This is a genomic window from Schumannella sp. 10F1B-5-1 (assembly GCF_006517535.1).
Lineage (GTDB): Bacteria > Actinomycetota > Actinomycetes > Actinomycetales > Microbacteriaceae > Schumannella.
Map to the genome: position 1 here is coordinate 172522 of NZ_VHQH01000002.1, position 115343 is coordinate 287864.

Below are 115343 nucleotides of genomic sequence, written 5' to 3' on the forward strand. Positions count from 1 at the left end.
GGCAAGACGCAGCCGGCCGAGATGGCGGGCGGCACGATCACGATCACGAACCTCGGATCGTTCGGCATGGACACGGGCACCCCGATCCTGAACCCGGGCGAGGTCGGCATCGTCGCGCTCGGCGCGATCAAGCAGAAGCCGTGGGTGATCGACGGCGAGGTGCGTCCGGCCTTCGTGACGACCGTGGGCGCGAGCTTCGACCACCGCGTCGTCGACGGGGATGTGGCGAGCCGCTTCACCGCCGACATCGCGGCCGTGCTCGAGGAGCCGGCGCTGTTGCTCGACTGAGAGCGACCGCCGGCCGCGCCAGCCGCGGCTATTGATAAGCGTTTTGACTTCGATTATCAATAAGGCGTACGCTCGCGTCTCGTGAAGACCCGAGCCCTCGCTGCCCCCGCTCTGCTCGCCGTCGCCGCCCTCGGGCTGGCCGGCTGCGCATCCACCTCGTCCGATTCCGCCGCGGGCGCCGACAGCGGCACCGTCACGGTCGTCGCCTCGACCGACGTCTACGGCTCGATCGCCGAGGCGATCGGCGGCGACGCCGTCACGGTCACGAGCGTCATCGACGACCCCGACAAGGACCCGCACGAGTACGAGGCCGACGCCCGCACGCAGCTCTCGCTGTCGAAGGCCGACATCGTGATCGAGAACGGCGGCGGCTACGACGACTTCATGGACACCATGCTGAAGTCGGCCGACAACTCCGACGCCGTCGTGCTCAACGCGGCCGACATCTCGGGCTACGACCAGGAGCCCGCCGAGGGCGAGTTCAACGAGCACATGTGGTACGACTACCCGACGGTCGGCAAGGTGGCCGAGCAGTTCGCCGCCGCCGTCGAGAAGGCCGACCCGGATGCGGCCGACACGGTCAAGGAGAACCTCGCGACCTTCCAGAAGGGCCTCGACGAGCTGACCGCCGACGTCGACACGCTGAAGGGCACCGCCGAGGGGCAGTCGGTCGCGATCACCGAGCCCGTTCCGCTCTACCTGCTCGACGCCGCCGGCTTCAGCAATGCGACCCCCGACGAGTTCAGCGAGTCGATCGAGGAGGGCACCGACGCGCCCGTGCGTGTGATGCAGGAGACGCTCGCCCTGTTCAGCGAGAAGAAGGTCGCGCTGCTGGTCTACAACGAGCAGACCGACGGCCCGCAGACCGAGCAGGTGCTGGCCGCCGCGAAGGACGCCGGCATCCCGGCCGTCGGCGTGACCGAGACCCTGCCGAAGGGTGAGGACTACCTGAGCTGGCAGACGAGCGTGATCGAGCAGATCAGCTCGGCGCTCGGCGCCTGAGCCGACCGACCGCGACCGACCGACCGCGACCGACCGACCGCGACAGGGAGCCCGCCACGAGCGCGACGCCGACGTACCCCGCGACGACCCCCGCATCCCCCGCTCCGGCGGCGGACGCGGGGGTCGCCCGCGCGTGGGAGCATGAGGGGATGACGGTGCTGCGGCTGAGCGGGGCGAGTCTCGCCTACGGCAGCCGCCGCCTCTGGAGCGGCCTGGATCTCGAGGTCGCCACGGGCGAGTTCGTCGCCGTGCTCGGCGCGAACGGCTCGGGCAAGACCAGCCTGCTCAAGGTGATCCTGGGGCAGCAGCAGCTGACGGCCGGGTCGGCCGAGCTGCTCGGCGAGCGCATCCACGGCGGAGATCGCCGCATCGGCTACATCCCCCAGCAGAAGCTGGCCGAGCCGGGCACGCCGCTGCGCGGTCGCGACCTGGTGGGCCTCGGCGTCGACGGCCACCGCCTCGGGCCGGGCTGGCCGAGCCGTGCGCGACGTGAGCGAGTGGATGCCCTGCTCGACTCGGTCGGAGCATCCGGTTTCGGCGACCGCCCCCTCGGGCAGCTCTCGGGCGGCGAGCAGCAGCGCCTGCGCGTGGGCCAGTCGCTCGCGGGTGACCCGCGCCTGCTGCTGTGCGACGAGCCGCTCATCTCGCTCGACCTGCGGCACCAGCGCGAGGTGAGCGAGCTGATCGATCGGCAGCGTCGCGAGCGCGAGCTCGGCGTGCTGTTCGTGACGCACGACGTGAACCCGATCCTCGGCATGGTCGATCGGGTGCTCTACCTGGCGAACGGCGCATTCCGCATCGGCACGCCCGACGAGGTGCTGCGCAGCGAGGTGCTGAGCGAGCTCTACGACTCGCCGATCGACGTGATCCGCACGGGCGGGCGCGTGGTCGTGGTCGGGGTCCCCGACTCGTCGCACCACCACGATGACGAGGATCACGCCGAGCACGCGGGCCACCCGCACACCTCGGGGTTCACCGCCGGGCAGGGAGGCCTCGCGTGAACGACCTCTGGAGCGCGATCTTCGACTTCAGCGACTACGGCGAGCTGATCGTGCTGCTGCGCAACTCGATCTTCGCCGGCGCGGTGCTCGGCATCGCGGGCGGGCTGATCGGCGTCTTCGTGATGCAGCGCGACATGGCGTTCGCCGTGCACGGCATCAGCGAGCTGAGCTTCGCGGGGGCCTCGGCGGGTCTGCTGCTCGGCCTCGGCGTGGTGCAGGGCGCGGTCGTCGGCTCGCTGATCGCGGCGGCGCTGATCGGCATCCTCGGCACGCGAGCGCGTGATCGCAACTCGATCATCGCCGTGCTGATGCCCTTCGGTCTCGGCATCGGCATCCTCTGTCTGGCGCTGTTCCCGGGCCGATCGGCGAACAAGTTCGGCCTGCTCACCGGACAGATCGTCGCGGTCGACGACCCGCGTCTCGGCGCGCTGCTCGTGATCTGCGCGGTCGTCGTCGTGGGTCTGGCGGTCGTGTGGCGTCCGCTGGTGTTCGCGAGCCTGGATGCGGATGTCGCCGTCGCCCGCGGCGTGCCCGCCCGCGCTCTCTCGCTCGTCTTCATGCTGCTGCTCGGTCTGACGATCGCCGTGAGCGTGCAGATCGTGGGGGCGCTGCTGGTGCTGTCGATCCTGGTGACGCCGGCCGCGGCGGCGCTGCGGCTCACCGCATCCCCGGTGTGGGTGCCGGTGCTCAGCGTCGTGTTCGCGACCGTGTCGCTGGTGGGCGGAATCCTGCTGGCGCTGGGCGCGTCGGTGCCGATCAGCCCCTATGTGACCACGATCTCGTTCCTGATCTACGTGATCGCGCGGGTGATCGCCTGGCAGCGCTCGCGGGTGCGACGCGAGAGAATCATCGCGACGGAGGTTCTGGCATGACCGCACGACGCAACACCTGGCAGCGCGAGGCCGTGCGCGGGGCGCTCGGCGACCGCGACGGCTTCGTCAGCGCGCAGGCCCTGCACTCGGGGCTGCGCGAGCAGGGCTCGACGATCGGGCTCGCCACCGTGTACCGCGCGCTCGCCGACCTCGAGTCGACGGGCGAGGCCGACTCGCTGCAGCAGGAGGGCGAGTCGCTCTACCGCGCCTGCACCCCCGGCAAGCACCACCACCACCTGATCTGCCGCAGCTGCGGTGCGACCGTCGAGATCGAGGCGGATGCGGTGGAGACGTGGGCGCACCAGGTCGCCGCGAAGCACGGCTACACCCTGCCCGAGCACGTGGTCGACGTCTTCGGCCTGTGCCCGGCGTGCACGGCGAAGGGTCTCGGCGCGAAGGGCTGAGGCGGTCTCAGGCTCCGAGCAGACTCCGGGGTGACCCGGGGGTGACCTGAGCGCGTCTCAGGCGTACCCTGTCGGCACGGGATCGTCGGCGCGGGGAAGGGCACCGAGTTCCTCCACAACCACCGCGTCGACGCAGTGACGGCAGATCAGGGAGCCGGTCATGACGACGACAGTTCAGGAGACGACCCGACCGAGGCGCTGGCGTTCGCGCCGGGTGGCCGCGATCCTCGCCGGAGGCCTCGTGCTCGGCGTGGGTGCCGCGGCGACGCTCGCGGCGTGGAACGACTCCGAGTTCGCCCAGGGCACGTTCACCGCAGGAAGCTTCGACATGGTCGGCTCGACCGACGGCACGACGTTCGCGAACCACAACGCGGTGGGCACTCCGGCCACGCTCGCGTTCACGGTCCCCGCGGCGGCGCTGACCCCGGGTGACGTGACGGCGGCGCCGTTCGCGGTGCAGCTCACCGCGGCGACCACCAATGCGGCGACCGTGACGGTGACGAGCGCGGCGACCAGCGGCACGGTCTCGAACCTCACCTACACGCTGCTGCAGACCACGAGCTTCGGATGCACGGCCGCCACGACCGGCACCGCGCTGGTCGCGGCGGGCACCGCCATGGACAGCACGGGCGGCACGGCGGTGACGTTCGACCTCGCGAAGGGCACGGGCGGAGCGGCGGGAGCGCCGGTCAACCTGTGCTTCAAGGTGACGGCCGGCTCGGGTCTGGTGCAGGGCCAGACCGGCACCGCCACCTGGCAGTTCGCGGCCCAGTCGGTCTAGCGATCGGGCGGGCGATGGATGCGGGCGACAGCGCGTCGCCCCGGTCGCCCGCCCCCGCATCCACTGCGTCGACGCACGCCGTGGCCGAGGCTCCCTTGATGGAGCCTCGCGTCACGGAGACTCCTCGGCGGCGCGTGTCGGTGCGGGTGCGGGCGGCGATCGCCGGCGGGCTCGCTCTCGGACTGGGGGCCGGCTTCACGCTGGCGGCGTGGAACGACGCGGAGATGGCGCGGGGCACGTTCACCGCGTCGTACTTCGGCACGCAGTCGAGCGTGAACGGCGGCGCCTTCGCCGACAGCGCGACGGCTCCCGGGGTGACCGTGGCGCTGTCGGCGACCGGCTTCGTGCCGGGGGTGCCGAGCTACACGAACGTGCGCATCCGCACGATCGCGCAGTCGGTGACCGGAACCGCCAGCCTCGGCGGGGCGACCATGTCGGGCACCGGCGGGGCGACCCTCGGCGCCTGGACGCAGTACCGCGTGGTGCGCCTCGACACGGCCGCGACCTGCGACGCGACCGCGTTCGCCGGCACGCCGAACTGGGTCGTCGGCTCGGCGAGCACCGCACCGACGCTGACCACCGGGCAGAACAGCGGTGTCGTGAATCCGCTGGCCGCGGCGGCCGGCGCGACGCCGGGCACGGCGACGGCGTTCTGCTTCCAGGTCTACCTCGCCGAGAACGCCCCGACCACGACCCAGACGCTCAGCGGCTCCGCGACCTGGACCTTCACCACGCAGTCCAGTTGAGCCGCCGCATCCACTCGCCTCTGACCCCCCGACCAGGAGAGATCCCGTGACCCGCACCAGCACCTCGCCGATGGCGCACCGCCGCCCGGCGCCGCGGGTGCGGGCGCGCTCGGTGCTGGTGGATGTGGTGCTCTGGCTGGCGGCGGCCGGCGGTGCGGTCTGCCTCGCCGCGGTGGTCGCGGCGACCGTGTTCCACGTCACGATCATCCTGTTCTCGACGGGGTCGATGACGCCGACGATCCCGGCCGGGTCGGCCGCGATCGTGCAGCAGATCCCGGCGACGGAGGTGAAGGTCGGCGACGTCGTCACGGTCGACCGGCCGGGCGGACAGCTGCCGATCACCCACCGCGTGCGGGTGATCGAGACGGTCGGCGGCCCCGACAGCGCCGAACGCGACCTGACCCTGCGCGGCGACGGGAACGCGAGCGACGACCCCGAGCCCTACCGCGTCAACCAGGTGCGCATCGTGCGGTTCTCGGTGCCGGGCGTGGCGCCCGTGGTCGCCGGGTTCGGCAACCCCTTCGTGCTCGGCGCGCTGACGATCGGCGCCGCCATGCTGGTGACGTGGGCGTTCTGGCCGCGGCGCCGACCGGGCGAACCGGACCCTCGCGACGAGCTCGAGCCGCGCGCGGCGACGGCGCCCGGGGGCGCGACCCTCGCCGTCGTGCTGGTGACCGCCGGTGCGGCGACGCTGATCCCGTTCGTCGCACCGGCCCCGGCGTCCGCCGAGGAGCTCGAGACCATCGTGCGCAGCGAGCACATCGAGCTGATCAGCATCGGCGACGTGGAGGCGATGGAGTCGATGGCGCCCGGCACCAGCGCCGACTGGCAGGTGGGCGTGCGCAGTCACGACTCCGACGTCGGCACCCTGCACGTCGGGCTCGGCCTCGATTCGCCGCCGGCGTCGGCCGCCGGTCTGAGGGTGGATGTGCTCGGCTGCGACGTGCGCTGGAGCGGCGGCGTGTGCGCGGCGGGAGAGGAGCCCTACGTCGTCGGCAGCAGCGTCGTCGCCGCGACCGCGCCCGCCACGGCGATGGACGCGCGCTGGTTCGCCGACGTCGAGATCCCGGCGCAGCAGTGGATGCTCGTGCGGGTCTCGGTGGCCGAGGGCATCCCGAACGAGGCCGAGGCGCTGCTGCGCGTGCAGGTGTGGGGCGCCGGGGATGCGGGTGTCGGCAGCGGCGGGGTCGGCAACGGCGACGGATCGGGCGGCGGTGCCGGTGGCGCCGGTGGCGCGGGCGGTCTCGGCGGCTCCGGCCGCGGCAGCCTCGCCGGAACGGGCGTCGCCGGCAGCTGGCCGGCCGCGCTCCTGGCTCTCGGTGCGGTCGGCAGCGGGCTCGGGCTCGCCGCGCTCGCGCGGCGCCGACGCTCGTGGATCCCCGGGGGTGCGGCGTGAGGCGCGCATCCACGGAGCAGATCGCGACCGGCCGACGCCGCTGGGTCGCGCCGGCCGCCGCGCTCGCCGCGGCCGCACTGGGGTTCGCGGTCGCCTTCGGTGCCGGCAACACGATCCACCGCACGGATGCGGCCTGGACCGACGCCGAGGTCGTGACCGGCACGCTGACGACGCTCAAGGTGAACCCGGTGACGGTGTTCGCCTGCAACCCCAATGAGGCTCAGGTGAGCCTGCTCGGGGGCGGCGCGGTCCCGCTGGTGTGGACGGCACCCGTCGCGACCGCCGACGGCCTGGCTCCGACCTCGTATCTGCTGTCCTGGTCCGGCACGGCCGGGAGCGGCAGCGCCGAGGTCGCAGGCAACGTCACGAGCTACAGCATCTCGATGGGCGTGCTCGCACTCGGGCAGTCGTCGACGGTGACGATCACCGCCAAGTGGAGCAACGGGAGCACCACCTGGCTCGCCGCCACCTCGCCAGCGAAGACCTACACGATCACCACCGTGCTCGGTCTGCTCAACGGCTATCGCTGCAGCTGACGCCCGCATCCCGGATTGCCGGGGAGCGGATCGTCGGGTACCCTCGGAGGGTTGCGCATCTCGGTGCGCTTCTTCTTGTGTGCCACCGCATCCTGGATGCGGCCTCGGCACGCCGACAAGTGACCTTGGGTGGGTCGGCACGGGATTCGTCTCGCCGGCCCACGGTAGCCGACGGAGAGATCCGTCTCGATTTGGAGGAACCATGGCAGCCGTGTGCCAGGTGACCGGAGCCGTTCCCGGCTTCGGACACAACATCTCGCACTCGCACCGCCGGACGAAGCGCCGCTTCGACCCGAACGTGCAGAAGAAGAAGTACTACGTCCCGTCGCTCAAGCGCACCGTGACCCTGACGCTGTCCGCCAAGGGCATCAAGGTCATTGACGCTCGCGGCATCGAGTCGGTCGTCAAGGACCTGCTGGCCCGTGGGGAGAAGATCTGATGGCCAAGAAGGCACAGGACGTCCGTCCCATCATCAAGCTCCGCTCGACGGCCGGCACCGGGTACACCTACGTGACCCGCAAGAACCGCCGCAACAACCCCGACCGCATCGTGCTCAAGAAGTACGACCCGGTGGTCCGCAAGCACGTCGAATTCCGAGAGGAGCGCTAAGGCCATGGCCAAGAAGAGCAAGATCGCCAAGAACAACCAGCGCGCCGAGATCGTCGCGCGGTACGCCGCGAAGCGCCTCGAGCTGAAGAAGGCGCTCATCGACCCGAACGGGACCGACGAGTCGCGTGAGGCCGCGCGCCAGGGCCTGCAGAAGCTGCCCCGCGACGCCTCGCCCATCCGTCTGCGCAACCGCGACGCGATCGACGGACGCCCCCGCGGTGTCCTCAGCCAGTACGGCATCTCGCGTGTGCGTTTCCGTGACATGGCGCATCGCGGAGAATTGCCCGGAATCACGAAGTCTTCCTGGTAGGTTCAGTGGCGGTTCGGGGGCATCCCCGGGCCGCCACCGGCTTTTCAGAGGCTCCCCCGGAGTCCGCGCGGGAGCCGGTGAACGTCCCGTTCATCTCTGATCGCGGTATCGAAAAACTGCAGAAGGTCCAGGAGGACATCCATGGCTGACAACACCCTGAACAAGACCGAGCTCGTCGCGAAGATCGCTGCCGACTCGGGTCAGAGCCAGGCCGCCGTCGGACAGGTCATCGACTCGCTCTTCGCCACGCTGGCCGAGTCGGTCAAGTCGGGCACCAAGGTCTCCATCCCCGGCTGGCTGTCGGTGGAGCGCACCGAGAGCGCCGCGCGCGAGGGCCGCAACCCCGCCACGGGCGAGACCATCAAGATCCCCGCGGGCTACCGCGTCAAGGTCTCGGCGGGCTCGAAGCTCAAGGCTGCCGCCAAGTAAGTCTCGCGACTTCACCGAAGGGCGTCGACCATCGCTGGTCGGCGCCCTTCGTCGTATCCGGATGAGCTTCGGCTCGGGGCACGTCGTCATCGGAGGTGACGGTCGGATGCGGTGCTCCGGATGCGGTGGGAAGCCGCACAGCCGCGAGAGCCTAGAATTCCGGGGTGCCGCGCCCTCTCAAGGTGGCGGGTCCCGCCGCCCTCGTCGCGGCCGCCCTCGTCGCCGTCATCCTCGCCCTCGCGTTCGGCGGCGGTGCGCAGGCTCCCGCGATCGTCGACCCCGGCCCGATCGTGCGCTGGGGACTGCCGATCTCGAAGACCCTCGTCAACCTCTCGGTCGGACTGACCCTCGGCTCGCTGCTGCTGGCGCTGATCGCGCTGAGCCCCCGCGAGCGCGAGTACGCGCGCGCTCTGGATGTGGCCGCCGCGGCCGGCGCCGCCTGGACGGTCACGAGCGCGGCGACCGCGTTCTTCACCTTCCAGAGCGTCTACGTGCAGCCGGTCGCGTTCGACGACAGCTACGGCCAGGCCTTCGGGCAGTTCCTCACGCAGGTATCGGCCGGTCAGGCGTGGCTCGTGATGATGCTCGCCGGCGCGGTCATCACGGTGCTCTGCTTCGCCGTGCGCCACCAGGTGCTGCTGCTGGGCGTGTTCGTGGTCGGCGCCGCGGCCCTGGCGCGTCTGTCGAACGAGGGGCACTCGGGCGACAGCTCGACGCACGACATCGCCGCGACCGCGATCTGGCTGCACATGGGTCTCGCCGCGATCTGGCTCGGCGGCCTGCTGACGCTCGTCCTGCTCAAGGGCACCCTCGACCGCGGGCGCCTCGTGACGGTGCTGAGCCGCTACTCGACCCTCGCGCTGATCGCGTTCATCGTCGTGGCCGCATCCGGCTACGTCAGCGCGGCGATCCGCGTCGGCAACCTGCCGAACCTGCTGACGCCGTACGGCATCCTCGTGCTCGTCAAAGTCGCGGCGCTGCTCGCGCTCGGACTGTTCGGGGCCGTGCAGCGGCGGGTGCTCATCCGGGGCCTGGGTCGCAGCGAGGGCAGCAGCCGCTTCTGGATCCTCGTCGTCGCCGAGATCGCGTTCATGGGCATCGCCTCGGGTGTCGCCGTCGCGCTCGGGCGCACGCAGACGCCGATCGCCGACACCGGCACGGCCGACCTGAAGGCCCCGACGCCGGCCGAGCTGCTGACCGACAAGCCGCTGCCGCCCGAGCTGACGCCGGTCGGCTGGATCACGTCGTGGAACCTCGACCTGATGTGGGCGCTCATCGTCGCGTTCGGCATCTTCTTCTACCTCGCCGGGGTGTGGCGGCTGCGTCGCCGCGGCGATCACTGGCCCTGGTATCGCGCGGTGCTGTGGGTGGTCGGGATGCTCGTCCTCCTGTGGTCGACGAACGGCATGCCGAACGTCTACGAGGAGTACCTGTTCAGCGCGCACATGATGGTGCACATGGTGCTCACCATGGCCATCCCGCTGTTCCTGGTGCTCTCGGCTCCGGTGACGCTCGCGATGCGGGCGATCGACAAGCGGCAGGACGGCAGTCGCGGCCCGCGCGAGTGGATCCTGCTGGCGGTGCACTCGAAGATCGCCGGGTTCCTGTCGCACCCGATCGTGGCCAGCATCCTGTTCGCCGGGTCGCTCTGGGTCTTCTACTACTCGCCGCTGTTCCGCTGGGCGACGAGCGATCACCTCGGGCACGTGTGGATGACCGTGCACTTCCTCATCACGGGCTACCTCTTCGTGCAGATGCTGGTCGGCATCGACCCGGTGCCGCACCGGCCGCCGTATCCGCTGCGCCTGCTGCTGCTGCTCGCCACGATGGCGATGCACGCCTTCTTCGGTCTGTCGATCATCGAGAGCTCGGGGCTGTTCCTCTCCGACTGGTATGGCGCGATGGGGCGCACCTGGGGCGATCCCCCGCTCGTCGACCAGCAGGCCGCGGGCGGCATCGCGTGGAGCGTCGGCGAGATCCCGACCGTGTCGCTCGCGATCCTGGTCGCGGTCATGTGGTCGCGCAGCGACGCGCGCGAGGCGAAGCGCCGCGACCGCAAGGCCGATCGTGACGGCGAGGCCGATCTCGAGGAGTACAACCGGATGCTCGCCGAGCGGGCGGGCACGCGCGGGGAGTGAGCGCTCACCCCTCGGGGTCGACCGGGGTGATCGTGACGCTGTCGCCGTCGATCGTGATGTCGTAGGCGACCTGGAAGTCGACGTCCTCGTCGTACTTCGTGATCGTGCCGTCGGCGAGCGACTGCACATCCATCGACAGGTTCGCCGTGCCGGACGTCGGGCTCACGCGCCATTCGCCGGTCGCGTCGCCGGCCGTGATCTGCACGTCGGGGTAGGAGTCGATCGACCAGGTCGGCGGCGACGACACCCGGTCTTCGATCTCCTGGCCGAACGGGCATCCGGTCGGCTGCAGCACCTTCTGCGTCGCGCAGGAGTCGAGGAAGGCGTCGACCTCCTTCTGGATGCGGTCGGTGAGTCCCTGGGTCGGCTGCACCTCGAGCTCGACCGCGTCGGCATCGCCGGTGGAGTCGAGCACGACGGTCTGCGCGGTCGCGGCCAGCAGGCGGGTGCGCGCATCCACCTCGTAGGCGCCGGGCACGAAGAGGGCGTACTCGGTGCCCTCGCTCGCGTCGCCGTCGACCGACGCCGGCACCTCGTTGACGCGGAAGCTCGTGTCGCCTGCGACCGAGACCGGCAGCGTCGCGACGGGTGAGGTCGCGAAGCGCCAGGCCGGGAAGAACGCGAAGCGCGAGCCGGAGCGCTCGACCTCGAAGCTGGTCTCGCCCTGCTGTCCGCCGGCGCGCCAGCGGAAGGTGACGGTGTGGATGCCCGCCGACTCGGTGTCGGAGACCTGCGCCACGTCGGTGAGTTTCGCGCCCGTGCGCAGCACCGCCGTGCTGAGCAGGTGCGCGTTCGCGCCGTCGGCGTCGACGCCCGGGATGCGCAGGGCGCTCTCGGCGTCGCCGCGGGTGAGGGTGTCGAGGTAGTCGCGCACGAACGAGCCGGCGCTGAACGCGGTGCCGTTGAGGGCGACCACGCCGCCGATGCTCGCCACCAGCACGAGACCGACGGCCACGAGCCAGGAGACGACAGAACGACGCACGCTCACATCCTACGGAGGGGCGGATGACGCGGTCACGGCCTGTGCGATGCGGCCGCGCGCACCCGCCAGAATGGAGGCGCACCTGCCGGGCGTCGCACGGCGGTTCGCACGACGGTCGTCCCCCGTCGCGCCGAACGGAGTTCCACCCATGCCCGCCCTCTCCGACGTGCGCCTCGGCGCCGACGCGCTCACCTTCCTCAGCGAGTACCACCTCGCGACGCTCTCGACCTTCGCCCGCGACGGCGGCATCCACTCGGTCGCCGTCGGCTTCACCTGGGATGACGGCACCCTGCGCGTCATCACCTCCGGCGGCACGCAGAAGGTGCTGAACGTGCTGCGCACCGGCCGGGCGTCGATCTGCCAGCTCGACGGCGCGCGCTGGATCAGCTTCGCCGGCGCCGCCGAGATCGACGAGGATGCGGCGGCCGTCGCCGACGCCGAGCGCCGCTACGCCGCTCGCTACCGCGAGCCGCGGCCGAACCCCGAGCGCGTCGTGCTGCGGATGACGGCGGCGACGGTCATGGGCTCGCCGGGGATGCTCGAGCGCTGAGCCCGGACTCGCCGAGGCCGCCGGTGCGGCCGACGCCGCGGTGGAGAACCGGGGCGTGCGGATGCGCATCCCGGCTACCATCGTCGGGTCGCGCCCACCGGTGCGATGCCGACCCGCGCGCACGCTCTGCGTGACCTGCGCCGTCCGGAGGTGTCATGGCGCTGCCCGAGCTCTCGCCCGAGCAGCAGGCCGTCTTCGACGCGATCGAGACGACCAACGGCCACATCTTCGTGACCGGGCGGGCCGGAACCGGCAAGTCGACCCTGCTCGAGCACCTCTCGTGGAACAGCTCGAAGGCGCTCGCGATCTGCGCGCCGACCGGCGTCGCCGCGCTGAACGTCGGCGGCCAGACCATCCACTCGCTGTTCCGGCTGCCGATCGGCGTGATCGCCGACCAGGCGATCGAGCAGAGCGCCGAGCTGCGCAAGCTGCTGGGCGCGATCGAGACGCTCGTCGTCGACGAGGTCTCGATGGTGAACGCCGACCTGCTGGATGCGATGGACCGGTCGCTGCGTCAGGCGCGCGGCCGCCCGCACGAGGCCTTCGGCGGGGCGCAGATCGTGCTGTTCGGCGACCCGTGGCAGCTCGCGCCGGTTCCCGGCGACGAGGATGAGCGCGCCTACTTCGCCGACCGCTACCGCTCGATGTGGTTCTTCGACGCGAAGGTGTGGGACGAGGCCGACCTCACCGTCTACGAGCTCGGCACCATCCACCGCCAGCACGAGCTCGAGTTCAAGCAGCTGCTGACCGCCGTGCGGCACGGCAGCGTGACCGCCGAGATGGCGCACCGCCTCAACACGGTCGGCGCGCGGCCCGCCCCCGACGACGGCACGATCACGCTCGCGACGACGAACGCGACCGTGAACCGCATCAACGGCCAGCAGCTCGCCCGGCTGCCCGGTCGCATCCTGACCGCCCGCGCGGAGGTGACCGGCGACTTCGGCAACCGCGCCTTCCCCGCCGACGACAAGCTCGAGCTGAAGAAGGGCGCGCAGGTGATGTTCCTGCGCAACGACGCCGGCGGCGACGGGCGCTGGGTCAACGGCACGGTCGGCACGGTCGAGCGCATCGACGACACCGTGTGGGTCGACGTCGATGGCGAGCTGCACGAGGTGCTGCCGGCCACGTGGGAGCGCTACCGCTACCGCTACTCGGCCGCGACGAAGCAGCTGCAGCGGGATGTGGTGGCCGAGTTCACGCAGTTCCCCCTGCGGCTGGCGTGGGCGGTCACGATCCACAAGTCGCAGGGCAAGAGCTATGACCAGGCGATCATCGATCTGGGTCCGCGCAGCTTCGCGCCGGGGCAGACCTATGTGGCGCTGTCGCGCATCACGCGGCTCGAAGGGCTCTACATGACCCGGCCGCTGCGGCCGAGCGACATCATCGTCGACGATGCGGTGCGGCGATTCATGTCGCGCGTGACGGCGATCCCGGGCATCTCGGCGTAGGGCGCAGGGCACCCGCCTCAGTGCAGGTGCAGCCCCGGCAAGTTCAGCTCGTGCACCGAGGGGAAGCTGCCGGCCTCGGTCGCGCTGAGGCCGGTCGTCGTGAGGGCGGCGATCACGAGCGCTCCGGCGCCGACGCCGAGGAGGAACCGGGCGGTGCTCGCGAGGGAGGCGGGGGCGGCGGGATGCTCGTCGGCGGCAGGTTCGACCTCGGGTTCGGACGCACCCGATTCCTCGGCCCGGCGCCGGCCGCGCATCCGCAGCGCCAGTCCGACCGCGACGACGGTGTCGAGCAGGGTCGCGATCACGAGCGGCAGCGGGCGCAGCGCCGCCGTCACGTCGGTCGAGTGCAGGGCGGATGCCGCGAGCAGCACCACGATCCAGCCGACGAGCGGCAGCAGCACGAACAGCAGGGCCAGGCGCTGCAGCGGCGGCTCGTCCCGGGCGAAGCAGAACGTCCCCCAGGCGAACTCGGCCGCGCCGAGCAGGGCGAACGCGACGGCGAGACCGGGCGGGGCGCCGATCACGAGCGCCAGGTGGATGAGACCGGCGCCGAGCGCGGCGAAGCCGAGCCAGATGCGCAGGATGGGTGACACGGCAGCGGTGAGCGGGCGGCGAGCCGGCGACGTCAGCGGGTGGGCGCGGGCGTCAGCGGGTGACGGGCTTCTTCGCCTTCGGGCGCTCGGCGCCGAGGCCGACCGCGAGCAGCACGACCGAGCTGGCGAAGTGCAGCACGTTGTCGGGGGCGTTGATCGCGAGGAAGTTCACCGGGGTTCCGAGCAGGAACAGTCCCGCGACGCCGAGCACGAGGTAGGCCGCGCCGACGATCGTGTTGACCGTGCGGGCCGAGGCGACGCCGCCGAAGATCGCGGCGACCGCGAGGATCAGCCCGATCAGCAGGTGCGCGCAGTTGTGCAGCAGGTTGACGCCGAAGATGCCGAGGATCGCGCCGCCGTCGGGCAGGACGAAGCCCCAGATGCCGATCGCCACGAAGAACGCGCCGAAGATCGTGCCGAGCACGCGGTTGGGTGACGATCCCATCGTCGGCTCCGATCCCCCGTGGCGCCTCGGGAGGGCGCCGATCGGCACAGATTATCGGGGTCGAGGGCCGCAGGCCAGCCTGCGAGACCCCTGCGACTCAGCTCGAGAGCTGCGACTCCAGGAACGAGGCGGAGCGGGCGAAGGCCAGCGCCGCCGCATCCCGGTCGAAGTCGGCGCTCGCCGTCGCGTTCGCGAAGCCGTGGGCGGTGCCGGAGTAGCCGTGCTGCTCGATCGGGGTGCCGTCGTCTTTGAGGCGGGCGACGAAGGCGTCGGGTTCGGCGCCCTCGGGCCACTCGTCGGTCTCGGCGAGGTGCAGCAGCACGGGGGCGGGCAGAACGCCGTGCACGCTCTCGCCGAGCGTCGCGTAGTAGGCGACCACCGCATCCACGGCCCCGGTCTGGGCGAAGCGCAGCGCATGCCAGCCGCCCATCGAGAAGCCGATCACGCCGACGCGCTCGCTGCCCTCGCCGCGCAGCTGCTCGAAGGCGAGGTCGAGTTCGGCGTCGACGCCGTCGTTCGTGAGGGTCGTGAGAAGGCGCTCGGCCTGCTCGGCGTCGACCGTCGCGACGCCCTCGTAGAGGTCGGGCACGAGCACGCGGAAGCCGACGCGGGCGAGTGCCTCGGCATAGCCCTCGAGCCAGGGCAGGCGGCCGAACCAGTCGTGCACGACCACGAGCCCGGGGGCGCCCGGCGTGCCGTATTCGAGCGGGACGCCGGGATGGGGGATCGGCACGAGCGCTTCCACGGGGACATTCTCACAGTGGATGAAGCGCCCGTGAAGGAGGGCGCGGCGCGGTAGCTTCGCCGCAGGAGGTCGGGATGAGCGAGGGCATCGGCGAGGTCGACGGCGGAACGCGAGGGACGGGTGGCACGCGCAACGGCGAGGTCTCCTGGTGGTGGCGCGACCTGGGGCACACGGCGTCGACACCGCGGCGCGCGCCCCTGCCCGGTGATGTGGATGCCGACGTCGCGATCGTCGGCGCCGGCTACACCGGGCTGTGGGCCGCCTACTACCTGAAGCGCGCCCAGCCCGACCTGCGCGTCGTCGTGCTCGAAGCCGAGTTCGCGGGCTTCGGCGCCTCGGGGCGCAACGGCGGCTGGCTCACGAACTCGGTCACCGGCGGGCGCGAGCGCTACGTCGCGACGCACGGGCGGGATGCTGCCGTCGCCCAGCAGCGCGCGCTGAACGAGACGGTCGACGAGGTCATCCGGGTCGCGGCGGCCGAGGGCATCGACGCCGACATCGTGAAGGGCGGCGAGCTGAACGTGGCGCGCTCCGCATCCCAGGCCGCCCGGCTGCGCAGCACGGCGCTCGCCGAGGCGGCGTGGCCGCACACCGACACGGTCGAGTGGGATGCGGCGCAGACCGGTGAGCGGGTGCGGGTCGCGGGCGCGGTGGCGGGGCTGTGGCATCCGCACTGCGCGCGCATCCACCCGGCGAAGCTCGTGCGCGGGCTGGCGGAGGCGGTCGAGCGGCTCGGGGTGCACATCCACGAGGGCACGCGGGTGAGCGAGATCCGCGCCGGTGCGGCGATCACCGACCACGGCACGGTACGGGCGGCGCACGTGATCCGGGCGACCGAGGGCTTCACGGCCGACCTGCGCGGCGAGCACCGCACCTGGCTGCCGATGAACTCGTCGCTGATCGTGACCGAGCCGCTGCCGGCGGCGGCCTGGGATGAGATCGGCTGGAAGCACGGCGACACCCTCGGCGACTTCGCGCACGTCTACATGTACGCGCAGCGCACGGCCGACGACCGCATCGCCTTCGGCGGGCGCGGGGTTCCGTATCGCTACGGCTCGCGGGTGGATCGCGACGGGCGCACGCAGGAGGCGACGATCACGGGGCTGACGGCGCTGCTGCGCTCGTTCTTCCCGGTGCTGGCCGGGCCGGCCGCCGCATCCACCGGCATCGCGCACGCCTGGTCGGGCGTGCTCGGGGTGCCGCGCGACTGGGCGGCGACGGTGGGCGTGAACCGGGCATCGGGCGGCGCGGCCGGCAGCACCTACTGGGCCGGCGGCTACGTCGGCACGGGTGTGACCGCGACGAACCTGGCGGGACGCACGCTGGCCGACCTCGTGCTCGAGCGCGACACCGAGCGCACGCGGCTGCCCTGGGTCGGGCACCGCGCCCGCAGCTGGGAGCCCGAGCCGTTGCGCTGGCTGGCGGTGCACGGCATCTACGCCGCCTATCGCGCGGCGGATCGCGCCGAGTCGCGGCCCGGCGCGGGCACAGGAACGGCGTGGCCGGCGCGGATCGCCGACGTCATCGCGGGGCGCTGAGGCCCGGGTCATGGACGCTCGGTCGGCGAACGACGGTGGTGCGGATGGCGCGCACGCGCACGCCCTGATCGCCGCGCGGCGCGGCGTGGTGGCCGGGCAGCTCGCCGACGTCGAGCGGCAGCTGGTGGGCATCCGCGTCGCTCGGGGCGAGTGGACCGACGAGGAGCACGACCCGGAGGGCTTCACCCTCACGCACGAGTGGTCGCGGCTCGAGGGTGCGCGGGCCGAGGCGGCGGCTGAGCTGGTCGAGCTGGATGCCGCCGCCGCGCGTGTCGACGCCGGCGCGTTCGGCGTGTGCGAGCGCTGCGCTCAGTCGATCCCGGATGCGCAGCTCGAGCGCCGCCCTGCGCGCACGCTCTGCGTGGACTGCGCCGACGCGGTCGCGCGCCGCGCCCGCCGCTAGCCGCGCCGTCGCGCCCACCACCCGCGGCTCCGCCCCGATGCCGCGCACTACCCTTCGAATCATGGACCCCGTGCGCGCGCCGAACATCCGCGACGTCGCGCGCGTCGCCGGGGTGTCGTACCAGACCGTGAGCCGCGTGCTCAACGACAGCCCGAGCATCCGGGTCGAGACCCGCAAGCGCGTCGAAGACGCGATCGCCGAGCTCGGCTACCGCCCGAACCCCGCCGCCCGCGCCCTCGTCGCCGGGCGGTCGCGCACGATCGGGCTGCTGTCGGCATCCACCGCCTACTACGGCCCGGCGACGGCGATCACCTCGATCGAGGCGGCCGCGCGCGAGGCCGGCTATCGCATCAGCATCACGAGTCCGGCGTCGAGCGACTACGCCTCGGTCGCCGCCAGCGTCGAGTACCTGCTCGGCCAGGGCGTCGAGGCGCTCGTGATCGTCGCGCCGCAGGTGCGCGTGTTCGAGGCGGTGCGCGCCCTCGGGCTGTCGGTGCCCGTCGTCACACTCGAGTCAGCGGCGATCGCGGATGCGCCCAGCAGCCTCAGCGTCGACCAGGTCGAGGGCGCGCGGGTCGCGACCCGGCACCTGATCGAGCTCGGGCACGAGGAGATCCTGCACATCGCCGGTCCGCAGGACTGGATCGAGGCCGAGGCGCGCATGCAGGGCTACCTGCGCGAGCTCGACGCGCACGACCTGCGCACGCGGGCGCCGATCCTGGGCGACTGGTCGTCGTCGTTCGGCTACTACGCCGGGCTCGAGCTGCTGCGGGTGCGCGACTTCACGGCCGTGTTCGCCGGCAACGACCAGATGGCGCTCGGGCTGCAGCACGCCTGCCGCGAGATGGGGCTGGATGTTCCGGGCGACATCTCGATCGTCGGCTTCGACGACATCCCCGAGGCCGCGCACTTCGCTCCGCCGCTGACGACGGTGCGGCAGAACTTCCCCGAGCTGGGGCGGCGCGCGCTCGCGCTGCTGCTCGCTCAGCTGCGCGGCGAGGCCCGGAGCGATGCGTCGATGGTGCCTCCGGAGCTCGTGGTGCGCGCATCCACGGCGCCGCCGCGCCGCTGACGGCGGCCCGCGACAGCGCGTCGACGGCGCTTCGGCAGTAACCGCGAAAACTGCCCCTTGACGGATGTGACCGTTTCAGCGGTAAAGTCTCCCCACCTCGTGTGAACGGTCACATGAGCGGATGACATCGGAGTCGCCGTGCTGGGAACCATGCAGGAGCGCCGCGCATGACCGCGCGTGCCGCCGAGCTCGAGGTCGCCGTGGCCCGCACGCGCGAGGCGATCGCCGAGGCCGACGCGCAGCTGCGCGACGAGGGTCTGCTGGATGCGGGCGACCGCGTGAGCGCGCGCGTCGCCGACGAGCCGCTGTTCCTCATCACCCCCGACGGCCTCGCGCCGCACGGGCCCGAGGGCTTCGCCCTGGTGCAGGACGACGCCAGCGTCGTGCCGCACACCCCCGGCGGCGACGTCGATCCGCACGCGGTCGCCGAGCACGCGCGGCGCTACCGCATCGATCCCGGACTCGGCGCGCTCGTGCAGGCCGGCGGGCACCGCATCGGCGGCGCCGACCTGCCCGGCGCGGTCGCCGCGACGCGCGAGCTGCGCGCGCATCCACCCATCTGAATCCCCTGATCCGACGCCCGGCACGGCATCCCGCGCCGACGCCCACCGACCTGATCCACCACCTGGCACCACACCCCTCACCACCACCCCGATGACACAGCCGTCATCTCAGGAAGGAACACCGTGAACAGCAGAACCATCAAGAAGGCCCTGCTCGGCGTCGCCGCGCTGGGCGTCGCGGTCAGCCTGGCCGCCTGCTCGGGCGGCCGCGGCGGCGCCGGCGGCGACACCGGCAGCGGCGACAACAAGGGCGCCCTGGTCGGCGTCGCCATGCCCACGAAGACCTCCGAGCGCTGGATCAAGGACGGCGACGCGGTCAAGTCGGGCCTCGAGAAGCTCGGCTACAAGGTCGACCTCGAGTACGCCGACGACAAGATCCCCCAGCAGGTGCAGCAGATCAGCAACATGCTCACGAAGGGCGCGAAGATCCTCATCGTCGCGTCGATCGACGGCACCGCGCTGAGCGACCAGCTCGACCAGGCCGCCGAGCAGGGCGTCAAGGTCATCGCCTACGACCGCCTCATCAACGGCAACAAGAACGTCGACTACTACACGACGTTCGACAACTACAAGGTCGGCGTCGACCAGGCGACGAGCCTGCTGACCGGTCTCGGTGTGCTCGACGCCGACGGCAAGGAGACGGGCTCGACGGGGCCGTTCAACGTCGAGCTCTTCGCCGGCAGCCCCGACGACAACAACGCGACCTTCTTCTACAACGGCGCGATGGACACCCTGAAGAAGTACATCGACGACGGCACGCTCGTCGTCGGCAGCGGCCAGACCGGCTTCACGCAGGTCGCGACGCTGCGCTGGGACCCGGCCACGGCGCAGAAGCGCATGCAGGACCTCATCGCGTCGACCTACTCGGGCGGCAAGAAGGTCGATGGGGTGCTCTCGCCCTATGACGGCCTGTCGATCGGCATCATCTCGGCGCTGACCAGCGCCGGCTACGCCACCGACGCCCTGCCGATCATCACCGGTCAGGATGCCGAGGCCGCCTCGGTCAAGTCGATCATCGCGGGCCAGCAGTACTCGACCATCTACAAGGACACCCGTCAGCTGGCCGACGAGGCCGTGAAGATGGCAGATGACCTGCTCACGGGCACGAAGCCCGAGGTCAACGACACGAAGAGCTACGACAACAAGGTCAAGGTCGTTCCGACCTTCCTGTTCCAGCCGACCGTCGTGACCAAGGACAACTACAAGAAGGTGCTCGTCGACTCGGGCTACTACACCGAGGCCGACCTGAAGTAAGCGGCTCGACCCGCGCGGCGGGGCGTCCTCGGGCGCCCCGCCGCATCCCGGCTTCACCCCCCCGCACCACCCACCTCGATGGAGAGGACCGATGTTGGCCGACAACATCCTCGAGATGCGCAGCATCACCAAGAGCTTCCCCGGCGTGCTCGCCCTGCGCGACGTGTCGATCGACGTCGAGCGCGGCAGCATCCACGCCATCTGCGGCGAGAACGGCGCCGGCAAGTCGACGCTCATGAAGGTGCTGTCGGGCGTCTACCCGCACGGCAGCTACGACGGCGAGATCGTCTTCGACGGCGAGAGCGTCGCGTTCAAGAACATCAACGACTCCGAGGATGCGGGGGTCGTCATCATCCACCAGGAGCTCGCCCTGAGCCCCTACCTCTCGATCGCCGAGAACATCTTCCTCGGCAACGAGCGCTCGCGCTTCGGCTTCATCGACTGGAACCGCACGAACCGCGAGGCAGCCGAGCTGCTCACCCGCGTCGGGCTCAACGACAACCCGATCACCCGCATCAGCGAGCTCGGCGTCGGAAAACAGCAGCTGGTCGAGATCGCGAAGGCGCTCTCGAAGAAGGTGAAGCTGCTGATCCTCGACGAGCCGACCGCGGCGCTCAACGACAGCGACTCGGAGCACCTGCTCGACCTGCTGCGTCAGCTGCAGAAGCAGGGCATCACGTCGATCATCATCAGCCACAAGCTCAACGAGATCAAAGCGATCGCGGATGCGGTGACGATCATCCGCGACGGCCGCAACATCGAGACGCTCGAGATGGATGAGCTGCTCGGCGAGGACCGCATCATCCGCGGCATGGTCGGCCGTGACCTCGAGAGCCGCTTCCCCGACCACGAGCCGCACGTCGGGCCCGAGCTGCTGCGCATCGAGGACTGGACGGTGCACCATCCCATCGACCACGACCGGGTGGTGGTGCGCGAGGCGAACCTCAGTGTGCGCGAGGGCGAGATCGTCGGCATCGCGGGTCTCATGGGCGCCGGCCGCACCGAGCTCGCCATGAGCGTCTTCGGCCACAGCTACGGCGTCGGCATCAGCGGGCGCGTGCTCAAGCGCGGCGTCGAGGTGAAGACGAACACCGTGTCGGCCGCGATCAAGGCCGGCATCGCCTATGCCACCGAAGACCGCAAGCGCTACGGGCTCAACCTGATCGACGACATCCGCCACAACATCTCCGCCTCGGCGCTGCCGTCGCTGGCCCGGATGGGCTGGGTCAATGAGAGCCGCGAGGTGGTCGTCGCCGAGAGCTACCGCAAGAGCATGAACATCAAGGCGCCGACCGTCGAGGCGGTGACCGGCAAGCTCAGCGGCGGCAACCAGCAGAAGGTCGTGCTGTCGAAGTGGATGTACGCGAACCCCGACGTGCTCATCCTCGATGAGCCCACCCGCGGCATCGACGTGGGGGCCAAGTACGAGATCTACGGAATCATCAACCGGCTCGCCGACGAGGGCAAGGGCGTCATCGTCATCTCCTCGGAGCTGCCCGAGCTCATGGGCATCTGCGACCGCATCTACACGCTGTCCGAGGGCCGCATCACCGCCGAGCTGAGTCGCGAGGACGCGACCGCCGAGCGCCTGATGCAGCACATGACGCAGGAACGAGAGAAGGACCACCTGTGACCGCCACCACCCCCGCGCCGCAGACCGGCGTGCTGCAGCGCGCGAGCCGCTTCCTCGCGGGTCAGCTGCGTCAGATCGGCCTGTTCATCGCGCTCATCGTCATCGTCGTGTTCTTCGAGGTGGCGACGCAGGGCATCACGCTCAAGCCGATCAACGTGTCGAACCTGGTCGTGCAGAACAGCTACATCCTGATCCTCGCGATCGGCATGGTGATGGTCATCATCGCCGGGCACATCGACCTCTCGGTCGGCTCGGTCGTCGCCTTCACGGGTGCGATGGCGGGCGTGATGATCACGAAGTGGGGCATCCCGTGGCCGGTGGCCGCCGTGCTCTGCCTCGTGCTCGGAGCGCTGATCGGATGCTGGCAGGGCTTCTGGATCGCCTACTTCAAGATCCCGGCGTTCATCGTGACCCTGGCGGGCATGCTGACCTTCCGCGGACTGACCCAGATCACGCTGCAGAACCAGCAGATCTCGCCCTTCCCCGACGGCTTCCGCGCGATCGGCTCGGGCTTCCTGCCCGACCTCGGCGGCGGCGTCAGCTTCGTCGAGCCGCTGACGATCGTGCTCGGCGTGCTGTCGGCGGTCGCCCTGATCGCGGCCGGCATCCGGGGTCGTCTGGTGCGCCGCCGCTACAACGTCGAAGACGAGCCGATGCCGTGGTTCGTGGCGAAGACCGCGTTCACGACCGTGCTGATCCTGCTCGTCGCCTACCTGCTCGCGAGCTATCGCGGCACCCCGATCGTGCTGGTCATCCTGGCCGTGCTCGTGGTCGTCTACTCGGCCGTGATGGCGCGCAGCGTCTTCGGCCGTCACGTCTACGCGATCGGCGGCAACCTCAACGCGGCGGCGCTGTCGGGCGTGAAGACGCAGCGGGTCACCTTCCTGCTGTTCGTCAACATGGGCGTGCTCTCGGCGCTCGCCGGGCTCGTGTTCACGGCGCAGCTGAACCTCGCCAACCCGAAGGCCGGCGATGGCTTCGAACTGGATGCGATCGCCGCCGTCTTCATCGGCGGCGCGGCGGTCACGGGCGGAATCGGCCGCGTGACCGGGGCCATCATCGGCGGTCTGATCATCGGCATCCTCAACAACGGCATGTCGATCCTCGGCGTCGGCACCGAGTTCCAGTCGCTCATCAAGGGCCTGGTGCTGCTGGCGGCCGTCGCGTTCGACGTCTACAACAAGCGCCGCAGCGGGAAGTGATCGTGGGGGTGGGAAGCGACGTCGACCGGGCGATCGCGCAGACCCGCGCCGAGGTCGCCGCGCTGCACGCCGAGCTCGTGCGCTACGGGCTCGTCGTGTGGACGGGCGGCAACGTCTCGGGCCGCGTGCCGGGCGCCGACCTGTTCGTGATCAAGCCCTCGGGCGTCGCCTACGACGACCTGACGGCCGACGATCTGGTGCTGTGCGACCTCGACGGCGCCGTCGTGCCGGGCAGCGCGGGCAGCGAGCGCAGTCCGTCGAGCGACACCGCGGCGCACGCCTACGTCTACCGCGAGATGCCCGAGGTCGGCGGGGTCGTGCACACCCACTCCCCCTACGCCGTCGCCTGGGCGGCGCGCGGCGAGCCGATCCCCTGCGTCATCACCGGGATGGCCGACGAGTTCGGCGGGCCGATCCCGATCGGGCCGTTCGCGGTGATCGGCGACGACTCGATCGGGCGGGGCATCGTCGAGACGCTGCGCGGGCACCGCTCGCGGGCCGTGCTGATGCAGAACCACGGACCCTTCACGATCGGCGCGAGCGCTCGCGACGCCGTGAAGGCCGCGGTCATGTGCGAGGACGCGGCGCGCTCGGTGCACCTGGCCCGGGCGGCCGGTCCGCTCATCCCGATCCCGCAGGACCGCATCGACCAGCTCTACGCCCGCTACCAGAACGTCTACGGGCAGAGCGACGACGACCGACGGGCGGCGACGGCATGAGCCGGGAATCGGACTGGATCGCCGACGGCCGGGCCGTGCTCGGCATCGAGCTCGGCTCGACCCGCATCAAGGCCAGCCTGATCGGCGCGACCCCGACCGAGGTGCTCGCCGCCGGCGCGCATGACTGGGAGAACCAGCTCGTCGACGGCGTCTGGACCTACGCGCTGGATGCCGTCTGGACCGGCCTGCAGGATGCCTTCGCCGCGCTGGCGATCGACGTGCGGCGCCGCTACGGAGCCGAGGTCGAGCTGACCCGGCTGCGCGCGATCGGCGTCTCGGCGATGATGCACGGCTACCTTCCCTTCGACGCCGACGGTGAGCTGCTCGTGCCGTTCCGCACCTGGCGCAACACGAGCACGGGCGCCGCGGCGCGCGAGCTCAGCGCCGAGCTCGGGGTGAACATCCCGCTGCGCTGGTCGATCGCGCACCTGCACCAGGCCGTGCTCGACGGCGAGGCTCATGTGCCGCGCGTCGCGCACCTCACGACGCTCGCGGGCCACGTGCACGAGCGGCTGACCGGGCGGCGGGTGCTCGGCGTCGGGGACGCGTCGGGCATGTTCCCGATCGACCCGGCGACGGGCGACTACGACGCGCGGATGCTCGCGCGCTACGACGAGCTCGCTGCGCGGGCCGCCGACGCGACCGGCATCGGGCTGACCGCGCGCGTGCGCGAGCTGCTGCCGACGGCGCTCGCCGCGGGCGAGTACGCGGGCACGTTGGCCGCAGCCGGCGCGAGCCTGCTCGACCCCAGCGGACGGCTGCAGCCCGGCGCGCTGCTGTGCCCGCCCGAGGGGGATGCCGGAACCGGCATGGTCGCGACCGACGCGGTCGCGCCGCGCACCGGCAACGTCAGCGCCGGTACGAGCGTGTTCGCGATGGTCGTGCTCGAGCATCCACTCGACCGGCCACTGGAGCAGATCGACGTCGTCACCACGCCCGCCGGCGACCCGGTCGCGATGGTGCACTGCAACAACGGCGCGAGCGAGCTCGGGGTGTGGGCGGGGGTGTTCCGGCGGTTCGCGGAGGCACTCGGCGTGGGTGCTGTGGGCTCCGCCGGCGGTGCCGGTTCGCCAGTCAGCGCCGATGCGGTCTTCGCGACCCTGCTCGGCGAGGCCGCGCGGTCCGATGTGGACGCCGGCGGGCTGCTGGCCTACAACCACCTGGCCGGCGAGCCGATCGCCGGGCTGGATGCGGGCCGTCCGCTGATCGTGCGCGCCCCCGACAGCGAGCTCACGCTCGGCAACCTCGTGCGCGCGCAGCTCTACGGCGTGTTCGGCACGCTCGCGCTGGGCATGCGCGTGCTCGCCGACGAGGACGTCGCGCTCGAGCGGATGCAGGCGCACGGTGGCATCTTCCGCACGGCCGGAGTCGCGCAGCGCGTGCTCGCGGCGGCCCTCGACGCGCCGGTCGCGGTCGCCGAGACGGCGGCCGAGGGCGGGGCGTGGGGTGCGGCGCTGCTCGCCCTGTACGCGGCCGAGGCAGGTGGCGGGATCCACGGTGAAGGCAGTGCCGGCTCGGCGCGGCCTGCGCTCGCCGACTGGCTGCACGAGCAGGTGTTCGCCGCGGCCTCGGCGCAGGTCGTGCATCCCGAACCCGACGAGGTCGCGGGGTACGCGGCCTGGCTCGAGCGCTACCGCGCCGGGCTCGCGATCGAGCGGGCTGCCGCGGCGTCGATCTGAGGCCGCCCCTCCCCACCGACACGCCCGTCTCCCTCAGCTCCAGCAGAACAGGACCCTCATGACCAGCACCTCCCCGAGCTCTCGCAGCATCACCCCCGACCTGCGCCGCAACGTCGTCTGGTTCGTCACCGGGTCGCAGGGTCTCTACGGCGAGGAGACGCTGCGGCAGGTCGCCGAGCAGTCGCGGGTCGTCGCCGACACGCTCGCGGCCGCCGACGCGGTGCCGGTGACGATCGAGTGGAAGCCGGTGCTGACCGACGCGGACGCGATCCGCCGCCTCGCGCTCGACGCGAACAGCGACGACCGCGTGGTCGGCGTGATCGCGTGGGCGCACACCTTCAGCCCGGCGAAGATGTGGATCACCGGGTTGTCGCAGCTGGCGAAGCCGCTGCTGCACCTGCACACGCAGGCGGATGTTGCGCTGCCGTGGGGCGAGATCGACTTCGACTTCATGAACCTCAATCAGGCGGCGCACGGCGATCGCGAGTTCGCCTACATCCAGACCCGGCTCGACCTGCCGCGGGTCACGGTCGTCGGGCACGTCAGCGACCCGGCGGTCGCGGGGCGGGTCGGCACCTGGGCGCGGGCGGCGTCGGGCGTCGCCGCGCTGTCGACCATGAAGGTCGCGCGCTTCGGCGACAACATGCGCGACGTCGCGGTGACCGAGGGCGACAAGACCGAGGCGCAGATCCGTTTCGGCGTGAGCGTGAACACCTGGCCGGTGAACGAGCTGGTCGCGGCGGTGGACGCGGTCTCCGATTCCGAGGCGACCGCGCTCGCCGCGGAGTACGACGAGCTCTACGACGTCGTGCCCGAGCTGCGGGTCGGCGGCGCGCGACGGGCGTCGGTCGTGGATGCGGCGCGGCAGGAGCTGGGGCTGCGGTCCTTCCTCGAGGCGGGTGGCTTCACCGCCTTCACCGACTCGTTCGAGGATCTGGGGGCTCTGACGCAGCTGCCCGGGGTCGCGGTGCAGCGGCTCATGGCCGACGGCTACGGCTTCGGGGCCGAGGGCGACTGGAAGACGGCCGTGCTCGTGCGGCTCGCCTCCGTCATGGGGGCGGGGCTTCCCGGCGGGGCGTCGCTCATGGAGGACTACACCTACGACCTCACGCCCGGGGCCGAGCTGATCCTCGGTGCGCACATGCTCGAGGTGTCGCCGAGCCTCTCGACCGCGAAGCCCTCGCTCGAGATCCACCCGCTCGGCATCGGCGGCAAAGACGACCCGGTGCGGCTCGTGTTCACGGCCGACCCGGGGCCGGCGGTCGTCGTCGCGATGTCGGATCTGCGCGATCGATTCCGTCTCGTGGCGAACGCGGTCGAGAACGTCGAGCTGCCGCATCCGCTGCCGAAGCTGCCGGTCGGGCGGGCCGTCTGGAGGCCGGCGCCCGACTTCCACACGAGTGCGGCCGCCTGGCTCACCGCGGGCGCCGCGCACCACACGGTCATGACGACGCAGGTCGGCGTCGACGTGTTCCGCGACTTCGCGAAGCTGACCGCGACCGAGCTGCTCGTGATCGACGAGGGCACGACGCTGCGCGATTTCGAGCGCGAGGTGCAGTGGAACCAGGCGTACCACCGGCTCGCCGGAAGGATCTGAGGGCGTTGCTCAGCGGCGCGCGGCCCACTCCGCGATCAGGTCGATGCCGCGCGCGAAACCGGGATCGCGGGGACGGTTGAGGAAGGCGTGCACGGTGCCGGCGACGACGTGGCGCTCGAGCGCCACGTCGTGGGCGGCGAGCTCGGCGGCGAAGGCCTCGCTCGAGCCGCGCAGGATGTCGCCGTCGGCGTCGATCATGAGCGTGGTCGGCAATCCAGACAGAGGGTGTCCGCCGGGAAAGGCGCGCGGGTCGGACAGCGCGGCGCGCGAGCCGGCGTAGTTGCGGGTCATCACGCCGAACGCGCGACGCGTGTGCAGCAGCTTGCGGTAGCCGCGGATGCGCGAGCGCACCTCGGCAGAGGCGGGCGGCAGTGCGGCGTGCAGCACGCCGTAGGCGAGGAGGAGGCCGCGGATCGGCGGGAGGGCGAGGTCCTCGCTGTGCTCTTCGGCCTCGCGTTGCGCGTCGTCCACCTCGCTCAGCGCGACCGCCGCCGAGAGGCAGGCGCCGGCGCTGGCTCCGCCGACCAGCACGCCGCCGGGTGACCGGAGTCGCGCATCCCGAACCACGGCGGCGACGTCGTCGAAGGGCACCGGGAAGCGCACGGCGCGCGATGACGGCGACGGCCACAGGAAGCTGGTCTGCGAGGTGAGGCGGTAGTCGACCGTCGTGACCGGGATGCCGCGCGCCGCCAAGGCGAGGGCGACGGCGTGCGACTCGGGCTGGTCGAGGGAGCCCTTCACGAAGGCGCCGCCGTGCACCCAGATCAGCAGCGGCGCGGTGGATGCGCGCGGCAGGTAGCGACGCACGGGCACGGGCCCGTGCGGGCCGCCGACGCCGCCGTTCTCGATATCGACATCGCTCGCTGTCGTAGCCGAGGCATCCACGGGTCTCACACCGGGGAAGCTAGCGATGTCGCCTCGACGTCAGCGGGGTGCATGCCGTGAGCTCGCGTCGGAGCCGACCAGCGCCCCGCTCGCGTCGAAGTGCAGCCAGTGCCCATCGGAGACGATCTCGGGTTCGGCGTCGGGGTCGCGCACGATCAGCGCCGAGGCGTCGTCGAGGAACCACATCGGCGCTCCGAGCCGCGGGGCGAGGCCGGCCGCCCAGGCGTCGGTCTGGTGCGGGAAGTAGTCGGCGCCGAGGTGCGGCGCCAGGTACCAGTCGAGCAGCGGCAGGGCGGGGGCGATCTCGTCGAGGCCGAGCATCCGCGGCTCGTCGAGGTCGCCGAACTCCCGGGCGGCGCGTTCGTGGTGGCGCGAGAAGATCATCGATCCGGCGCTGAGCCCCAGGTAGACCTTCTCGTCGAGCAGCTCGCGCAGCAGCGCGGCGAGGCCGGTGCTGCGCCACGCGTGGGCGAGCCAGTGGTTGGTGCCTCCATAGCCGAAGATCACGTCGGCGTGCCGCAGTCGCTGCTCGATCAGCGCCGGCGGTCCCGACTGCAGGGTCAGGATGTCGCACTCGGCCCAGCCGAGATCGCGGAAGTCGCGCAGGTGCTCGAGCATCGTCGTCTTGTCGCCGGAGAGCGGGAGCATCGCATCCAGCACGACGACCGAGCGGGTCTCGCCGAGTGGGCGACCGATCAGGTCGAGCAGGGCGGCGTGCACGGCGCTCTCGTCGCGGACAGGTCCCGAGGCGAGCAGCATCCGCATCATGTCGTCGACGCTAGCGGTGGATGTGGACGCCGTCTACATAGCCCACGCGGCTCACTCGGCGTCGCGCGCCTCGAGCGCCGGCGGTGCGGCGCGGCAGAAGTCGGCGGCTCTCAGCAGGGCGGCGGCGAGCAGATCCGCCTGATCGGGGTCGAGGTCGATCTCGCCGCCGACCGACGCCGCGATGGCCCACGCGGCGTCGTCGTCTTCGCGGGCGACGGTGACGCTCCACCGCGGTGTCAGGTCGATCGAATGGAGATGCATCGTGCTCTCATCGAGCGCGACGACGTCGTGGCTCTCGCCGAACAGGTCGCAACGGGGTTCGGTGCACAGCACGGGGATGCGCTCGGCGGTCATGGGCGCGTGCCCGAGTCGAGCACGTCGTCGGCGGTCGCCTGGGGGTCGCGGCACAGGCGAGCCGCGGCGATCAGGGTCGTCGCGTACTGCTCGGCGACCACCGGCGACAGCTGCACACCGTGCGCGACGTAGGAGTCGATGGTCCACTCGGGCTCGCTCAGCGGTCGCGTGATCGCGACGCCCCAGACCTGGCCGCGATCCACCAGACGGAAATGACGGGCGTCGTCCTCTCCCGGGATGAGCGCGTGCGGCCCGCCGAAGCGTCCGCACAGCAGGTCGTCGCAGACGTCGTCGTGCGTGGCGCCGAGGTCGGGATCGTGCGGCAGGTCGGGTTCGCTCACACCGGGATGCTCCCCCGAGCCGCCGACACGGGCGATCACCTCGACAGCACGGCATCGACCGAGCCGAGCACCTCGCGCACGATCTCGGCGACGCCGATCGCACGGCCGGTGCGGCCGAGCAGCGCCGGTGCGCGTTTCGGTCCGGGGACGGTGTGTCCGCCGCCATCGACGGTGAACAGGGTGACGGGTGCGCGGCCGTCGGCGCGGAAGTCGGCACGACGCATCGGGGCGCGGTCGCGACGGCGGCGTCGCGGCGCGGGGGCGTTGACGGTGCGCTCGACTGGCGACGCCGTGATCCCGTTGCGCCGGGCGAAGTAGGCCGCCGTCTCCGGTGCCGAGAGGGCTGTGCCGTCGACGCGGAACACGGTGCGCGCCCAGCGGGCCATGCGGCCGCCGCCGAAGGGCACGATGCGGTCGGCCGTTCCGGCGACGACGGCGACGGGGATGCGGTGGCCCGGTGCGTCTGAGAAGTCGCCGAGGAACCCATCGGCGTCGGGCATGGTCGCGGCGATCACGATGGCGCCGGCGATGGTCGGGGTGGTGAGGGCGGGGGTGGAGCGGGCCGGGCCGCCGGTCTCGTGCAGCAGCCGCATCACCATCTGGCCGCCGTTGGAGTACCCGACGGCGATCACGCGGTGCGGGTCGATGCCGTGAGTCGAGACGAGCCGCTCGATGACCGCGCGAGCGAAGGCGACGTCGTCGATGTTCTCAAGACGGGCTGGGAGCGAGCTCGCCCGGCGGGCGTCGTTCCAGTTGCCGCGGTGGCCGTCGAGGTAGGCGACGACCGCGGTTCCGTCGGCGGCGAGGGTGTCGAGAGCGCGGCCGGTGAAGGCGCGGTGGGCGGCGGCGGTCTGCTTCGACCCGTGGAAGACGAGGACGAGCGCGCGGCCGGGGAGATGTGACGAGCTGGCGCCGGGGGCGACGACGGTGAACGTGCGGCGGCGGCCGGCTGCATCCACGTGGTCGTCGGAGGCGGTGCGCGGAGTGCTGGATTCGGGCATGGCGCGAGGCTAGAGTCTGACATCGTGCCAAGGTCAAGCGCGGATGCGGGCGCGGAAGCTGATGCGGGTCACGGCGGCGAGCGGATGCGCATCGGCGAGTTGAGCGCGCGCAGCGGGGTGAGTGCGCGGTCGCTGCGCTATTACGAGCAGTACGGACTGATCGCCGCCGAGCGGGCGGCGAACGGCTACCGCGAGTACGCGGAGTCGATGGCGGAGCGGGCGACGGTCATCCACCAGCTGTTCGGGATGGGCTTCTCGCGCGAGGTGGTCGAGTCGGTGTTGAGTTGCGTCGGAGACGCGCCGGCGTCGGCGCACGATGCCGCGGCTGACACGCTCGCCCTCGTGCGCGACGACCTCACGCGGCAGATCGAGCGGCTGGCATCGACACGGAGCCGCATCGACGAGTTCCTGGATGCGCGCGGGCGCTAGAACGGAGCGGGCACGAGCGAATCGCCCATGCGATCGCGCGTATCGGCCCCGATCCCTCCGCGGGACGCGGCATTAGGGCGCGCGTCGCGGCCCGGCGCGGGTGGCGACTCCGGCGACAGATGGAATCCGACCGGTGGGGTCGGTGCGTCTTCGCGGTACATCCGGCCGGTCGGCGAGGTCCATTCGAGGATCCCGCCCGGGCGTTGTCTCACGCGCCAGGGGGTGAACTGCTTCGTCGAGTGATGTCGCTGGCAGAGGTGGGCGAGGTTGCCGAGTGCGGTGGGTCCGCCCTTCGCGGCGTCGATCGTGTGGTCGATCTCGCAGCGGATCGCGGGGCGGTGGCATCCGGGCCAGCGGCAGTGCTGGTCGCGGGCGCGGAGGTGGCGGCGCTGGTCCCCGGTGGGGCGGTAGCGGTCGACGGCGATCACGGTTCCGCGCACCGGATCGGTGAGGAGCCGGGTCAGCGACGGGGCATCGGCGGCGAGGGTGCGAGCCGTGTCGGCATCGATGGGGCTGCGTCCGATGAGGTCGGCGGGCTGGTGGTCGTGGCCGGTGAGGGTGAGCGCGGAGACGACGACCTGCACCTGGGCGCGGATCGCGCCGAGCGCGCCCGGTCCGTCACCGTGCGCGGTCGGGTCGAGAGCGGGCGAGCCGGCCAGGAGCAAATCGGAGAAGACGTCGGCGCGCACCTGATCGAGCGAGCGCCGGTCGGGGTCGTCGGCAGGAGCGGCGGCACGGGGCTCGGTGGCATCGTCGTGCGCGCGCGCATCCACGATGACCTGCGCCTGCTGGGTGAGGCGGTCGAGGATGCCGTCGCCGATCACGGTGGGAACGGTCGCGACGATCTCGCACATGCCGTCGCGGCCGGGGATCAGGCGCACGCCGCGACCCGCGGCGGCATCGGCGTGGCGTTCGGTGAAGGGGCGTTGGGCGATCTGCTCGGCGAGGATCTCCAGAGCGGACCGCACACGCCCCGGGGTGTCGAGCCGGCAGCGTTCGATCGCCTCGGACTCGAACGCGGGGCGGCGATCGACGGGGAGGACGCGGCCCGCATCCACGATCACCCGCAGGTGCCCGCGCGTGATCCGGCCGGCTTCCCAGGCCTCGAGTGCGGACGGGTAGCCCTCGACGATCTCGCGGGCCTCGCCGATGCGCGCCTGCACGGTGCGGTCGGCGACCCCCAGCAGCGCGGCGAGCTCGGCCGCGATCGACCGCAGCGCCATGTCGTGCGCCCGCACGTTCGCGCTCGCACCCCGCGCCTGCTTCTCGGCCAGCCGACCCGCCCGCGCGAGCATGCGCAGCTCGGCGACCTGACCCACCGTGAGCAGCGTCGCGACGTCATCCGCCTCCACCACGACCGACTCCAGCGCGGCGAGATCGCCGTCACTCAGAGACGTCGTCGGGAGGTCCTTCACGACTTCATGGTGTCGTGGACCACCGACATCGGAAGGGGCCGCCGGCAGCGCGCCGACGCCCGGGATCTCGGGCCAGAGCCGACGTCCGGCAACAGGTCTAGGCTCGTTTCGTGAGCCTTCGTCGGGGGATGGCGGCCGCGCTTCTCGCCGCGGCGTCGCTCTCGCTCGTCGCCTGCGTGCCGAGTCCGACGACCGGTCCGAACCGACCGGTCGGCGCGCCCAGCTCGAGCCCCAGTGCCAGTGCCAGTCCCAGCGCCAGTGTCGCCCCGGTCGGCTACCTCTACCTCGACGCCTCCGAGCTTCAGCTGCCGATCTGCGACGGCGACCGCCGCGTCGGCGTGGCGATGCTGAACGACGAGCCGACCTGCCGACTCGAGGGCCGGGTGACCCTGGTGTTCCCCGACGGAGTCGAGCTCGATGCCGACTTCGGCGGCGCGGGGAGCAGGGTCGGCTCCGACAGCGACGTGCGCTGGGCGTGGGCGAGCGTCGGCGACTACGGATCGGTTGCCGCGATGTTCACCTCGGGATGCCGCCACTACATCGAGTGGGGACGCCCGGATGCCTTCGCGAAGCTCGAGCGCGCGTTCGGCCCCGACCACGCATGGGCGTGCGTCGGCAACGGCTAGTCGGCGGAGAACTCGTCGACCCTGCCGACTGGAGACGTGGAGCGGATGACGGGAATCGAACCCGCGCTATCAGCTTGGGAAGCTGAAGTTCTGCCATTGAACTACATCCGCGTGACGGCCCTCGGGCCAGTCCCGTAGAGCCTACAACGGCATCCGGGGATGCCTCATCAGAGTGGATGCCTCATCAGAGCGGATGCCCGACACCGCCAGAGCTACGAAGCCGGCTTCGTCGCCACCCCGTCGAGCCAGAGCGTGTCGCTCGCATCCGAGTGCGTCGTGCCGGTGCCGACGTGCTTCGCCGAGATCTGCGGCCCCTTGGTGATCACGTGCACGAGCGCCATGCCGTGCCCGCGGCCGAGGTCGTAGTCGTCCTTCAGCCAGCTGAGGATCTCGCCGGCCTTCGTGCCGGGTCCGTATCCGCGCGAAGCCGCCTCGGCGATGAACTCGCGCGGGGTCTTGCCGGTCTTCTGCTCGATGTTGTCGAGGTACGCCTGGAACGACATGGTCGAAGAATACGGCCGCACTAGGCTCAGGCCCATGCTTCTCAGCGACCGGGACATCAAGGCCGAGATCTCGGCCGGCCGCATCGGACTCGAGCCGCTCGACCTCGACATGGTCCAGCCCTCCAGCGTGGATGTGCGCATCGACCGCTTCTTCCGGCTGTTCGACAACCACAAGTACCCGTTCATCGACCCGGCCGAGGAGCAGCCCGACCTGACGCGGCTGATCGAGACGAAGCCCGACGAGCCGTTCATCCTGCACCCGGGCGAGTTCGTGCTCGGCTCGACCTTCGAGCTCGTCACCCTGCCCGACGACGTCGCCGCGCGCCTCGAGGGCAAGTCCAGCCTCGGCCGCCTCGGCCTGCTCACCCACTCGACCGCCGGCTTCGTCGACCCCGGCTTCTCGGGGCACGTCACGCTCGAGCTGAGCAACATGGCGACGCTGCCGATCAAGCTCTGGCCGGGCATGAAGATCGGGCAGCTCTGCTTCTTCCGCACCAGCTCGGCCGTCGAGAACCCCTACGGCTCGGGCGCCTACGGCAACCGCTACCAGGGCCAGCGCGGCCCGACGGCGTCGCGGTCGTGGCAGAGCTTCCACCGCATCGACGTGCGCGTCACGGATGCGGGTGCCCCCGGCGAGTAGGCCGGGTCGCCTCGTTTCTCGCCCGCCGTCCCTGCTAGCGAGCCGAGAGCGCCGCGTCCACCCCTCGCCGTGCATCCACCCCTGACCTAGACTGCGCGCAACGGCGTTATCGCTATGCCAACCGCGCGGGGGACTTGCGCGGCAGGTACCGCTGGCAGCATCCGACCTTCCGCACGCTGCGGCGAAGCACAGCGAACAGCAGGGGAGCACGCCCATGACCACGACCGACTACGCCACGCCGCCGCCGAGCGCGAACGCCGTCGCCGGCCGCTACCAGTTGCTCGAGGCGATCGGATCCGGTGGCGCCGCGAGCGTCTACCGCGCCCGCGACACCGTGCTGGGGCGCGACGTCGCACTCAAGGTCTTCCGCGCCGAGTCGGTCGTCGCCGACGAGCTGGTGCGGCAGGAGCGCGAGATCCGCATGCTCAGCGGGCTCCAGCATCCCGGCCTCATCTCGGTCTTCGACGCCGGACGCCAGAACTTCGACGGCTCCATCCGCCGCTTCGTCGTGATGGAGCTCGTCTCGCACGCCTCGCTCGAGAAGGTCATCGAGGCCGGTGCACTGGCCCCGCACGACGTCGCCGGCATCGGCGCGCAGATCGCGGATGCGCTGGCCTACGTGCACGAGCAGGGCGTCGTGCACCGCGACGTGAAGCCGGCGAACATCCTCATCGGCGACGGCGGAGCGGGCGGATTCCGCCGTCGCGCCAAGCTCGGCGACTTCGGCATCGCTCACTACCTCGGCGGCCACCGCATGACGAGCGACGGCACGATCCTCGGCACCGCCGCCTACCTCAGCCCCGAGCAGGTCACCGGCGGCGAGGTCACGGTGTCGAGCGACGTCTACTCGCTCGGACTCGTGCTGCTCGAGGCGCTCACCGGGGTGCAGGAGTTCCCCGGCACCGTGATCGAGTCGGCGATCGCCCGCACGAACCGCGACGCGACCATCCCCGATGAACTCGCCGAGGAGTGGCAGCTGCTGCTCGGCGCCATGACCTCGCGGGTGCCGTCGGAGCGCCCGAGCGCCGCCGAGGTCGCGGCGATCCTGCACGGGCAGCCCGAGCCGGCGCTGACCGGTACCGGACGTCGCTCGAAGGGCTCTCGCCTGCACCGCCGCAACGCCTTCCGCGGTCTGCGCAGCCGTCGCAACCGCAACGTCGGTCTGATCGTCGGCGTCACGGCGCTGGTCGCGGGCGCGTTCCTGCTCGGCCTGTGGCTGGGTGCGGTGCTGCTGGGCTGACCCGCCCAGCCTCCCTCTCTTCCTCGCGGTTCGCGCTGGCGAGGCTGGCCACGAATGCGCGCGCCCCGCCGCGGAGGCCGTGCGTCTGTGGCCACGCAGCGTGGTGTCGCTGGGGAGGGTGGCCGGGAATGTCCGCGACACGCCGCGGGTGGCGTGCGTTTGTGGCCACCTTTGAAAGTGCGGTGCCGCGCTCAGCCGCAGATCAGTGGATGCGCGGCCTCACGCCGCGTGCGGATACCGCGTCGGGCTCATCACGCGCCCGGCGCCGCCGGGTAGTCCCCCCACTCCGCGAGCTGCATCGCGATCCACGGGCTGAACGCGAAGGGCGTCGCCTCGACGGCCGTGCGCAGCGCATCCGGCTCGACCCAGATCCATTCCTCGACCTCGTCGGCCGCCGGCCTCGGCGCGACGTCGGCGTCGACGCGAGCGACGTAGACGGGGCAGATCTCGTTCTCGACCACTCCCCCGGCATCCCGGGCGCGGTAGCGGAAGTCGGGCAGCACGAGCTCGGGCTCGCCGATCTCGAGGCCGAGCTCGCGCTCGGCGCGACGGCGCACGGCCTCGGGGATCGACTCGCCGGGCGCCGGGTGTCCGCAGAAGGAGTTGGTCCAGACGCCGGCGAAGGTGCGCTTCGACAGGGCGCGGCGGGTGATCAGCACGCGGCCCCGCGCATCCACGATGTGGCAGGAGAACGCCAGGTGCAGCGGTGTCGCGGCGTCGTGCACGAGCGCCTTCTCGGCCGTGCCGATGGGGGTTCCGTCGTCGGCGAGCAGCACCACGAGCTCGGGGCCGACCGGCTCGGCGGGCTTGAGAGGAGCGGCCGGCGTGAGCGAGGCGCCCGACTCGGCCGATGCGAGCGTCGTCTGCGCTTCCGCTGAGTGCGCCGGATTCGGTGACATGCCGCGGGATACCCTGCCTCGATGATGGACGGACCCGACCGCCTGCGTGTCGCCACGCGGCGACGCGAGCTGGTCGACGCCGTTCTCGGGCGCTTCTTCAGCCTAGCCCGCAAGCGCGCCGAGGCCCTGGGACCCGACTACGTCGAGCTGTGGACGGCGCTCGAGGCCAACACGACCGGTGGCAAGCGCTTCCGCCCGCGCATGGTCTTCGCGGCCTACACGGCGCTCGGCGGCGACGACGACGAGGCCGCCGCCAACGTCGGCGCCGCCTTCGAGCTGCTGCACACCGCGCTGATCGTGCACGACGACGTCATCGACCGCGACTTCATGCGCCGCGGCTCCCCCAACATCTCGGGCACCTACCGCGACCGCGCGCTGCGCCGCGGGGCCGTGGATGCGGCGGCCGAGCACCAGGGCATCAGCGCCGCCGTCATCGCCGGCGATCTGGCCCTGTTCAACGCCTACCGTCTGATCGATCGCAGCGGCGTCGCCGACGACATCCGCTCGGCGCTGCTCGACCTCCTCGACGAGGCGATGTTCGCCAGCGCGGCCGGCGAGCTGATCGACATCGACCTGGCCGGAGCCCCCGAGGCGCCGCTGGTCGACGACATCCTCACGATGGAGCGCCTGAAGACGGCCGTCTACTCCTTCGAGGGGCCGCTGCAGGCGGGCGCCGTGCTCGCCGGCGCCGCCCCCGAGGTCATCGCGACGCTCGGCGAGTTCGGTCGCGAGATGGGCATCGCCTACCAGATCGTCGACGACGTGCTCGGGGTCTTCGGCGCCGAGGAGGAGACGGGCAAGACGACCCTCGGCGACCTGCGCGAGGGCAAGCGCACCGTGCTCACCACCTACGCCGACTCGACCCCGCAGTGGGCGGCCGTGAAGCACCACTTCGGCGATCCGCTGCTGTGCGACGAGGATGCGCGGCTGCTGCGCGCGGCCTTGATCGACGGCGGCGCCCGCGCGTTCGCCGACGGTCTCGCCCGCTACTACGCGAACCGCGCGCTCGCCCGCCTGGCCGAGGCGCACATCCCGAGCGCCCTGCGCACCGAGCTGCACCCCGTCGCCGACGCGGTGCTGAGCCGCGTGCGGTGAGGCGGCGCCGACCGCCGCTGTCGCGCCGAGACCCCGCGCACGGGAGGATGGACCCGATGAGCCGGCTCAGCCTCTACGACCGCGTCGCCGACGAGACGGCGAGCGTCGTGATCCGCCGCTACTCGACCTCGTTCGGGCTCGCGGCCCGTCTGCTCGCGCCCGGCGTGCGGCAGCACGTCGAGAACATCTACGCGCTCGTGCGCGTCGCCGACGAGATCGTGGATGGCGGGGCGGCCGAAGCGGGACTCGCCCCCGGAGCCGCCGGCCGGGTGCTCGACGAGCTCGAGGCCGAGACCGACCGGGCCGTCGCCGAGGGCTACAGCGCCAACCCGGTCGTGCACGCGTTCGCCCGCACGGCTCGGCACAGCGGTTTCGGCGCCGAGCTGACCGCCCCGTTCTTCGCGTCGATGCGCACCGACCTCGATCGCACGAGCTACGACGAGTCGGGCTTCGACGTCTACGTCTACGGCTCGGCCGAGGTCGTCGGGCTCATGTGCCTGCGGGCGTTCCTGCGCGACGAGCCGCTCGCCGAGGCGACCCGCGATGCGCGCTACGCCGACCTGACGCCGGGCGCCCGAGCGCTCGGCTCGGCGTTCCAGAAGGTCAACTTCCTGCGCGACCTGGCGGCCGACTTCCGCGACCTGGGGCGCTCGTACTTCCCCGGTGTGAGCGTGGATTCGTTCACCGAGGCCGACAAGCTGCGGCTCGTCGACGACATCGACGCCGAACTGTCCGTCGCGGCGGCGGCGATCCCCGGCATCCCGAGCGGCTCGCGGCGTGCCGTCACGCTCGCGCACGGACTCTTCGCCGAGCTGTCGACGCGCATCCGGGCGACCCCCGCGTCGGTGCTGATCGACACGCGCGTGCGGGTGCCGAATCCGGTGAAGGCGAAGCTGGCGGCGCTGGCCGTGGCGGGGCGGCTGCCGGGCCCGGATGCGGGCGGAGCGCGCCCGGATACCGCACCCACTCCCCCGCTCCCGGGCGGCCCCGATATCGACGACCCGAAGGCCTCCGCATGAGCCGCATCGTCGTGATCGGCGGCGGCATCGCCGGGCTCGCCGGCGCCGCGCTGCTCGCGCGCGACGGCCACGAGGTCGAGCTGGTCGAGGCGCGCTCCGAGGTCGGCGGCCGCGTCGGCACGTGGTCGCACGACGGCTTCCGCTTCGACACCGGACCTTCGTGGTACCTGATGCCCGAGGTGTTCGACCACTTCTTCCGCCTGCTCGGCACCTCGGCGGCCGAGCAGCTGCGGCTCGTGCAGCTCGACCCCGGCTACCGCGTCTACGCCGAGGGCAACCCGGTGCCGCTCGACATCGCCGCCGACACCGAGGAGACGCTCGCGCGCGCCGAGCGCATCGAGCCGGGTTCGGCGAAGAAACTGCGTCGCTACCTCGCGCGGGCCGGTGAGACCTACGACATGGCGCTGCGCCGCTTCCTCTACACGACCTTCCAGAGCCTGCCGCGCGTGTTCTCGGGCGAGGTGCTGCGCCGCACGCCGCGCCTGATGCGCCTGCTGCTCGAGCCGCTCGGCTCGCTCGCCCGGCGCACGGTGAAAGACCTGCGCCTGCGCCAGGTGCTCGGCTACCCCGCCGTGTTCCTCGGCTCGGCGCCCGACCTCGCGCCGAGCATGTACTCGCTCATGAGCCACCTCGACCTCGTCGACGGCGTGCGCTATCCGATGGGCGGATTCCGCGGCATCATCGACCGGATCGAGGCACTGGCTCGGGATGAGGGGGTCGCGATCCGCGTGGATGCACCGGTCGCGCGCATCCTGACCGCTGACGGCGCCGCGGTCGGCGTCGAGCTCGCCGACGGCACGCGCCTCGACGCCGACGTCGTCGTGAGCGCCGCCGACCTGCACCACACCGAGACGCGTCTGCTGGCGGAGACCGAGCGCTCGTACCCGGAGTCGTGGTGGGAGCAGAAGGTCGCCGGGCCCTCGGCGCTGCTGATGCTGCTCGGCGTGACGGGCGAGCTGCCGCAGCTCGAGCACCACACCCTGCTGTTCGCGCAGGCGTGGGAGGAGAACTTCGCCGCGATCTTCGGTCCGTCGTCGAAGGTGCCCGACGTGCCGTCGCTCTACGTCTGCAAGCCGAGCGGCATCGACCCGACCGTCGCGCCGGCCGGCCACGAGAACCTGTTCGTGCTGGTGCCGCTGCCGGCCGACCCCGCGCTCGGCGCCGGCGGCGTCGATGGGCAGGGGGATGCGCGCATCGAGGCGCTCGCCGATCGGGTGCTCGAGCAGATCGCGTCGTGGGCGGGCATTCCCGACCTCGCCTCGCGCGTCGTCGTGCGCCGCACGATCGGACCGGCCGACTTCGTCGCCGACCTCAACTCCTGGCGCGGCACGGCGCTCGGGCCGGCGCACACGCTCAAGCAGAGCGCCTTCTTCCGGGCGGGCAACGCGAGCCGCACGGTGAAGAACCTGCTCTATGCGGGCGGGTCGACCATCCCGGGGATCGGGCTGCCGATGTGCCTGATCAGCGCCGAGCTGCTCGTGAAGCGCCTGCGCGGCGACACGTCGACCACCCCCCTGCCCGAGCCCCTCGCGCCCGCGGTCGCTCCGGTGGCGGATGATCAGGCCGAGGCCGCCTCGTGAGCGTGCTCTACCTCGTCGCGCTCGCGGTCTCGCTGACCGGCATGGTCGTGCTCGATCGGCGGTTCCGGCTGTTCTTCTGGCGAGATGCGCGCCGGGCCGCGATCGTGCTGGTCGCCGGCGTCGTGCTCTTCCTGGTCTGGGACCTGTTCGGCATCGGCCTCGGCATCTTCTTCCGCGGCGAGACCTCGTTCATGACGGGGCTGCAGCTCGCGCCCGAGCTGCCGGTCGAGGAGGTCTTCTTCCTCACGCTGCTCTGCTACCTGACGATGAACGTCTACGGGGCCGCATCCCGCCTCGGAAGCTTCCGGCGGCGCCCGCGCGACACGGCGCCGTCGACGCTCGGCGGTTCCCATTCCGACACCGGCATGGATGCGCGAACCGGTATCGAGGGAGGCGCCGAGCGATGACGTATTGGGCCCTCAACGCGGTGTTCCTCGGCGCGATCGCCGTGGTCGCGGTCGCCGGCCTGCTCACGCGCCGCGCCCCGCGCTGGCGCGCCGTCGCGCTGACCCTCATCGTGCTGCTCGTGATGACCGCGATCTTCGACAACGTGATGATCGGCGTCGGGCTGGTCGGCTACGACCCGTCGCGCATCAGCGGCGCGTTCATCGGCATCGCTCCGCTCGAGGACTTCGCCTACGCGATCGCCGCGGTCGTCCTCCTGCCGGTGCTCTGGCACCTGCTGCCGACGAGCCGCACCCGCCGCGCATCCCGCCCGGCATCGCCGACCGAACATCCCACGAGGGGTCGCAAAGGCCCCGAAACGCCCGGGAAATCGGGCATCGACGGGGCCTTTGCGACCCCTCAGCAGGACTCCCCCCGCGACTACGCGCGGCAGCGCGACGCGCGTGAGGAGGGCGACGCGTGATCCGCGCCCTGCTCCTGTCGTCGCGCCCGCTGAGCTGGGTCAACACGGCGTTCCCGTTCGCGGCCGCGTACATCCTGTCGATCACCGGCGGAGCCGACCGCGGCGCCGACACGGCGAGCGGCTGGGATGCGCGCACGATCGCCCTCGCGGTGATCGGCACCCTGTTCTTCCTCGTGCCCTACAACCTCACGATGTACGGCATCAACGACGTCTTCGACTACGAATCCGACCTGCGCAACCCGCGCAAGGGCGGCGTCGAGGGCGCGCTGCTCGACAAGCGGATGCATCGCGCGACCATCGCCGCGAGCACCGCGCTGCCGGGACCGTTCGTCGTCGCGCTGCTCGTGATCGGCGGCCTCGACGCCTGGCCGAGCTGGATCGTGCTGGTCATCAGCCTGTTCGCGGTCGTGGCGTATTCCGCACCAGGCATGCGCTTCAAGGAGCGCCCGCTGCTGGACTCGATCACGTCGAGCACGCACTTCGTGAGCCCCGCGGTCTACGGGTTCGCGCTCGCCGGCGCGCAGTTCGACGGACGCCTGGTCGCGCTCCTCGCCGCCTTCTTCCTGTGGGGGATGGCGTCGCACGCCTTCGGGGCCGTGCAGGACATCGAGGCGGATCGCGAGGGCGGCATCGGCTCGGTCGCGACGGTGATCGGCGCCAAGGCGACGGTGCGCGCATCCCTCGTCGCCTATCTGTTCGGCGGCGCGCTGCTGCTGGCGACCGACTGGCCGGGTCCGTTGGCCGCGCTGCTCGTGCTCCCCTACGCGGCCAACGTCGCGCCCTGGTGGAACGTGGCCGACGCCGACGCGGCGGGAGCGAACCGGGGCTGGCGGCGCTTCCTCTGGCTCAACTTCGTGACGGGATTCCTCGTGACGATGCTGCTGATCTGGTACGCCGTGATCCGCACGCCGATCGCCCCCTGCTCCTGCTGAGCGCGCGAGCCGCGCCCCTGTGAAACGCAATTCAGCACGGATGCCCCGAGCCGACCGCCGTGGGCCATCTGCGAGGTCTCGTGCTGAGTTGCGAACGGCAGACTCGGCGACCGGACGGCGTACAGTCCCGTCACGACGATGCCGTGCCGTCACGATGAGCTGCGGCATGACCAGCGCACCGCGACGACGAAGGGAGCAGCGATGCCGAACGGCGAGCTGAACCCGACCGTCTACGACGTCGCCGCGCGCTCGGGCGTCTCGATCGCGACCGTCTCGCGCGTGCTGCGGCGGCCCGATGAGGTGCGCCCCGAGACCGCCGCCAAGGTGATGGATGCGGTGCGCGACCTCGGCTACGTGCCCAGCGCATCCGCCCGCGGCCTGGCCGGCAAGCGCACCCAGGTCATCGGCCTGCTGCTGCCCGGCCACCAGGAGGGCGCGCCGGTCGCCGACCCGGGGCCGGCCACTCCCCCGCGCATCCGCGACGACCGGGCCAGTGCCGAGCAGGCGGCCGAGGAGGCCGGCACCGGCGGGCCCGTGAATCTCTACTACGACGAGGTCATCCGCGGCGCCGAGGGCGAGGCGTCGGAGCAGGGCTTCGCGCTGCTGATCGCCGCCGGCACGGCCTCGCAGCGCGAGCGGCTGGTCGGCGAGATCGCCGGCCGCGTCGACGGACTCGTCGTGCTCGCCGCGACGCTCGGTGACGAGCTGCTCGCGCGCACCGCGAGCCGCGTTCCGGTCGTGCTGGTCGCCGACTCGAGCGACGAGCACGATCTCGACCACGTGGTCGTCGACAACGAGGAGGGCATGCGCGCCCTCGTGGCCGAGGTGCTGCGGGATGGGGCCGTGCGGCAGCTCGCCTACCTGGCCGGCCCCGAGGACTCCCCCGATGAGCGCGACCGCCACCGCGGCTTCGCCCGCGCGGTCGAGGATGCGCGCGCCGACGCCGAGACCGGCGCCAGGGCCCGCGCCGACACCGGGGCGACGACCCACGCGACGCGCACCGGCACCGCATCGCTCCCCACCCTCGAGACCCGCATCCTGCGCGGCGACTTCTCGGTCGCGGGCGGCCGGCGCGTCGCCGAGCAGCTGCTCGCGGGCGCCGACGCGGGCGAGCGAATCCCCGACGCGATCGTGTGCTCGAATGACCAGAGCGCCCTCGGCGTGCTGCAGTCGCTGACGGCGGCGGGCGTGGATGTTCCGGGTCGCGTGCGGGTGAGCGGCTTCGACGGCGTCGAGGCGGGCCGGTTCTCGACCCCGCGGCTCACGACCGTGCGCCAGCCGATGGCCGACCTCGGCCGCATCGCGGTGCGCACGCTGCTGCGGCGACTGGCCGATCCCGACGCCCCGCGGCAGCGCGTCATGCTGCCGGTCGAGGTGCTGCTGCGCGAGAGCGCGCCGCCGCGCTGAACCTGGATGCGACCTGGCAGTCCGGCTTGACACCGCGATGTAAGCGCATACATTGGGGGAGTCGCGTGGCGGGAGCCAGGCGCGAACCCGATGGCGGGATCAGCTCCACGAGCCCGCCCCAGCGAAGAGGCGGAGAGCGATGAGGCGATCAGCGAGAGGTCGGCAGGATCCTGCTGCGACGCACGAGCGGGGGAGCACCGCATCCACGGCCCGCCGCCGCACCCGCCGCCTGCGCACCGCGCTCGTCGCCGGCATCGCGACCGTCGGCCTCGTGCTCGCCGGCTGCTCGGTGCAGGTGCGCTCGCAGCCCGACCCCACGATCGGCGCCGACACGATGCTGATCAACGCCGACCACGGCAACCCGCAGTTCGATCGCAACTTCAACCCCTACCTGGCCAGCACGCGCACGGCATCGAAGTGGATGTACGAGCCGCTGATCCTCACGAACCCCCTCGACGGCGAGCAGACCCCCTGGCTCGCGAGTGCCGTCGACCAGCCCGACCCGAAGACGACCGACTTCACGATCCGGCAGGACGTGACGTGGAGCGACGGCGAGCCGTTCACGGTCGACGACGTGAAGTTCACCTTCGACCTGGCGAAGAAGTTCCCGCCACTCGACATCAAGGGCATCTGGCAGCACATCGACTCGCTCGAGGTCGAGAAGGGCACGGGCAGCGGCGCGGACGCCGCAGACCACCTGATCGTGCACCTCAAGACCGACGACGTGCCGGCCGTGGGCATCCTCGGCGGCGTCTACATCGTCAGCGAGCACCAGTGGTCGAAGGTCAAGGACCCGACCACCTGGCGCAACCCGAACCCGATCGGCACCGGCCCGTTCACGCTCGGCAACTACTCGCCGCTGCAGTACTCGATGGACAAGTACGACGGCTACTGGCAGGCCGACAAGATCGACATCGAGCACCTGATCCTGCCCGCGACGAACAGCCAGCTCGACACCGTCGCGCGCGGCTACGACTGGGCCTACAGCTACATCTCGGATGTCAGCGGCACCTGGGGTGCGGCCAGCAAGGACAACCAGTGGTGGTTCCCCGCCGCGGGTGTCATCGGCCTCACGCCGAACCTGACGAAGGCGCCGTTCGATGACGTGGACTTCCGTCGCGGCATCTCGCTCGCGCTCGACCGCGACAAGATCGCCGACAGCGCGACCGAGGGCAACCTGACGGCCGCCGGGCAGACCGGGCTGATCCTGCCGAACCAGGAGAAGTGGCTGAACCCCGACATCCCGAACAAGGGCCTCGTCGATCAGGACGTGGATGCGGCCCTCGCCAGCTTCGCCAAGGCCGGCTACACCCAGAAAGACGGCAAGCTCATCGACCAGTCGGGCAAGCAGGTGAGCTTCTCGATCCTCACCGCGAACGGCTACAGCGACTGGCTGCGCGCCGTGCAGGAGGTGCAGCGCAACCTCACCGCGATCGGCATCGACGTCAAGATCACGGCGCCGCAGCCCGCCGGCTACCAGGCCGCGATCGACAACGGCAAGTTCGACATGGCGATGGGCGGCATGGGCAACGGCGACGTCTACCAGGCCTACAACTCGCTGCTCTCGAGCGACTTCTACCAGCCGGTCGGCAAGAGCGCGCAGAACAACCGCGAGCGCTTCAAGGACCCGGCCGTCGACGAGCTGCTCACCCAGCTCAAGTCGACGATCGACGAAGAGGACCAGAAGCCGATCGTCGACGAGCTGCAGCAGGTCGTCTACGACCAGCTGCCCGTGATCGGCATGTACTACGGCGGCAGCTGGGGTCTGTTCAGCGACGCGAAGTTCGTCGGCTGGCCCACCGCGAAGGACCCGTACATGATCCCGCAGAACTACGACTCGGCTCCGCTCGGCATCTTCGTGCGGCTCAAGCAGGTCGGCCACGCGAAGGGAGACGACCAGTGAGCACCGCGACGGATTCCCCGCGCACCGGCGCCGCGCACCTCGGCGGCGGCACCGGCGGCACGGGCGGCACGGGCGGCACCACCGCATCCGGAAGCAGGGCCCGGCGCGCCGGAGCTCCCGGCGGCGCCCTGAAGTACGTGCTGCAGAAGCTCGGCCTGTTCGTGCTCACCCTGTGGGCCGCGGTCACGCTGAACTTCATCCTGCCGCGCCTCATGCCCGGCACCCCGGCCGACGCCGCGATCGCGAAGCTCGCGCAGAACGGACCCGTCACCGAGGCGACCCGCAAGGCGATCGAGGCGCAGCTCGGCATCCCGAAGGGCAACATCTTCGAGCAGTACGTGAGCTACCTGCACCAGGTGATCACGCTCGATTTCGGCACGAGCTACACGTTCTACCCGCAGACCGTCTCGCAGCTGGTCAGCACCGCCCTGCCGTACACGGTCATCCTGGTCGGGGTCGTCACGATCCTCGCCTTCGTGATCGGCACCCTGATCGGCGTCGCGGCCGCCTGGAAGCGCGGCACCTGGCTGGATGCGCTGCCCACCCTCGGCGGCAGCTTCATGTCGACCTTCCCCTACTTCTGGACCGCGCTGCTGCTGCTGTTCTTCACCGGCTACGTGCTGCACTGGTTCCCGACGACCGGCGCCTACTCGGCGACGACGACGCCCTCGGTGTCGGGGGAGTTCGTGGTGGATGCGCTGTACCACTCGATCCTGCCGGCCATCACGATCCTCATCACCTCGCTCGGCGGCTGGGTCCTCGGCATGCGCAACGCGATGATCAACACGCTCGGCGACGACTACGTGACCTTCGCCGAGGCGAACGGACTGAAGAGCCGCACCGTCGCGATCCGCTACGCCGCGCGCAACGCGATCCTGCCCAACCTGACCGGCTTCGGTCTCGCCCTGGGTGGCGTGGTCGGCGGATCGGTGCTGGTCGAGCAGGTGTTCGGCTATCCCGGCATCGGCTACCTGCTGTTCAACGCGGTCATCGGACAGGACTACCCGCTCATGCAGGCGCTGTTCCTCATGATCACCGTCAGCGTGCTGGTCGCGAACTTCCTCGTCGACATCCTCTACGGCGTGCTCGATCCCCGGACCCGGAAGTGAGGGCGCGACGATGACGACGACCCAGATCCTCAAGCTCGACGACCCGGCGCAGCAGAAGCAGCCGGGCGCCCTGCGCACGATCGGCCGCATGATCCGCGTGATCTGGTCGAACAACAAGGCCAAGCTCGGGATGATCATCCTCGCGCTGTTCATCCTGGTGGCGATCTTCGCGCCCCTGCTCGCCCCCTACGGCGCGCAGACCAACACCTTCGAGCGCAACGCGGATGCGAGCCCGGCCCACTGGCTCGGCACGACCGCCGCGGGCGAGGACGTGCTGAGCCAGCTGATCTACGGCGCGCAGGTGAGCGTGCTCGTCGGCTTCGTGGCCGGCATCCTGGCGACGCTCGTCGCGGTCGCGGTGGGTCTCAGCTGGGGATACATCCGCGGCTTCGGGGCCGACGTGATCGGGTTCATCGTGAACCTGTTCCTGGTCATCCCGGCGCTGCCGCTCATGATCGTGATCGCGGCCTACCTGCAGAACGGCGGCTTCGGCGTGATCATCGCCGTGATCGTGGTCACCGGCTGGGCCTGGGGCGCGCGCGTGCTGCGCAGCCAGACGCAGTCGCTGCGCGGGCGCGACTTCGTCACGGCGGCCCGCTTCTCGGGCGACCGGGCGGGGCGCATCGTGTTCCGCGAGATCCTGCCGAACATGACCTCGCTCATCGTCGGGTCGTTCTTCGGCGCGGCGACGAGCGCGATCCTCGCCGAGGCGGGCCTGGAGTTCCTGGGCCTCGGCGACTCGAGCATCGTCAGCTGGGGAACGATCCTCTACTGGGCGCAGAACTCGAACTCGCTGCTCACCGGCCAGTGGGTGCTGCTGTTCGCCCCCGGTCTCTGCATCGCCCTGCTGGCCATGAGCCTCACCCTCATCAACTTCGGCGTGGATGCGGTCAGCAACCCCCGCCTGCGCGAAGGGACCAAGAAATGAGCGACACCACCCTGACGGCCGGCGCCGCTTCGGCCGGCGCGACCAGCCCCGCCGCATCCGGATCGGCTGCGGACGCTCCCGGCGCCGCCGCGACGCCGATCCTCGACGTGCGCGAGCTCTCGGTGATCTACGAATCGGCCGGGCAGACGCCCGTGCAGGCCGTCGACCACGTGTCGTTCCAGCTGAAGCGCGGCGAGTTCGTCGGGCTCGTGGGGGAGTCGGGATCGGGCAAGTCGACGCTCGGCTTCGCCCTCACCCGGCTGCAGAAGCCGCCGGCCCGCACGAACTCGGGCCAGATCCTGTTCGACGGGCACGACATCCGCGAGCTCGACGACGAGGAACTGCGGCGTCAGCGCCAGGGCGGCTTCGCGATGGTGCTGCAGTCGGGCATGAACGCGCTCAACCCGGTGCGACGCATCCGGGACCACTTCATCGACATCTACAAGGCGCACGGCCACGTGCCGCGCGACCGCTGGCAGGCGCGGTCCGAGGAGCTGATCGGCAAGGTCGAGCTGCCCGTGGCGATGCTCGACCGCTACCCGGGCGAGCTCTCGGGCGGCATGCGCCAGCGCGTGTCGATCGCGCTCGCGCTCTCGCTCGAGCCGCAGCTCATGGTGTTCGACGAGCCGACGACGGCCCTGGATGTGCTGGTGCAGCACGCGGTCATGGACACCATCCGCTCGCTGCAGCAATCGGAGGGCTTCACGGCCATCCTGATCAGCCACGACCTCGGCATCGTGCTCGAGTCGACCGAGCGGGTGCTCGTGATGCACGAGGGCCGCATCGTCGAAGACGGCACGTCGCGGCAGATCCTCGACGACCCGCAGGACGAGTACACGCGGATGCTGCTGTCGCACTACGCCGACCCGCGCGCCGAGGTCGTGTCGCTGCCCGGCTTCGAAGACCGCTCGGTGCGCCGCGCCGATGGTCGCTCGCGGGCCGACTCGGCCACCTCGGCCCCGTCGGTCGCGACCCGCGGAAAGCGCTCGGCGCAGGCCGCGATCGTCGTCGACGGCGTCTCGAAGACCTACGCCCCGCCGCGCCGCGGCGAGGACCCGGTGCGCGCGGTGCGCGACGTGTCGTTCACCCTCGAGCCGGGCCAGTCGCTCGCGCTCGTCGGCCAGTCGGGCTCGGGCAAGTCGACGCTGGCGAAGATGATCACCGGCGTCGAGGCGCCCAGCGAGGGCCGCATCACCTTCGGCGACCTCGACGTGGCGAAGCTGCGCGGCAAGCGCGTGCGCGAGCTGCACCGCGACGTGCAGATGGTCTTCCAGGACCCGTATGCGGCGCTCAATCCGCTGCACACGGTGGAGTACATCCTGACCCGGCCGATCGTGAACTTCACCGGCGCGACGAAGCAGCAGGCCCGGATGCGCGTGCGCGAGCTGCTCGAGACGGTGGGCCTCACGCCCGTGGAGCAGTTCGCGCAGAAGCTGCCGCACCAGCTCTCGGGCGGTCAGCGTCAGCGCGTCGTCATCGCCCGCGCCCTGGCGAGCGACCCGCAGGTGATCATCGCCGACGAGCCGGTCTCGATGCTCGACGTGTCGCTGCGCGCCGGCGTGCTCGCGCTGCTCGAGGACCTGCGCGAGCAGTGGGGCGTCTCGCTGCTCTACATCACGCACGACCTGCTGAGCGCGCGCCTGATCACCGACGACATCCTCGTGCTGCACGACGGCCAGGTCGTCGAGCGCGGCGACACGGCGCAGGTGCTGCAGCACCCGCAGGACGACTACACGGTCGCGCTGCTGGATGCGGTGCCCGACCCGCGTCGCGCCCGCGTGAGCGCCTGACACGCGGGCGGGCCGTGCGCCACGGTGGCCGACATCTGTAGCATCGGCCCGTGTCTCGCCGTCGACTTCCGCTCACGTTGACCGTTCTCGCCGCCGTCGCGATCTCGCTCGCCGGCTGCTCGCTGGGCTCCCCGACATCGGCAGGGGCCGGGGCGAGTGACTCTGCGAAGCCCGCGTCCGATGGTGCTGACGTTCAGGGCGGAGGCGCGGCCCGCGCGCTGCCGAAGGTCTCGAGCTGCGACGAGGTCGGCGCGGTCGTCGCGTCGTACATCGACGGCATCCCGCTCGACGAGGAGGAGTCGTACATCCAGTCGGATGAGATCTCGTGCACGTGGTCGCCGCCGGAGGGCTCGGTCACCGACCTGTCGCAGATCCAGACCTTCGGGGTCACCATCGCCGAAGGCGACGACGAGATCCCCGACCCCGCCGCGCTCGGCACCTACGGCGAGAAGGTCTACTTCACCGACCCGCGACTGGATGCCGTCGGCGGCATCGGCCTGTGGCTCACGACCGACACCTCGGCCGTCGGCGGAGGGACCGGCGAGGTGCTGGTGCCGGGGGTCGACATCACCCTGGTCGACGCGCGCTGGGATCAGAACGCCTACCTCGACAAGGATGCGCTCGTCACCCTCGCCCTGCAGCTGCTCGACCTCTGACCGGCGGGAGCGCACCGCCGACCCGCGGAGCGTCAGCGGGTGGCGCTCGCCGCGGCCGGCACCTTCACCAGGAACATGAGCACGAGGCCCGCGAGCAGCACGAGCACGATGCCCAGGATGCCCCAGGCCGTCGCGCCGAACAGGCCGATGAACAGCGCCCACAGCGCGGGGGAGAGGAAGCTCGCCGCGCGCCCGGTCGTGGCGTAGAGGCCGAAGATCTCGCCCTCGCGTCCAGCCGGCGTGACCCGCGCCAGGAACGAGCGGGATGCCGCCTGCGCCGGGCCGACGAACATGCAGAGGATCAGGCCGAAGATCCAGAACACGGTGGTGCCCGCATCCCGGGCCAGGAAGACGATCAGCCCGACCGCGACGAGGCCGATGAGCGCGCCCAGGATGACGGCCCGCGCGCCGAAGCGGTCGTCGAGGCGGCCGACGGCGATGGTCGAGACGCCCGCGATGAGGTTCGCGGCGATGCCGAACACGATCACCTGGGTGTCGCTGAAGCCGAAGACGCGCGCCGCGATGATCGCGCCGAAGGTGAAGACGCCCGCGAGGCCGTCGCGGTAGACGGCGCTCGCCAGCAGGAACCAGAACGTGGGCCGCGTCTCGCGCCAGATGCGCTGGATGTCGCGCACCAGCACGACGTAACTCGCGAAGAACGACACCCGATCGCGGCCCGGCGCGGGCGGCGCCTCGGGCACGTTGAGGAACAGCGGGATCGAGAACAGGATCGCCCAGACGCCGCAGCCGACCGCGATGAGGCGGATGTTGAGGCCCTCGCCGGTCGGGATGCCGAACCATCCGCTCTGCTGCATCACCACGACGATGCCGAGGGCGATGATGCCGCCGAGGTAGCCGAGACCCCAGCCGAGGCCGCTGATGCGTCCGATCGTCTTCGGCGTGGAGACCTGCACGAGCATCGCGTTGTAGTTGACGCCGGCGATCTCGCTGAACACGGACCCGATCGCGACGAGCGCGGCGCCGTACCAGAACCAGCTCGCCGAGGCGGTGGTGAAGAACATCGCGAACATGCACAGCACGAGCAGGCCGGTCGAGATGCCGAGCCACAGCTTGCGGCGGCCGGCCGCGTCGGAGCGCTGGCCGAGCACGGGCGCGAGCAGGGCGATCAGCAGGCCCGCGAGCGCGACGGCCCAGCCGAGGTTGGAGGTGAGGTCGGCCGTGGCCGCCTCGCGCACCGGGTCGTTCTCGTCGAGCGCGGCGACGTCGGCCGGCAGGAACAGGCTGCTCGTCAGGTACACCGTGAACACGAAGGTCGTGATGACCGAGTTGAACGGCTGCGTCGCCCAGTCCCACAGCGCCCAGGATGCGACCTGCTTGCGCGGGATCGTGCGCCCCTCCTGCAGCTCGACGCCGGTCACGCCGACCGCGCCGAGCGCGCTGGTGTTCGCGGCGATCGGGGGAGTGGCGGCGTGGGCGCTGCCCGTGGTCGCGCTCGCGGGCGCGCCCGCGTCGGACTGCGGCGAGGCGGGCGTCGGCGCCTGGGGATCGCTCATGGCCGCACCCTAGTCGGCGCCGGTGTCGCGCCGGGATCCCCGCTCCGGATTCCTGCGTCGCGCATCCACGCCTGGGGCGGCGGAATGCTGAGCCGCGACTGAGAGTTGAGCCAGTCGTACTCAAGTTTTGCGCCGCGAGGTTGACAGCAGTTATCCACAGGTTCCACACTTGAGTCATCGCGGCTCAACCCCGGATGCACGCCCGCTCGACAGCGACACCGCATCCGACCGGGCCGCCCTCAGAACTCAGACCCACACCATCCGCACCACAGAAGCAGGAGCAGAACCGCACATGGCTCGAGCAGTAGGAATCGACCTCGGCACCACGAACTCGGTGGTCGCCGTCCTCGAAGGTGGAGAGCCCACCGTCATCGCGAACGCCGAGGGCTTCCGCACCACGCCCTCCGTCGTCGCCTTCACGAAGGACGGCGAGGTGCTCGTCGGCGAGACCGCCAAGCGCCAGGCCGTCACCAACGTCGACCGCACCATCTCGTCGGTCAAGCGCCACATCGGCACCCCCTGGACGACCGAGATCGACGGCAAGAAGTACACGCCGCAGGAGATCAGCGCCCGCATCCTGGGCAAGCTGAAGCGGGATGCCGAGCAGTACCTCGGCGAGACCGTGACCGACGCCGTCATCACCGTCCCCGCGTACTTCAACGACGCCGAGCGCCAGGCCACCAAGGAGGCCGGCGAGATCAGCGGCCTCAACGTGCTGCGCATCATCAACGAGCCCACCGCCGCCGCGCTGGCCTACGGCCTCGACCGCGGCAAGGAGGACGAGCTCATCCTGGTCTTCGACCTCGGTGGCGGAACCTTCGACGTCTCGCTGCTCGAGGTGGGCAAGGACGACGACTTCTCGACCATCCAGGTGCGCGCCACCTCGGGCGACAACCGTCTCGGCGGCGACGACTGGGACCAGCGCATCGTCGATCACCTGGTCAAGAAGTTCAAGGAGACCACCGGCGTCGACGTGTCGGGCGACAAGATCGCCCTGCAGCGCCTGAAGGAGGCCGCGGAGCAGGCGAAGAAGGAGCTCTCGAGCTCCATGAGCGCCAGCATCCAGCTGCCCTACCTCTCGCTCACGCAGAGCGGCCCGGCGAACCTGGATGAGACCATCACCCGTGCGCAGTTCGAGCAGCTGACCAGCGACCTCATCGACCGCACCCGCAAGCCCTTCGAAGACGTCATCCGCGAGGCCGGCGTCAAGGTCGACGACATCGCCCACGTGGTGCTCGTCGGCGGCTCGACCCGCATGCCCGCGGTCGCCGAGCTCGTCAAGAAGCTCACCGGCGGCAAGGAGCCGAACAAGGGCGTCAACCCCGATGAGGTCGTCGCCGTCGGCGCCGCGCTGCAGGCCGGCGTGCTGAAGGGCGAGCGCAAGGACGTGCTGCTCATCGACGTCACCCCCCTGAGCCTCGGCATCGAGACCAAGGGCGGCATCATGACCAAGCTCATCGAGCGCAACACGGCCATCCCGACCAAGCGCAGCGAGACCTTCACGACCGCCGACGACAACCAGCCGTCGGTCGCGATCCAGGTCTTCCAGGGCGAGCGCGAGTTCACCCGCGACAACAAGAACCTCGGCACCTTCGAGCTGACCGGCATCGCGCCGGCCCCGCGCGGAGTGCCGCAGGTCGAGGTCACCTTCGACATCGACGCGAACGGCATCGTGCACGTCTCGGCGAAGGACAAGGGCACCGGCACCGAGCAGTCGATGACCATCACGGGCGGCTCGTCGCTGCCCAAGGAGGACATCGAGCGCATGGTGCGCGAGGCCGAGGAGCACGCCGCCGAGGACAAGGCGCGTCGCGAGAGCGCCGAGCTGCGCAACAACGCCGAGCAGCTCGCCTACTCGGTCGAGAAGCTGCTCACCGACAACGCCGACAAGATCGGCGACGACGTGAAGACCAGCGTGCAGGCCGACGTGGATGCGCTCAAGACCGCTCTGGCCGGCGACGACGAGGAGGCCGTGAAGACGGCCTTCGAGAACCTGTCGACCAGCCAGACCAAGATCGGCGAGGCCATCTACGCCTCGGGCCAGGCCGACCAGGCCGCGTCCGACGCGTCGACCGACGGCCCGCGCCCCGCTGACGAGAAGGCCGACGAGGACATCGTCGACGCCGAGATCGTCGACGACGAGGAGCCCAAGAAGTAACCATGACCGACGAGCAGAACCCCGAGAACGACGGGCGCGACGAGCAGGAGTCGAACGCGAGCCGCGTCGACGACAAGCGCAAGGTCGACCCCGAGACGGGCGAGCCTCGCGGTCAGGCCGGTGCGGCATCCGGTGAGAACCCGGATGCCGCCCCGGCGGGCGCCGGCGCTTCGGCCCCGGTCGACGCCACCGACGACGAGCTGGCCGCCCTGCTCGCCGAGGGCGAGCGCGACCTCGTGGCCGAGTACCGCGACACCGCGGCCCGAGCCCAGGCCGAGCTGGTCAATTTCCGCACCCGTGTGGAGCGCGACCGCGCGGCCAACCGCGAGGCCGTGATCGCCGAGGTGATCCGCTCGCTGCTGCCGGCGATCGACGACCTCGACCGCGCCGAGTCGCACGGCGACCTGACCGAGGGCAGCCCCCTCGCGATCGTCGCCCAGAAGCTGCGCGGCGGGTTCGACCGCTACGGCCTCAAGAAGGTCGGCGAGATCGGCGAGCCGTTCGACCCGAAGCTGCACGAGGCCCTCGTGCGCATCCCCTCGGCCGACGTGACGATCAACACCGTCGCCGACGTCATCGAGACCGGCTATCTGCTGGGGGAGCGGCTCATCCGCCCCGCCAAGGTCGCCGTTCACGCACCGGAGTGAGGTGATCGGTGGCCAGTCAGGACTGGTTCGACAAGGACTTCTACGCCGTCCTCGGCGTGAAGAAGGACGTCTCAGCCGCTGAGCTGAAGAAGACGTACCGCAAGCTGGCGCGGCAGTACCACCCCGACTCGAACCCCGGGGATGCGAAGGCCGAGGCGCGCTTCAAGGAGATCAGCGAGGCCTACTCGGTGCTCTCTGACACCCAGCAGCGCCAGGAGTACGACCAGGTGCGGGCCATGGGCTCGGGCGCCCGCTTCACGGCGGGCGGCCAGGGCGCGGGCGGCGGCTTCGACGACGTGTTCGGCGGGATGTTCGGGCAGGGCGGCGGGCGCGCGCAGTACAGCGCCGGCAACTACCAGGACCTCTTCGGCGGACTGTTCGGCGGCGGCGGCAACGCCGGGTTCCAGCCCAGTGGCGGGTTCCGCGGCTACGGCGGACCCACGCCGGGCCGTGACCTGGCGGCGTCGACGACGCTCGATTTCGGCACGGCCATCCACGGCGACACGGTCGAGCTGCAGGTCGGCGGCGGTCGGGGGCGCAGCGTCAAGGTGCGCATCCCCGAGGGCGTCGCCGACGGGCAGAAGATCCGCCTGCGCGGCAAGGGCGAGGCCTCGCCCGACGGCGGCGAGGCCGGCGACCTGGTGCTGACGGTGCACGTGCGACCGCATCCGGTGTTCAAGCGCGACGCGCTCGACCTGCGCGTCGACCTGCCGGTGACCTTCGCCGAGGCGGCGCTCGGCGCGACCGTCGAGGTGCCGACCCTGGGCGGCGCCCCGGTGAAGCTCAAGGTCGCGCCCGGGACCCCGAGCGGACGCGTGCTGCGCGTCAAGGGCCGCGGCGTCACGACCAAGAAGGGCACGGGCGACCTGCTCGCGACCGTCATGGTCGCGGTGCCGAGCCACCTGCCCGGCGAGGCGCGCGAGAAGCTCGAGGCCTTCGCCGCGGCGATGCCCGACGAGAACCCCCGCGAGGACCTGCTGGCGCGAGCCGGCGAGTAAGGCTTCGCGAGAGGGATGCCGGGCGACCTGTTCCGGGTCGCCCGGCATCATCCACACTGAGAACCACCGACCGACGAAGGAGGAGCGCATGGACGAGCTGAGTCCCGTCTTCCCGATCGCGGTCGCCGCCGAGCTGGCCGGGATGCATCCCCAGACCCTGAGGCAGTACGACCGCCTCAGCCTCGTCGTGCCGCGGCGCACGGCCGGCCAGTCGCGTCGCTACTCCATGCGCGACGTCGTGCAGCTGCGCGAGATCGCGCGGATGAGCGCCGAGGGGCTCAACCTCGAGGGCATCCGCCGCATCCTCGAGCTCGAGAACCAGGTGACCTCGCTCAGCGCCCGCGTGCGCGAGCTCGAGGCGGCGCTCGCCGACGAGATGCTGGCGCGCCCCGGCCGCCGCGTGTTCGCGGCGGGGGAGTCGGGCGACGTCGTCTCGCTGCGCGCGGGCACCCGCGCCAAGAAGTCGAACGCGGTCGTCGTGTGGCGGCCGTTCGGACCGCGCGACTGATTCGCGCGTCTCGCGCGCCGGCGGCGTCTCGCGCGTCGGTTCGGTGAGTCACCCTCGGATCGGGGTGCGCGCATCCCCCCGCTCTGCGGCAGACTGACCCGCGAGGGCAGGGAGAGCGCATGAGCTGGCAGGGGCAGAACGGGCCGCCGTCGTGGCCGCCGCAGCCCGCGCCCGCGCAGCCGCAGCCGCAATACGGCCAGCCCTCGTACGGCGTTCCGGGATCGTCGCAGTTCTGGCAGCCGCAATACGGCCAGCCGCCGTATCCGCAGCCCGTGTACTTCGCGCCGCCGCCCCCGGTCTTCGTCGCCCCGCCGAAGCCCCCGCTGCCGAAGCCGCAGAAGCGCGCCGCCGCGGCAGCCGGCATGCTCGGCTTCACGATCATCTCGCTGGGCTGGACCCTGTTCGCGATCGCGGCGAGCATCCTGCTGATCGTGGGCCTGTTCGCCTGGCTCGCGACCGCCGTCGCCTCGAGCGACCCTGACAGCGCGGGCGACTTCGTGCTGATCGGCCACTGGTTCGACCGGCAGACCGGCGGACTGCTCGTGCCGATCTCGATCGGCGTCGCCGTGCTGGGCGCCGCGATCTGGGTCGGCGGGTTCCTGCTGAGCCGCGCACTGCTGAAGCGCGCCGGGCACCCGCGGCCGGTCGCCGTCACCTGGTCGGGCCTCGGCCTCGCCGTCGCCGGCGTCACGATCGCGAACTGGATCCTGTCGTTCGCGTTCCAGGTGCTCGCGACCCTGCCGCTGGCCCAGCTCGGCGAGGCCGCCGACTCCTCCGACAGCCTCGACGCGTTCTGGACGGCGATGGGCGGCTACGGCATCCTGCTCGCCGTCTATGCGCTCGTGTCGGTGGGCGTGACGGTGCTGATGGGCTGGCTGTGCTGGTGGTGGATGGCGCACGTCTTCCGCGCGCCGGCGTCGATCCCGCAGCAGCTCGGCCCGATCCTTCCGGGGCTCGCGCCCGAGCGCGGCCCGTGGGATCCGCCGCACACGTCCTCGACGGGGTACTGACGCGCCGGGGCACCAGCACGGGGGCATGGTGCGCGGGATGCGGCGCCCCTAGGTTGTGGCCATGACCTGGCAGCTGGGCGCGCATCCCGACGATGCGGCGATCCCGGCGCCCGGGCCGGCATCCGCGACCGCCGGCAGCGTGCCGCCCGCGGGCACCGACGCCACGGCGACGCTCGAGCCCGAGGCGCCCGAGGCGTGGACCCGCCCGATCGCCCGCACCGGCCAGGTCGCGATCCGGCCGCGCGCCGACACCCCGCAGGCGAACGCGCTCGCCCTGCTGCCGCTGCTGCCCGTGCTGCTGAGCATGGGCGCGCCGGCATTCGGCGGCGGCTGGGATGCGACGGTCGTCGCCGCGTTCGCCGCACCGATCGCGCTCATCCAGGTCGCCCTCGCCGGTCATGATCGCCGCGTGCTGCGCGACCGCGGCTTCGTCGACCTCGTCTCGCCGCTCGTCGCGCTGCTGCCGACGCCGCTCTATCTCGGGCTGCGGGCGCGCCGCTGCGCGCAGCACGATCCGGATGCGCGCATCGCGTTCCGCTGGGCGGTGGCCGCCGCGATCGTGGCGGTCTCCATGGTGCTGATCGGCCTCGGCTTCCAGGCCGCGATCGGCGGGCTCTTCGAGGTCGCCTCCCAGGAATGAACTCTGGCTCGGCCGGGTTGAGCCGAGTAGACTCAAGTTTCAGCACGAAAGGAAGAGCTCACCACATGGCGAACATGCAGGGGGCGCCCTCCAGCCAGGAGGAGCAGAAGACCGCCCTCGAGCAGTACGGCGTCAACCTCACCGAGATCGCCCGCTCGGGCAAGCTCGATCCGGTGATCGGCCGCGACGCCGAGATCCGGCGCATCAGCCAGGTGCTGACCCGCCGCACCAAGAACAATCCCGTGCTCATCGGCGAACCCGGCGTCGGCAAGACCGCCGTGGTCGAGGGCCTCGCCCAGCGGATCGTCGCCGGCGACGTCGCCGACTCGCTGAAGGACAAGCAGCTCGTCTCGCTCGACCTGGCCGCGCTCGTGGCCGGCGCGAAATACCGCGGCGAGTTCGAGGAGCGCCTCAAGGCCGTGCTCAAGGAGATCAACGAGTCCGACGGGCGCGTGATCACCTTCATCGACGAGTTGCACACGCTCATGGGCGCCGGCGGCGGCGAGGGCTCCGTCGCGGCCGCCAACATGCTCAAGCCCATGCTCGCCCGCGGCGAGCTGCGCCTCATCGGCGCCACCACGCTCAACGAGTACCGCGAGTACATCGAGAAGGATGCCGCGCTCGAGCGCCGCTTCCAGCAGGTCTATGTCGGCGAGCCGAGCGTCGAGGACACCGTCGCGATCCTGCGCGGACTCAAGGAGCGCTACGAGGCGCACCACAAGGTGTCGATCGCCGACAGCGCGCTCGTGGCCGCCGCATCCCTGTCGAACCGCTACATCACCGCCCGCCAGCTGCCCGACAAGGCGATCGACCTGATCGACGAGGCTGCGAGCCGGCTCAAGATGGAGATCGACAGCTCGCCCGTCGAGATCGACGAGCTCAAGCGCTCGGTCGACCGCATGCGCATCGAGGAGCTCGCGCTCAAGCGCGAGAAGGACGACGCCTCGAAGGCCCGCCTGGCGAAGCTGCGCGACGAGCTCGATGCGCGGCAGAAGCAGCTCGACGCGCTGCAGAAGCGCTGGCAGGCCGAGAAGACCTCGCTGCACAGCGTCGGCGACCTCAAGGCGAAGCTCAACGACGCCCGCATCGACCTCGACCGCGCCATGCGCGAGCAGAACTGGCAGAACGCGTCGAAGCTCAACTACGAGATCATCCCGGCGATCGAGAAGGCGCTCAGCGAGGCCGAGCAGCAGGAGCAGACCGGCCCGCGCATGGTCAGCGACCAGGTGACCGACGAGGACATCGCGGCCGTCGTCGCGGCCTGGACCGGCATCCCCGTCGCCAAGCTCAAGCAGGGCGAGACCGAGAAGCTGCTGCACCTCGAGCAGGAGCTCGGCAAGCGGCTCATCGGCCAGAAGGATGCCGTGCGCGCCGTCAGCGAGGCCGTGCGCCGCACCCGTGCCGGCATCGCCGACCCCGACCGGCCGACCGGGTCGTTCCTGTTCCTCGGACCGACCGGCGTCGGCAAGACCGAGCTGGCGAAGGCGCTCGCCGAGTACCTGTTCGACGACGAGAAGGCCCTCGTGCGCATCGACATGTCGGAGTACGGCGAGAAGTTCGCCGTCTCGCGGCTCGTCGGCGCCCCTCCCGGCTACATCGGCTACGAGCAGGGCGGTCAGCTGACCGAGCTCGTGCGTCGCCGGCCGTATTCGGTCGTGCTGCTCGACGAGGTCGAGAAGGCGCATCCCGAGGTCTTCGACCTGCTGCTGCAGGTGCTGGATGACGGGCGCCTGACCGACGGGCAGGGCCGCACGGTCGACTTCCGCAACACGATCCTGATCCTCACCTCGAACCTGGGCTCGAACTTCCTCGTCGACCAGACGCTCGACTGGGAGGCGAAGCAGGGAGCCGTGCGCGACCTGGTGCAGCGCTCGTTCAAGCCGGAGTTCGTGAACCGCCTCGACGACATCGTGGTGTTCGCGCCGCTGACGACCGGCGACCTCGGGCAGATCGTGTCGCTCTACGTCGACCGTCTCGAGCGGCGGCTGTCGGAGCGGCGGCTGCAGCTCGCGGTCACGCCGAGCGCGCGGGGCTGGCTGGCCGAGCAGGGCTTCGATCCGATCTACGGCGCGCGTCCGCTGCGCCGGCTCATGCAGCACGAGATCGACGACAAGCTCGCCCGCGCGCTGCTGTCGGGCCAGATCGGCGACGGCGACACGGTGCGCGTCGACGTGGATGCGACGGGCGACGCCCTCGCGGTCACCCGCATGGAGTCGGCGCCCGCCGCCGACCCGGAGTTCGGCGGCGCGGAGGCCTGACGCCGGGGCCGGCTCTCGCGCATCCTCTGTCGGGGCGCGCTGGCCGCAGCTCGCGGTTCGGGCGCGCTCACCGCAGCTCGCGGTTCGGGCGCGCTCACCGCATCCGCGTTCCCCCGACGTGACGGCTTCGCAACTCAGCACGGCTACCCCGAAGCCGCCCGCGCGGGCTCGCAGAGCGCATCCGTGCTGAATTGCGTCATCACCCGGCAGCGTCGACGTTTCGCAATTCAGCAGGGAACGCCGCCGGAGCACGTCGTGGGTCGCGAGGGCGCATCCGTGCTGAGTTGCGAGAGGGCGCGGCCGTCCGGCCCCGCGGGGGCCGGACACCGGCGCGACCTCGTCCGCATCCTGGCCCGACCCGGGTCGAGTTCCCGTGAGGGGTCGCAAGGGCCCCGGCGCGAGCCGGAATCGGCGCGTTCGCGGGACCTTTGCGACCCCTCAGGCAAGGAGAAGTCGGCGGGGCGTTTGCGACCCCTCAGTCACGGAGAACGGGGGGCGAGGGGCGGCGCGGGGAACTCAGGGCGGTCAGCTCGCGAGCTCGTAGCCGAAGGCGGCGGCGACGCCCGCGTTCGTGACGCGGCCGGCGTGCGTGTTGAGGCCGAGGGCGAGCGCCGGGTCGGCGGCCAGCGCATCCACGGGGCCCTTGTCGGCGAGCGCGACCAGGTAGGGCAGCGTCGCGTTCGTCAGCGCGCGGGTCGAGGTCTCGGGCACGGCGCCGGGCATGTTCGCGACGCAGTAGTAGAGCGCGTCGTGCACCGCGAAGGTCGGGTCGTCGTGCGTCGTCGGGTGCGAGCCCTCGAAGCAGCCGCCCTGGTCGATCGCGATGTCGACGAGCACCGCGCCGGGCTTCATGGTGGCGACCATGGCATCCGTCACGAGCTTCGGCGCCGCCGCGCCGGGGATCAGCACCGAGCCGATCACGAGATCGGCGGCGGCGACCTGCTCGGCGATCTCGAGGCGGCTGGATGCGCGGGTCTGCAGCTTCGGGTACTGCTTCTCGAGCTGGCGCAGGCGCGGCAGCGAGAGGTCGATCACGGTGACGTCGGCGCCGAGCCCGAGCGCGTTCGCGGCGGCGTGCTCGCCGGCGACGCCGCCGCCGATCACGACGACCTTGGCCTTCGGGGTTCCGGGCACGCCGCCGAGCAGGGTGCCGCGTCCGCCGGCGGCCTTCAGCAGCGTGGCCGCGCCGACGACGATCGAGAGGCGGCCGGCGACCTCGCTCATGGGCGAGAGCAGCGGCAGGCTGCGGTCGGGCAGCTGCACGGTCTCGTAGGCGATCGCGGTCGTGCCGGCGGCGAGCAGCGCATCCGTCAGCGGCTTGTCGGCGGCGAGGTGCAGGTAGGTGAAGAGGGTGAGGTCTCTGCGCAGGTGGCCGTACTCGGCGGCGATCGGCTCCTTGACCTTGACGACCAGCTCCGATCCCGACCACAGCTCGTCGGCGGTGGCGACCAGCTCGGCGCCGGCCGCGGCGAAGGCCTCGTCGGTGATGCCCGAGCCGAGTCCGGCGCCCGCCTGCACGCGCACCGTGTGCCCACGGTGCACGAGGGCGTCGACGCCCGCCGGGGTGATGGCGACGCGGTTCTCGTTGTTCTTGATCTCGGTGGGGATGCCGATCCGCATGGCTGCTCCTGACGACGACGTGGGCGGAGGACGAGGTGCGGCCAGCGTGACAGCGGTTCGTTACAACGGCGTGACGAGCGCAGAAGATTCGGCACGGCCGCGCCCGGGGGTAGATTCGGGCGCATGACGTCGACGAATCGGGATGCGCCGCCGAAGGATCTTCGCCAGGACTCTCGTCCCGTCCCCCGCCCCGATCTCCGCCCCGCCGAGCTGGATGACACCGATCGCGAGATGGTGCGCATCCTGACCGCTCAGGGACGCATCACGAACGCCGAGCTCGCGGCCGCCCTTGGCATCGCGCCGTCGACGACCCACGCCCGGCTGCGCTCTCTCGTCGAGCGGGGTGTCGTGACCGGTTTCCACGCCAGCGTCGACCAGCGCCGACTCGGTCGCGGCCTGCAGGCGATGATCGGCGTGACGCTGCGTCCGGGGTCGCGGCAGGAGAGCATCACCGCCTTCGCCGAGGAGGTACGGCGGCTGCCGCAGGTGCTGCAGCTGTTCTTCCTCGGCGGCAGCGACGACTTCATGGTGCACATCGCGGTCGCCGACAGCTCGGATGTGCGCGCCTTCGTGGTCGAGCACCTCTCGGCCCAGCAGAGCGTCGCATCCACCCGCACGAGCCTTGTGTTCGACTACCACCGCAACGGGGTCGCGGCGTCGTTCGCGTGAGCCCGGCCCGATCTGCCCGGGAGCCCGGCCGGGTCAGGGGCGCTGGGGGAACACGCCCTGCAGCGCGATGATGAAGTTCAGCGTCAGGTAGGGCGCCAGGTTGCTGTGCGGCTGGCTGCCCCCGGCGATCCCGATCGCCGTCGGCGACATCGTGACGGTCGCGCCCGCGCTCGGCGCCGCGTAGCCGCGCTCGATCGCACGACCCGACCGGGCCTCGGCCCAGCCTGCGCCCGCCGCGCTCGACTGGTCACCCGCCGCCGCGACGCCGCGGGCGGTGTGGCTGTGCGCCGGCATCTCGCTGGCGATCAGGGTCACGCTCTCGCTGCCGCTCTGCTCGCCCTGCCCGCGATAGGTCAGCCCGGGCCCCTGCCCCACGCCGATCGGCGACACGCCCTGCAGGTTCGGCAGGGCGAAGGTGGTCCTGCCGTCGCCGCCGTAGGTCGTTCCGAGCAGCGAGAAGAGAGCGGTGTTCTGCGCGATCGGCATGAGCTGGCCGTTGCAGAGCGCCCAGCCGCGCGGGGCGAAGTTGAAGCCGACAGCGATGATCTCGCCGACGAAGGGCTCGTCCATGTCGGGCTCCTAGCTCCGGCTCGGGAAGATGCCGGTCAGGCTGATGATGGCGTTCAGCGTGAGCGTCGGCGGGCGGTTCTCGTGCGGCTGGTTGCCGCCGGTGTTGTCGATCGACGCCCCGTGCATCACGGCGGCGGTGCCGTCGCTCGCGTAGGCGATCTTGGGCGGCGCGGCCCAGAGCGCGTTCTGCGGCGAGGTCGCGGTTCCGTTCGCGGTGCTGGCGAGCGCCGCGTGGGTGTGGGCCGGCAGCTGCGACGCGAGCAGCGTGACCGATTCGGTGCCGGCGGTCTGGCCGACGCCGTAGTGGCTGCCCGTGAGGCTGGTCCCCTGGTGGTTCGGGATGCGCCCGCGCAGGTCGGGCAGGGCGAAGTTCTGGATGCCGTTGCCGCCATACTGGGTGCCGAGCAGCGAGAACAGGGCCTGGTTCTGCGCGATCGACAGCAGCTGGCCGTTGCAGAAAGCCCAGTTCTTGGGGGCGAAGGCGTAGGCGCCGAAGCGGATCTCGCCGAGGAAGGGGTTCATCGCTGTCTCCTAGCCCTGTGCGGGGAAGAGGCCCTGCGTGGCGATGCAGAAGCGGATGCCGAGGTAGGGGGTCATGTTGTCGTGGGGCTGGCTGCCGCCGGCGGGCTGCACGGCCTGCGGCGCCATCGGCACGGTCGGCGCGGTGCTCGAGAACGGGGTCTCGGCGCGGCTGACCCAGCGGCGCCCCGCCGGGGTCGCCGAGCTCGGGGCGCCCTCGGTGGCCGTGACGGGGTGGTTGTGCGACGGCATCTGGGATGCCAGCAGCGTGACCGACTCGACGCCGGTGGTCTGACCGATCGCGTAGGTCGAGAGCCCGGGTCCGGTGCCCTGATGCACGGGGATGCGTCCGCGCAGGTCGGGCACGGCGAAGGTGTTCACGCCGTCCCCGCCGTAGGTGGTGCCGATCAGCGTGAAGAGCGTCTGGTTCTCGATGATGGAGACCAGCTGGCCGTTGCACTCGAGGTAGCCGAGGGGGGCGAAGCTGCCGGCGAACATCATCACGTCGCCGATGTAGGGCTCTGCGCTCATCCGCTCCTCCTCAGATCCGGTTCACGACGGCCTGCGCGCGGCGGTCGCCGGCGGGGCCGATCGGGGTGAGCAGGAAGCCGCTGAGCGGGGCGCCGTCGTGGCCGAGCTCCCAGATGCCCTCGACGAAGTCGTCGCCGGCGCGGAAGTGCAGGGCGAACCGGTTCTCGTCTCCGGCGGGCGCGCCGGCGACATCCACGACCTCGTCGAGCACGAGCGAGCTGACCGCCTCGTCGGGGCCGAAGGCGCTGATGGGCCGGCCCACGAGCGGCGTGAAGTCGCTGCGCACGGCGGCGCGCAGCTCGGCGAAGTCGGTGGTGGATGCGGCGGTCGCGGCGGGGCGGACGGCGGCCGAGGCCGCGGCGGTGCTCGCGCTCGCGGCGTGCGGTCCGGCGGCGGCGCTGGCCGCGGTCGTCCCGGCGACCGCGCCGATCGCGGCGACGGCGGCGGCACCCGCGCCGGCGACGGCGGTGCGACGGGTCAGCTGCATGGATGCTCCGGGTGAGATGGGGTCGGCGGCAGGGCCGCGTGCGCGATCCGCGCGCTCAGCATAGGGGCGCGGTGCCGCCCGACGGACCCCCTCGGCGACCCCCCGAACTGGGCACCGCCAGACCGTCGCCGTCAGCGCATCCGCCGCGATATCTTCCGGTGCGCGCGTGTCACGTGCCGTGACGGCTCTGCCGTCGCGGCCCGCCCCGAAGCTCCGACCGCGCCCGTGACGAGAGGGCCGCGCGGCCGATGACGAGCACCATCCCGACCCCGGTCGCCGACACCGCCCCGGTGCGCACGGCCGCCCGTCGCATCCGCCTCGTGGCCGCGAGTCTCGCGGTGCTGCTCGCCGGGGCCGGCCTCGCCGCCGTGCCGGCCGGCGCCGCGTTCGCGGCCGGCACGATCACGGTGACCACGAACGTCGACGCCGACACGAACGGCGCCTGCACGAACCCCAACGTCACGACCGTCGCGACCCCGGTGACCCTGCGCAACGCCCTCTGCGTCGCCGGCAACCAGGCCGGATCGACGACCGTGAGCGTGCCGCGCGACACCTACACGCTGAGCGCCTCGTTCGGTGAGCTCGCCTTCGGCGCCGTCTCCGGCGCCAAGATCACCGTCGTCGGCGCGGGGGCCGCGCTTCCCGGCGGCCCGGGCACCGCAATCGTCGGCGACGGTCAGCACCGCGTCATGAACATCGACCCGCAGACGATCGGCGGCGTCGACGTCACGCTGCGCGGCCTGACCGTGCGCGGCGGCGTGGACGACCGGGCACAGCCCGGCATGGGGGGCTCGGGCGGGTTCGGCGGCGCCGGCATCATCGCGGGGTCCGGCTACTCCTCGACGGCCGACTCGCTGACGCTCGACTCCGTCTTCGTCATGAACAACGCGGTGCGCGCCAGCACTTCCGGTGGCTGGAACTCGGGCGGCGGCGGCATCCAGTTCGTCGGAGGGTCGCTCACTTTGACCGACTCGAAGATCCTCAACAACTCCTCGGCGGCCGGATCCGGCGGCGGCGTCTACTACGAGGCCGCGCCCGGTCTCGCGGGGCAGAAGCTCACGATCACCAACGGCGACATCGCCAACAACCAGGTGACCGACGCCACCACCTTCCCCGCCGACGGCGGCGGCCTCTCGGTGTCGGGCTCCGCCCCGAGCAGCACGATCGCCGGCACGAACTTCGTCGGGAACGCGATCAGCGCGACCGGCACCGGTGCGGTGCGCGGCAGCGCGCTCGCCTACGCGGGCGGCACTCACACGCTGACGGGCATCCTCTCCCTGAGCAACGCGGTCTCGGCCGGCGGTCAGATCTCGGCGGATGCGGGTGCCCGGGTGACCGCGCGCTGGAACGACATCGAGACCGTCGACACGAGCGGCTTCCTCGTGTCGGCCACGAACGGCGCCAGCGTCGACGCGGCCTACAACTGGTGGGGATGCGCGACCGCCCCCGGTTCGACCGGCTGCGGGTCGGCCGTGACCGCCGGCGTGACGGTGCTGCCCTCGCTGCGGCTGAACCTCGACGCCGCCCCCGCGACCGTGGGCGCGCCCGGCGACACCTCGCGACTCACGGCGACCTTCCGCCGCGACTCGACCGGTGCCGCTGTCGACTCGGCGAGCCTGACCCGCTTCTCGTCGACCGTGTCGTTCTCGCGCACCGCCGGCGGTCAGCTGTCGGCGTCGAGCGTGCCCATGAGCCTCGGCGAGGCGTCCACCACCTTCACGACGCCCAGCACCGCGGGCCGATCGACCATCACGGCGGCCTACAACGCGGTGCAGGTGACCGTCGACGTGATCGCCGCGCAGGCGCCTGCCTTCACGAGCGCGAGCACGGTCGGCTTCACGTTCGGCACCGCGGGCTCGTTCACGATCACGACGTCGGGCTACCCCGCCGCCGAGATCACGCGCACCGCCGGCACGCTGCCCGCCGGGCTGACGTTCATCGACAACGGCGACGGCACGGCGACCCTGGCCGGAACGCCGACCGCCGCATCCACCTCGACCCTGTCGCTGAAGGCCGACAACGGCGCGAGCAGCTCGGCCACGCAGCAGCTCGTCGTGACCGTGAGGCAGGCGCCCGCGATCACGAGCGGCGCGACGGCCACCTTCACGGCCGGCACGGCGGAATCGTTCACCGTCACCACGAGCGGGAGCCCGGCCCCGAGCCTCGCGCGCTCGGGCGCGCTGCCCAGCGGGGTGACGTTCACCGACAACGGCGACGGCACCGCCACGATCGCGGGCACCCCGGCCGCCTCGGCGGGCGGCAGCTACCCGCTCACGATCACCGCGTCGAACGACGTCAACCCGAGCGCCACGCAGCCGTTCACGCTCACCGTGAACGCGGCGCCGCGCTTCACCAGCTCCGACAGCGCCGCCGCGCGCGTCGGCACGGCGGCCTCGATCGCCGTCACCACGACGGGCGGCTACCCGACGCCGACGACGCTGACCGAGAGCGGCGCGCTGCCCGCGGGCGTCACCTTCGTCGACCAGGGGTCGGGCAGCGCGACGATCAGCGGCACGCCCGCCGCGGTCGCCGGCGGCGTCTACACCCTCGTCATCACGGCGAAGGCCGGATCGCTCACGACCACGCAGACCCTGACTCTGACGGTCGGCGAGGCGCCGGTCGTGACGACGAACCCGGTCTCGCGCTCGACCACGGGCGGCTCGTCGGTCGCGTTCACGGCGGCGGGCAGCGGATACCCCGAGCCGAGCATCCAGTGGCAGAAGCGCGACGGGGGCAGCTGGAGCGACCTCGACGGCGAGACCGACGCGACGCTGAGCTTCACCGCGACGGCGGAGGACGACGGCACGGCCTACCGTGCCGTGTTCACGAACACCCACGGCTCGGCAACGACCACCGCCGCCGAGCTCGCGGTCGGCGCCGGACCGGCGATCACGAGCGACGCCACCGCGACGATCTCGGGCGACGGCGGCAGCCAGACCGTCGAGATCCGCGCGAGCGGCGAGCCCGTGCCCGCGATCAGCGTGGTGAGCGGCGGGGTCCCCGGCATGAACTTCGCCGACGCCGGCGACGGCACCGCGACCCTGACCGGAGCACCGACCTCGTCGGGCGTCTTCACGGTCGACCTCGCCGCGACGAACGAGCACGGCACCGGCGAGCAGACGCTCACCGTCACCGTGAACCAGTCGACCGAGATCGGCTCGCCGAGCACGGCCGACTTCACGGCCGGCATCGCGGGCAGCTTCACGATCACGACCGCGGGCGGCTACCCGACTCCGCCGACGATCGAGCTCGACGGCGATCTGCCCGACGGGCTGGGCTTCGTCGACGACGGCGACGGAACCGCGCGCATCTTCGGCACGGCCTCGGCCGGCACCGGCGGCGCGAGCACCGTGGATGTCGTCGCCACCACCGCGGCCGGACACGTCACGCGCCAGACGATCACCGTCGTCGTGGGCGAGGCGCCGGTGATCACCGGACCCGCGCGCGTGACCGCGACCACGGGCGTGCCGTTCAGCGCGACCGTCACCACGGCGCACGCCTATCCGCTGCCCGTGACGCTCGCCGTCGTCGGCGCGCTGCCCGCCGGTGTGACGTTCGTCGACGAGGGTGACGGCACGGGAACGCTCTCCGGCGCCGCGACCGCCGCGCAGGATGCCACGATCACGATCGAGGCGAGCAACACCGCCGGATCGATCACGGCCGACGTGATGCTGACGGTCGACGACGCGGCGGTCATCCCGCTGCCGCTGATCCTGCCGACGACCTTCGACGGTCCGCTCGACGGCGTGCCCGCCGAGCTGCGCCGCAGCCAGAGCTTCACGGTCGCCGGCTCGGGCTTCGCACCCGGCGCTCCGGTCACGCTCGGCATCTACTCGACGCCGACCACCCTCGCGACGGTCTACGCCGACGGCGCGGGAGCGTTCTCGCAGGCGCTGACCGTGCCGGCCGACTTCGCCGCGGGCGGGCACACGGTCGTCGCGACCGGCGTGGGCGCCGACGGCACCACCCGCACGCTCGGCTCGGCGACCACGGTCGTCGTGCCGGCGGATGCGGGCGGCGGCTCGGGCGGGTCGGGTGGCTCGGGTTCCGGCGGCTCGGGATCGGTGGCGTCCGGGTCGGGCGCGGAGTCGTCGCTCGCGGCGACCGGCGTGGGCGAGGGCTGGATGCTCGCCGCCGCGCTGGCCCTGCTGGCCCTGCTCGCCGGCATCCGCCTGGTGCTGCGCCGCCGCGCGGCCTGATCCCTCGGCCGGATCGCGCGGCGATCCTGGCGTCGCCGCACGATCTGGCGCGGCGATACCGAGATCGTGCGGCGCTCGCGCCGACCGGATGCGCGGCTCCCCTGACTCGCGCGGGCGGGTGTGGCTCCACACTCCCGCCCGCGCGACCCTGCGCCAGCCCCGCCCCGCCTCAGCTCAGCGCGGGGATCACCTCGCGCTCGAAGAGCTCCACGCCCGAGCGGTCGTAGGCCGACTCGGGGAAGTTGTGGATCGCGTAGCCGAGCCCCAGCTCCGACGCCGCGCGCAGCCTCTCGACGATCTGCTCGGGCGTGCCGGCGAGCTGTGCGCCGCTGCGCAGGTCGGCGACGTAGCCGGCCGCGCCGTCATCCCCGAGGTAGGGCTTCACGCGCGCCTCGATGCGGTCGATGCGCTCGCTCACCTCGGCCTCGGTCGCGCCGATCACGGTCGTGAAGTTCGAGCTGCGCACGATCGCGTCGAAGTCCGTCCCGACCGCGGCGCAGTGCTCGCGCAGCAGCTCGCTCTTGTGCTGGAACGTCTCCGGGTCGCCGGCGAAGTTCGTGTACTGCGCGTACTTCGCCGCGATCCTCAGCGTCACCTTCTCGCCGCCGCCGGCGATCCACAGCGGGATTCCCGGCTGCCCGTCGACGACGGTCTGCAGCGGCTGCGGACGCACCATCGCGCCATCCACCTGGTAGTGCTTGCCGTTCAGGGTCGCCGACCCGGTCTCCCAGGCCTGCTTGAAGATCTGCACGCCCTCATCCAGTCGGGCCAGGCGCTCGCCGGCGCTCGGGAAGCCGTAGCCGTAGGCCTTCCACTCGTGCTCGTACCAGCCGGCGCCGATGCCCATCTCCGTGCGCCCGCCCGAGACGATGTCGACCGTCGCGGCGACCTTCGCCAGGTAGGCCGGGTTGCGGTAGCTCATGCACGTGCACATCTGGCCGAGCCGGATGCGGCTGGTCGTCGCCGCGAACGCCGCCATCAGCGTCCACGCCTCGTGCACGGCCTCGGTCGTCGGCTTCGGAACGGGGTGGAAGTGATCGAAGACCCAGAGCGACTCCCACGGGCCGGCGTCGGCCAGGGTGGCGAGCGAGCTCATGGTGTCCCAGTGCTGCGCGGGCTCGATGTCGACCAGGTCGTGACGCCAGCCCTGCGGGATGAAGATGCCGAATCTCATGGGGCGCACGCTACTCCGCGCATCCCACGGAGGCACGAGAGGCCGGGCGGGAGCGGCACCGCTCCGGCCCCCCCGCGTGCGCGATCGAGCGCCTGCTCCGGCGAGTGCGGCGGGCGCTCAGGTGTACCAGGTCGGCTCGGGGATCTCGCCGAGCAGCGCGAACCGCCCGACCTCGCGCCGCTTGTACGGCACCGGGTCGTGCAGGCTGTGCGTGCGCAGGTTGCGCCAGTGGATGTCGAGCCCGACCGTGTTCGCCGAGGCGCGGGCCCCGGTCAGCTCGAACACCTTGGTCGCGGCCTCGAGTCCGTCGTCGACGATGCGCGCCTTCGCGGCCGCGATGCGCACCGCGATCTCGCCGCGCCGGCGCTCGGTGAGCTCGCCGCGCGGCGCGTGCAGCACGGCGCTGATCTCGGCGCCCACCGCATCCAGCAACGCCTCGTCGGCCCACAGCTTCGACTGCAGCTCGCCGTAGCCCTCGAGGATGTACCACTCCTCGGTCGCGCGGGTCTTGTCGTCGCCGCCGTAGGGCCAGGCGCGCGAGTTCTCGCGCGTGTAGGCCGTCGCCCGCTCGAGCGTGCCCTGGGCGATGCCGAGGTAGAAGTTGGCGAACACGAGCTGGATCGTCGGCACGTTGAGGGTGTTGTAGATCAGCGGCTGGAACGTCTTGTCGACGAAGCCCGCGGCCGCCGCCCACGGCACCCGCACATCCCGGATCTCGACCGACCCCGACTCGGTCAGGCGCTGACCCAGGTTGTCCCAGTCGTGGGCGAAGCGGATGCCCTCCTGCGCCGTCGGCACGATCGCGAAGACGTGGATGCCCGGCCCGCCGTCGGCGTCGGAGCCCTCGATCACGCCCTCGAGCACGGTCAGGTCGCTGATCACGCCGCCGGTGGAGAAGCTCTTGCGTCCGCTGAAGACGAGGGTGTCGCCCTCATCGCGCACGGTCAGGTCGGCGTCGCGCGGGTTGACGGCGCCGCCGTAGAACGCGGTCGAGCTCGTGGCGAGCTCTTCGACCGCGGCGATCTGCTCCTCGGTGGCGACCAGCCGCGCGGCCCACGCCCAGAGGTAGTGGTAGCCGAGCAGCTGGCCGATCGAGCCGTCGCCGCGGGCGACCTCGCGGATCACGCGGTACGCCGTCTCCCAGCTCTGCCCGGCGCCGCCGTGGGCGGTCGGGCCGAGCAGGGTGACGAGGCCCGAGGCCTTGAGCAGCGCGACCTCGCTGCGCGGGGGCGCGCCGGCGCGGTCGCGGTCGACGGCGTCGGCGGCGAGGATGTCGGCGACCTCGCGGGCGCGGGCGATCCAGCCGGCCGCGTCGCTCGGGCGCGCGGATCGCGGCCAGCGGTCGGTGAGCGCGTCGGCGGCGAGGCCGTTCGCGGTCGAGTCCGGCCCGGTGGATGCGGCGGTGCCGCTGCCGACGGACGCGCCGGCGGAGGCGGTGGGTGCGGTGTTGGTCACGGTGTTCCCTTCCCTGGAGGTGTCACGGTGACGAGACCGTAGACACGACCGGGGGAGGCGCCCAAGCGACGGTTACGCGCGGTGGCGACCCGTGACATCCGGGGTCGGTGGATGACGCCGCGTGACCCCGGGTGACGTCACACGATGACGCGCCGCGACGCCCCGCGACCCCGTGTGACGCGAGTCGGGCCGCGCCGTGCCGACCCGGATCGAGCTCAGGCGCTCCCGCCCGCGCGCCCCTCGACGAGGGCGTCGCGCACCTTCTTGCGCAGCACCTTGCCGATGAGCGACTTGGGCAGCTCCTCCCAGAGGAACACCTGACGCGGCACCTTGTAGGGCGTCAGCTGCTCGCGCGCCTTCGCGCGCAGGGTGTCGCCGTCGACGGTCTCGCCCGGCTTCGGCACGACGACGGCGACGACGTGCTCGCCGTCGCGGTCGTCGGGGATGCCCACCACGGCCACGTCGGCGACGCCCGGGAAGCCGCGCAGCGCATCCTCGACCTCGCTGGGCGAGACGTTGAAGCCGCCGGTGATGATGAGCTCCTTGGCGCGGTCGACGACCTTGATGAACCCCTCGTCGTCGATGCGCACGATGTCGCCGGTGCGGAACCAGCCGTCGAGGAACACCTCGGCGGTCTGCTCGGGCTTGCGGTAGTAGCCCTGGAAGATCTGGGGTCCGCGCACGAGCAGCTCGCCGTCCTCGCCCGGCGCGACCTCCTTCGTCGGATCCTCGCGGTCGACGACGCGCACCTCGGTGCTCGGCAGCGGCAGTCCGATCGTGCCGGCCTTGCGGTTGTCGGCGACCGGGTTGGCCGAGATGACGGGCGAGGCCTCGCTGAGGCCGTAGCCCTCGACGAGGTAGCCGCCGGTGGCCTCCTCCCACGGCGCGACGACCTTCTCCGACAGCGGCATGGCGCCCGAGATCGCGATCTGGATGCCGCCCAGGCCGACCTTCTTCTTGGCGGCCGCGGCGGTGAGGCGCTCGTAGATCGGCGGCACGGCCGGCAGGAACGTCGGCGGGTGCTTCTTGATGACCGGCAGCACCAGGTCGGGGTCGAACTTGGGGAACAGCACGAGGCGCGCGCCCATGCTCATCGCGAAGGTGAGGCAGAGCGTGAGGCCGTAGGCGTGGAAGAGCGGCAGCACGGCGTAGACGACGCAGTTTCCGCGCTCGATCTGCGGAACCCAGGCGCGCGACTGGGCCGCGTTGGCGTTGAGGTTGAGGTGGGTCAGCACGGCGCCCTTGGGAGTGCCCGTGGTGCCGGAGGTGTACTGGATGACGGCCACGTCATCCGCGGTCGGGGCCGGTGCCGACTTCTTGATGCGCTTGTGGTCGACCAGCTGCTCCCAGGTGACCGTGCCGCGCACCTTCGTGGTCAGGTCGGCGCGCGAGCGGCGGGCCTTCGGGATCGGCAGGCGCAGCAGGGCGCGCATCCCGGCGGGCATGGCGCGGGTGATGTCGACCGAGACGATCGTCTCGGCGGCGACGTCGGCCGGGAACTCCTGCAGCGTCGCGACCGTCTTGTCCCAGGCGATGACGACCTTCGCCTCGTGGTCTTCGAACTGGTGGCGCAGCTCGCGCGGCGTGTAGAGCGGGTTGTGCTCGACGACGATCGCGCCGAGCCGCAGGATCGCGTAGAACGCGATCACGTGCTGCGGGCAGTTCGGCAGCACGATCGCGACCGGGTCGCCCTTGCGCACGCCCAGCTTGCGCAGGCCCTCGGCGGCGCGGTCGATGCGGTCGCCGAGCTCGCCGTAGCTGGTCTCGGCGCCGAAGAACTCGAGCGCCGTGCGGGTGCGGAACTCCTTCGCCGACCCGGCGATGAGGTCGACCAGCGAGTCGTCGCTCGCCGTGATCTCGTGGGGGACTCCCTCGGCGTAGGAGTCGAGCCAGGGCCGCGGCGTGTCGTTGCTCACCGGGCCAGCCTAAAAGACGAGGGCGCGCATCCCGTGCTGGGTCACCGGATGCGCGCCCTGATCGGCCGTGCCGAGCCCGCGCCTACTGCGCGCTCACCCGCTCGCGGCCCTGCTCGCGCTCGCGCGCGCGGTCCTGCATCCCGGCCTCGTCGTCGAGCCAGTTGCGGCCGTCGTTGCGCAGGAACACCGCGTAGACCACGAGCGAGATCGCGATCGCGACGGTGACGTAGATCGTGAACGCCGGCACCTGACCCGACGCCGTCGCGGCCGTGTTGAGCAGCGGCGCGGTGCCGCCGAACACCGAGTTGGCGAGGGCGTAGCCGAAGCCCACGCCGAGTGCGCGCACGTGCGTCGGGAACAGCTCGGCCTTCACGACGGCGTTGATCGAGGTGTAGCCGGTGAGGATCACGAAGCCGCCGACCAGGATCGCGAACGCCGTGACCGGCGAGGTCTGGCCGGGCAGCACCATCGTGATGAGCCAGGTGTAGACGACGCCGCCCGCGCCGAAGAAGATCAGCAGCGTCTTGCGGCCCACCCGGTCGCTGATCCAGCCGCCGAGCGGCTGCAGCAGCATCAGGATGATCAGCGCGACCAGGTTGATGACCGTGCTCACGACGGGGTCGCCGCCGCTGAACGCCGCCTTGATGCTGTTGGGACCGTTGACCGAGTACGTGTAGAAGGCGACCGTGCCGCCCATGGTGACGAGGAAGCACAGCAGCAGAGCACGCCAGTGGATGCGCAGCAGGGCGCGCATCGAGCCGGACTCGCGCGACTGCCCCGAGCGCACCGCGTCGATCGTGCTGGTCGCGAGCGACTCGTCCATCGTGCGCCGCAGCCAGAACACGACCACGGCCGCGACGCCGCCGATGCCGAAGGCGACGCGCCATCCCCAGGCGGAGATCTGCTCAGGCGAGAGCAGCAGCACCATGACGAGCAGTGTCAGCTGGGCGAGCACGTGGCCGCCGACGAGCGTGACGTACTGGAACGACGACAGGAAGCCGCGGCGCCCCTGGATGGCCGACTCCGACATGTAGGTCGCGCTCGTGCCGTACTCGCCGCCGGTCGCGAAGCCCTGGGCGAGACGGGCGAACACGAGCACGATCGCGGCGCCGACGTCGATGGTCTCGGCCGTCGGGGTCAGGGCGATGAGCAGCGAGCATCCGGCCATGACGGTCACCGACACCGAGAGCGCGAACCGGCGGCCGCGCCGATCCGCGACGCGGCCGAAGAACCACGAGCCGACCGGCCGCATGAGGAAGGTGACGGCGAAGATCGCCCAGATGTAGATGCCGGAGTTCTGCTCGTCGCCGTCGAAGAACTGCGACTCGAAGTAGGTCGCGAACACCGAGTAGACGTAGACGTCGTACCACTCGACGAGGTTGCCCGCCGAGCCCTTCAGGGTGTTCGAGATCGAGCGGCGCAGAGAGCCGGGGGTTCGGGTTGTCGCGGTCACGTCCGTCCAATCGTCGAGAGGGAGCCGTCGCATCATCGCGACCGCGTCGGACGCGGGTGCCGCGACGATGACAGCACCTGCACAGGGTCGCCTCCCGCGGCCGGCCGCGGCGGAATCCTTGCACCGCCTTAACATCCGGCCGAGGGGCGCTGGATACCATGACGGATGCGTGTTCTCATCGGCGAGGACGACCCGTCGATGTCGGCGGCGCTCGTTCGCGCCCTGTCGTCGGCGGGGCACAGCTGCACGCGGGTGACCCGAGGCGACCAGGTGCTGCTGCGCCATCGCGACGCGGATGTGGTGCTGCTCGACCTGGGTCTGGAAGACGGCGACGGCCTCGATGTGCTGACCCGCCTGCGCGAGGTCGGCGAGACGCCGGTGCTGGTCGTGACGGCGCGCGGCGACGAGCGCTCGACCGTCGAGGCGCTGAGCCGCGGAGCGGACGACTACCTGGTCAAGCCGGTGCGCATGCGCGAGCTGCTGGCCCGCATCGCCGTCGTGACGCGGCGACGCGGGCGCGACGACGAGCCGGAGGTCGTGGTCGCGCTGGGCCTGCGGATCGACCTGGCCGCGCATCGGGTGCTCTGCGACGACGTCGAGGTCGCGCTGACGCCGACCGAGTTCGCCGTGCTGCGCGCGCTGGCGACGCAGACGGGGCGCGCCGTCGCCCGCCAGCGCATCATCGACGAGGTCTGGGGCGGCGCCTACGCGAGCGTCTCGCGCACCTTCGACGTGCACCTCGCGCAGCTGCGCCGCAAGCTCCCCGCCGCACGCATCACCACGGTGCGCGGCTACGGGTACCGTCTCGAGCCGGCGCCGTGAGGCCGCGCATCCTGATTCCCCTGCTGCTCTGCGGCGTGATCGCGGTCATCGCGATCCTGGTGCCGATCGCCGAGTCGATCGCGGTGAACCGCACCCAGCAGCTCATCTCGCAGCGCGCCCGGACCGTCGACCAGATCAGCCAGCGCGCCGAGCAGAGCGCCGACGGCGCCCGGGAGGGTCTGCGGCGCTACGTCGAGCGGTTCCACGAGGTCTACGGCGAGCCGGTCGTCGTCGTCGACGATCGCGGGCGCACGATCGCCCGCGCGGGGCGTCTCGCCGAGGGAACCGACGTCGATGCGCTCGTGCTCGCCGCGGTGCGGACGGTGCCGCGGTGGACGATCCCGACGATCTATCCCTGGGGCGCCCGCACCGTGCCCATCGCCGAGCCGCTGAGCTCGGGCGGGGCCGTGATCGTCGAGGTCGACCTGGCCGCGGCGCAGGCGGACGTGGTGCGCGGCTGGGCTCTGGCGGGGGCGATCGGCCTCGCGCTGCTGCTGGCGCTGGGGGCGTCGAGCCTGCTGCTGACCCGGTGGATCCTGCGCCCGGTCGCGGCGCTCGACGACGCCGTCAACGAGATGACCCGACGCCACGCGAGCACCCTCGCCCCGGCGACGGGGCCGCCCGAACTGCGGCGGCTCGCCGACTCGTTCCGCCGCATGGAGACGAGCATGCGCGCCGCGCTCGAGCAGCAGCGCGCCTTCGTCGCGGATGCCTCGCACCAGCTGCGCAATCCGCTCGCGGCCGCGCGACTGCGTCTCGACGCGCTCGCGGAGCAGAGCGGTGGCGGGATGCGTGCCGACACCGCGGCGCCGCATGACGCGGGCTCGCCGCACGACACCGCCCTGGCCGCGACCGTGCTCGATGAGCTCGACGCCGACCTCGACCGCCTCGACCGCACGGTGCACCGGATGCTGAACCTCGCCGAGGCGGAGCATCGCGCCGAGTCGGCCGTCACCCTGGGCGAGGCCGCGCTCGACGATCGGCCCGGCACCGTGATCTCGGCGGCCGAGCTGACCGAGCCGTCGCGCGCGCTGCTCGCCGAGCACGGGATCGCGCTGCAGCTCCCGCATCCCGACACCGAGGTCGCCGTCGCCTGCCGGCGCGACGACCTGGAGGAGATGCTCGAGATCGTGCTCGACAACGCGGCGAAGTACGCGGGCTCCGGGTCGACGGTGCGGGTCGAGGTCGTCGACGCGCCCGACGGGGCGCCCCACGTCGAGGTCTCGGACGACGGACCCGGGCTGAGCGACGAGGAGCTCGCGTCGGTCGGCACGCGCTTCTGGCGCGCGCGCCACCACACCGCCGAGCCCGGCAGCGGCCTGGGCATCGCGATCGTGCGCGAGCTGGCGCGCGCGAACGACGCCGAGGTGCGCTTCGACCGGTCGCCGCAGGGCGGCCTGCGCGTGACTCTCGTGTTCGGGGCACCGTGAGCGGCCGCGCAGCCGTCACGCGGCGCACGGTGCTCGTCGGCGCCGCGGGCCTGGCCGGGGCGGCCGTGGCCGCGCTCGCGGGATGCACGGCCACGCCCACGCAGCGCATCGCCCTGGCCTGCGGCGAGCGCGGCGGAACCTACCTGCTGTTCGGCGAGCTGCTGCGCGACGCCATGACGCGACGCGGCCTCGCCACGCTGACCGCGCGGGAGACCGACGGCAGCGTCGACAACCTCCGGCTGCTCGCGGACCGCGACGTCGATCTGGCGCTGACCCTCGCGGATGCCGTGGCCGGGGCGGGCGCCGACATCGTCGCGATCGGCCGGGTCTATCAGAACTCGCTGCAGTGCGTCGTGCGCGCCGACAGTCCGATCTTCGGGCTGGCGGACCTCGCCGGGCGCCGCGTCTCGACCGGGGCCGCCGGATCGGGCGCGACGATCTCGGCGACCCGCGTGCTCGAGGCCGCCGGACTCCTCCCGTTCGACGGCGCGGTGCCGGCTCATCCGGTCGAGACCGTGACGCGTCACCTTCCCGACGCGCTGAGCGATCTGAGCTCGGGTGCGGTGGATGCGCTGTTCTGGTCGGGCGGCGTGCCGAACCCGAAGATCGCCGAGGCGAGCCGCGACGGCGCGGTGCGCCTGATCCCGCTGTCGGACGCGCTGCCCGCGGTGTCGCGGCGGTTCCCCGACACCTACTTCCCGGTCGCGATCCCGTCGGGCATCTACGATGCGGCGCGCCCGGTCGACACCCTCGGCGTCGCGAACCTGCTCGTCGCCCGCCGCGAGCTCGATGACGCGCTGGTCGCGGGACTCGTCGACCTGCTGATCGAGGATGCGGCCAACCTGGTGCCGGTCGGCTCGGCGAGCGTGCAGTTCCTGACCGCGTCGAGCCTGATCGACACCGCGCCGCTGCCGCTGCATCCGGCCGCCACGCGGCGGTACCGGGAGCGCTACGGCTGACGCCCCAGCGGTCAGGCGACGCAACTCAGGAGATCTGAGCGTGGATGGGGCGGGGGCCTCATCCGGGCGCGGATCTCCTGAGTTGCGTCACTCGTCGGCGGGTTCCGAGGCAGGGAGCTCGGCGGCGTGGGCGCGGCGCGAGCGCAGGAAGCCCCACGCGACGAGCGCGCCGGCGATGACCGCGAGCGCTCCGCCGCCGAGCTGCACGGCCTCGCGGAACTCCGCGGTCTGCGCGGCCGTCCAGTGCGCGGTCGCGACGTCGCCCGTGAACAGCGCGGCGAGGATCGTGCCGACGGCCGCGATGCCGAGGCCGTTCGTCACCTCGCCGGCCGTGTCGACCAGCGCGGCGCCGATGGTCGAGCGGCTCTCGGGCAGGCCGCGCAGCACGTTGGTGCCCGCGACGACGCCGACCACGCGCATCCCGGCCGCGACCAGCACCAGCGCGAGGGCGATGAACGGGTAGCCGAGGGGGCCGAGCGCGGCGTAGACGGCGAGTCCGGCGACGATGCACGCGGCGCTCATCCACGCCATGCGGTTCAGGCCGAGGCGCTGCATCAGCGGGCGGATCGCGGCGCCGCCGGCGACCAGCACGATCACCTGGGGCAGCATGCCGAGCGCGGCGAGGGCGGGCGGCCAGCCCCAGTCGAGCTGCAGCTGCAGGGTCACGAGGTAGCCGAGGCCGGCGGTGGCGAGGGTCGCCGCGGCCTTGACGGCGAGTCCGCTCGAGACCAGCGGGTGGGCGAGCAGGCGCAGGTCGAGAAGGGGATGCGCGGCGCTCCGCTGCCGCACCACGAAGCCGACCGCGGCGGCGACGGCCCCCGCGGCGGCGACCCACGGCATCCACGACCCGGCGCCGTCGTCGACGAAGAGGGTCGGCGTGACGAGCGCGAGCACGATGGTCGCCGTGCCGAGCAGGGCGCCGGCGATGTCGATCGGGTCGCGGTGCAGCTCGGCGCGCACGTCGGCGCCGATGCCGAGCCGGATGCCGACGATCGCCAGCACCGCGACCGGCACGTTCACGAGCAGCAGCGCCTGCCACGGCGCGACCGCGAGGGCGAGACCGCCGAGCGTGGGGCCGACGGCGAGGCCGACGAGTCCGACCGTCGAGATGATGTTGATCGCGCGCACCCGCAGGGTGTCGTCGCCGAAGAGGCGGAACGCGAGCGCCATCGATCCGGGCGTCGTCATCGCGGCCGCGACGCCCATCGCGACGCGCACGGCGATGAGCTGCTCGGGGGTCGTGACGAGCGCGGTGGCGGCGCTCGCGAGGGCGAGCAGCACGAGTCCGATCAGCATGAGGCGGCGGCGGCCGAAGCGGTCGGCGAGGGCGCCGAAGGCGAGCATGAGGCCGCCGAACACGACGGCGTAGGAGCCGGTGACCCACTGGAGGGCGGTGGTGGAGGCGTGCAGCTCGCGGCCGATCGTCGGCAGCGCGACGCTGAGGATCGAGTTGTCGAGCATCTCGAACAGGAACACGGCCGAGAGGCCGGCGAGGGCGATCGCGGCGTCGCGCAGGCGGCGGGGCTGGCGCGGGGTGGATGCGGCGTCCACGGCGCCGGTTACGGTGGGATCAGTGGAGGTCATGCCACTAAGTTAAGTCAGTAAGCGTAGTGAGTCAAGAAATTCGCGGTGCCGACCTGTCGCACGCGGATCTCGGCCGCGCGCGCATCCACCGGAAGGAAGCCCCGGATGCCCCGCACCGCACCCCGTGGCGGACCCCAGACCCGCGTCAGGATCGCCGAGGCCGCATCGCCGCTGTTCGCCGAGCGCGGCTTCGACGACGTGACCGTCGCCGAGATCGCGCGGGCGGCGGGGGTGTCGAGCGTCACGGTGTTCAAGCACTTCCCGCGTAAAGAGGATCTGTTCTTCGACCGCACCGTCGACGCCGAGGAGCTGCTGCGGGAAGCCGTGCGCGACCGGGCCGACGGCGTCTCGGCCCTCGATGCGCTGCGGGATGCGCTGCTCGCGCTGGCCGACGAGCGCGCACCGCTCTCGGGGCTCGCCCACGGATCGCCCGGCTTCTATCGCACGGTCGCCGACTCGCCCGCCCTGCAGGCGCGCGCGCTCGAGATCGGCGCGGCGCTGCAGGCCCTGCTCGCGGCGGAGCTCGCCGCCGACGAACGCTTCGAGGGCGACGCCGTGCTGCTCGCGGCCTTCGTGCTGCAGGGGTACGCCACGGTGCTGATCGGCACGGCGCAGCGGGTGCTCGCGGGCGCGGGCGCGGGCACGGGCTCGGGTGCGGGCGCGGGTGCCGTCGACTTCGACGCGATCGCGGCGGACCACCGCACGCGCGTCGAGGCGCTGTTCGCGGCGATCCGCGCGGGCGTGCGGGTCGACTGAGCGCGCGGTGCATGCCGTCCGCCGCTGCCGTGGCACAGTGAGCGCATGAGCGACGGCGCCACCGCATCCACCGACCCGACGGACGCACTGGGCGCTGCGGGTGCCGCCGGCGCCGAGCCGGTCGACGTGCTGGTCGTCGGCTCGGTGAACCTCGACCTCGGGTTCGAGCTCGATCGACTGCCTCGCTCGGGCGAGACGATCGAGAGCCGGTCCGCGCGCCGCACCGGCGGCGGCAAGGGCGCCAATCAAGCGCTCGCCGCCGTGCAGCTCGGTGCGCGCACGGTGCTGCTCGCGGCCGTCGGTCCCGATGCCGAGCCTGCGCTCGCCGATCTCGTCGCGGGCGGCGTGCGGCTCGACGCGCTCGTGCGGATGGCCGACGTGCCGACCGGCAGCGCGGTGCTGCTCGTGACGCCCGACGACAACGCGATCGTCATCGCGCCGGGCGCCAACGCGCGGCTGAGTGCCGAGCACGTGCGCGCGCTCGCCGAGGCCCTCGGCGCCGGAACGGGCTCCGGTCCCGCCGTCGTAGCACTGCAGCACGAGGTGCCCGCCGAGGTCGTCGCCGCGGCGGTCGCGGCGTTCGGCGGCCGCTCGCGCATCCTGCTCAACCCCTCGCCGTGGCGCCCGGTCGCCCCCGAGGTGCTGGCGGGCGTCGACGTGCTGGTCGTCAACGCGGGCGAGCTCGGCGAGCTGCTGGGGGTCGCGCATCCCGAGGCGCCCGCCCCCGGCGCGGCGGGCTCCGGCGCCGGCGAGCGCGCCGCCGCCGAGCGCCTGCTCGCCACCGCCTCCCCCGAACTCGGAACCCTCGTCGTGACGCTCGGCTCCGACGGCGTGCTGCTGCGCGAGGGCGCCGGCGGCCCGGTCGTGCACCTGCCCGCCATCGCCGTGGATGCGCGCGACACCGTCGGCGCCGGCGACGCCTTCCTCGGGGCCCTGGCCGCCGGACTCGCGTCGGGCGCATCGCTCGAGGCCGCCGCCCGCCGAGCCACGGCCGCGGCGGCGCTCGCCGTGACGGTGCCGGGCGCCCGCAACCCGGGCCTCACGCCCTCGGCGGTCGACGAGCTGCTCGCGCGCTGAGCCGACCCGGCGACGGCATCCCGCTACCCGTCGCGCCCGTTGCCGACAGGCTTCGCGCAGCTTCACGCGGCCTGGTCGAGTCGCGCGCCGTGCATCCACGGGTCTAGCGTGTGTCCACGGCTCACCCGAAGCTCCGAACGGCCCGCCCCCGCGGGCCCATCCCTGCAGAGAGGACCCCGCGTGACCGATCAGAACACCGGCGGCAGCGTGCCCGGAAACGGACCCAGCGCGACAGGACCCGGCGGCGCCCCCGGCGCCGGAAGCCCGCCGCCGCCGCCCGCGTCCGCGGCGCCCGCCGCGATGCCCGCCACGGCATCCGACCTGGACATCGCCGACCGCCTCGAGAACTACCGCGAGACCGTCGGCGACCGCGGCAACGCCGAGCACGAGTTCGACAACGAAGACGCCGGCTATCACAAGTCGCTCAAGCCCCGGCAGATCCAGATGATCGCCATCGGCGGCGCGATCGGCACCGGCCTGTTCCTCGGCGCGGGCGGACGCCTCCACGACGCCGGGCCGGCCCTCGCGGTCGTCTACCTGGTCTGCGGCTTCTTCGCCTTCCTCATCCTGCGCGCCCTCGGCGAGCTCGTGCTGCACCGCCCCTCGTCGGGGTCGTTCGTCAGCTACGCCCGCGAGTTCTACGGCGAGAAGATGGCCTACGGCGCCGGCTGGCTCTACTTCCTGAACTGGGCGATGACCTCGATCGTCGACGTGACGGCCGTGTCGCTCTACGTCAAGTTCTGGGGACGCTACGTGCCGTTCCTCGAGAGCTTCCCGACCTGGGCGACCGCGCTCATCGCGCTCGCGCTCGTGCTCGGCCTGAACCTGGTCTCGGTCAAGGTGTTCGGCGAGATGGAGTTCTGGTTCGCGCTGATCAAGGTCGCCGCGCTCGTGATCTTCCTCGTCGTCGGCATCGTCTTCCTGCTCTTCGTCGGGCACACGGATGTCGGCCCGACCGGCATCGGCGTCATCGCCGACAACGGCGGCTTCTTCCCGCTCGGAGCGATCCCGGCCGTGCTCGCGATCACCGGCGTCGTCTTCGCCTACGCCGCGATCGAGCTCGTCGGCACCGCCGCGGGCGAGACCAAGGAGCCCGCGAAGGTCATGCCGAAGGCCGTCAACACGGTCATCATCCGCATCGCCGTGTTCTATGTCGGCTCGGTCCTGTTGCTCTCGCTGCTGCTGCCCTACACGCAGTACGACTCCGAGACCTCGCCCTTCGTGACGTTCTTCTCTCACGTCGGCGGCGAGGACCTCAGCAACACGATCGCGTCGATCATGAACTTCGTCGTGCTGACCGCGGCGCTGTCATCGCTGAACGCGGGGCTCTACTCGACCGGACGCATCCTGCGCTCGATGTCGGCCAACGGCTCGGCGCCGAAGTTCACGGGCGTGATGAACAGGCAAGGCGTGCCCTTCGGCGGCATCCTGCTGACCGCGTCGCTGACCCTGCTCGGCATCGGCCTCAACGCGCTCGTCGGCGCCAGTGAGGCGTTCAACATCGTGCTCGAGGTGTCGGCGATCGGCATCATCGGCGGATGGGCGACGATCGTGCTCTGTCAGATCCAGCTGCATCGCTGGTCGAAGCAGGGCAAGGCCGAGCGGCCGCACTTCCGGCTGTTCGGGGCGCCGTTCACGGCCTATCTGACGCTCGCCTTCCTGGCGTTCGTGCTGGTCAGCGAGGCGTTCAGCGAGACCGGGCGCTGGGTGCTCGCCTCGCTCGTGGTGCTCATCCCGCTGCTGATCCTGGGCTGGTTCCTGCAGCGCAAGCGCATCATGGAGGCCGCCGCGATCCGCGAGGGTCACACCGGCAAGTTCTCGGTGCGGGCCGACCGCCCCGGCATCGACGCGACGCGCGACCGCCGCTGACGGTGGATGCGCGAGGGGCCCGGTTCGCTGGAACCGGGCCCCTCGCGCTGTCGGCGGTGCGCTGTGCCGCGGCGCCGCCGGGCGAGGTGCCGGGCTCGCTACCGGGCGAGCTCCGCCCGGATCACGTCGACGAAGTGCGCGACGTCGGCCTCGGTCGTGTCCCACGCGGTCATCCAGCGCACCTGGTTCAGCTCGCGGTTCCAGTCGTAGAAGCGCACCTGCTCGCGCACGCGGTCGGCGACCGCCGGGCCGAGTTCGGCGAAGACGGCGTTCGCCTGCGTGGGCTGGCTGAAGCCCAGGCCGCGGATCGAGCCGTCGGCGACCCCCTCATCCAGCTGCGACCGCAGCAGGGTCGCCATGGTGTTGGCGTGCTGCGCCGAGCGGATGCCGAGCGACTCGCCCGCGACGTCGGCCTCGAACAGCGCCAGCAGCTGCGCGCTCGCGAAGCGCATCTTGCTGCTGAGCTGCATCGACAGCTTGCGCAGGTACTTGAGGCCCTGGCCCGCCTCGGGGTCGATCAGCACGATCGCCTCGGCGCCGAGGATGCCGTTCTTGGTGCCGCCGAGGCTCAGGATGTCGACGCCGGCGTCGCTCGTGAACTCGCGGAACGGCACGCCCAGGGCGGCGGCCGCGTTCCAGAGGCGGGCGCCGTCCATGTGCACCGCCATGCCGTTCTCGTGCGCGTAGTCGGCGACGGCGCGCACCTCGTCGGGCGTGTAGACGGTGCCGAGCTCGGTCGACTGGGTGATGCTGACGGCGAGCGGCTGGGCGCGGTGCTCGTCGCCCCAGCCCCAGGCCTCGGTCGCAATCAGCTCGGGCGTGAGCTTGCCGTGCGGAACCGGCACCGGGTAGATCTTCACCCCGGCCATCCGCTCGGGCGCGCCGCCCTCGTCGGTGTGGATGTGCGCATTGGCCGTGCCGATCACGGCACCCCACGGCGGCAGGATCGCCTTGAGCGACACGACGTTCGCGCCCGTGCCGTTGAACACGGGGAAGACCTCGGCCTCGGGCCCGAACTCGGCGCGGATCACCTCGCCGAGACGCTCGGTGTAGACGTCTTCGCCGTAGGCGACCTGATGCCCCTCGTTGGCCGCGGCGATCGCCGCCAGCACCTCGGGGTGGATGCCGGCGTAGTTGTCGCTGGCGAATCCGCGGTAGTCCGGGTCATGCAGGCGTTCCGTCACGTGTCCATCCTGTCATCGGCCGGCGCGGCGGCATCGTGTGCGGCGGATGCAGGATCGCGCGGCGATCCTGGCGTCGCGCCGAAATGTTCTGCGGCGGGGGCGAGATCGTGCGGCGGGGCGCTGTGCCTCCGGGCTCAGCCCTCGATGCGGATGACCGCCCGCGGCTTGTTCGCGCCGACCCCGCGCCGCACCAGCCGCTCGATGAACATCACGATGTAGAACTCGGCGCCGTACTTGCGGCGCACCGCGTCGGTCGCCCGCGTGACGTCGTCGGCCTCGGCGCTGACCGTCGCGCGCGCCTCGACGAGCGGGGCGTCGTCGGCGACCGAGCCCCGGCGTCCGCACGGCTGCACGGTCACCCGCGGGTCGTTCTTCAGCCGCTTCAGCTTGCCTGTGCCGAGCGGGGTGATCACGACCAGCGCGTCCCCGTCGCGCGCGACCCACACCGGAGTGCTCACGCCCTCGCCCGTGCGGCGGAACGTCGTGAGCGCCACGAACGACGCGTCGGCGAGCGAGAGCAGCGGCGTGAATGCGGTGGTCACCTCGCGAGCCTAAGCGCGCAGCGCGTCGAGCGTCGCCCGCGCCGCGGCGGCCACGAGCGCGTCGTCGTACTCCGCGTCGGGGTCGCCCGTCGCATCCCGGCTGCTGAGCACGGCGATCACGATCGGCGCTCCACTCGGCGGATGCACGACCGCCACGTCGTTGCGCGTGCCGTAGCCCGCCGCCCCCGACTTGTCGCCCGCCGTCCAGCCGTCGGGGAGCCCGGCGCGGATCAGCGTCGCCCCGGTCTGCGACCCGTCGAGCCAGCCGTTGAGGGCGGCGCGCTCGACCGAATCGAGCGGGGCCTTCCGTCCTTCGTCGACGGCGAGCGCCCGCAGCGACGACGCGAGAGCGCGCGGCGTGCTCGTGTCGCGCTCGTCGCCCGGGGCCGCCTCGTTGAGGTCGGGTTCGATGCGGTCGACCTGCGTCGTGCGGTCGCCGAGCCCGCGCAGCTGCTTCTGCAGCGCATCCACGCCGCCGAGTCGCGCGAAGAGCAGGTTGCCGGCCGTGTTGTCGCTGAGCTCGACGGCCGCCGCGGCGACCTCGCCGAGCGTCATCGTGCCGCCGGCGTGCTGCTCGGTGACGGGGGAGTAGTCGATCAGCGGGGCCGCCGGGATCGCGACCGGATCGTCGAGCGCGGCGACGCCCTCGCGCTGAAGCACGAGTCCAGCGGCGAGCGCCTTGAGGGTCGAGGCGTAGGCGAAGCGGTCGTCGCCGTGCCAGCTCGCCGTGCGTCCGGTGCCGGTGTCGATCGCGACCACGCCGACGCGCGCGTCGTACTGCTGCTCGAGCGCGGAGAGATCGACCGCGATGTCGGCGTGCGGCGCGCCGGTCGTCGACTGCGACGTGGATGCGCGGCTCGCGCTGCCCTCGGTGCCGGGTGACGCGTCGGCCGGTGCCGCGGCCGCGCATCCGGCGAGCAGGGCGAGGGCGGCAGGTGCCGCGATCGCGGCGGCGAGGCGGGTGCGCCGGATGGGGTCGGGGGTGCGGGTGCGGGTGCGCTGCGGCGAGGAATCGCGGACGGAGGGGTCGTGCGTGAGGTGGTGACGCATCCCCCATCCTCCGCACGCGCACCTGCGCGTCGCCCGACCGTCCCGTGCACGCGGGCCGCAGGTCCTCGCGGCCCCGAGCCCCGCGCTCTCAGCCCCGCAGGGCCCCGTCGCCGAAGCGCTCGCCCGCGGCGACCTGCTCGGCGAGGCGCCGCAGCGCCAGCACGAGGGGCTCGACCAGCACGGTGCCGAGCACGACGTAGCGCACGGCGGCGTCGGGCGAGTCGGTCGGGATGCCGTCGATCTCCGCCTGCGCCATGTCGCGCGCCGCCCGCACATAGGCGTCGAGCGCGCCGGGCGCGAGCTCGAAGCCGGCGTCGCGCAGTCCCTGCAGCGCCCGCGCGACATCCCCCAGCACCGCCGGGTCGCAGGAGTCGACAGGCCAGCCCCACTCCTCGGCGAGCGAGTGCACCTCGCTCACGTCGAGCGCGGGATCGAGCGGCGTCATGAGCGCGCTGTGCGCCCGTCCGAGCAGATCGATCGCGGGCGGCGGGTCGTCGAGCGCGCCGAGCACGGTGCGGGCCTGGGCGATGCTGACGCCGCCCGGTCCGAGCAGCGCCCGGATGAGGCGCAGCCGCGCCAGGTGCGTCTCGTCGTAGATGGCCTGCGTCGCCGAGGTGCGGTGTCCGTCGTGCAGCAGGCCTTCGCGCAGGTAGTACTTCACGGTCGCGACCGGGATGCCGGCGTCGGCCGAGAGCTGCGAGATGCGCATCCGGGTCCTTCCTCCATGACGGCCGCGGCGGTCGCGACGGTGACCGCTGCGACCACGACCGCGTCCCCGACGGCTGCGGGCCGCATCCACGACCGGGGCTTGCAATTGGAGAGTATCACTCTCCATAATTGGAGAGCATCACTATCCAGTGATCGCCGACCGACATCCGCTCGACCGGAGGTGCACCATGGCGAAGATCTTCCCGGGCCGCATGACCCACCATCACGAGGGCGAGCTCGTCGTCTTCCACATCGGGATGCGCATCAACAAGGTCTGGCGCTCCGACCTGTGGATCCCCGTGCTCAACGCGATGACCCCGATGCTGACCGAGCTCTCGAAAGATCCCGACTCGGGGATGCTCGGCTTCGACCTGCTCATCGGACGCAACGGCCCCTACGTGGTGCAGTACTGGTCGAGCATCGAGAAGCTCTACGACTACGCCTCGAACCGCGACGCCGCGCACCGTCCGGCCTGGTCGGCGTTCAACGCGCGGGCGCGCAAGGCTCCTGGTGCGGTCGGCATCTGGCACGAGACGTTCCACGTGCAGCGCGCCGAGTCGATGTACGTCGGGATGCCGCGCTTCGGCCTCGCCGGCGCGACCGAGCACCTGCCGGTCACGAGCCGCGGCGACCGCGCCCGCGCGCGCTACGCCGAGGGCCGCACGGGCACCACGGGCGCACCCGGCGCCGGCGCCGGCGCTACGCCGCCGCGCCCGTGATGCCGCGCGTCGACTCGATCACGTCGCCCATCTTCTTGGCGAGCGCCTCGTAGAACATCGACAGCGGGAACTCGTCGTCGAGCACCGCATCCGTGTAGACCTTCGGCGCGCCGGCGAGGATCTCGTCGGGCAGGCCGCGGGCCCAGGCGGATGCGGGGTTCGGCGTCAGCGTGCCGCGCACCAGGTCGTAGGCCGCGAGCCAGTGCACCGTCTTGGGGCGGTCGATGCTGCGCCAGTAGAGCTCGTTGATCGCGTCGGAGAGCTCGATCACGGCCGCGGGCAGCACGGTCCAGTCGAGGGCGAGCTGCGTGTCGGTCCAGTGCAGGGCGCCGCGCTGGTGCAGCCAGGCGAACAGCAGCTGCCCGCCGAGCCCGTCGTAGTTGCGCACCCGCGAGCCGGTGAGCGGGAAGCGGAAGATGCGGTCGAACAGGATCGCGTGCTGCACGCGCACGGCCTGGTCGCGGATCTCCGCCGCATCCTCGCCGAGTTCGGCGTCGTCGGCCTCGCCGAGGCGCACGCTCTCGCGGAACGCGGTCAGGTCGCAGCGCAGCTCCTCGAGCGAGTAGAGGAAGAACGGCATGCGCTGCTTGATCATGAACGGATCGAACGGCAGGTCGCCGCGCATGTGCGAGCGGTCGTGGATGAGGTCCCACATGACGAAGGTCTTCTCGGTCGCGGCCTGGTCGTCGAGCATCGCGAGGTCGAGCCCGGTGAGCTCGAGCTTGGTGATCTCGGCGGCGGCGCGGGTGACGCGACGGTAGCGGGCGGCCTCGCGGTCCTGGAAGATCGCACCCCACGTGAAGGTCGGGATCTCGCGCATCGCGACAGTCTCGGGGAACAGCACGGCCGAGTTCGTGTCGTAGCCGGCCGTGAAATCGATCAGGCGCAGCGACAGGAAGAGCCGGTTCGTGTAGGTCTGCTCGAGCCGGGCGATGAACTCGGGCCAGATCGTCTCGACGATGAGCGCCTCGACGAGACGGTCGGTCGAGCCGTTCTGCGTGTACATCGGGAACACGACGAGGTGACGCAGGCCGTCGACGCGGTGCTCGGCCGGCTGGAACGCGACGAGCGCGTCGAGGAAGTCGGGAACGCCGAAGCCGCCGTCGACCCAGCGATCGAAGTCGACGACGAGCGCGTCGAGGTAGGCGGCGTCGTGCGGGAAGGCGGGGGCGAGGGCGCGGATGCCGGCCGTCAGGCGGGCGACGGCGTCGCGCGCGGCGGCGTGCACGTCGGCTTCGGGGATCGAGCCGTCTTTGACCTGCCACTGCTGCAGCTCGGTCGCGGCGGCCTTCAGCTGGTGCCAGGCGGCGCTGCTCTCGGCGAGGCGGGCATCCTCGACGACCTCCGGCTCTCCGACGACGGATGCGGTGGCAGCGGCGGTGGCTGCGGCGGCAGTGGATGCGGTGGGCTGGGCGATGGTCATGATGGCGCCTCCTCTCGCATCCAGGCTAGGAAGCGGAGGCGCCGCGGCGTCGGGCGTCGTGCGCAATACTCCTGCGTCTGGGGTGCGGGCGGCGCGCGAAACGTGCACTGTCGCGCTCGCGGCGCGCGAATGCGACCACGGCGTGTCCGCTGCGCCGCGACCCGCCTCAGTCGCGCGACGCCCGCGGGATGACGAGCGGCGTGCCCGTCTCGGGGTCGGGGATGACGACGCAGGCGAGCCCGAAGACCTCTTCGACCAGCTCGGCCGTGACGATCTCCGACGGCGGGCCCTCGGCCACGACCTCGCCGGCCTTCATCGCGATCAGGTGCGTCGCATAGCGAGCCGCCTGGTTGAGCTCGTGCAGCACGGCCACGACCGTCGTGCCGTCGCGGTGCAGGCGCGCGAACAGGTCGAGCAGCTCGATCTGGTGCGCGATGTCGAGGAACGTCGTGGGCTCGTCGAGCAGCAGGATCGGCGTCTCCTGCGCGAGCGCCATCGCGGCCCACACGCGCTGCCGCTGCCCGCCGGAGAGCTCGGCGACGTGACGGTCGGCGAGCGCATCCACCTCGGTCGCGACCATGGCCCGCTCGACGGCCTGCTCGTCGGTCGAGGTCCACTGCCGGAACAGGCCCTGGTGCGGGTAGCGCCCGCGCGCGACGAGGTCGGCGACCGTGATGCCGTCGGGCGCGGTGGAGCTCTGCGGCAGCAGGCCGACGACGCGGGCGGCCTCCTTGGGGGCGTAGCCGCCGAGCGGCTTCTCGTCGAGCGTCACGGTGCCGGCCGTCGGCGTGAGCAGGCGCGACAGCGAGCGCAGCAGCGTCGACTTGCCGCAGGCGTTGGGCCCGACGATCACCGTGAACGAGCGGTCGGGGATGTCGACGCTGAGGTTCTCGGCGATGACCCGGCGGTCGTAGGCGAGCCTCGCGCCCTGGGTGCGCAGGCGCGGGGCGCCGGGCGCGTCGACGGCGCCGCCCTCGGGGCCGGTGGATGCGGTGGCCGATGCCTCGGCGAGCGTCACGTCGTTCTCCTCGGGGTTCGGGTCGGTGCCGGTCGGGTCGGTGCCGATCGGGTCGGCGGCGGATGCGCCGGCCCGTCGGGCGCCGGTCGTGCCGGCGGGCTCGGCGCTCATCGCCGCCGCGCCTCGCGCACGAGCAGCCAGATCAGGTAGCCGCCGCCGACGCATACCGTGACCACGCCGACCGGAACACCGGGCAGCGCGTTCTGGGCGAGCTGGTCCGCGGCGAGCAGCAGAACGGCGCCGAGCAGTGCGGCCGGGATGAGCGGGATGCCGGGGCCGCGCGTCAGGCGGGCCGCGATCTGCGGGGCGGCGAGGGCGATGAACGCGATGGGTCCGGTCACGGCGGTGGCGATCGCGGCGAGTGCGACGCCGACCGCGACGAGCGCGAGCCGCGAGGGTTCGACGCGCACCCCGTGCGCCTTGGCGGCGTCGTCGCCGAGCTCGAGCTGGCGCAGGCGCGGCGCGAGCACGATGAGCGCGACGCCGAGGATCGCGATCACGATCATCGCCGGCACGAGTCGCGCCCAGTCGACGAGCGAGAGCGAGCCGGCGCCCCAGGCGCCCGCGGCCATCGCGACCTCGGCCTTCGCCCGCAGCCGGATCCAGACATTCACCGCCGAGAGGATGCCGCTGACGGCGACGCCGACGATGATCAGCCGGAAGCCGTCGATTCCGCGCCGGTAGGCGAGCAGGTAGACGACCGCGGCCGTGACGAAGCCGCCGACGAGGGCGCCGAGCTCGACCGGCACCGCGTTGCCGAGCACGATGCCCGCGATGAGCGCGCCCGTGTAGGCGCCGGTCGAGAAGCCGATCACGTCGGGCGAGCCGAGCGGGTTGCGGCTGAGGGTCTGGAAGATCGCCCCGGATGCGGCCAGCGCGCCCCCGAACGCGATCGCCGCGAGCGTGCGCGGCAGGCGCCACTCGACCACGACCTGGTGGTCGAAGCTCTCGAGCTTGACGAACGCCTCCACGACCTCGGCCGGGGTGAGCACGTAGCGGCCGAGGCAGATCGCCAGCACGAAGCCGACGACGAGGAGCACGCTCAGAACCAGAACGACCGTGCGGCGTCGGCGGCGCATCCGCTCGCGTGCGCTGACCGGGGCGGGGGATGCGGTGGTCGTCTCGGGCGCCCCGGCGCTCGTCGCCGCGCTCACAGCGCGCTCATCCGCTTGCTGCGCGAGATCGCGATGAGCACGGGCGCGCCGATGATGGCCGTCACGATGCCGACCGGCAGCTCGCCCGGGTAAAGCACGACGCGGCCGAGGATGTCGGCGGCCAGCAGCAGCACCGGCGAGAAGACGAGCGTGTAGGCGAGGATCCAGCGCTGGTCGGGACCGGTGACGAAGCGCGCGGCGTGCGGCACCATGAGGCCGACGAAGGCGATCGGGCCGGCGATCGCGGTCGCGCCGCCGGCGAGCAGCGTGACCGAGAGCACCGAGAGCCCGCGCACCAGGCCGACGTTCGAGCCGAGCGAGCGGGCCAGGTCGTCGCCGAGCGCGACCGCGTTGAGCGGGCCGCCGAGCGCGAGGGCGATGATCACGCCGACGCCGAGGAACGGCAGCACGGGCAGCAGGTCGGGCCAGCCCTTGTCCTGCAGCGAGCCGGCGTTCCAGGCGCGCAGCACGTCGAAGGTCTTCGGGTCGAGCAGCGAGAGGGCCGTGATGACGCCGACGAGCACGGCGCTCAGCGCGACGCCGGCGAGCGTCAGCCGGGCCGGGTCGATCGCGCCGGGGCCGCCCGAGCCGATCAGGTAGACCGCGACGGTCGTGATGGCGGCGCCGAGCAGGGCGAACCAGATGTAGGAGCCCGAGCCCTGCACGCCCAGCACGGCGATCGCGAGCGCGATCGCGAAACCCGAGCCGTAGGTCACGCCGAGCACGCCCGGATCGGCGAGCGGGTTGCGGGTGACGGCCTGCACGAGCGCGCCCGAGAGGCCGAGCGCGAGGCCGGCGACGATGCCGATCACGGTGCGCGGGATGCGCGAGTCGACGACGACCGAGGCCTCCGTGCCGCTCGGGGCCTTGCCGGCGACGAGGTCGCCGAGCGCCGTGAGCACGTGGTCGAGCGGGATGGCGCGCGAGCCGATCGCGAGGCTGAGCGCGACCGCGACGACCAGCGCGACGATCGCCACGATCAGGCCGAGCAGCCGCACGGTCGCGGGGCGCATGCGCGAGCGGCGGGCCGCGAGCTGCTGCTCGGCGGTCTCGTGCACCGTGGTGGACGTCACGAGATGAGCTTAGGCTAGCCTTACCGCTGTTCCGTGCGCCCCCTGCACCCACCTGAATCCCGAGAGACCTCATCCCATGAAGAGATCCCCCCTCCTGCTCGCCGCCGCGGCCGTCGTCGCGGTCGCGCTGAGCGCCTGCTCCACCGGCGCGACCGGCAGCGGCTCCGACGACAGCGGCGCCAGCGCCGGCTCGTTCCCCGCCAAGGTCGACACCAAGTTCGGCACCGTCGAGATCACCGAGGCGCCGAAGCGCGTCGTCGCGCTCGGCTGGGGCGACGCCGAGACCGCGCTGTCGTTCGGCGTCAAGCCGGTCGGCGCGAGCGACTGGCTCGGCTTCGGCGGCAAGGGCGTCGGCCCCTGGGCCGAAGACCTCTACGGCGACAGCAAGCCCGAGATCATCGAGACGCTCGAGCCCGATTACGAGGCCATCGCGAACCTCAAGCCCGACCTGATCCTCGACGTGCACGGCTCGGGTGACGAGAAGCGCTACAAGCGCCTGTCGTCGATCGCGACCACCGTCGGCATCCCCGAGGGCGGCGAGAACTACCTGACCTCGATGGAGGAGCAGACCACCATGATCGGCGAGGCCCTCGGCCAGCCGGACAAGGCGAAGGAGCTGCTCGCCCAGGTCGAGAGCGACGCCAAGGCCGTCGCCGACGCGCACCCCGAGTGGGCCGGCAAGACCACGACGGTCGCCGCCTACACGAGCGAAGGCTGGGGCGCCTACGTCGAGGGCGACGGACGCCTCGCGTTCCTGCAGAGCCTCGGCTTCGTGCTGAGCCCGACGATCGCCGACATGAAGCCGGAGGGCTTCTCGGTGTCGATCTCGTCGGAGCAGCTCGACCTGCTCGACGCCGACCTGCTCGTCGCCTTCCCGATCTTCGTCGAGGCGACCGAGATCACGAAGCAGCCGCTGTGGGGCCAGGTTCCCGCCGTCGCCGCCGGTCGCGGCATCGTGATCGACGACAGCGAGCTGCAGTCGGCGTTCTCGATCGCGACCCCGCTCTCGCAGAGCTACCTGATCGAGAACCTCGTCCCGCTGATCGAGAAGGCCATCCCGGCCAGCTGATCGGCTGACACCAGACCTGACGAAGCCCCGGTGGATGCGCCCACCGGGGCTTCGTCGTATCCGGCGTCGTGACCGGATGCGTGACCGGATGCGTGACCGGATGCGTGACCGGATGCGGGGCCGGATGCGGGGCCGAGCAGACTGACCGGCGGGCCCGGCCCCGCGAGCCTGGAAGACTGGACCCGTGCTCGGAGCGCTGACGGGATTCGCGATCATCGCCGTCATCATCGGCGTCGGCTATCTCGTCGCGCGCCTCGAGGTGCTGCCCGACGGCGCCGGCCTCGTGCTCAACCGCACCGCGTTCTTCGTCGGCAGCCCGGCCCTGCTGTTCACGGTGCTGGCTCGCGCCGACCTGGCCGTCGTGTTCTCGCCGTTCCTCATCGCGTCGCTCGTGAGCGCGGCGATCGCAGCGCTGCTGTTCGTGCTCGCGTCACGGCTGCTGTTCCGGATGCGCTTCGGCGACACGGTCATCGGCGCCACCGCATCCGGCTATGTGAACGCGAACAACATCGGCCTGCCCGTGGCGACCTACGTGATCGGCAGCACCGAGTACATCGCCCCCGTGCTGCTGTTCCAGCTGCTGATCTTCGCCCCGGTCGTGCTGACCATGCTCGACGTGACGACCCGCGGGCGCGTCTCGGTCAAGAACGTGCTGCTCGGGCCCGTGCGCAACCCGATCGTCGTCGGCTCGGCGCTGGGCGTGATCGTCGCGGCGACCGGCATCGAGCTGCCCGACGCCGTGTTCGCCCCGCTCGACCTCATCGGCGGTGCCGCGGTGCCGCTCATGCTGCTGGCGTTCGGCATGTCGCTGCGCGGGCAGCGCCCGTTCGCCTCGGGATCGCCGCGCCGCGCGGTGCTGGTCGCGACGGTGCTCAAGGCGGTCGTCATGCCGGCCGTCGCCTTCGTCGTCGCGCGCTTCCTGCTGCACCTCCCCGACGCCGAGGTCGCCGCGGCGACCGTCGTGGCCGCGCTGCCGGCCGCGCAGAACGTCAACACCTACGCGGTGCGCTACAACCAGGGCGTGATCCTGGCCCGGGATGCGGTGCTCTTCTCGACCGTCGCGGCCGTGCCGATCATCCTGCTGGTGTCGCTGCTGCTGCATCCGGCCGGCTGATGCCGCGGTCGAGCACCGCTGAGAGCCGGTCGTAGGCGAGGCCGTCGAGCACGACGAGCTCGGAGTGCCGGATGCCCGCGCTGATGGCGACGAAGCCGAGGCGGTCGGCGTCGGCGGTCCAGATCTGCACGCGCAGGGTGCCGTTCCTGCCGATCCCGGCGGGCATCGGGGCGTAGTTCGCGGGGTCGCCGCTGGCGAAGCGGGCCAGGATGTCGTCGACGACCTCCTGCCCGGCGGCGGCGTAGGCGACGGCGTGGCGGCGCCGCATCCGGGTGCCGGTCGCGTCGCGGGCGAGGCCGCGCCCGCGGTAGACGGCCAGCAGCACGAACACGATCACCCACAGCGGGCAGGGAACATGAAAGCGAGCCTAGGTCAGCTCGCGCGCAACCCGGCCGCGGCCGGAATCAGAAGATCATCGGGCGGTCGTCGTCGTCCTCGTCGGCGCTGAGGTCGAGGTCGACGACCACCGGCACGTGGTCGCTGGGGGCGTCGCCCTTGCGCTCCTCGCGGTGGATGCCGGCCCCGGCCACGAGGTCGGCGAACGGCTTCGAGCCGAGGATGAAGTCGATGCGCAGTCCCTCGTTGCGCGGGAACCGCAGCTGCTTGTAGTCCCAGTAGGTGAAGCCCTCGGGGATGCGCGGCCGCACGACGTCGGTCAGCCCGCTGTCGAGCAGCGCCTGGAACGCGGCGCGCTCGGCCGGCGACACGTGGGTCGACACGCCCTCGATGATCGTCGGGTCGCCGTTGTCGGCATCGGTGGGGGCGATGTTGAAGTCGCCGGTCAGGGCGATCGGCGCATCCGGGTTCGCCGCCATCCACGCCGCCGTCGAGCCGCGCAGCGCCTCGAGCCAGTCGAGCTTGTAGGCGTAGTGCGGGTCGTCGAGCCCGCGGCCGTTCGGAACGTAGAGGCTCCACACGCGCACGCCGTTCGCGGTCGCGCCGATCGCGCGCGGCTCGAGCGGCAGGTCGGGGCCCTCGTGCCCCTTCAGGAAGCCGGGCATGCCGTCGAAGGTGCGCGCGACATCCTCGATGCCGACGCGGCTCGCGATGGCGACGCCGTTCCACTGGTTGAGCCCGTGCGTCACGACCTCATAGCCGGCCGCCTCGAACTCGGCGTGCGGGAACTGCTCGTCTTTGCACTTGATCTCCTGCATCGCGAGCACGTCGACCTCTTCGCGGCCGAGCCAGTCGACGATGCGGCCGACCCGCGCGCGGACCGAGTTGACGTTCCAGGTGGCGATGCGCATGGCTCCACGCTAGCGGCGGCGTGCGACCCGGGCTCGCCCCGAGGCGGGGGCGCGGCGGCGAGAAAGTAGAGTGTCGGGCGTGACCGACGCCCGACAGCAGCTCATCGAGTACATCCGCTCCGACGCCGTGTTCCACGGCGACTTCACGCTCACCAGCGGCAAGAAAGCGAGCTACTACGTCGACCTGCGTCGCGTCAGCCTCGACCACCGAGTCGCCCCGCTCATCGGCCAGGTCATGGTCGACCTGATCGCCGACATCCCCGAGGTGGATGCGGTGGGCGGCCTCACGATGGGCGCCGACCCGATCGCGGCCGCCGTGCTGCACCAGGGTGCCGCGCGCGGGCTCGGCTACGACGCCTTCGTCGTGCGCAAGGAGCCCAAGGACCACGGCCGCGGCAAGCAGGTCGAGGGCCCCGACCTCGCCGGCAAGCGCGTGATCGTGCTCGAAGACACCTCGACCACGGGCGGCTCGCCGCTCAAGGCCATCGAGGCGCTCGAGAAGGTCGGCGCCGAGATCGCCGCCGTCGCCGTGGTCGTCGACCGCGCGACCGAGGCGAAGGCGCGCATCGAGTCGGCCGGCTACCCCTACTACGCGGCCATCGGCCTGGAAGACCTCGGCCTGAAGCCGTGACCCCCGGCGGCGGGCTGAGCGACGAGGAGAGGGCGCGGCTCGCCGCGGCTCCTCCTCCGCTGGTCGAGCCGCCCGAGAAGCCGCAGGCGGCGACCCCGCCTCCGGCCGCCCCCGAACCGGCGTCGCGCGTCGCGCATCCCGCACCGTCCGGGGCTCGATCCGCGCCGCCTCCCGCTCCGGCGGCCCCGGCGTCGCCCCCGGCCGCGGCGTCGTCCCCGGCTCCCGACCCGCACGCCGAGCTGCCCGAGACGGAGCCGCTGCGCGCCCCCGGCGTCGATACCGGCGCGCTGCCGAGCACGGCGCCGATCACGGCCGCCGACCTCGCGCACACCGACCCCACGACCCTGCCGCCGGAGCTGCACCTCGAGTCGGCGCTCGCGATCGACGGCGCTCCGGGCGCGATGCCGGCGGCCGGCGGCTCGGCCCTCATGGACGAGCTGTTCGCGCCCGACCGCTTCGTCGAGTGGGATGAGGCCGCGCGCGCGAGCACGCCGCTGTCGAACCGCGCCGGCCCGCCGACGACCGAGCACATCCCCTCGGGCCTGACCGGACCGCAGCCCTCGCACGACCCCTGGGCGCGCACCCGCGCGGCGCTCGCCGCCGCACAGGAGGCCGACGCCCGTGAGCTGGCCGCGGCCGCCCGCTACGACGCGCAGGGCACGCCGATCGTCAGCCGCACGCAGAAGTCGCTCGTCGTCGTCGCGGTCGCTGTGGTCAGCCTGCTCGCGCTCGTGTCGCTGTTCCTGCTCGGCACCCGGCTCCCCGTCGCGGGCGCCGAGCCGACCGCCGGCGCGAGCGGCGCATCCTCAGGTCAGGGCGACGGCGAGGGCGGCGTGGATGCGGTGCCCACCGGCCCGGTCAAGTCCGGCGATCACGCGTGGACGGCCCTCAACGGCGGCGAGTGCCTCGACCCCTTCACCGACCCGTGGGCCGAGGAGTTCACGGTGGTGCGCTGCGTCGACGAGCACGATGCGCAGCTCGTGCTGCGCGCGCCGATCCCCGACGCGGATGCGCAGCGCTGGCCCGGCGTCGACGCCCTGCAGATCCGGCTCACCGAGCTGTGCGCCGCCGCGGGCGTCATCGACCTGACCTCCGCCGGCGCCTACAGCGATCTGCAGCTCTCGGCGGCGTTCCCCGCGAGCGCGGCGCAGTGGCGCGGTGGCGAGCGCGACTACTTCTGCTTCGTCAGCCGCTCGAGCGGCAAGAAGATCGAGGGCAGCGTGCAGGGCACGGCCCAGGCCGGGGTGTGGGCCGCGGCGAAGGCCGCCGCCGGCCCGGCCAAGGGCGGCAAGGACGGCGACACCAGCGGCGACGCCGGCGACGGCGGCTCGACGAAGGGCTGAGGCGCCCCGCCGCTCAGAGCTCGGTCTCGGCCGGCCCGGTCAGCAGCTCGTGCACGCCATCGATGACCTCGTCAGGGCGGAAGGGGTACTTCTCGATCTCGCGCTGGTCGCTGATGCCGGTCATCACGAGCACCGTGTGCAGGCCCGCCTCGATGCCGGCGACGATGTCGGTGTCCATGCGGTCGCCGATCATGCCGGTGTTCTCGCTGTGCGCGCCGATCTTGTTCATCGCCGAGCGGAACATCATCGGGTTCGGCTTGCCGACCACGTAGGGCTCGCGGCCGGTGGCCTTGGTGATGAGTGCCGAGATCGCGCCCGTCGCGGGCAGCACGCCCTCCTGGCTCGGGCCCGTCGCATCCGGGTTCGTCGAGATGAAGCGGGCGCCGTTGTTGATCAGGCGGATGGCCTTGGTGATCGCCTCGAAGGAGTAGTTGCGGGTCTCGCCGACGACCACGTAGTCGGGGTCCGTCTCGGTCATCACGAAGCCGGCCTCGTGCAGCGCGGTCGTGATGCCGGCCTCGCCGATCACGAACGCCGAGCCGCCGGGCATCTGCGAGGCGCAGAAGTCGGCGGTGGCGAGGGCGCTGGTCCAGATTCGCTCCTCGGGAACGTGCAGGCCGCTCGAGCGCAGACGGGCGGCGAGATCGCGGGGTGTGAAGATCGAGTTGTTCGTCAGCACGAGGAACGGGGTGCCCGAATCGAGCCACTGCTGAATGAGCTCGGGCGCCCCGGGCAGCGCGTGGTTCTCGTGCACGAGCACGCCATCCATGTCGGTGAGCCAGGCTTCGACCTCAGAGCGCGCATTCGCCATGTGGCGATCGTATCGGGCGGTTCTCACCCTCCTCGTTGCCTGTGAGAACGTCTGGCAAAGCCGTGTGAATCGGCGTGAAGGGCGGGCGTACAGTTCTTGGCTTGTCCGGGATCCGGATGCGCGCACCGAGCGTCCGGACCACTGAATCAGGCGGATCCTGCACACCCGAGAACCGCCGGAGAGAGTCAGAACGTGAGTTCCTCCAGCCCCATCCATCCCGAGCCGTCCTCGGCCGAGCGCACCGGCGGCAAGCCGAAGCGCGCCGCCCGCGGACGGCGTCTCCGTGTCGGCGACGTCAACGTCGTCGACCGCCCCATGATGCGCCGCGCCGTCGGCGGCACGATCGTCGGCAACACGATGGAGTGGTACGACGTCGGCATCTACGGCTACCTCGCCGTCGTCATGGGAAGGGTCTTCCTGCCGACCGCCGAGCCGGCGGTGCAGATCCTGTTCAGCTTCGGCGTCTTCGCCGCCACCTACGTCGCCCGCCCGCTCGGCGGCATCGTCTTCGGCCGCATCGGCGACCGGGTCGGTCGGCAGAAGGTGCTGGCGACCACGCTCATCCTGATGGCGTCGTCGACGTTCCTCATCGGCGTGCTGCCCGACTACGCGCTCGTCGGCGCGACCGCGCCCGTGCTGCTGGTGGTGCTGAAGCTCGCGCAGGGCTTCTCGACCGGCGGCGAGTACGCCGGCGCGACGACGTTCATCAGCGAGTACGCGCCCGACAAGAAGCGCGCGTTCTTCGCGAGCTTCCTCGACACCGGCAGCTACATCGGCTTCGCGCTCGGCGCGGCTGTCGTGTCGGTGCTGCAGCTCACGGTCGGCCAGGAGGGCCTCGAGGCCTGGGCCTGGCGCATCCCGTTCCTCGCCGCCGGCCCGATCGGCGCGGTGGCGATCTACTTCCGCCTGAAGATCGAGGAGTCGCCGGCATTCCAGGCGACCCAGGATGCGCAGGCCAGCGCGAGCGGCGAGATCGCCGACGCGCAGGGCCGCCCCCGCAACATCTGGGTGCTCATCGCGCGCAACTGGCGTTCGCTGCTCATCCTGATCGCGCTGGTCGCCGCATCCAACTCGGTCGGCTACGCGCTCACCAGCTACATGCCGACCTACCTGACGGATGCGCTGGGCTACGACCCGATCCACGGCACGCTGCTGACGATCCCGGTGCTGTTCCTGCTGGCGGCGCTGCTGCCGGTGACGGGCAAGCTCTCCGACCGCTTCGGGCGTCGGAAGGTCATGAGCGTCGCCGCCGCGTCGGTCATCGTGCTCAGCATCCCGGCGTTCCTGCTGATCGGCGCCGACTCGATCGGCACGACTCTGCTCGGACTGTCGATCGTGGCGATCCTGACCGCGATGTGGGTGTCGAACCAGGCGGCGTCGCTGCCGGCGCTGTTCATGACCTCGTCGCGCTACGGCGGCATGGGGCTCGGCTACAACATCGCGATCGCCGTGTTCGGCGGTACGACGCCGCTCATGATCCAGGGGCTGCTCTACCTCACCGGCAGCAACCTCGCCCCGGCCTGGTTCCTGATGGGAACGAGCGTGCTCGGCGCGATCGGCGTGTTCTTCATGAAGGAGTCGTCGGGTCGCCCGATGCCCGGATCGCTGCCGTCGGTCGAGACCGAGGAGGAGGCGCGCGACCTGGTCGAGCACCAGGACGAGAATCCGCTGCTCGACCTCAGCACGATGCCGCTCGAGGTGCTCGACGCGGCGCACGAGCAGCGCGTCGAGGCCGACCGCGCGCGTCGCGAGGCTGCCGGGACCGCCGCCGCGAAGTAGGCGCGATCACGTGATGCCCAGAGGGGCGCGGCCGGTCATCCGGTCGCGCCCCTCGCGCATCCACCGGCCGCGCATCCGCGTGGTCGGCGCGACCACCGGCGGCCTTGCGAGGCGTGGATGCCCGACCTAACGTCGAGGGATGCTCCACCTCGCGCACGACGCCGTGTCCACCCTGCTCGTGACCGCCGACTCGGGCGATGGCGGGGGCGGGCTGATCAGTCCGCTGGCGCAGCTCGGCACGAGCTTCGTCGCCTACGTGCTCATGGCGGTCGCGATGTGGCCGGTCTATCGCAAGGCCGGATTCGCGGGATGGGTCGGATTCATCCCGATCGTGAACCTCTACCTGCTGCTCAAGATCGTGAAGTTCCACGGCGCGCTCGTGCTGCTCTACCTGATCCCGCTCGTGAACCTGATCTTCGCGCTGATCGTGGCGCTGCGCCTCGGCCGCACCTTCGGGCAGGGCGGCGTCTTCTCGGTGCTGCTGCTCTGGCTGCTGGCGCCGATCGGGCAGTTCATCATCGGCTACGGTTCGGCGCAGCACCGCGACGTCGACTTCTGAGGCGGCGCCGATGAGCTGGCCGTTCCCGGCCGACGGCCGACGCTGCTGCTGCTCTTCGTGCCGGTGATCAGCTGGCTGTTCGCGATCTTCGTCGCCGTGCGCATCGGCGACGCCTTCGGGCAGAACGGCGTCTTCAGCTTCTTCCTGCTGTTCCTGCTCTCGCCGATCGGCTTCTTCATCGTCGGATGGGGGCCGGCTCGGCACCGCGCGATCGAGTACGACTGAGCTGGTCAGAAGCTCGCCAATCTGGCGCTTCTCGCGAACCAGGCGCATACTCGTGGCATGACCGACGCCGCCGAGCTCTCTATCACGGATGCTCGTGACCACTTCTCCGATGCGGTGAACCGTGCGGCGTTCGGACGCCAGGTGACCTACGTGACACGCGGTCGTGGCCGGCAGCGAGCCGCCGCGATCGTGCCGATCGACCTCCTCCTCGAGTACGAGGAACTGCTCGATCGCGAGGATGCTCGGCTTGCCGCTGAGAGGCTGGCGGAGGTCCGGGACGGACGCGCGGAGGTCGTGTCGGCCGACGAGGTGTTCCGGCAGATCGAGCAGTGACCGACCCTCGTCGGAACTACGCGATCGCCTTCGACCGCCGAGCGGCGAAGGAGTTCGCCGGGCTCGAGAAGCGCGAGGCGCGGCGCGTCCGCGACGCGATCCGCGCGCTGAGCGAAGACCCGCACCCTCCTGGGTCGATCAAGCTCAGCGGGGTCGACGACCTCTTCCGGATCCGCATCGGCGACTATCGGGTGATCTACTCGGTCGACGACGGGATTCTCACCGTGCTGGTCGTCCGCGTCGCTCACCGGCGCGAGGTCTACCGGCGACGCTGAGCCGGAGCAGCGGGAGCGAGCGGATCAGCCGGGGAATCAGCCCGCCGCGGCCTCGACCGGGCTCGCGGCATCCTTCGGCGTCGACGCGGCGGCGCTCGCCGGGTCGATCGCCAGCTCGGAACCGGCGGCGTCGACCACGCGCGCCGAGGGGATGCGGCGGCGCATGATGTGCACCGCATCCGGGCTCTCGTCGATCAGCAGGGCCCGGCGGCCGAGCGCGGTCGCGACGGCACCGGTCGTGCCCGAGCCGGCGAAGAAGTCGAGCACCCAGTCGCCCGGCGCCGACGAGGCCTGCACGATGCGGCGCAGGATGCCCTCGGGCTTCTGCGTGGCGTAGCCGGTGCGCTCGCGGCCCGAGGTGGGCACGATCGTGTGCCACCAGACGTCGGTGGGGCGCTTGCCGAGCTCCGCCTTCTCGGGCGTCACGAGACCCGGCGCCATGTAGGGCTCGCGGTCGACCGCATCCGCGTCGAAGTAGTAGGTCTCGGGGTTCTTGACGTAGACGAGGATCGTGTCGTGCTTCGCCGGCCAGCGGCGCCGCGTCTTCGCGCCGTAGTCGTAGGCCCAGATCAGCTCGTTGAGGAAGCAGTCGCGGCCGAACAGCGCGTCGAGCGCGAGCTTGGCGTAGTGCGCCTCGCGGTAGTCGAGGTGCAGATAGAGGGTGCCGGCGTCGTCGAGCAGGCGCCAGGCCTCGATCAGCCGCGGCTCGAGAAAGGCCCAGTAGTCGTCGAAGCGGTCGTCGTAGCGGCTCAGCGTGCGCTTGACGGCGGCGTAGTCGCGGCCGCCGAAGCCGCGGCGCAGAATGGTCGACGCGTCGTCGGCGACGGGAGCGGATGCGGCGTCGGCGCTCGCCGCCTCGATCGCCGTGGTCGCCGAGGTCACCGCTTCGCCGGCGGAGTCGTCAGCGCCGTCGGCCTCGCCCGCCGACACGGCCTGCCGAATCGTCGTGATGCTCTGGTATCGCTGCACGCGCCCGGTGTTGAACGGCGGATCGAGGTACACGAGCCGGAACGCCCCGTCGGGCAGCTGGGCCGTCACGCCGAGGTTGTCGCCGAGCACGATCGTGTCGGGGCCGTCGGCGCTCCAGACGGGCGCAGAAGTCGTGCGTCGCCGGGCCATGCCGCGACCTTAACAGCGCCCGTGCGCCCCCCTCGCTCGCCCCGCCGCCGAACGCCGACCCCTGAGCGACGGATCTCAGACCCCTCAGCGAGAATGACGGGGTGGATGCGCATCCCGAGCCCGCCGGGCCCGCCCCGGTCGACGGTGCCGACGATCAGGCCGAGCTCGCCGACGCGCCCGAGCCCGCGGAGCCCCTGCTCGAGGTCGGCGTGGGTCCGTGGCCCGGAGGCCGCGCCGCCTGGCCCGACGACGACCGCCTCGACCCCGAGCTGCTCGAGCTCGGCGACCGCCGCAACGTCGTCGACGAGTTCCGCTACTGGCGGCTCGAGGCGATCGTGGCCGAGCTCGACCGCCGCCGGCATTTCTTCGAGGTCGCCGTCGAGAACTGGCAGCACGACCTCAACATCGGCTCGATCGTGCGCAGCGCGAACGCCTTCCTCGCGGCCCGCGTGCACATCGTCGGGCGGCGCCGCTGGAACCGCCGCGGCGCGATGGTGACCGACCGCTACCAGCACGTCGAGCACCATCCCGATGTCGCCGATCTGGTGCGGGATGCGCGAGCGCGCGGTCTGACGATCGTCGCCGTCGACAACGTGCCCGGCTCGACCGGCGTCGACGACTACGACTTCCCGGCGGCGAGCCTGCTGCTGTTCGGACAGGAGGGGCCGGGGCTGAGCCCGGAGGCGCTCGCCGCGGCGGATGCGGTGGTCGCGATCCCGCAGTTCGGATCGACCCGCTCGATCAACGCGGCTGCGGCGGCGGCGATCGTCATGCACGCCTGGATCCGGCGACACGCGCGACACGCCAGGTCCGCCGACTGACCGAACCGATCCGGCGACGCCTCCGAACGACCGGATGCGGAGATCCCGCGTGGATGCCCGCTCGAGTCCGTTCTGCGGGTGACCCGGTCGTCCACCCTCCGATCACCCCAGTGCTCACCCCCCTTGACAACCGGAGTGGGGGCTGTTTTGTGGGGCTGATGTGACTTAGGTTGTATTCACGAAATCGTTCCACGCGGCGTCCTGACCAGACGCCGCTGCACCAGCAGGAGCGGTTCGAAGCAGCATCGGGGAGAGGCACCATCGTGTCGTGGGGGGATTCCGCGCACGCGGATCGACGGACGTCGCCGCGTCGTATCTTCGGCAACCCGGAGAACTGGGGCGAGCCCGGTGCCTCTTACTTCTCGCGGTTCGCGCGCATCATCGCCCTCACGCTGGCCATCGTCGTCGGAGCCCTCAGCGGCGCGGTCCTCCCCACCGCGATCGCGAACGCGGTCGTCGTCGAGTGGGGCACCAACGGCGGTCAGGACCCGAACTACCAGGCCACCGTCAACGGCGACTTCATCAACGCCGGCAACGGCGTGCTGCAGTGCCAGTCGATCGTCGGCAGCAACGGCACCTGCAACAACCTCCACGCGGCCACCTACACGGGCTCGGGCACGAGCGTCAACGACAACGCCATCATGGGCAACGTCAACGCGGCCTCGGGCTTCACCACGAACTCCTCGAGCGCGACCGTCACGATCCCCTCCGGCGCGAAGGTCGTGAAGGCCTTTCTGAACTGGTCGGCGAACACCGGCACCTGGCAGAACGACTCGCGCATCCTGTGCACCACCTACTCTGATGCGCGCGGCGTCGCGACGCTCCCGTCGGGCAGCGCCACCGGCTACCAGACCCGCGCGGTGCAGTTCAAGGTCGGCACGGGCGCCATCGCGGCGTTCGCCCCCGACGAGCTGCGCGAAGACGCGGCCACGCAGGCGACCACCCGCTACTACAGCGCCACGGCCGACGTCACCTCAGCCTTCGCCAACGCGGCCACCGGTTCGGCCCTGACCCTGTCGGCCGGCAACATCTGGACCCCGACCGGCGCCGGCTGCTACGCCGGATGGTCGATCACCCTGGTCTACGACTTCGGCACCTACATCATCGGCAACGCCAACTCGGTTCCGCACCGCGTCATCTACTACGAGGGCCACGTGCGCGAGGGCCAGAACGACGCCGCGCTGACGGTCGACTTCAACGGCTTCACCGCCGTCGACAAGGGCACCCGCGCCGGCTTCACCCTCTACGAGGGCGACCGCGGCATCACGGGCGACGTCGCGTCGTACTCGCGCGCCGGGTCGACGAGCTTCACCGAGATCCCCAACAGCGCGACGCTCGACAGCTCCGGCGGCAACGCCGGCGTGACCGGCAACATCGGCATCGGCCGGGCGAGCGGCTCGGTGCGCTACTTCAACACGAGCGACACGAGCGCGTTCACGAACCAGAGCGTGGATGTGGCCAGCGCCAGCCTCGCCAACGTGGTCGCCGGCGACTCGAAGGTGACCCTGCAGCTCGGCACGAGCGGCGACTCCTACCTGCTGACCAACGCGGTGCTCTCGGTGCCGACCGCCGGCATCCAGGTCAGCAAGAGCTACAACGGCACCGACGACATCCAGTACCGCACCGGCACCGAGAAGGCCACGTTCACGATCCGCGTGACCAACACGGGCGCGGGCATCCTGCAGAACATCAAGATCGTCGACGATCAGGCCGACTGCTCGCGCACGCTCACCGGCACGCTCGCGCCGCTCGCCTTCCAGGAGTTCACCTGCACGGCGACGAACAACACCAGTGCCGGCTATACGAGCACGGCCACCGCGACCGCGACGACGGTCGTGGGCGGCTACCTCGCCCAGGGCGCCGACTCGACAACGGTCGCCAAGAGCAGCATCGCGCTGACCAAGACGAGCGCCTTCGCCGCCGGCGCGACCGGCAAGGCCGGCGACACCGTCAACTACACGCTGACCGCGACCAACAACGGCGCCGGCCCGCTCACCGGCGTCACGATCACCGACCCGCTGCTGCCGACGATCACCTACGGCACCTGGGCGTCGGGCACGACCGGCACCCTGAACCAGGGCGGCTCGGTCACCGCGACCGGCAGCTACGTGCTGAAGCAGACGGATGTCGACGCCGGCTCGGTCGCCAACACCGCGTCGACGACGGGCACGGATGCCGACGGCGGCGTCAAGCCGACCGCGACCGCGCCGAACACGCAGACCGTCACGGCGACGCCCGCCATCACGCTGAGCAAGACGGGCGCGCTCGCGAGCGGCGCGACCGGCAAGGTCGGCGACACGATCAACTACACCTTCGTGCTGACGAACACCGGCAACGTCACGCTCAAGAGCGTCGGCGTCAGCGACCCGCTCTCGGGCCTGAGCTCCATCACCTACGGCACCTGGACCTCGGGCACCGCCAACCAGCTCAACCCGGGCGGCTCGGTCACCGCGACCGCCACCTACACGATCAAGCAGGCCGACGTCGATCGCGGCAACGTGCCCAACACGGCGACCGCCACCGGAACGCCGCCGACCGGCTCGGCCGTCGCGGCGCAGTCGTCGCAGACCGTGACCGTCGCGACCGCGGCCCCCGCGATCACGACCACGAAGTCGGCCGCCTACACGACCGGCTCGGGCGGCGTGAACAGCGTCGTCACCTACACGTTCACGGCGCGCAACTCGGGCAACGTCACCCTGACCGGCGTCGCCATCACCGACCCGCACACCAACCTGTCGGCGATCAGCTACGGCACCTGGCCGAGCGGCACGAGCGGCACGCTCGCGCCGGGCCAGACGATCACCGCCACCGCGACCTACACGGTGACGCAGGCCGATGTCGACGCCGGCACGATCACGAACACCTCGACCGCGCGCGGCACCTCGCCGACCGGCACGGCCGTCAGCGCCACGGCCAACGCCGTCATCGCGCCCGTCACGGCCGCGCCGAACCTCACCTTCGCGAAGACCGGCTCGTCGTCGGGCCAGGTCACCGGCTCGACCGTCACCTACACCTTCACGCTCACCAACTCGGGCAACGTCACGCTCACCGGCGTCGGCGCCTCCGACCCGCTGTCGGGCCTGAGCGCGATCACCTACGGCACCTGGCCGAGCGGCACCGCGGGCCGCCTCGCCCCGGGCCAGACGGTGACCGGAACCGCGACCTACACGCTCAAGCAGACCGACGTGGATGCGGGCGCCGTGTCGAACACGTCGACCGCCACCGCCACCCCGCCCACCGGCGCGGCGATCAGCCGCACGTCGAGCGCGACGGTGCCGATCACGGCGACCGGCACGATCGCGGTCACCAAGTCGGGCGCCTACCTGAGCGGCACCGGAGCCGTCGGCAGCGTCATCCGCTGGACCATCACCTTCCGCAACAGCGGCAACGTCACGCTGAGTAACGTCACCCTGACCGACTCGCTCAGCGGCCTCGGCACCCCGACCATCACCTGGCCGGGCACGACGGGCACGCTCGCGCCGGGCGCCACCGCGACCGCCGTCGCCGACTACACGGTCAAGCAGAGCGATGTGGATGCGGGCAGCGTCAAGAACACGGCGAGCGTCACCGCGCGCACGCCCGCCGGCGCGACCGCGACCGGCGCGTCGCCCGAGGCGACCGTGACCACCGCGACGGCCGCGCCGGCCGTGACCGTCGCGAAGACCGGCGCGATCGCCGGCGGCGCCGCCGGCAACGCCGGTGACGTCATCACCTACACCTTCACGGTGCGCAACACCGGAAACGTGACGCTCACGAACGTCGCCGTCGCCGACCCGCTCTCGGGTCTCGGCACGCTGACCTACACCTGGCCGACCTCGACCGCGGGCACGCTCGCTCCGGGTGCCACCGCCACGGCGACCGCCAGCTACACGATCAAGCAGAGCGACGTCGACACCGGCAACGTCAAGAACACCGCCACCGTCACCGGCCGCACCCCGGCCGGCGGAACCGCCACGAACACCAGCGGCCAGGTCACCACGAACACGGCCGCAGCATCCCCGTCGATCGCGACGACCAAGGCCGGTCAGCTGGCCTCGGGCTCGACCGGCGTGCAGGGCGACACGATCAACTGGACCATCACGCTGCGCAACAGCGGCAACGTCACGCTCACCGGCGTCGCCGCGACCGACTCGCTCACCTCGATCGGCACCCTGACCTACACCTGGCCGACCGGCCAGACCGCGGGCACTCTCGCCCCCGGTCAGACCGCGACCGCGACCGGCACCTCGACGCTGAGCCAGTCGGATGTCGACTCGGGCGCCGTCAGCAACATCGCCACCGGCTCGGGCACCTCGCCGACGAGCGTCAAGGTCAGCTCCACCGGCTCGGCCACGGTCGCCGTCACCGCCAACCCCGACCTGTCGATCACGAAGACCCCGAGTGTGACGAGCGGCGCCGCAGCCGGCAGCACGATCACCTACACCTTCGTGGTGCGCAACATCGGCAACGTCACCCTCAACAACGTGACCGTGACCGACCCGCTCTCGGGCCTGAGCTCCGTCAGCTACGGCACCTGGACCTCGGGCACGGCGAACCGCCTGCTGCCCGGCGGCAGCGTGACCGCCACGGCCACCTACGTCGTCAAGCAGAGCGACGTCGACACCGGCTCGATCAAGAACACCGCCAGCGCGAGCGGCACCGCCCCCGGCGGCGCCACGGCGCGCGCGAGCTCGACCCAGGTCACCGTCACCACGGTCGCCTCGGCGCCCGCGGTCAGCGTCACCAAGACGGCTGCGTACACGACCGGCTCCGGTGCCGTCGGCAGCGTCATCACCTACACGTTCACCGCCCGCAACACCGGCAACGTGACGCTCACGAACGTCGCCATCGCCGACCCGCACACCAACCTCTCGGCGATCACCTACGGCACCTGGCCGAGCGGCACCTCGGGCACGCTCGCGCCGAGCACGCAGGTCACCGCGACGGCGACCTACACGGTCGTGCAGAGCGACGTGGATGCCGGCAGCGTCAAGAACACCGCCACTGTGTCGGGCCGCTCGCCCAACGCGACCGTGGTCAACGGCTCGTCGGGCCAGGTCAGCATCAACACCGTGACGGCCGCCCCGGCGACCACCTTCACCAAGACCGGCGTCGCGTCGGGCACGAGCGTGGGCAGCACGGTCACCTACACGTTCAAGCTCAAGAACACGGGCAATGTCACGCTCACGGGCGCGACGATCACCGACCCGCTCACCGACCTCAGCGCCATCACGGTCGCCAGCTGGCCGAGCGGCACCGTCGGCAAGCTCAACCCGAACGACGAGGTCACGGGCACCGCGACCTACACGCTCAAGCAGAGCGATGTGGATGCCGGCAGCGTCGCCAACACCTCGACCGCGACCGCCAACCCGCCGACCGGCGCCGCGATCACGCGCACCTCGAGCGCGAGCGTGCCGATCGCCGCGACGGGCGTGCTCGCCGTCACCAAGTCGGGCGCCCTCGCGACCGGAGCCACCGGCAAGGTCGGCGACACGATCAACTGGTCGATCCGCGTCACCAACACCGGCAACGTCACGATGACCAACGTCGCGATCACCGACTCGCTCTCAGGCCTGTCGGCGCTGACGCTCACCTGGCCCGCCGGCCAGACCGCGGGCACGCTCGCCCCGAACCAGTTCGTCACGGCCACCGCGACCTCCACGATCACCCAGGCGCAGGTCGACGCCGGCACCGTGAGCAACGTCGCCACCGCGACCGGCCGCACCCCCGCGGGCGCGACGATCACCGGCACCTCGCCCTCCGCATCCGTGTCGACCCTCGCCGCCGCTCCCGCCATCTCGCTGGTCAAGACCTCGGCTCTGGCCGGCAACGGCACCGGCGTCGCGGGCGACGTCGTGAACTACACCTTCACGATCACCAACACCGGCAACGTCACGCTGAAGAACGTCAGCGTCGCCGACCCGATGAGCGGCCTCTCGAGCCCGCTCTACAGCTGGCCGTCGACCGCCGGGCAGCTCGCGCCGGGCGCCGTCGCGACCGCCACCGCGACCTACACGATCAAGCAGAGCGACGTCGACAACGGCAGCATCTCGAACACCGCGACCGCGACCGGAACGCCGCCCACCGGCGCCGCCGTGACGTCGTCGTCGACGCGCGTCACGAACACCGCGACCGCCGCGCCGAGCGTCGCCACGACCAAGACGGGTCAGCTCGCGACCGGCTCGACCGGCAAGGCCGGCGACACGATCAACTGGTCGTTCACGCTGCGCAACACCGGCAACGTCACGCTGACCGGCGTCGTGATCAACGACCCGCTCACCGACATCTCGGCCCGCACCTACACCTGGCCGACCGGTCAGACCGCCGGCACCCTCGCGCCGGGCCAGACGGTCACCGCGACCGCCACCTACGTGCTCAAGCAGAGCGATGTCAACGGCGGCTCCGTCGTCAACACCGCCTCGGGCGTCGGCACCTCCCCGAAGTCGGGCAGCGTCAGCGGGCCGGCGCAGGCGACCGTCACGATCACCGCATCCGCCTCGCTCAGCCTCACCAAGACGCCGAGCATCACCAGCGGCGCCAAGGTCGGCGACACGATCACCTACACCTTCGTCGCGCGCAACACCGGCAACGTCACGCTGACGAACGTCGCGATCACCGACACGCACACCGGCCTGTCGACGCTCAGCTACACCTGGCCGACCGGGCAGACCGCGGGCACCCTCGCGCCGGCCGAGCAGGTCACCGCGACCGCGACCTACCTGGTCACGCAGGATGACGTGAACAACGGCGTCGTCAACAACAGCGCCAGCGTCAGCGGCACCACGCCGAAGGGCGGCACCGTCTCGTCGACGGCGTCGGTCAGCGTGCCCGCGACGCCCGCATCCCCCTCGCTCACCCTGGGCAAGGAGGCCACCGTCGGCGGCACGGGCGGAGCGGGTTCGGTCATCACCTACCGCTTCACGCTCACCAACACCGGCAACGTGACGGTGACCGGCGCGCGCATCGTCGACCCGCTGCCGCAGCTCTCGGCCCTCGACTACCAGTGGCCGAACGGCCCCCCGCAGGGCACCCTGAACCCCGGAGACGTGCTGCGGGCCACGGCCACGTACACGATCACCCAGGCTGACGTCGATCGCGGCAACGTGCAGAACCGCGCGACCGGCTACGCCACCCCGAAGACCACGGGCGGCACCGAGTTCTCGACGCAGTCGCCTCAGGTCACCACGCCGACCGCCGCGTCGGCCCCCAAGCTCACGCTCACCAAGACCGGCACCGCCAACGGCACCACGACCGGCTCGACCATCAGCTACGCCTTCACGCTGAAGAACGACGGCAACGTCACCCTGACCTCGGTCGGCGTCAGCGACCCGCTGCTCGGCGCGAACGGCGTCACCCTCAGCGGCTGGACGAGCGGCACCGTCGGCACGCTCAAGCCCGGCGACACCGTGAACGGCACCGGCACGTACACGCTCAAGCAGAGCGACGTGGATGCGGGCTCCGTCGTCAACACGGCGACCGCCACCGGCACGCCGCCCACCGGCGCGGCCACCACGACGACCGCCACGCGCACCACGCCGATCGCCGGCGCCGGAGCGCTCACGCTGGCGAAGACCGCCAGCCCGACGTCGGGTCTGCAGCTCGGCAACACGGTCACCTACTCGTTCACGATCACCAACACGGGCAACGTCACCCTGTCGGGCGTGACCGCGACCGACCCGATGTCGGGCCTCAGCCGCATCGACTTCGGCACGCAGAGTCGCACCGTCGCTCCCGGCGGATCGATCACCGGAACCGCGACCTACACGGTGTCGCAGGCCGATGTGAACCGCGGATCCATCGCCAACACCGCGACCGCGACCGGCCAGACCCCCGCGGGTGCGACCGTCAGCACGACCGGCAGCGCCACCGTGACCACGGTCGCCGCCGCGCCCTCGATCAGCGCCGCCAAGTCGGCCGTCGTCTCGGGCTCGAAGACCGTCGGCGACCGCGTGACCTACACGATCGTCGCCACCAACACCGGCAACGTCACGCTCACCGGCGTCACGATCAGCGACCCGATGTTCACGGCGGCGCAGATCAACTACGGCGCGTGGCCGACCAGCACCTCGGGTCTGCTGCAGCCGGGCCAGACGATCACGGCGACGGCCGTGCGCACGATCACCCAGCCCGACGTGGATGCGGGCGGCATCACCAACACCGCCACCGCGACCGGCACGCCGCCCACCGGCGCGAACGTCAGCGGCGCATCCACGATCACGACGCCGCTGATCTCCCGCGCTCCCGCGATCACCCTCGCCCAGACCGGCGCGCTCGCGGCCGGCTCGACCGGCAAGGCCGGCGACACCGTGAACTGGTCGTTCACGATCACCAACTCGGGCAACACGACTCTCACGGGCGTGCAGCTCAGCGGTCTCAGCGTCGCCACCGGCATCGCGTACGGCACCTGGCCCGGCGGCGTCGCGGGGCAGCTGGCCCCCGGTCAGAGCGTCACGGCCACCGGCACCTCGACCCTGACCCAGACCCAGGTGGATGCGCGCTCGGTCACCGACGACGCCACCGTCACGGGCACCGCGCCCAGCGGCGTCACGCCCGCCACGGTCAGCGCCCAGAAGCCGGCGACCGTCACGATCGCGCCGGCCTCGACGATCTCGATCGTCAAGACCGGCTCGGCCCCCGCGAACGCGGTCGTCGGCGACAAGATCACCTACGGCTTCACGATCACGAACACGGGAGCCACGTCGCTCAGCGGCGTCGCCATCTCCGACCCGCGCCTCGGCTCGACGCCGATCACCTACACCGGGCTCGGCACGGGCGCCTCGCTCGCACCGGGAGCCACGGCGACGGCTTCGGCGAGCTACACCATCACCCAGGCCGACATCGATGCCGGAACCGTCACCAACACCGCGACGGTCGCGGCGCGTGACACCCAGAACACCGCGGTGTCGGGCACCTCGAACACCGTCACCGTCGCGACCGGCGTCGAGGCGGGCGCGATCTCGATCGCCAAGTCGGCCTCGCCCGCGTCGGGTGTCGCTCGCGGAGGCACCATCACCTACACGTTCACGGTCACCAACACCGGCAACGTGACCCTGACCGGCGTCGGCATCAGCGACCCGAAGTTCCCGGCAGCCGGCGACATCACCTATGGCGCCTGGCCCGGTGGAACCGCGAACACCCTCGCGCCCGGCGCGAGCGTGACCGCGACCGCCACGCACGTCGTCAGCCAGGCCGACTTCGACCTCGGTCGCGTCGACAACCAGGCGACCGCGACCGGCACGACGCCGGCGAACGCGACCGTCACCGGACAGTCGGCCGTCGTCAGCACCTCGACCGCCTCGGCCACGCCGAAGATCGGCCTCACCAAGTCGCTGCAGGGCACCCCTCCCACGGGCGGGTACAAGCTGAACGACACCGTGACCTGGGCGTTCACGATCACCAACTCCGGTGACGTCTCGCTCTCGGGTGTCGCGATCGCCGACCAGCTCGCGGTGCAGAACCTCACCTACAGCTGGCCGACCGGCACCGCCGGCGCGCTCGCCCCGAACGCGACCGCCACGGCGACGGCGACCTACACGGTCACCCAGGCGGATGTCGACGCGGGCTCGGTCGTCAACAACGCGACCGCGAGCGGCACGCCCTCGCGCGGCGCCGCCGTGACCTCGCCGACCGCGACCGCCACCGCATCCACGGCCGCGCAGCCCGGGATCGCGCTGACCAAGTCGGCCGCCTTCCCCGGCGGCAAGAACGTGGGCGACACGATCACCTACACCTTCGTCGCGCGCAACACCGGCAACCAGACCATCACCGGCGTCGTCATCGACGACCCGCTGGCCCGCCTCGGCACGATCAGCTACGGCGCCTGGCCGACCTCGACCGCCGGCACCCTGCCGCCGAACACGAGCGTCACCGGCACCGCGTCGTACACGATCGCGCAGAGCGACATCGACAGCGGAGCCGTCACGAACACGGCGAACGTCACCGGTCGATCCGGCGGCACCACGCTCAGCCAGCCCTCGAACACGCTCGTGACCCCGGTCGCGACCGCGGGCCCCGCGCTCACGGCGACCAAGGCCGCCAACGTCACCTCGGGCGTCAAGGCCGGCGATGTCATCCGCTACCGCGTCGCGCTCGCCAACACCGGCAACCAGACGCTGCACGGCGTCACCGCGACCGACCCGCTGAACGGGCTGTCGGCGTTCACCTACACCTGGCCCGGCGCCGCCGGAGTGCTCGCACCCGGACAGTCGGCCACCGCCCGCGCCAACTACACGGTCACGCAGGCCGACGTCGACGCCGGCTCGATCGCCAACACCGCGCACGGCGACGCGCTCACGCCGGGCAACGCCCCGCTGCGCTCGAACGACTCGCCGCTGACGATCTCGACCGAGACCCAGCGCGCGACCATCGCGATCACCGACTCGGGCGCCCTGCCGGCCGGCTCGGCGGGCAAGGCCGATGACATCGTCACCTGGACCTACGTCGTGACCAACACCGGCAACGTCACGCTGCGCAGCGTCGGCGTGACCGAGACCCAGACCGGCGCCACCGCGCCCGTCGCCGGCACCTGGCCCGGCGCATCCGGCGTGCTCGCCCCGGGCGAGAGCGTGCAGTTCACGAGCACCTACAAGCTCACGCAGGCCGACGTCGACGCCGGCAAGGTCACCAGCAACGTCTCCACCGTCGGAACTCCGCTGCAGGGCACGACCAAGCCCACGGCCAACGCCACGGCCGATGTGACCGTCGCCAGCAACCCGGGCTTCACGGTGATCAAGCGCGCCGAGTTCCGCAACGGCGGAACCGGCAACGTCGGCGACACCATCCGCTACTACCTGGATGTCGCCAACACCGGCAACGTCACGCTCAGCAAGGCGCGCCTCAGCGACCACCTGCCCGGCCTCGGCGAGCAGTTCCCGTCGTGGCCCGACCCGTCGAAGCCCGGCGTCATCCCGCCCGGCGCGACCGCGACCGGCTACGCCGACTACGTGGTCACCCAGGATGACGTCGACCGCGGCTCGATCACGAACACGGCCGGGGTCGGGCTCACGCCGCCCACCGGCGCCGAGATCGTCAAGCCCTCGAACACCGTCGTCACGCCGCTGGCCCAGGCCGCGCCCGTGCTGACGATCACCGAGACCGGTGTCGCCGACCAGCCCGCGACCGCCGGCAAGAACGTCACCTGGACCGTGACGGTCACCAACAACGGCAACGTCACCGTCAAGAACGTCGTCATCACCGACCCGGCGCTGCAGAACCCGGTCTACGACTGGGGCACCGGCACCGCCGGCCAGCTCGCGCCCGGCAAGAGCGTCACGCTCACCGGCACGACCGTGATCACCCAGGGTGACGTCGACGCCGGCCAGGTCACGAACTCCTCGAGCGCCCAGGGCGTCTCGGCGCGCGACAACACGACCGTCGTCGGACCGGTGAACGCCTCGGCGACCGTTCCCACGACCGTGGCCGGACCCTCGATCGACATCGTCAAGACGGCGACCAAGGGCGCGAACTGGGCCGACAAGGCCGGCGACACCGTCGTGTTCACCTACACGGTCACGAACAACGGCAACCAGACCCTGACCGGCGTCACCGCGACCGACCCGCTCGTGCCCGGCGGCATCACGCTGACCGGCTGGACCGGTGCGACCGGCCGCCTCGCCCCGGGGCAGAGCGTCACCGCGACGGTCAACCACACCGTCACGCTCGACGAGGTCAACGCCGGCACGTCGAGCTCGGCCGCCGACACGAGCGGCACGAGCACGCGCGGCGCCACGGTGGCCGACTCCGACACCGCGGGTGTGCCGATCGCGTCGAAGCCCGGCATGACCCTGGCGAAGACCGGCACCGTCTCCGGCACCGGCAACGCGGGCAGCACGATCGACTACAGGTTCCGCATCTCGAACACCGGCAACGTCACGCTGTCGCTCATCGCGCTCGTCGACTCGCTGCCCGGCATCAAGAACCTGAAGTTCCTCGACTGGCCCGACGAGAGCTACATCCTCGACCCCGGTCAGTTCGTCGACGCCACCGCGAACTACACGATCACGCAGAGCGACGTCGACACCGGCAACGTCACGAACAAGGCCACCGCGAGCGGCAAGCCGCCCGTCGGCGACACGATCTACGTCGACTCGCCGCTCGTCACGACCACGGTCGCGCCCTCCGCGCCGAAGATCTCGGTCACCCAGACGGTGAGCCCGGCGACCGGTGTCAAGGCCGGCGACCAGGTCACCTTCACGGTGACCGCGACGAACACCGGCAACGTCTCGCTCTCGAACGTGACGCTCGCCGACTCGCTGCCCGGCCTCGGCACGCCCGTGCCGACCTGGCCCGGCCAGCAGGGCACGCTCGCCGTCGGCGGCCAGCCCGTCACCTGGACGATCCCCTACACGGTGACCCAGGCCGACGTGGATGCCGGATCGTTCACCAACATCGCCACCGTCACCGGCACCTCGCCGACCGGCGCGAACGTCAGCGGCAGCGCGCCCGCCACCGTCACCCCGACCGTCAGCGGACCCCAGATCGGCATCACCGACAGCGGGGCGCTCGCGGCCGGCTCGACCGGCAAGGCCGGCGACACCGTGATCTGGAGCTACGTCATCACCAACACCGGTGACGTGACCCTGCGCAACGTGACCGCGGCCGAGTCGCAGACGAACGCGACCGCGCCCGTCTTCGGCGCCTGGCCCGACGCATCCCAGCCGAACGTGCTCGCGCCCGGGCAGAGCGTGACCGCCACCTCGAGCTACACGCTGACGCAGGCCGACGTCGACCGCGGCACCGTCACGAGCGGCTCGTCGACCACGGCCAACGGCCCGGCGCCGACCTCGACCCAGGTGACCGCCAGCGCGCCCGCGCAGGTGACGATCACCCAGACCCCGGATTACACGGTGCAGAAGGCGTCGGCGTTCCTCAACGGCGGCGTCGGGAACGTCGGCGACACCATCCGGTACACCCTCACGGTCAAGAACACCGGCAACGTGAGTCTCTACAACGCCTGCCTCAAGGACCCGCTGCAGGGCCTCGGACCGCAGAACCCGACGTGGCCGACTCCGTCGGACCCGCG

104 protein-coding genes and 1 tRNA gene (2 of these 105 only partly in view) are annotated in these 115343 nt (G+C 71.8%); 69 read left to right on the plus strand and 36 right to left on the minus strand.

What is annotated here, in order from left to right; genetic code table 11:
• The 14 genes from FJ658_RS02400 to FJ658_RS02465 all read left to right on the plus strand — a co-directional run.
• On the plus strand, positions 1 to 288 hold the 3' end of the coding sequence (locus tag FJ658_RS02400; RefSeq protein WP_141143789.1) for a dihydrolipoamide acetyltransferase family protein. 1167 nt of this gene lie to the left of the window's left edge; 288 of the gene's 1455 nt are visible here — the last part of the coding sequence; its start codon lies off the left edge, out of view; its stop codon occupies positions 286 to 288.
• An 81-nt stretch (positions 289 to 369) separates the two neighbouring features.
• On the plus strand, positions 370 to 1290 hold the full coding sequence (locus FJ658_RS02405; RefSeq protein ID WP_141143790.1) for a metal ABC transporter solute-binding protein, Zn/Mn family: 921 nt from the start codon (positions 370 to 372) through the stop codon (positions 1288 to 1290).
• A gap of 149 nt (positions 1291 to 1439) precedes the next feature.
• On the plus strand, positions 1440 to 2291 hold the full coding sequence (locus tag FJ658_RS02410; protein WP_141143791.1) for a metal ABC transporter ATP-binding protein: 852 nt from the start codon (positions 1440 to 1442) through the stop codon (positions 2289 to 2291).
• Complete coding sequence (locus FJ658_RS02415; RefSeq protein ID WP_141143792.1) at positions 2288 to 3163, plus strand: metal ABC transporter permease; 876 nt, start codon at positions 2288 to 2290, stop codon at positions 3161 to 3163. Before FJ658_RS02410 ends, FJ658_RS02415 begins: the two co-directional genes overlap by 4 nt.
• Complete coding sequence (locus FJ658_RS02420; RefSeq protein WP_141143793.1) at positions 3160 to 3567, plus strand: Fur family transcriptional regulator; 408 nt, start codon at positions 3160 to 3162, stop codon at positions 3565 to 3567. The genes FJ658_RS02415 and FJ658_RS02420 overlap by 4 nt, the downstream gene beginning before the upstream one ends.
• Before the next feature lie 160 nt (positions 3568 to 3727).
• Positions 3728 to 4348, plus strand: coding sequence for a SipW-dependent-type signal peptide-containing protein (locus FJ658_RS02425; RefSeq protein WP_141143794.1), 621 nt, complete (start codon positions 3728 to 3730; stop codon positions 4346 to 4348).
• A gap of 98 nt (positions 4349 to 4446) precedes the next feature.
• On the plus strand, positions 4447 to 5094 hold the full coding sequence (locus tag FJ658_RS02430; protein WP_141143795.1) for a SipW-dependent-type signal peptide-containing protein: 648 nt from the start codon (positions 4447 to 4449) through the stop codon (positions 5092 to 5094).
• Between the two features lie 46 nt (positions 5095 to 5140).
• The gene (locus FJ658_RS16620) at positions 5141 to 6490 is read left to right on the plus strand and encodes a signal peptidase I (protein WP_219995692.1); all 1350 of its coding nucleotides are present in this window, start codon (positions 5141 to 5143) and stop codon (positions 6488 to 6490) included.
• Complete coding sequence (locus tag FJ658_RS02440; protein ID WP_141143796.1) at positions 6487 to 7026, plus strand: hypothetical protein; 540 nt, start codon at positions 6487 to 6489, stop codon at positions 7024 to 7026. The genes FJ658_RS16620 and FJ658_RS02440 overlap by 4 nt, the downstream gene beginning before the upstream one ends.
• A gap of 202 nt (positions 7027 to 7228) precedes the next feature.
• A complete protein-coding gene (gene rpmB, locus FJ658_RS02445) occupies positions 7229 to 7465 on the plus strand; it encodes a 50S ribosomal protein L28 (protein WP_141143797.1) in 237 nt (78 codons plus the stop codon).
• Positions 7465 to 7635, plus strand: coding sequence for a 50S ribosomal protein L33 (rpmG, locus tag FJ658_RS02450; RefSeq protein ID WP_029145259.1), 171 nt, complete (start codon positions 7465 to 7467; stop codon positions 7633 to 7635). Before rpmB ends, rpmG begins: the two co-directional genes overlap by 1 nt.
• 4 nt (positions 7636 to 7639) lie before the next feature.
• A complete protein-coding gene (rpsN, locus tag FJ658_RS02455) occupies positions 7640 to 7945 on the plus strand; it encodes a 30S ribosomal protein S14 (RefSeq protein WP_141143798.1) in 306 nt (101 codons plus the stop codon).
• Between the two features lie 141 nt (positions 7946 to 8086).
• Positions 8087 to 8374 carry an HU family DNA-binding protein gene (locus tag FJ658_RS02460; protein WP_141143799.1) on the plus strand — a complete coding sequence of 96 codons (288 nt, stop codon included), beginning with the start codon at positions 8087 to 8089 and terminating at the stop codon, positions 8372 to 8374.
• A gap of 164 nt (positions 8375 to 8538) precedes the next feature.
• Positions 8539 to 10512: a cytochrome c oxidase assembly protein gene (locus FJ658_RS02465; RefSeq protein WP_181408296.1), complete on the plus strand. Its 1974-nt coding sequence runs from the start codon at positions 8539 to 8541 to the stop codon at positions 10510 to 10512.
• Positions 10513 to 10516: 4 nt separating this feature from the next.
• On the opposite strand, the gene FJ658_RS02470 is transcribed toward FJ658_RS02465, so the two are convergent.
• Positions 10517 to 11494: a hypothetical protein gene (locus tag FJ658_RS02470; protein ID WP_141143800.1), complete on the minus strand. Its 978-nt coding sequence runs from the start codon at positions 11492 to 11494 to the stop codon at positions 10517 to 10519.
• A 148-nt stretch (positions 11495 to 11642) separates the two neighbouring features.
• Between FJ658_RS02470 and FJ658_RS02475 the strand changes: the two genes are divergently transcribed.
• Together FJ658_RS02475 and FJ658_RS02480 are read left to right on the plus strand one after the other, a co-directional pair.
• Positions 11643 to 12044, plus strand: a complete 402-nt coding sequence (locus tag FJ658_RS02475) for a TIGR03618 family F420-dependent PPOX class oxidoreductase (protein WP_141143801.1) — start codon at positions 11643 to 11645, stop codon at positions 12042 to 12044.
• Between the two features lie 155 nt (positions 12045 to 12199).
• A complete protein-coding gene (locus FJ658_RS02480) occupies positions 12200 to 13492 on the plus strand; it encodes an ATP-dependent RecD-like DNA helicase (RefSeq protein WP_141143802.1) in 1293 nt (430 codons plus the stop codon).
• Between the two features lie 17 nt (positions 13493 to 13509).
• Here the strand turns inward: FJ658_RS02480 and FJ658_RS02485 are convergent, their stop codons facing one another.
• From FJ658_RS02485 to FJ658_RS02495, 3 genes are all read right to left on the minus strand, one after another.
• A complete protein-coding gene (locus FJ658_RS02485) occupies positions 13510 to 14085 on the minus strand; it encodes a hypothetical protein (RefSeq protein WP_141143803.1) in 576 nt (191 codons plus the stop codon).
• Between the two features lie 52 nt (positions 14086 to 14137).
• The gene (locus FJ658_RS02490) at positions 14138 to 14530 is read right to left on the minus strand and encodes a DUF4383 domain-containing protein (protein ID WP_141143804.1); all 393 of its coding nucleotides are present in this window, start codon (positions 14528 to 14530) and stop codon (positions 14138 to 14140) included.
• A 97-nt stretch (positions 14531 to 14627) separates the two neighbouring features.
• Complete coding sequence (locus FJ658_RS02495) at positions 14628 to 15275, minus strand: dienelactone hydrolase family protein (protein ID WP_141143805.1); 648 nt, start codon at positions 15273 to 15275, stop codon at positions 14628 to 14630.
• A gap of 74 nt (positions 15276 to 15349) precedes the next feature.
• On the opposite strand from FJ658_RS02495, the gene FJ658_RS02500 reads away from it, so the two are divergent.
• The 10 genes from FJ658_RS02500 (at position 15350) to araA (ending at position 26935) form a co-directional block, all read left to right on the plus strand.
• Positions 15350 to 16813 (plus strand): FAD-binding oxidoreductase, encoded by a 1464-nt coding sequence (locus tag FJ658_RS02500; RefSeq protein ID WP_141143806.1) that lies wholly within the window; start codon positions 15350 to 15352, stop codon positions 16811 to 16813.
• Between the two features lie 10 nt (positions 16814 to 16823).
• Positions 16824 to 17216, plus strand: coding sequence for a TraR/DksA C4-type zinc finger protein (locus tag FJ658_RS02505; protein ID WP_181408297.1), 393 nt, complete (start codon positions 16824 to 16826; stop codon positions 17214 to 17216).
• A 61-nt stretch (positions 17217 to 17277) separates the two neighbouring features.
• Positions 17278 to 18288, plus strand: coding sequence for a LacI family DNA-binding transcriptional regulator (locus FJ658_RS02510; RefSeq protein ID WP_141143807.1), 1011 nt, complete (start codon positions 17278 to 17280; stop codon positions 18286 to 18288).
• A gap of 167 nt (positions 18289 to 18455) precedes the next feature.
• Positions 18456 to 18851 (plus strand): hypothetical protein, encoded by a 396-nt coding sequence (locus FJ658_RS02515; RefSeq protein WP_141143808.1) that lies wholly within the window; start codon positions 18456 to 18458, stop codon positions 18849 to 18851.
• A gap of 123 nt (positions 18852 to 18974) precedes the next feature.
• The gene (gene chvE, locus FJ658_RS02520; RefSeq protein WP_255447511.1) at positions 18975 to 20105 is read left to right on the plus strand and encodes a multiple monosaccharide ABC transporter substrate-binding protein; all 1131 of its coding nucleotides are present in this window, start codon (positions 18975 to 18977) and stop codon (positions 20103 to 20105) included.
• A 91-nt stretch (positions 20106 to 20196) separates the two neighbouring features.
• Positions 20197 to 21738 (plus strand): multiple monosaccharide ABC transporter ATP-binding protein, encoded by a 1542-nt coding sequence (gene mmsA, locus FJ658_RS02525; RefSeq protein ID WP_305004190.1) that lies wholly within the window; start codon positions 20197 to 20199, stop codon positions 21736 to 21738.
• A complete protein-coding gene (gene mmsB, locus FJ658_RS02530; protein WP_181408298.1) occupies positions 21735 to 22940 on the plus strand; it encodes a multiple monosaccharide ABC transporter permease in 1206 nt (401 codons plus the stop codon). The genes mmsA and mmsB overlap by 4 nt, the downstream gene beginning before the upstream one ends.
• 8 nt (positions 22941 to 22948) lie before the next feature.
• Positions 22949 to 23659 carry an L-ribulose-5-phosphate 4-epimerase gene (locus FJ658_RS02535; protein WP_255447512.1) on the plus strand — a complete coding sequence of 237 codons (711 nt, stop codon included), beginning with the start codon at positions 22949 to 22951 and terminating at the stop codon, positions 23657 to 23659.
• On the plus strand, positions 23656 to 25338 hold the full coding sequence (locus FJ658_RS02540) for an FGGY-family carbohydrate kinase (protein WP_141143811.1): 1683 nt from the start codon (positions 23656 to 23658) through the stop codon (positions 25336 to 25338). The genes FJ658_RS02535 and FJ658_RS02540 overlap by 4 nt, the downstream gene beginning before the upstream one ends.
• Before the next feature lie 58 nt (positions 25339 to 25396).
• Complete coding sequence (araA, locus tag FJ658_RS02545) at positions 25397 to 26935, plus strand: L-arabinose isomerase (protein ID WP_141143812.1); 1539 nt, start codon at positions 25397 to 25399, stop codon at positions 26933 to 26935.
• Positions 26936 to 26944: 9 nt separating this feature from the next.
• On the opposite strand, the gene FJ658_RS02550 is transcribed toward araA, so the two are convergent.
• Genes FJ658_RS02550 through FJ658_RS02570 form a run of 5 tightly spaced genes read right to left on the minus strand, consistent with a single transcriptional unit; the run spans position 26945 to position 30284 of the window.
• Entirely contained in the window at positions 26945 to 27829 is an 885-nt protein-coding gene (locus FJ658_RS02550; RefSeq protein WP_255447513.1) for an alpha/beta hydrolase, read from the minus strand.
• Positions 27830 to 27859: 30 nt separating this feature from the next.
• On the minus strand, positions 27860 to 28588 hold the full coding sequence (locus FJ658_RS02555; protein WP_141143813.1) for a Type 1 glutamine amidotransferase-like domain-containing protein: 729 nt from the start codon (positions 28586 to 28588) through the stop codon (positions 27860 to 27862).
• Positions 28589 to 28639: 51 nt separating this feature from the next.
• A complete protein-coding gene (locus FJ658_RS02560) occupies positions 28640 to 28942 on the minus strand; it encodes a hypothetical protein (protein ID WP_141143814.1) in 303 nt (100 codons plus the stop codon).
• Positions 28939 to 29283, minus strand: coding sequence for a hypothetical protein (locus FJ658_RS02565; RefSeq protein ID WP_141143815.1), 345 nt, complete (start codon positions 29281 to 29283; stop codon positions 28939 to 28941). The genes FJ658_RS02560 and FJ658_RS02565 overlap by 4 nt, the downstream gene beginning before the upstream one ends.
• Positions 29284 to 29318: 35 nt before the next feature.
• The gene (locus FJ658_RS02570) at positions 29319 to 30284 is read right to left on the minus strand and encodes a PHB depolymerase family esterase (RefSeq protein ID WP_141143816.1); all 966 of its coding nucleotides are present in this window, start codon (positions 30282 to 30284) and stop codon (positions 29319 to 29321) included.
• Between the two features lie 24 nt (positions 30285 to 30308).
• Between FJ658_RS02570 and FJ658_RS02575 the strand changes: the two genes are divergently transcribed.
• Positions 30309 to 30713: a MerR family DNA-binding transcriptional regulator gene (locus FJ658_RS02575; RefSeq protein WP_141143817.1), complete on the plus strand. Its 405-nt coding sequence runs from the start codon at positions 30309 to 30311 to the stop codon at positions 30711 to 30713.
• Here FJ658_RS02575 and FJ658_RS02580 read toward each other — a convergent pair.
• Entirely contained in the window at positions 30710 to 32128 is a 1419-nt protein-coding gene (locus tag FJ658_RS02580; protein WP_255447514.1) for an HNH endonuclease signature motif containing protein, read from the minus strand. The genes FJ658_RS02575 and FJ658_RS02580 overlap by 4 nt on opposite strands.
• A gap of 110 nt (positions 32129 to 32238) precedes the next feature.
• Between FJ658_RS02580 and FJ658_RS02585 the strand changes: the two genes are divergently transcribed.
• A complete protein-coding gene (locus FJ658_RS02585) occupies positions 32239 to 32754 on the plus strand; it encodes a hypothetical protein (protein WP_141143818.1) in 516 nt (171 codons plus the stop codon).
• 37 nt (positions 32755 to 32791) lie between these two features.
• Here FJ658_RS02585 and FJ658_RS02590 read toward each other — a convergent pair.
• Positions 32792 to 32865, minus strand: a tRNA-Gly gene (locus FJ658_RS02590).
• A 101-nt stretch (positions 32866 to 32966) separates the two neighbouring features.
• Positions 32967 to 33257 carry a DUF4287 domain-containing protein gene (locus FJ658_RS02595; protein ID WP_141143819.1) on the minus strand — a complete coding sequence of 97 codons (291 nt, stop codon included), beginning with the start codon at positions 33255 to 33257 and terminating at the stop codon, positions 32967 to 32969.
• Between the two features lie 34 nt (positions 33258 to 33291).
• Between FJ658_RS02595 and dcd the strand changes: the two genes are divergently transcribed.
• Together dcd and FJ658_RS02605 are read left to right on the plus strand one after the other, a co-directional pair.
• Positions 33292 to 33897, plus strand: a complete 606-nt coding sequence (gene dcd, locus FJ658_RS02600) for a dCTP deaminase (RefSeq protein ID WP_141143820.1) — start codon at positions 33292 to 33294, stop codon at positions 33895 to 33897.
• A 214-nt stretch (positions 33898 to 34111) separates the two neighbouring features.
• Positions 34112 to 35137: a serine/threonine-protein kinase gene (locus FJ658_RS02605; protein ID WP_141143821.1), complete on the plus strand. Its 1026-nt coding sequence runs from the start codon at positions 34112 to 34114 to the stop codon at positions 35135 to 35137.
• 251 nt (positions 35138 to 35388) lie between these two features.
• On the opposite strand, the gene idi is transcribed toward FJ658_RS02605, so the two are convergent.
• Positions 35389 to 36036 carry an isopentenyl-diphosphate Delta-isomerase gene (idi, locus tag FJ658_RS02610; protein WP_141143822.1) on the minus strand — a complete coding sequence of 216 codons (648 nt, stop codon included), beginning with the start codon at positions 36034 to 36036 and terminating at the stop codon, positions 35389 to 35391.
• 21 nt (positions 36037 to 36057) lie between these two features.
• On the opposite strand from idi, the gene FJ658_RS02615 reads away from it, so the two are divergent.
• The 12 genes from FJ658_RS02615 (at position 36058) to FJ658_RS02670 (ending at position 49323) form a co-directional block, all read left to right on the plus strand.
• Positions 36058 to 37131, plus strand: coding sequence for a polyprenyl synthetase family protein (locus FJ658_RS02615; RefSeq protein ID WP_255447515.1), 1074 nt, complete (start codon positions 36058 to 36060; stop codon positions 37129 to 37131).
• 56 nt (positions 37132 to 37187) lie between these two features.
• The gene (locus FJ658_RS02620) at positions 37188 to 38150 is read left to right on the plus strand and encodes a phytoene/squalene synthase family protein (RefSeq protein ID WP_370454748.1); all 963 of its coding nucleotides are present in this window, start codon (positions 37188 to 37190) and stop codon (positions 38148 to 38150) included.
• Positions 38147 to 39730: a phytoene desaturase family protein gene (gene crtI / locus FJ658_RS02625; RefSeq protein ID WP_141143824.1), complete on the plus strand. Its 1584-nt coding sequence runs from the start codon at positions 38147 to 38149 to the stop codon at positions 39728 to 39730. The genes FJ658_RS02620 and crtI overlap by 4 nt, the downstream gene beginning before the upstream one ends.
• Positions 39727 to 40137, plus strand: coding sequence for a lycopene cyclase domain-containing protein (locus tag FJ658_RS02630; protein WP_141143825.1), 411 nt, complete (start codon positions 39727 to 39729; stop codon positions 40135 to 40137). The genes crtI and FJ658_RS02630 overlap by 4 nt, the downstream gene beginning before the upstream one ends.
• Complete coding sequence (locus tag FJ658_RS02635; protein ID WP_141143826.1) at positions 40134 to 40598, plus strand: lycopene cyclase domain-containing protein; 465 nt, start codon at positions 40134 to 40136, stop codon at positions 40596 to 40598. Before FJ658_RS02630 ends, FJ658_RS02635 begins: the two co-directional genes overlap by 4 nt.
• Positions 40595 to 41530, plus strand: a complete 936-nt coding sequence (locus tag FJ658_RS02640) for a prenyltransferase (RefSeq protein WP_141143827.1) — start codon at positions 40595 to 40597, stop codon at positions 41528 to 41530. Before FJ658_RS02635 ends, FJ658_RS02640 begins: the two co-directional genes overlap by 4 nt.
• A 201-nt stretch (positions 41531 to 41731) precedes the next feature.
• On the plus strand, positions 41732 to 42937 hold the full coding sequence (locus FJ658_RS02645) for a LacI family DNA-binding transcriptional regulator (RefSeq protein WP_141143828.1): 1206 nt from the start codon (positions 41732 to 41734) through the stop codon (positions 42935 to 42937).
• Positions 42938 to 43076: 139 nt separating this feature from the next.
• A complete protein-coding gene (locus FJ658_RS02650; protein WP_141143829.1) occupies positions 43077 to 44840 on the plus strand; it encodes an ABC transporter substrate-binding protein in 1764 nt (587 codons plus the stop codon).
• A gap of 128 nt (positions 44841 to 44968) precedes the next feature.
• Entirely contained in the window at positions 44969 to 45949 is a 981-nt protein-coding gene (locus FJ658_RS02655) for an ABC transporter permease (protein WP_141143992.1), read from the plus strand.
• A gap of 10 nt (positions 45950 to 45959) precedes the next feature.
• Entirely contained in the window at positions 45960 to 46877 is a 918-nt protein-coding gene (locus tag FJ658_RS02660) for an ABC transporter permease (protein WP_141143830.1), read from the plus strand.
• Entirely contained in the window at positions 46874 to 48667 is a 1794-nt protein-coding gene (locus FJ658_RS02665) for an ABC transporter ATP-binding protein (RefSeq protein ID WP_141143831.1), read from the plus strand. The genes FJ658_RS02660 and FJ658_RS02665 overlap by 4 nt, the downstream gene beginning before the upstream one ends.
• A gap of 50 nt (positions 48668 to 48717) precedes the next feature.
• Complete coding sequence (locus FJ658_RS02670; RefSeq protein WP_255447516.1) at positions 48718 to 49323, plus strand: hypothetical protein; 606 nt, start codon at positions 48718 to 48720, stop codon at positions 49321 to 49323.
• 32 nt (positions 49324 to 49355) lie between these two features.
• On the opposite strand, the gene FJ658_RS02675 is transcribed toward FJ658_RS02670, so the two are convergent.
• Positions 49356 to 50837 (minus strand): MFS transporter, encoded by a 1482-nt coding sequence (locus FJ658_RS02675; RefSeq protein ID WP_141143832.1) that lies wholly within the window; start codon positions 50835 to 50837, stop codon positions 49356 to 49358.
• Positions 50838 to 51129: 292 nt separating this feature from the next.
• Here FJ658_RS02675 and dnaK point away from each other — a divergent pair, with 292 nt between their 5' ends.
• From dnaK to FJ658_RS02710, 7 genes are all read left to right on the plus strand, one after another.
• A complete protein-coding gene (dnaK, locus tag FJ658_RS02680) occupies positions 51130 to 52995 on the plus strand; it encodes a molecular chaperone DnaK (RefSeq protein ID WP_141143833.1) in 1866 nt (621 codons plus the stop codon).
• Between the two features lie 2 nt (positions 52996 to 52997).
• Positions 52998 to 53642 carry a nucleotide exchange factor GrpE gene (locus FJ658_RS02685; protein ID WP_141143834.1) on the plus strand — a complete coding sequence of 215 codons (645 nt, stop codon included), beginning with the start codon at positions 52998 to 53000 and terminating at the stop codon, positions 53640 to 53642.
• 8 nt (positions 53643 to 53650) lie between these two features.
• Complete coding sequence (locus FJ658_RS02690) at positions 53651 to 54640, plus strand: DnaJ C-terminal domain-containing protein (protein WP_141143835.1); 990 nt, start codon at positions 53651 to 53653, stop codon at positions 54638 to 54640.
• A gap of 88 nt (positions 54641 to 54728) precedes the next feature.
• Positions 54729 to 55148: a heat shock protein transcriptional repressor HspR gene (locus FJ658_RS02695; RefSeq protein WP_141143836.1), complete on the plus strand. Its 420-nt coding sequence runs from the start codon at positions 54729 to 54731 to the stop codon at positions 55146 to 55148.
• A 119-nt stretch (positions 55149 to 55267) separates the two neighbouring features.
• Positions 55268 to 56158, plus strand: a complete 891-nt coding sequence (locus tag FJ658_RS16625; RefSeq protein ID WP_219995693.1) for a hypothetical protein — start codon at positions 55268 to 55270, stop codon at positions 56156 to 56158.
• Positions 56159 to 56219: 61 nt separating this feature from the next.
• On the plus strand, positions 56220 to 56798 hold the full coding sequence (locus FJ658_RS02705) for a hypothetical protein (protein ID WP_141143837.1): 579 nt from the start codon (positions 56220 to 56222) through the stop codon (positions 56796 to 56798).
• Positions 56799 to 56863: 65 nt separating this feature from the next.
• The gene (locus tag FJ658_RS02710; protein ID WP_141143838.1) at positions 56864 to 59056 is read left to right on the plus strand and encodes an ATP-dependent Clp protease ATP-binding subunit; all 2193 of its coding nucleotides are present in this window, start codon (positions 56864 to 56866) and stop codon (positions 59054 to 59056) included.
• Positions 59057 to 59581: 525 nt separating this feature from the next.
• On the opposite strand, the gene ald is transcribed toward FJ658_RS02710, so the two are convergent.
• A complete protein-coding gene (gene ald / locus FJ658_RS02715) occupies positions 59582 to 60676 on the minus strand; it encodes an alanine dehydrogenase (RefSeq protein WP_141143839.1) in 1095 nt (364 codons plus the stop codon).
• A 123-nt stretch (positions 60677 to 60799) separates the two neighbouring features.
• Here ald and FJ658_RS02720 point away from each other — a divergent pair, with 123 nt between their 5' ends.
• Complete coding sequence (locus FJ658_RS02720) at positions 60800 to 61345, plus strand: Lrp/AsnC family transcriptional regulator (RefSeq protein ID WP_141143840.1); 546 nt, start codon at positions 60800 to 60802, stop codon at positions 61343 to 61345.
• Between the two features lie 33 nt (positions 61346 to 61378).
• Here FJ658_RS02720 and FJ658_RS02725 read toward each other — a convergent pair whose 3' ends face one another.
• From FJ658_RS02725 to FJ658_RS02740, 4 genes are read right to left on the minus strand one after another with little or no spacing between them, the layout of a single operon-like run.
• Complete coding sequence (locus FJ658_RS02725; protein ID WP_141143841.1) at positions 61379 to 61915, minus strand: phage tail protein; 537 nt, start codon at positions 61913 to 61915, stop codon at positions 61379 to 61381.
• A gap of 9 nt (positions 61916 to 61924) precedes the next feature.
• On the minus strand, positions 61925 to 62437 hold the full coding sequence (locus tag FJ658_RS02730; RefSeq protein WP_141143842.1) for a phage tail protein: 513 nt from the start codon (positions 62435 to 62437) through the stop codon (positions 61925 to 61927).
• 9 nt (positions 62438 to 62446) lie between these two features.
• Positions 62447 to 62965: a phage tail protein gene (locus FJ658_RS02735; protein ID WP_141143843.1), complete on the minus strand. Its 519-nt coding sequence runs from the start codon at positions 62963 to 62965 to the stop codon at positions 62447 to 62449.
• Between the two features lie 10 nt (positions 62966 to 62975).
• On the minus strand, positions 62976 to 63452 hold the full coding sequence (locus tag FJ658_RS02740; RefSeq protein WP_141143844.1) for a hypothetical protein: 477 nt from the start codon (positions 63450 to 63452) through the stop codon (positions 62976 to 62978).
• Between the two features lie 248 nt (positions 63453 to 63700).
• On the opposite strand from FJ658_RS02740, the gene FJ658_RS02745 reads away from it, so the two are divergent.
• Positions 63701 to 67651: a putative Ig domain-containing protein gene (locus tag FJ658_RS02745; RefSeq protein WP_141143845.1), complete on the plus strand. Its 3951-nt coding sequence runs from the start codon at positions 63701 to 63703 to the stop codon at positions 67649 to 67651.
• A 169-nt stretch (positions 67652 to 67820) separates the two neighbouring features.
• Here the strand turns inward: FJ658_RS02745 and FJ658_RS02750 are convergent, their stop codons facing one another.
• The 4 genes from FJ658_RS02750 to FJ658_RS02765 all read right to left on the minus strand — a co-directional run bounded on the left by FJ658_RS02750 (position 67821) and on the right by FJ658_RS02765 (position 73649).
• A complete protein-coding gene (locus FJ658_RS02750; RefSeq protein WP_141143846.1) occupies positions 67821 to 68825 on the minus strand; it encodes an LLM class F420-dependent oxidoreductase in 1005 nt (334 codons plus the stop codon).
• Between the two features lie 117 nt (positions 68826 to 68942).
• Positions 68943 to 70280: an acyl-CoA dehydrogenase family protein gene (locus tag FJ658_RS02755; RefSeq protein WP_141143847.1), complete on the minus strand. Its 1338-nt coding sequence runs from the start codon at positions 70278 to 70280 to the stop codon at positions 68943 to 68945.
• Between the two features lie 215 nt (positions 70281 to 70495).
• Positions 70496 to 72196 (minus strand): long-chain-fatty-acid--CoA ligase, encoded by a 1701-nt coding sequence (locus FJ658_RS02760; RefSeq protein ID WP_141143848.1) that lies wholly within the window; start codon positions 72194 to 72196, stop codon positions 70496 to 70498.
• Positions 72197 to 72278: 82 nt separating this feature from the next.
• Positions 72279 to 73649 (minus strand): MFS transporter, encoded by a 1371-nt coding sequence (locus FJ658_RS02765; RefSeq protein WP_255447517.1) that lies wholly within the window; start codon positions 73647 to 73649, stop codon positions 72279 to 72281.
• Between the two features lie 165 nt (positions 73650 to 73814).
• Between FJ658_RS02765 and FJ658_RS02770 the strand changes: the two genes are divergently transcribed.
• From FJ658_RS02770 to FJ658_RS02780, 3 genes are read left to right on the plus strand one after another with little or no spacing between them, the layout of a single operon-like run.
• Positions 73815 to 74471, plus strand: coding sequence for a response regulator transcription factor (locus tag FJ658_RS02770; RefSeq protein ID WP_141143849.1), 657 nt, complete (start codon positions 73815 to 73817; stop codon positions 74469 to 74471).
• Positions 74468 to 75901: a HAMP domain-containing sensor histidine kinase gene (locus FJ658_RS02775; RefSeq protein ID WP_141143850.1), complete on the plus strand. Its 1434-nt coding sequence runs from the start codon at positions 74468 to 74470 to the stop codon at positions 75899 to 75901. Before FJ658_RS02770 ends, FJ658_RS02775 begins: the two co-directional genes overlap by 4 nt.
• Complete coding sequence (locus FJ658_RS02780; protein ID WP_141143851.1) at positions 75898 to 76860, plus strand: TAXI family TRAP transporter solute-binding subunit; 963 nt, start codon at positions 75898 to 75900, stop codon at positions 76858 to 76860. The genes FJ658_RS02775 and FJ658_RS02780 overlap by 4 nt, the downstream gene beginning before the upstream one ends.
• Before the next feature lie 87 nt (positions 76861 to 76947).
• Here FJ658_RS02780 and FJ658_RS02785 read toward each other — a convergent pair whose 3' ends face one another.
• Positions 76948 to 78444: an MFS transporter gene (locus tag FJ658_RS02785; protein ID WP_141143852.1), complete on the minus strand. Its 1497-nt coding sequence runs from the start codon at positions 78442 to 78444 to the stop codon at positions 76948 to 76950.
• 105 nt (positions 78445 to 78549) lie between these two features.
• Here FJ658_RS02785 and FJ658_RS02790 point away from each other — a divergent pair, with 105 nt between their 5' ends.
• From FJ658_RS02790 to FJ658_RS02800, 3 genes are all read left to right on the plus strand, one after another.
• Positions 78550 to 79200: a TetR/AcrR family transcriptional regulator gene (locus FJ658_RS02790; RefSeq protein WP_141143853.1), complete on the plus strand. Its 651-nt coding sequence runs from the start codon at positions 78550 to 78552 to the stop codon at positions 79198 to 79200.
• Between the two features lie 45 nt (positions 79201 to 79245).
• Positions 79246 to 80277, plus strand: a complete 1032-nt coding sequence (locus tag FJ658_RS02795; protein ID WP_141143854.1) for a PfkB family carbohydrate kinase — start codon at positions 79246 to 79248, stop codon at positions 80275 to 80277.
• A gap of 300 nt (positions 80278 to 80577) precedes the next feature.
• Positions 80578 to 82146 carry an amino acid permease gene (locus FJ658_RS02800; protein WP_141143995.1) on the plus strand — a complete coding sequence of 523 codons (1569 nt, stop codon included), beginning with the start codon at positions 80578 to 80580 and terminating at the stop codon, positions 82144 to 82146.
• Positions 82147 to 82244: 98 nt separating this feature from the next.
• Here FJ658_RS02800 and FJ658_RS02805 read toward each other — a convergent pair whose 3' ends face one another.
• From FJ658_RS02805 to FJ658_RS02820, 4 genes are all read right to left on the minus strand, one after another.
• Positions 82245 to 83330: a low specificity L-threonine aldolase gene (locus tag FJ658_RS02805; protein ID WP_141143855.1), complete on the minus strand. Its 1086-nt coding sequence runs from the start codon at positions 83328 to 83330 to the stop codon at positions 82245 to 82247.
• Positions 83331 to 83464: 134 nt separating this feature from the next.
• Positions 83465 to 83872, minus strand: a complete 408-nt coding sequence (locus tag FJ658_RS02810; protein WP_141143856.1) for a PPOX class F420-dependent oxidoreductase — start codon at positions 83870 to 83872, stop codon at positions 83465 to 83467.
• A 9-nt stretch (positions 83873 to 83881) separates the two neighbouring features.
• Positions 83882 to 84922 (minus strand): class A beta-lactamase, encoded by a 1041-nt coding sequence (bla, locus tag FJ658_RS02815; RefSeq protein WP_141143857.1) that lies wholly within the window; start codon positions 84920 to 84922, stop codon positions 83882 to 83884.
• A gap of 88 nt (positions 84923 to 85010) precedes the next feature.
• On the minus strand, positions 85011 to 85631 hold the full coding sequence (locus FJ658_RS02820; RefSeq protein ID WP_141143858.1) for a MerR family transcriptional regulator: 621 nt from the start codon (positions 85629 to 85631) through the stop codon (positions 85011 to 85013).
• 187 nt (positions 85632 to 85818) lie between these two features.
• On the opposite strand from FJ658_RS02820, the gene FJ658_RS02825 reads away from it, so the two are divergent.
• Complete coding sequence (locus FJ658_RS02825) at positions 85819 to 86349, plus strand: DUF4188 domain-containing protein (RefSeq protein WP_141143859.1); 531 nt, start codon at positions 85819 to 85821, stop codon at positions 86347 to 86349.
• Here FJ658_RS02825 and FJ658_RS02830 read toward each other — a convergent pair.
• The 4 genes from FJ658_RS02830 to FJ658_RS02845 form a co-directional block, all read right to left on the minus strand.
• Positions 86330 to 87772, minus strand: a complete 1443-nt coding sequence (locus FJ658_RS02830) for a DUF6421 family protein (protein ID WP_141143860.1) — start codon at positions 87770 to 87772, stop codon at positions 86330 to 86332. The genes FJ658_RS02825 and FJ658_RS02830 overlap by 20 nt on opposite strands.
• A gap of 166 nt (positions 87773 to 87938) precedes the next feature.
• Positions 87939 to 88901: an ABC transporter ATP-binding protein gene (locus FJ658_RS02835; protein ID WP_141143861.1), complete on the minus strand. Its 963-nt coding sequence runs from the start codon at positions 88899 to 88901 to the stop codon at positions 87939 to 87941.
• Entirely contained in the window at positions 88898 to 89944 is a 1047-nt protein-coding gene (locus tag FJ658_RS02840) for an iron chelate uptake ABC transporter family permease subunit (protein WP_255447518.1), read from the minus strand. The genes FJ658_RS02835 and FJ658_RS02840 overlap by 4 nt, the downstream gene beginning before the upstream one ends.
• On the minus strand, positions 89941 to 91017 hold the full coding sequence (locus FJ658_RS02845; protein WP_255447519.1) for an iron ABC transporter permease: 1077 nt from the start codon (positions 91015 to 91017) through the stop codon (positions 89941 to 89943). Before FJ658_RS02845 ends, FJ658_RS02840 begins: the two co-directional genes overlap by 4 nt.
• A 76-nt stretch (positions 91018 to 91093) precedes the next feature.
• Between FJ658_RS02845 and FJ658_RS02850 the strand changes: the two genes are divergently transcribed.
• Together FJ658_RS02850 and FJ658_RS02855 are read left to right on the plus strand one after the other, a co-directional pair.
• On the plus strand, positions 91094 to 92086 hold the full coding sequence (locus FJ658_RS02850; protein WP_141143862.1) for an iron-siderophore ABC transporter substrate-binding protein: 993 nt from the start codon (positions 91094 to 91096) through the stop codon (positions 92084 to 92086).
• Positions 92087 to 92270: 184 nt separating this feature from the next.
• Complete coding sequence (locus FJ658_RS02855; RefSeq protein ID WP_141143863.1) at positions 92271 to 93200, plus strand: AEC family transporter; 930 nt, start codon at positions 92271 to 92273, stop codon at positions 93198 to 93200.
• Here FJ658_RS02855 and FJ658_RS02860 read toward each other — a convergent pair.
• Positions 93160 to 93537, minus strand: coding sequence for a hypothetical protein (locus FJ658_RS02860; protein WP_141143864.1), 378 nt, complete (start codon positions 93535 to 93537; stop codon positions 93160 to 93162). The two genes, FJ658_RS02855 and FJ658_RS02860, sit on opposite strands and share 41 nt — an antisense overlap.
• A gap of 67 nt (positions 93538 to 93604) precedes the next feature.
• A complete protein-coding gene (locus FJ658_RS02865; RefSeq protein ID WP_141143865.1) occupies positions 93605 to 94447 on the minus strand; it encodes an exodeoxyribonuclease III in 843 nt (280 codons plus the stop codon).
• Between the two features lie 79 nt (positions 94448 to 94526).
• Between FJ658_RS02865 and pyrE the strand changes: the two genes are divergently transcribed.
• Both pyrE and FJ658_RS02875 read left to right on the plus strand, forming a co-directional pair.
• Positions 94527 to 95078, plus strand: a complete 552-nt coding sequence (gene pyrE, locus FJ658_RS02870) for an orotate phosphoribosyltransferase (protein WP_141143866.1) — start codon at positions 94527 to 94529, stop codon at positions 95076 to 95078.
• A complete protein-coding gene (locus FJ658_RS02875; RefSeq protein ID WP_141143867.1) occupies positions 95075 to 96421 on the plus strand; it encodes a hypothetical protein in 1347 nt (448 codons plus the stop codon). Before pyrE ends, FJ658_RS02875 begins: the two co-directional genes overlap by 4 nt.
• A gap of 13 nt (positions 96422 to 96434) precedes the next feature.
• Here the strand turns inward: FJ658_RS02875 and FJ658_RS02880 are convergent, their stop codons facing one another.
• Positions 96435 to 97232, minus strand: coding sequence for an HAD-IIA family hydrolase (locus FJ658_RS02880; protein WP_141143868.1), 798 nt, complete (start codon positions 97230 to 97232; stop codon positions 96435 to 96437).
• Between the two features lie 192 nt (positions 97233 to 97424).
• On the opposite strand from FJ658_RS02880, the gene FJ658_RS02885 reads away from it, so the two are divergent.
• The 5 genes from FJ658_RS02885 (at position 97425) to FJ658_RS02900 (ending at position 100403) form a co-directional block, all read left to right on the plus strand.
• Positions 97425 to 99011 (plus strand): MFS transporter, encoded by a 1587-nt coding sequence (locus tag FJ658_RS02885; RefSeq protein ID WP_255447520.1) that lies wholly within the window; start codon positions 97425 to 97427, stop codon positions 99009 to 99011.
• A gap of 139 nt (positions 99012 to 99150) precedes the next feature.
• Positions 99151 to 99570, plus strand: coding sequence for a DUF5684 domain-containing protein (locus tag FJ658_RS02890; RefSeq protein ID WP_141143869.1), 420 nt, complete (start codon positions 99151 to 99153; stop codon positions 99568 to 99570).
• Positions 99571 to 99618: 48 nt separating this feature from the next.
• Complete coding sequence (locus FJ658_RS15985; RefSeq protein ID WP_255447535.1) at positions 99619 to 99795, plus strand: DUF5684 domain-containing protein; 177 nt, start codon at positions 99619 to 99621, stop codon at positions 99793 to 99795.
• A gap of 57 nt (positions 99796 to 99852) precedes the next feature.
• On the plus strand, positions 99853 to 100128 hold the full coding sequence (locus FJ658_RS02895; RefSeq protein WP_141143870.1) for an antitoxin of toxin-antitoxin stability system: 276 nt from the start codon (positions 99853 to 99855) through the stop codon (positions 100126 to 100128).
• The gene (locus FJ658_RS02900; RefSeq protein ID WP_141143871.1) at positions 100125 to 100403 is read left to right on the plus strand and encodes a type II toxin-antitoxin system RelE/ParE family toxin; all 279 of its coding nucleotides are present in this window, start codon (positions 100125 to 100127) and stop codon (positions 100401 to 100403) included. Before FJ658_RS02895 ends, FJ658_RS02900 begins: the two co-directional genes overlap by 4 nt.
• A gap of 36 nt (positions 100404 to 100439) precedes the next feature.
• On the opposite strand, the gene FJ658_RS02905 is transcribed toward FJ658_RS02900, so the two are convergent.
• On the minus strand, positions 100440 to 101522 hold the full coding sequence (locus FJ658_RS02905; RefSeq protein ID WP_141143872.1) for a site-specific DNA-methyltransferase: 1083 nt from the start codon (positions 101520 to 101522) through the stop codon (positions 100440 to 100442).
• 194 nt (positions 101523 to 101716) lie between these two features.
• Between FJ658_RS02905 and FJ658_RS02910 the strand changes: the two genes are divergently transcribed.
• Entirely contained in the window at positions 101717 to 102343 is a 627-nt protein-coding gene (locus FJ658_RS02910; RefSeq protein ID WP_141143999.1) for a TrmH family RNA methyltransferase, read from the plus strand.
• A 263-nt stretch (positions 102344 to 102606) separates the two neighbouring features.
• On the plus strand, positions 102607 to 115343 hold the 5' portion of the coding sequence (locus tag FJ658_RS02915) for a DUF11 domain-containing protein (protein WP_141143873.1). Its footprint extends 5686 nt past the window's final position; the window shows 12737 of its 18423 coding nt (coding positions 1-12737); its start codon is at positions 102607 to 102609; the stop codon falls past the right edge of the window.

Bases quoted from the DNA above. Each gene is read 5' to 3' on its own strand.
- FJ658_RS02410 (WP_141143791.1), top strand. From the start codon at position 1,440: ATGACGGTGCTGCGGCTGAGCGGGGCGAGTCTCGCCTACGGCAGCCGC.
- FJ658_RS02420 (WP_141143793.1), top strand. From the start codon at position 3,160: ATGACCGCACGACGCAACACCTGGCAGCGCGAGGCCGTGCGCGGGGCG.
- FJ658_RS02425 (WP_141143794.1), top strand. From the start codon at position 3,728: ATGACGACGACAGTTCAGGAGACGACCCGACCGAGGCGCTGGCGTTCG.
- FJ658_RS02430 (WP_141143795.1), top strand. From the start codon at position 4,447: ATGGAGCCTCGCGTCACGGAGACTCCTCGGCGGCGCGTGTCGGTGCGG.
- rpmB (WP_141143797.1), top strand. From the start codon at position 7,229: ATGGCAGCCGTGTGCCAGGTGACCGGAGCCGTTCCCGGCTTCGGACAC.
- rpmG (WP_029145259.1), top strand. From the start codon at position 7,465: ATGGCCAAGAAGGCACAGGACGTCCGTCCCATCATCAAGCTCCGCTCG.
- rpsN (WP_141143798.1), top strand. From the start codon at position 7,640: ATGGCCAAGAAGAGCAAGATCGCCAAGAACAACCAGCGCGCCGAGATC.
- FJ658_RS02460 (WP_141143799.1), top strand. From the start codon at position 8,087: ATGGCTGACAACACCCTGAACAAGACCGAGCTCGTCGCGAAGATCGCT.
- FJ658_RS02475 (WP_141143801.1), top strand. From the start codon at position 11,643: ATGCCCGCCCTCTCCGACGTGCGCCTCGGCGCCGACGCGCTCACCTTC.
- FJ658_RS02480 (WP_141143802.1), top strand. From the start codon at position 12,200: ATGGCGCTGCCCGAGCTCTCGCCCGAGCAGCAGGCCGTCTTCGACGCG.
- FJ658_RS02490 (WP_141143804.1), bottom strand. From the start codon at position 14,530: ATGGGATCGTCACCCAACCGCGTGCTCGGCACGATCTTCGGCGCGTTC.
- FJ658_RS02500 (WP_141143806.1), top strand. From the start codon at position 15,350: ATGAGCGAGGGCATCGGCGAGGTCGACGGCGGAACGCGAGGGACGGGT.
- FJ658_RS02505 (WP_181408297.1), top strand. From the start codon at position 16,824: ATGGACGCTCGGTCGGCGAACGACGGTGGTGCGGATGGCGCGCACGCG.
- FJ658_RS02510 (WP_141143807.1), top strand. From the start codon at position 17,278: ATGGACCCCGTGCGCGCGCCGAACATCCGCGACGTCGCGCGCGTCGCC.
- FJ658_RS02515 (WP_141143808.1), top strand. From the start codon at position 18,456: ATGACCGCGCGTGCCGCCGAGCTCGAGGTCGCCGTGGCCCGCACGCGC.
- mmsA (WP_305004190.1), top strand. From the start codon at position 20,197: ATGTTGGCCGACAACATCCTCGAGATGCGCAGCATCACCAAGAGCTTC.
- FJ658_RS02540 (WP_141143811.1), top strand. From the start codon at position 23,656: ATGAGCCGGGAATCGGACTGGATCGCCGACGGCCGGGCCGTGCTCGGC.
- araA (WP_141143812.1), top strand. From the start codon at position 25,397: ATGACCAGCACCTCCCCGAGCTCTCGCAGCATCACCCCCGACCTGCGC.
- FJ658_RS02555 (WP_141143813.1), bottom strand. From the start codon at position 28,588: ATGATGCGGATGCTGCTCGCCTCGGGACCTGTCCGCGACGAGAGCGCC.
- FJ658_RS02560 (WP_141143814.1), bottom strand. From the start codon at position 28,942: ATGACCGCCGAGCGCATCCCCGTGCTGTGCACCGAACCCCGTTGCGAC.
- FJ658_RS02570 (WP_141143816.1), bottom strand. From the start codon at position 30,284: ATGCCCGAATCCAGCACTCCGCGCACCGCCTCCGACGACCACGTGGAT.
- FJ658_RS02595 (WP_141143819.1), bottom strand. From the start codon at position 33,257: ATGTCGTTCCAGGCGTACCTCGACAACATCGAGCAGAAGACCGGCAAG.
- dcd (WP_141143820.1), top strand. From the start codon at position 33,292: ATGCTTCTCAGCGACCGGGACATCAAGGCCGAGATCTCGGCCGGCCGC.
- FJ658_RS02605 (WP_141143821.1), top strand. From the start codon at position 34,112: ATGACCACGACCGACTACGCCACGCCGCCGCCGAGCGCGAACGCCGTC.
- idi (WP_141143822.1), bottom strand. From the start codon at position 36,036: ATGTCACCGAATCCGGCGCACTCAGCGGAAGCGCAGACGACGCTCGCA.
- FJ658_RS02615 (WP_255447515.1), top strand. From the start codon at position 36,058: ATGATGGACGGACCCGACCGCCTGCGTGTCGCCACGCGGCGACGCGAG.
- FJ658_RS02620 (WP_370454748.1), top strand. From the start codon at position 37,188: ATGAGCCGGCTCAGCCTCTACGACCGCGTCGCCGACGAGACGGCGAGC.
- crtI (WP_141143824.1), top strand. From the start codon at position 38,147: ATGAGCCGCATCGTCGTGATCGGCGGCGGCATCGCCGGGCTCGCCGGC.
- FJ658_RS02635 (WP_141143826.1), top strand. From the start codon at position 40,134: ATGACGTATTGGGCCCTCAACGCGGTGTTCCTCGGCGCGATCGCCGTG.
- FJ658_RS02645 (WP_141143828.1), top strand. From the start codon at position 41,732: ATGCCGAACGGCGAGCTGAACCCGACCGTCTACGACGTCGCCGCGCGC.
- FJ658_RS02650 (WP_141143829.1), top strand. From the start codon at position 43,077: ATGAGGCGATCAGCGAGAGGTCGGCAGGATCCTGCTGCGACGCACGAG.
- FJ658_RS02660 (WP_141143830.1), top strand. From the start codon at position 45,960: ATGACGACGACCCAGATCCTCAAGCTCGACGACCCGGCGCAGCAGAAG.
- FJ658_RS02665 (WP_141143831.1), top strand. From the start codon at position 46,874: ATGAGCGACACCACCCTGACGGCCGGCGCCGCTTCGGCCGGCGCGACC.
- FJ658_RS02675 (WP_141143832.1), bottom strand. From the start codon at position 50,837: ATGAGCGATCCCCAGGCGCCGACGCCCGCCTCGCCGCAGTCCGACGCG.
- dnaK (WP_141143833.1), top strand. From the start codon at position 51,130: ATGGCTCGAGCAGTAGGAATCGACCTCGGCACCACGAACTCGGTGGTC.
- FJ658_RS02685 (WP_141143834.1), top strand. From the start codon at position 52,998: ATGACCGACGAGCAGAACCCCGAGAACGACGGGCGCGACGAGCAGGAG.
- FJ658_RS02695 (WP_141143836.1), top strand. From the start codon at position 54,729: ATGGACGAGCTGAGTCCCGTCTTCCCGATCGCGGTCGCCGCCGAGCTG.
- FJ658_RS16625 (WP_219995693.1), top strand. From the start codon at position 55,268: ATGAGCTGGCAGGGGCAGAACGGGCCGCCGTCGTGGCCGCCGCAGCCC.
- FJ658_RS02705 (WP_141143837.1), top strand. From the start codon at position 56,220: ATGACCTGGCAGCTGGGCGCGCATCCCGACGATGCGGCGATCCCGGCG.
- FJ658_RS02710 (WP_141143838.1), top strand. From the start codon at position 56,864: ATGGCGAACATGCAGGGGGCGCCCTCCAGCCAGGAGGAGCAGAAGACC.
- ald (WP_141143839.1), bottom strand. From the start codon at position 60,676: ATGCGGATCGGCATCCCCACCGAGATCAAGAACAACGAGAACCGCGTC.
- FJ658_RS02720 (WP_141143840.1), top strand. From the start codon at position 60,800: ATGACGTCGACGAATCGGGATGCGCCGCCGAAGGATCTTCGCCAGGAC.
- FJ658_RS02725 (WP_141143841.1), bottom strand. From the start codon at position 61,915: ATGGACGAGCCCTTCGTCGGCGAGATCATCGCTGTCGGCTTCAACTTC.
- FJ658_RS02730 (WP_141143842.1), bottom strand. From the start codon at position 62,437: ATGAACCCCTTCCTCGGCGAGATCCGCTTCGGCGCCTACGCCTTCGCC.
- FJ658_RS02735 (WP_141143843.1), bottom strand. From the start codon at position 62,965: ATGAGCGCAGAGCCCTACATCGGCGACGTGATGATGTTCGCCGGCAGC.
- FJ658_RS02740 (WP_141143844.1), bottom strand. From the start codon at position 63,452: ATGCAGCTGACCCGTCGCACCGCCGTCGCCGGCGCGGGTGCCGCCGCC.
- FJ658_RS02745 (WP_141143845.1), top strand. From the start codon at position 63,701: ATGACGAGCACCATCCCGACCCCGGTCGCCGACACCGCCCCGGTGCGC.
- FJ658_RS02750 (WP_141143846.1), bottom strand. From the start codon at position 68,825: ATGAGATTCGGCATCTTCATCCCGCAGGGCTGGCGTCACGACCTGGTC.
- FJ658_RS02770 (WP_141143849.1), top strand. From the start codon at position 73,815: ATGCGTGTTCTCATCGGCGAGGACGACCCGTCGATGTCGGCGGCGCTC.
- FJ658_RS02785 (WP_141143852.1), bottom strand. From the start codon at position 78,444: ATGACCTCCACTGATCCCACCGTAACCGGCGCCGTGGACGCCGCATCC.
- FJ658_RS02790 (WP_141143853.1), top strand. From the start codon at position 78,550: ATGCCCCGCACCGCACCCCGTGGCGGACCCCAGACCCGCGTCAGGATC.
- FJ658_RS02795 (WP_141143854.1), top strand. From the start codon at position 79,246: ATGAGCGACGGCGCCACCGCATCCACCGACCCGACGGACGCACTGGGC.
- FJ658_RS02800 (WP_141143995.1), top strand. From the start codon at position 80,578: ATGCCCGCCACGGCATCCGACCTGGACATCGCCGACCGCCTCGAGAAC.
- bla (WP_141143857.1), bottom strand. From the start codon at position 84,922: ATGCGTCACCACCTCACGCACGACCCCTCCGTCCGCGATTCCTCGCCG.
- FJ658_RS02820 (WP_141143858.1), bottom strand. From the start codon at position 85,631: ATGCGCATCTCGCAGCTCTCGGCCGACGCCGGCATCCCGGTCGCGACC.
- FJ658_RS02825 (WP_141143859.1), top strand. From the start codon at position 85,819: ATGGCGAAGATCTTCCCGGGCCGCATGACCCACCATCACGAGGGCGAG.
- FJ658_RS02830 (WP_141143860.1), bottom strand. From the start codon at position 87,772: ATGACCATCGCCCAGCCCACCGCATCCACTGCCGCCGCAGCCACCGCC.
- FJ658_RS02835 (WP_141143861.1), bottom strand. From the start codon at position 88,901: ATGAGCGCCGAGCCCGCCGGCACGACCGGCGCCCGACGGGCCGGCGCA.
- FJ658_RS02850 (WP_141143862.1), top strand. From the start codon at position 91,094: ATGAAGAGATCCCCCCTCCTGCTCGCCGCCGCGGCCGTCGTCGCGGTC.
- FJ658_RS02865 (WP_141143865.1), bottom strand. From the start codon at position 94,447: ATGCGCATCGCCACCTGGAACGTCAACTCGGTCCGCGCGCGGGTCGGC.
- FJ658_RS02880 (WP_141143868.1), bottom strand. From the start codon at position 97,232: ATGGCGAATGCGCGCTCTGAGGTCGAAGCCTGGCTCACCGACATGGAT.
- FJ658_RS02890 (WP_141143869.1), top strand. From the start codon at position 99,151: ATGCTCCACCTCGCGCACGACGCCGTGTCCACCCTGCTCGTGACCGCC.
- FJ658_RS02895 (WP_141143870.1), top strand. From the start codon at position 99,853: ATGACCGACGCCGCCGAGCTCTCTATCACGGATGCTCGTGACCACTTC.
- FJ658_RS02905 (WP_141143872.1), bottom strand. From the start codon at position 101,522: ATGGCCCGGCGACGCACGACTTCTGCGCCCGTCTGGAGCGCCGACGGC.